Origin of the sequence: Pseudomonas sp. R25(2017) (genome assembly GCF_002112565.1) — a bacterium.
GTDB lineage: Bacteria > Pseudomonadota > Gammaproteobacteria > Pseudomonadales > Pseudomonadaceae > Aquipseudomonas > Aquipseudomonas ekonensis.
Map to the genome: position 1 here is coordinate 113,162 of NZ_NEHZ01000001.1, position 115,343 is coordinate 228,504.

Genomic DNA, 115,343 nt, shown 5'->3' on the forward strand with positions numbered 1-115,343 from the left:
CCGGTGGTCGAGGGCAGTTACTTCACCGAGGCCGACGAACGCAACGCCACGGCCGTCGCGGTGATCGGCAAGAAGGTGCGCGACAAGCTGCTCAAGGATGTCGCCAACCCGCTGGGCCAGTACATCCTGATCGAGAACGTGCCGTTCCAGGTGGTCGGCGTGCTCCAGGAAAAGGGCGCCAGCTCCGGCGACCAGGACAGCGACGACCGCATCGCCATCCCCTACTCCGCCGCCAGCGTCCGGCTGTTCGGCACGCGCAATCCGGAATACGTGGCCATCGCCGCCGCCGACGCGCGCAAGGTCAAGGAAGCGGAGCACGCCATCGAGCAACTGATGCTGCGCCTGCACAACGGCAAGAAGGACTTCGAGCTGACCAACAACGCCGCGATGATCCAGGCCGAGGCCCGCACGCAGAACACCCTGTCGCTGATGCTCGGCTCGATCGCGGCGATCTCGCTGCTGGTGGGCGGCATCGGCGTGATGAACATCATGCTCATGACCGTGCGCGAACGGACCCGCGAGATCGGCATCCGCATGGCCACCGGCGCCCGCCAGCGCGACATCCTGCGCCAGTTCCTCACCGAGGCGGTGATGCTGTCGGTGGTCGGCGGCCTCGCCGGGATCGCCCTGGCGCTGATCATCGGCGGCGTGCTGATCCTCAGCGAAGTCGCCGTCGCGTTTTCCCTGATGGCGGTGCTGGGCGCCTTCGGCTGCGCCCTCGTGACCGGTGTCGTCTTCGGCTTCATGCCCGCCCGCAAAGCCGCCCGGCTCGATCCGGTCACGGCCCTTACCAGTGAATGATCGCTTGATGAAACCACGCCTCAGCCTGTTGGCCGTGTGCCTGATGCTCAGCGCCTGCGCCAGTCCCGTCCAGCGTCCGGACAGCGGCCTGCAACCGCCTGCCGCCTGGCAATCGCCCCACTCCGACGCCACCGCCCGCCACGACGCGCAGTGGTGGACGCAATTCGGCAGCCCCGAGCTGGACCGCCTGATCGAACAGGCCCGGCTCGGCAGCCACGACCTGGCCGCCGCCATGGCCCGGGTGCGTCAGGCCCGTGCCGCCACGGTGATCGCCGGCGGCTCGCAGTTGCCCGAGATCAAGGCCGGGGCCAACGCCAACCGGCAGAAGCTGCTGCGCGGCAACGGCTACAGCCAGCTCGACGCCGACAACAGCAACAAGGCTGTGGACTACTTCGACGCCAACCTGAGCGCCAGCTACGAGATCGATTTCTGGGGCGGCAAGCGCGCCTCCCGGGACAGCGCACGGTTCAGCCTGCAAGCCAGCGAGTTCGACCGGGCGACCGTCGAGCTGACGCTGCTGGGCAACGTCGCCGACACCTACGCGCAGGCCCTGTCCCTGGGCGAACGCAGCCGCATCGCCGAACTGAACCTGACCAACGCCCGCAGCGTGCTGAAGCTGGTGCAGACCCGCTTCGACGCAGGCTCGGCCACCGCCCTGGAACTGGCCCAGCAAAAAAGCCTGGTGGCCGCCCAGGAGCGTCAGGTGCCCCTGGTGCAGCAACAGGCCCAGGAAGCGCTGATCAGCCTCGCCGTCCTGCTCGGCCAACCCGTGCAGGCGCTGGCGCCGTCGCCGGAACCGTTCGACCGGCTGACCTGGCCGACCATCGCGGCCGGCGTCCCCAGCGACCTGCTCAGCCGCCGTCCCGACATCGCCCGCGCCGAAGCGCAACTGGCCGCCGCCGAAGCCGACGTGAAAGTGGCCCGCGCCGCCATGCTGCCCACCGTCACCCTGACCGCCCAGCTCGGCTCGGGCGCCAACCGGTTCAGCAACCTGGTTCGCAGCCCCTTCTACAACCTGACCGCCGGGCTGGTGGCGCCGATCTTCAACAACGGCCGCCTGGGCGCCGAGCGCGACAAGGCCACGGCCCGCCAGGAAGAACTGCTGGAAACCTACCGCGGCGCGATCGTCAGCGGTTTTGCCGACGTCGAAAAAGCCCTCAACAGCATTCGGGGGCTCGACGAACAGCGCCAGTGGCAGACCGAAGAACTGAACCAGGCCCAGACCGCGTTCAACATCGCCCAGAGCCGCTACCAGGCCGGCGCCGAGGATCTGCTGACAGTGCTGGAGACCCAGCGCACCCTGTACGCGGCCCAGGATTCGAACGTGCAACTGCGGCTGTCGCGACTACAGGCGAGCATTGCCCTGTACAAGGCGCTCGGAGGCGGGTGGCGGGCGCTGTAACTCCTGTGGGAGCCGGGGCAGCCACAAATGCCCTGCACACCCAAAAAACCTGTGGGAGCTAGCTTGCTAGCGATGAGGCCCGAACTGTCGGCATCTCTGTTGCCTGTTCCACCGCCATCGCCATCGCCATCGCCATCGCCAGCAGGCTGGCTCCCACAAGGGATCGGGAGCAGCCACAAATGCCCTGCACACCCCAAAACCCTGTGGGAGCCAGCCTGCTGGCGATGAGGCCGGAACTGCCGACATCTCTGTTGCCTGTTCCACCGCCATCGCCAGCAGGCTGGCTCCCACAAGGGATCCGGGGCAGCCACAAATGCACTGCACACCCCAAAAACCTGTGGGAGCTAGCTTGCTAGCGATGAGGCCCGAACTGTCGGCATCTCTGTTGCCTGTTCCACCGCCATCGCCAGCAGGCTGGCTCCCACAAGGGATCCGGGGCAGCCACAAATGCCCTGCACACCCCAAAACCTGTGGGAGCCAGCCTGCTGGCGATGAGGCCGGCACTGCCGACATCTACGATGCCGGCAGTGCGCGAATGAACGGTGACGCGCGGGTCAGGCCTGGCTCTGCTTGGCCTTCAGGTTGCGCGCATACCACGGCCGCTGCGGCACGCGCCGGAACAGTTCGGTGAGCTTCTTCTCGTCTTCGCCGAAAGTGATGCGCAGCGCCAGTTTCATGGTCTCCGGATCCATCTCCACCGACTTGCCCACCTGCAGCCCCGGCGTGGTGCTGCAGCCATGGGTGGTCGGCCCCAGCCACGGATCGGCCACTTCGACCCAACGCCCTTGCGCAAACCACTGCACACCGTTGACCTCAAGCCGCTCGACCTGGCCCGGGTGGAAGCGCTCATGGGCCCGGAACCAGTCCTCGACCCGGTCGTCGATCCAGCCGTGGAAATGCCAGAACACCGGGTTCACATGGGAAGAGAACGGATCGCCGAGGAAATCGTTCTCCGGCGCGAACCAGCGGGCGGCGAAGTCGTCCAGGTCCCGGGCCAGCGGCACCGGCTGGCCGTTGGACGGATCCCGCGGCACCGAGGCCCAGCGCATGTGCAGCCAGTCGTGCAGGCCCAGTTCCATCTCCGACCCCAACTGCCCCAGGGTCAGCTTCGACAGGTACTGCGGATCGCGGTACTGCGATTCCCACACCTCGAAATTGCTCTGGTACGTCTCGGCCGTCTTGATGTCGCTGACCCACTGGCTGTACTCGTCGTCGCCTTCGGCCAGCCAGGTCGGCGGCAGCGCGGTGCCGTCGTGGTTGTCGAAGTAGCGGGCGAAGCCCTGGCGGTCACGCACCAGCTCCGGCTGCGGCAACGGGAAAAATGCCCATGACGGCAGGTCCTGCATGGAGCGGGCCGTGCCGAGCATGTGCCGGTGCATGAAGAAGAAATCGATCCCCGAGCCGTTGCGGTCCTTGCGCGGACCACGGGCGTCACGCTCCTGGTCACGCGGGCCGGGCTGCCAGCCGAGGCCGCGCAGGGCATTGCGCTTGTCCTCGGACAAGGTGTGCCACTTGTCCCGGGTCGCATGCCAGACCTGATGGAACAGGCGATGCTCAGGCGACACCAGCCAGGCCAGCAGCGTCGGGTTCAGCGGCGTGCGCTGGCGCGCCTCCGGGAACAGGCACTTGACCGCGATGAAGCGGTGATCCTGGGCCGGCAGCGCCAGCGAACGGTCCAGCCGCTGCACCGTGCCGCTGAGGCTGCCGCTGCCGGCATTGCCGAAATCGGCCCAGACCTCGTCGAGCACCATGTTCAGTTCATAGTCGACCCGCCCGCCCGCGCCGATCAGGCGCCAGCTGAGCGTCGAGGCGTCAGCCCCGGCCAGGTCGCCGAGAATTCGGTAACGGGGTGTTTCATCCGAGCGCAGACGCTCCGGGGTGTCGAGAAAGCCGCACACACCCCGGCCTTTCTGACCGATGTCCAGAAACACTTCGAGCCCCTTGGGCGGCAACCCTTCGAGGCCGGCGTCGGCCCCCGTGAAACGGATCTTCCAGACCCCGCGCAGCGCATTGGCCAGACGCTGCCCGGCCACGTCGGCCACGTCGAACGACGCCTCGCCAGGGGTGACCGTCGGATCCGGCTTCGTCCATTCGCGATGCCCGAAATAGGCCGCCGGTACGGCAGCGCCGGTCAGCGCCAGGCCTGCCATGAACCATCGTCGAGAAATTCTCATTGCCCTACCTGTGTCAGCCTTGAAGCAGGCCTTATCCCAGCAAGAACGTTTGCTGCGCGGACAAATTTACGGTGCGCGCGCGAATGGGCCGCCGCACCTCCCCCCCTGTGGGAGCGAGCCTGCTCGCGATGGCGATGCATCAGCCACCTCGATGTCACCGACAGACCCTCATCGCGAGCAGGCTCGCTCCCATAAGGCCCACCGCGCCGGGCACTTCGCCGGCCAGCCTAAATTCCGTCGCCGACCGCTCGTTCTTCCCAGATAGCGAAGGCCTCTGCGCCTGCATCCCGACAGCGAACCTGACTGAGACGGCAATGACAAAACCACGTTCGAAAAAGGCTCTTTTCATCGGCCTGCCGCTGGCCCTGGCGGTCGCCGCCGGCGCCGGCTTCGCGGTCTGGGACACCTTCTTCAAGGACAATCCCGGCTACCCGCACAAAGTGATGCAACAGGCCGAGGCGTTGCACGAGCACATGCTGTCGTTCGACAGCCACATCACCATCACCCAGAGCTTCGGCACCACCGGCAACGAGATCGACAAGGACGGCAGCGAGCAGTTCGACCTGGTCAAGGCCAACCGCGGGCGGCTGTCGGGCGCGGCGCTGACCATCTTCGGCTGGCCGGAGATCTGGAACGGCGCCAACGCCCCGCACCGCCCCACCGCCGGCTTCGTCGACGAGGCGCGCAACCAGCAGGAAATCCGCTACAAGATCATTTCCGGCATGGTGCGCGACTTCCCCAACCAGGTCGGCATCGCCTACACCGCCAACGATTTCCGCCGCCTGCACGGCGAAGGCAAGTTCGCGATCTTCATCAGCATGCTCAACGCCTACCCGCTGGGCCACGACCTGAACCAGCTGGACCTGTGGACCGCCCGCGGCATGCGCATGTTCGGCTTCAGCTACATCGGCAACAACGACTGGGCCGACTCCTCGCGGCCGCTGCCGTTCTTCAACGACTCGCCCGACGCCCTCGACGGCCTCTCGGACCTGGGCAAGCAGGCGGTCAAGCGCCTGAACGACCTGGGCGTGATCATCGACGTCTCGCAAATGTCCACCAAGGCCCTGGAACAGGTCGCCCAACTGAGCCGTACGCCGCTGGTGGCGTCGCACTCGGCGCCGCGGGCCATGGTCGACATTCCGCGCAACCTCAGCGACAAGGAACTGCAACTGATCAAGAACAGCGGCGGCGTGGTGCAGATCGTCGGCTTCTCGCAGTACCTGCGCCCGCTGACCCAGCAGACCCAGGACAAGCTCAACGAACTGCGCAAGCGCTTCGACCTGCCGCCGCTGCCGAACCTGGCCGTGGCCCTGATGCCGGGCGACCCGATCATCGCCGCGTGGCCCGAACAACGCTTCGGCGAGTACGCCGGCCAGCTCTACGCGATCCTCGAAGAGGAACCCAAGGCCAGCCTCAAGGATCTGGGCGACGCCATCGACTACACCGTGCGCAAGATCGGCATCGACCACGTCGGCATCAGTTCCGACTTCAACGAGGGCGGCGGCGTCAAAGGCTGGGAGAACGTCGGCGAGATCCGCAACGTGACCGCCGAACTGCTGTCGCGCGGCTACTCCGAGGCGGACATCGCCAAACTGTGGGGCGGCAACTTCCTGCGGGTGTGGGACCAGGTCGAGAAATCCGCCAGGCCTGCGCTGGCCCAGAACCGGGAAGCCGCCAAGCCATGAGCAACCGTCGCGAATTCCTGAAACAGGCCGGGCTGCTGGCCGCCGCACTGCCGCTGGGCGCCGGCCTGCCGGAACTGGCCGCCGCTGCCCAGTCGCCGGCATTGGCATCGGCATTGGGCGACAAGTGGACGCAGTTGCGGCAGCTGTTCGACCAGGATCCGGATTACCTGCACTTCTCCAACTTTCTGGTGACCACCCACCCGCGCCCCGTGCGCGATGCCATCGCCCTGCACCGGGCGGCGATCGACAAGAACCCCGGCCTGTCGATGGACTGGGACCTGGGCGTCACCGAGCAGCGCGAGGAAGAAGTCCGTGCCTGGGCCGGCAAGTACGTGCAGGCCGACGCCCGGCAGATCGCCCTGACCGGCAGCACCACCCAGGGGCTGGCGATGATCTACGGCGGCGTGCGGGTGCGCGCCGACCAGGAGATCCTCACCACCGAACACGAGCATTACGCCACCCACACCATCCTTGAGCTGCGCACCGAGCGCGAAGGCACCCGGGTGCGCAAGATCCGCCTGTTCGACGACCCGCAGAAAATCGACAAGGCACAGCTGCTGGCCACCATCGACCGCAGCATCCGCCCCGAAACCCGCGTGCTGGGCATGTGCTGGGTGCACTCGGGCAGCGGCGTGAAACTGCCGCTGGCCGACATCGGCGCCCTCGTCGACAAGCACAACCGTGGCCGCAGCGAGGCCGACCGCATCGTTTACGTGGTGGACGGCGTGCACGGCTTCGGCGTGGAAGACCTGAGCTTCCCGGCGATGAACTGCGACTTCTTCATCGCCGGCACCCACAAGTGGATGTTCGGCCCGCGCGGCACCGGGATCGTGGTCAGCCGCACGCCGGAGGTGAAGTACGTCACCCCGATCATTCCGACGTTTTCCGAAGCCGAGCATTTCTCCACCACCATGACCCCCGGCGGCTTCCACGCCTTCGAGCACCGCTGGGCCTTGAGCGAGGCGTTCAAGCTACACCTGCGGCTGGGCAAGGCCGATGTGCAGGCGCGCATCCACGCCCTCAACAGCTACCTCAAGCAACGCCTGCTGCAGCGGCCGCAGATCGAACTGGTCACGCCGCTGAGCCCGGCGTTCTCCGCCGGCTTCACCTTCTTCCGGGTCAAGGGCAAGGACAGCGACAAGGTCGCCGCGCACCTGATGGCCAACCGGGTGGTGGCCGACGCCGTGCACCGTGACGTGGGCCCGGTGATCCGCACCGCGCCGGGGCTGCTCAACGACGAGGCGCAGATCGACCGCCTGCTGGCCGTGCTCGACCGGGCCCTGTGACCCCGCCCTTCCCGCTTCCTTTTGGCGATTTCCTTTTTTGAGAGGCATGAAATGAACCGCGAACCGCGACGTTTTTCCCTGAAGGCCCTGCCGGCCCTGGCGCTGACCGCCCTGGCCGCCGCCCTCCTGCCGGGCGCCGCCCAAGCCGCCACCCCGCCGGCGCCGGGCAAGGTGTTCAAGGACTGCAAGGACTGCCCGGAAATGGTCGTGCTGCCCACCGGCACTTTCACCATGGGCACCCCGGACGATGAGGTCGGCCGCGAACCCGACGAAGGCCCTATGCACGAGGTGACGTTCGCCAAGCCGCTGGCCATCAGCCGCTTCCAGGTGCTCAAGGGCGAATGGTTCGCCTACCTCCAAGAGACCGGCTACCGCATGCCCGACGGCGACGACCGCCCGGGCCGCGCATGCAAGGCCGGGATTCCGGACTACGCAGGCAGCGACCCGCGCAAGCAGTACACCGACCGCCACCCGGCGGTGTGCATGGACTTCGCCGAGGCCAACGCCTACGTGGCGTGGCTGTCGAAGAAGACCGGCAAGCAGTACCGCCTGGTCAGCGAGTCCCTGCGCGAATACGCCGCCCGCGGCGGCACCGCAGGACCGTTCCCGTTCCCGTTCGACGAAGGCAAGGAATACAGCATCGCCAAGCACGCCAACACCTACGGCGCGGCGGACGGCTACAACTTCACCGCCCCGGCCGGCAGCTTCCCGGCCAACGCCTTCGGCGTGTACGACATGCACGGCAACGTCTACGAGTGGACCGCCGACTGCTACAACGAGAACTACGTCGGCGCACCGAACGACGGCAGCGCCTGGCAGACCGGCAAGTGCGAATTCAAGCGCATCCGCGGCAACGACTGGGGCGAAGCGCCGGTGTTCTCCCGCTCCGGCAACCGCAACGCGCTGGTGCCGACCGAGCGCGGCGACTGGATCGGCTTCCGCGTCGCCCGGGACCTGTGAGCCCGCAGCACCGCTAAATTAACCCTCCCTCCAGTCGTTCTACAGGTGGGCGCGATCCGTTGCGGCGCGCCCCCGCCCTCTTCTACGTCACCCAGGCGAAGCCGCCACCGCTGTCGGCCTTCGCCGCTTTTTCAAGCAGGGAACCTCCATGAGCAAACCAACACGCGGGGTGATCAATGAATTGTTCGCCCTGCTCAAACCCTTTCGGCTGATCGTCGCCGGCTCGATCCTGCTCGGCATGGTCGGCGGCCTGAGCGTCACCGCCCTGTTGGCGACGATCAACGGCGCCCTGCACGACGAAGGCGGCCTGACCAGCACCGTGGTCGCCGCCTTCGCCGGCCTGTGCCTGCTGGCGCTGGCCAGCTCGATCTTCTCCGACATCGGCACCAACTTCGTCGGCCAGCACATCATCGCCAAGCTGCGCAAAGAGCTGGGCGAAAAGGTGCTGTCGGCGCCCATCGAGCAGATCGAACGCTACCGCAGCCACCGCCTGATCCCGGTGCTGACCCACGACGTCGACACCATCAGCGACTTCGCCTTCGCCTTCGCGCCGCTGGCCATTTCCCTGACCGTCACCCTCGGCTGCATGGGCTACCTGGCGATGCTGTCGTGGCCGATGTTCCTGTTGATGGCGGCGGCGATCCTGATCGGCACCGTCATCCAGTACATCGCCCGCGGGCGCGGCATGCAGGGCTTCATGAAGGCCCGCGACCACGAGGACGAGCTGCAGAAGCACTACAACGCCGTCGCCGAAGGCGCCAAGGAACTGCGCATCCACCGCCCGCGCCGGCACCGCATGTTCATTTCCGGCATCGAGGCCACCGCCGACCGCATCTGCGACACCCAGGTGCGCTCGGTGAACATCTTCGTGGTCGCCAAGACCCTGGGCTCGATGCTGTTCTTCGTGGTGATCGGCCTGGCGCTGGCCCTGCAATCGCTGTGGCCGAGCGCCGACAAGGCCGTGATGAGCGGCTTCGTGCTGGTGCTGCTGTACATGAAAGGCCCGCTGGAGCACATCATCGGCACCTTGCCGATCGTCAGCCGCGCGCAGATCGCGTTCCGCCGCATCGCCGAACTGTCCGAGCAGTTCTCCTCGCCGGAGCCGCACCTGCTGCTCAGCGACCAAGGCAACCGCAAGACGCCGGTGCACAGCCTGGAGCTGTCCGACGTGTCGTACAGCTTCCCCACCGTGGAAGGCGCCGCGCCGTTCCGCCTGGGCCCCGTGAACCTGAAGATCGAACAGGGCGACATCATCTTCATCGTCGGCGAGAACGGCTGCGGCAAGACCACGCTGATCAAGCTGCTGCTGGGCCTGTACGCGCCGCAGCAAGGCGAGATCCGCCTCAACGGCCAACCGGTCACCGCCCTCACCCGCGACGACTACCGCCAACTGTTCACCACCATCTTCGCCGACTACTACCTGTTCGACGATGTGGTGCAGGGCGACACGCACATTCCCGACGACGCCAACAAATACCTGCAGCGCCTGGAGATCGCCCACAAGGTCAGCGTGCGCGACGGCTCGTTCACCACCACCGACCTGTCCACCGGCCAGCGCAAGCGCCTGGCGCTGATCAACGCCTGGCTCGAAGAGCGTCCGGTGCTGGTGTTCGACGAGTGGGCCGCCGACCAGGACCCGACCTTCCGCCGGATCTTCTACACGGAACTGCTGCCGGACCTGAAGCGCCTGGGCAAGACCATCATCGTCATCTCCCACGACGACCGTTACTTCGACATCGCCGACCAACTGGTGCGCATGAACGCCGGCAAAGTGGTCACCGAGCCGCAACCCGCCTGACTGTGAAACATTCGTAAAAAAGTGCGTTGAGCCTTTCCGGTTTTCCGGAGGCTCAACGTCTTACTTACAGTTAATAGAAATAGTTCTCAGTCAACACTTTGAAGAGTAGAAGAACAATGCCCGCACCGCACGGACTCCACCCGCTCGCCAAGGCTCTGCTGATCCGCCGCTCCTTCCGCCCGACGCTTCCGGCACTTTGCGCGCTGGCCATGACCCTGCCGATGGCCGGCATGGCCCAGGCCGCCGCCGTGGCGATCGACATTCCTGCCCAGTCGCTGGGGAGCGCCTTGCAGGAATTCGGCCGCCAGACCAACCTGCAAGTGCTCTACAGCCCGGACGAAGTCAGCGGCCTGCGCAGCACCGCCGTCAGCGGCAACCTGGAACCGACCGCCGCCATGGCGCAACTGCTGCAAGGCACGGACATCGCCTACAGCGTCCAGGGCAACAGCGTCGCGTTGCGCGTGCGCAGCAGCGGCGCCAGCCTGGACCTGGCGCCGACCAGCATCACCGCCGCACAGGAATCGGCCTGGGGCCCGGTCGACGGGATCGTCGCCAAGCGCAGCGCCACCGGCACCAAGACCGACACTCCGCTCAACGAGATCCCGCAGACCATCAACGTCGTCACCCAGGACGAAATCAAGATGCGCGGCTCGCAGTCGGTCACCGAGGCCCTGCGCTACACCGCGGGCATGACCGGCGGCGGCTTCTCCGACCGGGTGAAGATCTTCGACGAACCGACCTCCCGCGGCTTCTCGCCGACCCCGCTGTACCTCGACGGCCTGCACCTGCCCTACGGCGGCGGCAGCACCGGCGGCTCGCTGCAGATCGACCCGTACACCCTGGAGCGCATCGAAGTGCTCAAGGGCCCGGCGTCGGTGCTGTACGGCCAGAACCAGCCCGGCGGCATCGTCAACATGGTCGGCAAGCGCCCGACCGCCACGCCGCTGCACGAAGTGATCATCGGCGGCGGCAGCTATGACCGCAAATACGGCGCCTTCGACCTCGGCGGCCCGATCGACGACCAGGGCGAGTTCCTCTACCGCCTCACCGGCGTGATCAACGACAGCAACTCGCAGATCGACCACGCCGACCAGAACCGCATGCTGCTCGCGCCGAGCCTGACCTGGCTGCCGAACGACAGCACCAGCCTCACCGTCTACGGCCAGTACCAGAAAGACCGCGACACCCCCGAGGCGCAAGGCCTGCCGGCCGACGGCACCGTGCACCGCAGCGCGAACGGCCGCATCAGCCGCAGCCTGTTCCTCGGCGAGCCGGGCCTGAACAAGTACGACCGCGAGCAGTTCGTGGTCGGCTACGAGCTGGCCCACGAGCTCAACGACGTCTGGACCCTCAAGCAGAACGCCCGCTACGCCGACCTCAACGACCGGTACGTCGCGCCGCTGCACGGCTACTCGTTCCTGCCCAACCCCAACACCGGCATCAATGACGGCAGCTACCAGACCCGCTACGGCGTGGACTGGGCCCAGCACAACACGGTCTACGGCATCGATAACATCGCCCAGGCCAAGTTCAAGACCGGCGACGTGGACCACACCCTGCTGCTGGGCGTGGACTACTACCACTTCAACTCCAAGTTCCTCGGCCGCTACGACCGCACCGGCCCCGCCATCGACCTGTACAACCCGGTCTACGGCAGCCAGTTCAACTTCCGCCAGCCGTACAAGTGGGACAACACCGTCAAGCAGACCGGCCTGTACACCCAGGACCAGATGCGCTGGAACCAGTGGTTCCTGACCCTGGGCGGCCGCTACGACTGGGCCGAGACCATCAACAAGGAGCCGCTGGGCGGCAACCGTTCCAACATCAAGGACGAGAAGTTCACCGGCCGCGCCGGCTTCGGCTACGAATTCGAGAACGGCATGACGCCGTACGTGAGCTACGCCGAGTCGTTCCTGCCGCAGACCGGCGCCGACCTCAACGGCCGCGGGTTCGAACCGACCGAGGGCAAGCAGTACGAAGTCGGCATCAAGTACGAGCCGAAGTCCATCGACGGCTTCATCCAGCTGTCGGCGTACCAGATCGACCAGAACAACATGCTCACCAACGACCTGCTCAACCCTGGCTTCAGCATCCAGAGCGGTTCGGTGCGTTCGCGCGGCGTTGAGCTGGAAGGCAAGGTCAACGTGACCCAGAACGTGCGCGTGCTGGCGTCCGTGTCGCGCAACCAGATCAAATGGCGCAGCGTGAACGACGGCCGCGAAGGCCGCACCCTGGCCATGAGCCCGCCGCTGACCGCGTCGGCCTGGATCAACTACGACTTCGACCTCTCCACCTCGCTGGCCGGTCTGGGCATGGGCCTGGGCACCCGCTACGTGCGCAGCAGCTACGGCTCGGACTACGAAGAGGACTCCTTCCAGATCCCGTCGTACACCGTGTATGACGCCATGGTCTCCTACGACCTGGAAAAATCGCCGCTGCACATCAAAGGCGTGAAAGTGAAGATGAACCTGGAAAACCTCACCGACGAGAAATACGTCGCCAGCTGCAACAGCACGCTGGACTGCTACTACGGCGAAGGCCGCACCATGACCGCCGACGTGACCTACAACTGGTAACACGTCCCGCGTCATGCAAAACGCCGGCATCTGCCGGCGTTTTGCTGTCTGCGATTCCACCGGCCACAAAAGCCCCGCCCACAAAAAAGGCCGCTGTCAGCGGCCTTCTCCGTCCCTCAACATGCAGCCTACAGGCCGAATACCGCCCTCAACCGCTCGGCGATGTGCTGCTGCGCCTCTTCGGCCTCATCGACGATCGCGCCCATGCGCATGAAGTCGTGGGTCATGCCCTCGTAGACCTTCAGCTCCACCGCCACCCCCGCCGCCTGCAGATGACGGGCATACGCCACGCCCTCGTCGTGCAGCGGATCGCATTCGGCCAACACCAGCAGCACCGGCGCCACCTGCGCCGACGGCTCGCCCAAAAGCGGCGAGAAGCGCGGGTCGAGGCGGTCTTCGGCGCTGCGCTGGTAATGGCTGTAGAACCACTCCAGGGACGCCTTCTCCAGCAGATAGCCCTCGGCGTAACGCTCGATGGTCGGCGTGCTGCGGCTGGCGTCGGTGACCGGATAGATCAGCACCTGCAACAGGGGCCGCACCGGCGCCTGGGTCAGTTGCGCGGCCAGCACCGTCGCCAGGCTGCCGCCGACGCTGTCGCCGGCGATCGCCAGGCGGGCGGTGTCGATGCCCAGGTCCTGGGCGCTGCCCACCAGCCAGTCCCAGGCGTCCCGCGCATCGTCGGCGGCGGTCGGGAAACGGAACGCCGGCGCCAGCCGGTAAGCCACCGACAGCACCACGCAACCGGCCATCGACGCCAATGCCCGGCACAGCGAGTCATGGGAATCGAGACTGCCGACCACGTAGCCGCCACCATGGAAGTACAGCAGCGCCGGGCACTTGGCCCCAGGCTGTAGCGGTCGGTCGCTGTAGAGCCGCGCGTCCAGCAGCGCGCCGTCACGCACCGGCAAGCGCAGCTCGTCGACGACGGCGAGGTCTTCGCCGCCGGCGTCCATCAGCAGCGACGATTGATCGAACTGCTCACGGGCCTGCTCCGGGGTCAGCTCATGCATGCCCACGCGCTTGCCGCTGGCCCGGCCGTTGCCGACCAGTTGCAGGAACGCGGCGATATCAGGATTCAACGACATTCAATTCTCCAAACCGAACGGGCGCCATGGGCGCCCGTTCGGTGTTTCCGGTTTCAGGACAGGTTTCAGGACATGACTACAGGTTCAACGATCTCGCCGAGCATTTCTTCAGCCTCCGACAGGAAAGTTTCATGGCGCGGGATCTCGAAGTGCCCGCAATCGAGCCATTCCCCGCCCATGCCCGGCTGCTCCAGTTGCGCCGCCAGCTCCATGGCCTCCTCTTCCCGGCCCAGCGTCCACCAGCACACCGGCGAGACGGCCAGCGGCGGGCAGCGCTCCAGCTCCAGCGACAAGCGCTTGAGCCGACGCGCGACGCTGAACACATGGGCCAGTTCATCGGCGCCCAGGGCCACGTAGGTCGATGCCCCACGCTCGGCCCCCAGGGCGGCCTCGAACACCGCCCGCACCGCCTGCGCCGACTCTTCGCCGTCGATGGCCGCGCCCGCAGCCGCCTGCGGCAGGGTCACCCGCAGGAAGTCGCGCAGGTCGGCCTGCCAGTCGTCCACCGCCCCGGCGTTCACGGCCGCCGACGGCACGAAGCTGTCCACCAGGCCGACGAACTCGACCTGCTGGCCGGCCTGCTCCAACTGCGCGGCCATCAGCATCGCCAGCGTCCCGCCCAGCGACCAGCCCAACAGGTGATACGGCCCCTGCGGCTGCTTCGCGCGGATCTGCGCCACGTAGTCGCTGGCCATGCGCTCCAGCGACACATCGCTGAAGGCCGGGTCCAGCAGCATCCGCGACTGGATCGCCAGCACCTGGCGCCGACCGCCCAGACGACGGGCCAACGGCTCGTAGTCGAACACCGTGCCGAAGCCTGCGTGAATGCAGAACAGCGGCGCCCGGCCCTTGACCTCGGCGTTCATCGCCAGCAGCCCGGAGGCCTTTTCGGCGCTGCCCTGAACGCTGGCCACCAGTTCCGCGATGCTCGGCTTCTGCATCAGGTCGCGCAGCTTCAGGCTCAGGCCCTGGGCCTTCAGCACGCGGCTGCGCGCCACCACTTGCAGGCTCAGGATCGAATCACCGCCCAGTTCGAAGAAGTTGTCGGTCAGGCCGACGCGTTCGATCTTCAGCACGTCCTGCCAGATGCCCGCCAAGGCCTTTTCCAGCTCGGTGCGCGGCGCCACGTAGTCCTGACGCTGTTCGGCGCCAGGATCCGGCAATGCCTTGCGGTCGAGCTTGCCGTTCGGGGTGAGCGGCATGCGCTCAAGCAACATCAGGTGCGCAGGCACCATGTAGTCCGGCAGGCTGGCCTTGAGCTGCTCGCGCAGGCGTTCGCACAAACCGTCCGCCGGTGCATCGGCGGCGGCCAGCACATAGCCGAGCAATTGCTTGCCGCCGGCACCCTCGCGGGCCACCACGGCGGCGTCGCGCACGCCCGGCAGTTGCTTGAGCCGCGCCTCGACCTCACCCAGCTCGATGCGGAACCCGCGGATCTTCACCTGATGGTCGATCCGGCCCAGGTAGTCGACGGTGCCGTCCGCACGCTGGCGCACCAGGTCGCCAGTGCGGTACAGGCGGCTGCCGTCGGCGCTGAACGGGTTGGCCACGAAGCGCTCGGCGGTGCCGCCGGCGCGTCCCAGGTAACCCCGGGCCAACGCGCCGCCCAGGTACAGTTCGCCCGCCACCCCGACCGGCAAGCGGTTGAGGTCGCTGTCGAGCACATACCCGCTGCGCTCACCGACCACGCTGCCGATCGGCGCGTACGCCGCCCCGCACACATCCTGCGCGCCGGCCTTCCAGATCAGCGGCGTGACCACGGTTTCGGTCGGGCCGTAGCCGTTGATGATGTACTGCGGCTTGAGCGCACGCTTGGCCAGTTCGAAGCTCGCCACCGGCACCGCGTCGCCGCCGAAGCAGTAGATGCGCACCGGCGGCGGGTTGCCGTCCTGCTCGGCGTGTTCGGCCAACTGCTGCAGGTAGACCGGCGGGAACGCCGCCACGGTCACGCCGTGCCGGTGCATCGCGCTGTAGGTCTGCTCGGCGGTCCACAGGCTGTCGTCCCGGATCAGCAGGCGCGCACCGTGGGTCAGCGTGGTCAGCCAGCGTTCATGGGCGCCGTCGAAGGCGAACGACATGAAGTGCAGCTCGCAGTCCGCTTCGCTCATTTCGTAGCGCTCGCCGATGGCCCGGCAATGCATCGCCAGCGGCCCGTGGGCGACACCGACGCCCTTGGGCAGGCCGGTGGAGCCGGAGGTATAGATCACGTAGGCCAGGTTGCCCGGCTGCACCGCGACCTCTGGCGCGCGGTCCGGTCGGTCGCCCAGCGCCAGGCGGTCCAGTTCCAGCACCCGCAGGCCGTCCTGCACCGGCATCACCTGCCGCAGGCCCGAATCGCTGAGCAGCAACGCGATGCCCGAATCGCGCATCAGGTAACTCAGGCGCTCACGCGGGTACGTCGCGTCCAGCGGCACATAGGCGCCGCCGGCCTTGAGCACCGCCAGCAGGGCGACGATCATGTTTTCGCTGCGCGGCAGCGCCACGCCGACCCGCACTTCCGGGCCGACGCCTTCGGCGATCAGCGCATGGGCCAGGCGGTTGGCCCGGGCCTCGATCTGGCCGTAGCTGAAGGCCTGGTCATTGAACACCACGGCGGTCTGCTCGCTGCGCTGGATCGCCCACTGCGCGATGCGCTCATGCACCGCCGGTGCCGGCGGTTGTGGCGCGGCTTCGGCCGGCGCCACAGCCTGGGCGGTCGGCAGACCGATGCGGCCCAGCGGTTGCGCGGCGTCTTGCGCCAACGCTTCCAGCAGCCCTTCCATGTCGCTGCGGATGCCTTCCACGGTCGCCCGGTCGAAGTGCTCGCGCAGGAACATGTATTCGATCACCAGACCGTCTTCGAGCGTGACCATCAGGTCCATCGGGAAGTTGGTCAGACCGGCGCTGTCGCTCTCGCCGAACGTCAGCGAATCGTCGCGCCACTCGCGCAGCGCCTGGTCGATCGGATGGTTCTCGAACACGATGATGCTGTCGAACAGCGACTGCCCGGTGCGCCCGGCCCAACGCTGGACGTCGGACAGCGGCGTGTACTCGCGCTCGCGCATTTCCAGGTTGAAGTCCTGCAGATCGCGCAGCCACGGGCCCACCGCCTGTTCGGCCGGCACGTCCTTGATCACCGGCAAGGTGTTGATGAACAGGCCCAGGATCGACTCCGACGCCGGCAGGCTCGCCGGCCGTCCGGCCACGGTGGCGCCGAACGTCACGGTGCGCTGGCCGCTGTAGCGGCTGAGCAGCATCAGCCACGCGCCCTGCACCAGGGTGTTGAGGGTGACCTGCTGGGCCTGGGCAAATGCCTTGAGCCGTTCGGTGCGGGCTTCGCCCAGTCGGCTGTACAGCGCCTCGTGACCGCGCCCCTCGCCGGTGCGCGCCACGGTGTCGGCCAGGTACGTCGGTTCGTCGAGCAGGCTCAGGTGCCCGCGCCAGAAGCCTTCGCTGGCGTTGGCGTCCTGCTGTTGCAGCCAGTTGATGTAGCGACGGTAAGGCACGGCCGCAGCCAGCGGCTGGCCGGAGTACTGGCTCAGCACCTCGCCGATCAGCTGCGAACTGCTCCAGCCGTCGATCAGGATGTGGTGATAGGTCCAGATCAGCTGATGGCTGTCCTCGCCCACCCGCACCAGCGTCAGGCGTTGCAGCGGCGGACGGTCAAGGTCGAAGCCCTTGGCCCGCTCGTCGGCGGCCAGCGCCTGCAGGGCCGCTTGCGAATGATCCTGGTCGCGCCAATCGAGCAGGCTGACCGGCAATTGAGGATCGGCCAGCACGAACTGCAGCGGCTCGGCCATGTCCTGCCAGAGGAAACCGGTGCGCAGGATGTCGTGGCGGCGGCTCACCGCCTCCCACGCCGCCTTGAACCGCGCAGGCTCAAGACCCTGCACCGGAATGCTCACCTGGTTGATGTACAGGTCGGCTTCCGGCGAGTTCAGGCCCAGGAACAGCATGCCCTGCTGCATCGGCGACAACCGGTACAGGCCATCGAGCCGGCCTTGCGGCAACGGCAGCGCGGCGACCTGAGCCTCGCTCAGGCCATGCAGCGGCATGTCCACCAGCGCGGTCTGCGGCGCAGGTGTGCCTTCGGCGGCCTGGGCACGCAGGGCCAGTTGCTGAATGGTCGGCTGCTGGAACAGGTCTTTCGGGCTCAGTTCGATGCCCTGCTGACGGGCGCGGCTGACCACCTGGATCGAGACGATCGAATCGCCGCCCAAGGCGAAGAAACTGTCGGTGGTGCTGACCCGCTCAAGGCCCAGCACCTCTTTCCAGATGTCCACCAGCGCCTGCTCCACCGCACCGGACGGCTCGACGTGGTGCTGCGCCGCCGAGAACTCCAGGGCCGGCAGGCGTTTACGGTCCAGCTTGCCGTTGGGGCTCAGCGGCATCTGCGCCAGCCAGACCCGGTGCGCCGGCACCATGTAGTCCGGCAGGCTCGCGCCCAGCCAGTCCGACAGGCTGTCGTGCAGCGCGTTGCGCACGGCCTCGGCGGCGTCCACGGTCGCCGGATCGCTCGGCACCAGGTAGGCCACCAGTTGCTGGCTGCCCAGCACGTCACGGGCGACCACCACGGCTTCGCGCACGGCGGCGTGCTCCACCAGCCGCGCCTCGATTTCGCCCAGCTCGATGCGCAGGCCGCGCAGCTTGACCTGATGGTCGATCCGGCCGACGTACTCGATCACGCCGTCGGCGCGGTAGCGCGCCAGGTCACCGGTGCGGTACAGGCGCTCGCCGGCACCGAACGGGCTGGCGACGAAACGCTCGGCGCTCAGCCCCGGCCGGCGGTGGTAGCCGCGGGCCAGGCCCACGCCGCCCAGGTACAGCTCGCCGGCCACGCCCGCCGGCAGCGGATTGAGCCCGCTGTCGAGGATGAAGGTCGACAGGTTGGCGATCGGCTGGCCGATCGGCACACCGTCGCGGCCCTCGTCGCGGCACGTCCAGTGGGTCACGTCGATGGCCGCCTCGGTCGGGCCGTACAGGTTGTACAGGCCGGCCTGCGGCAGCTTGGCGAACACCTGCACCTGCGCATCCACCGGCAGCGCTTCACCGCTGCACACGATGCGGGTCAGGCCGGTGCAGCTCGACACCCCGGCGTCCTGCAGGAAGGCCTGGAGCATCGACGGCACGAAGTGCAGCGTGGTGACGCGCTCGGCGTTGATCAGCGCGATCAGCTTTGCCGGATCGCGGTGGTCGCCCGGTGCGGCGACGACCAGCCGCGCACCGGTCATCAGCGGCCAGAAGAACTCCCACACCGACACGTCGAAGCTGAAAGGGGTCTTTTGCAGCACGGTGTCGGCGGCGTCCAGGCCATAAGCCTGCTGCATCCACATCAGGCGGTTGGTCAGGGCCCGGTGCGAGTTGCCCGCGCCTTTCGGCATCCCGGTGGAACCGGAGGTGTAGATCACATAGGCCAGGTTGGCGGCGTCGTACGGCACCTGCGGGTTGTGGGTCGACAGGTCGGCGAAGTCCGCGCCCGTCGGCTCCAGGCACACGGTCTGCACGCCCTCGGGGATCGGCAGGCTGGCCAGCAAATGCGGCTGGGTCAGCAACAGGCCGATGCCGCTGTCGCCGATCATGTGGCTGAGGCGGTCGCGCGGGTATTCCGGATCCAGCGGCACGTAGGCGCCACCGGCCTTGAGGATCGCCAGCAGGCCGACGACCATTTCCAGGCTGCGCTCGACCGCGATGCCCACCAGCCCGTCCGGGCCGACGCCCCGGGCGATCAGCCCGTGGGCCAACTGGTTGGCCCGGGCGTTGAGCTGGGCGTAGCTCAGGGTCTGGCCGGCGAACACCAGCGCCGGGGCGTCCGGAGTGCGCAGGGCCTGGGCTTCGATCAGGCTGTGCACGCCCTGCTCCAGCGGATAGTCGATGCCGGTGGCGTTCCACTGCTCGACCATCAAGCGGCGGTCGGCGGCGTCCAGCAGGTCCAGGGCGCCGAGGCGGGCGTCCCCCGACTGCACCATTTGCGACAACAGGTTGTTCAGTTGCGCGCTCAGGCGTTCGATCACCGAATCGGTGAACGACCCGCGCCGGTAGCTGTAGTGCAGCGACAGCTCATCGCTGACGTTCACCGCCAGGGTCAGCGGGTAGTTGGTCTGCTCGTGGTTGTCGACGCCGCCGAAGCGCAGCTCCTGCGGTGCGCCCTCCTCCAGCGCCTGGGACACCGGGTAGTTCTCGAACACCAGAATGTTGTCGAACAGCGCCTCGCCGCTCTGCCCGGCCCAACGCTGAATGTCGAACAGCGGCGTGTGCTCGTGCTCGCGCAGGGCGATGTTCTGCGCCTGCACGCTCTGCAGCCACTGGCCGACGCTGTGCTCGGAACGCGGGCTGGCGATCACCGGCAAGGTGTTGATGAACAGGCCGATCTGCTGCTCGACGCCCTTGAGCTCGGTCGGGCGGCCGGCCACGGTGGCGCCGAACGCCACGCTCTCCTGCCCGGTCAGGCGTTGCAGCAGCAACAGCCACGCGGCCTGGATCAAGGTGTTGAGGGTGACCTTCTGCTGCCGGGCGAACTCGCCCAGGCGGCGGGTCTGCGCGGCGTCGATGAACACGTAGCGTTCGCCGTGACCGTCGCGCGGCGCGTCGCCATGGGGAGCGGCGATCGCCTGGGCCAGGCGCGTCGGCTCTTGCAGGTGGGCCAGTTGCGCCGTCCAGAACCGTTCGCTGACCGTGGCGTCCTGACGCTGCAGCCATTCGATGTAATCGCGGTAGCGGCCGGTCGGCGCCGGCAGCGTTTCGCCGGCGTAGCGCTGAAGCACTTCGCCGAGCAGCTGCGAGTTGCTCCAGCCGTCCATCAGGATGTGATGGTTGGTGTAGATCAGGTGGCAGCGCCGGTCATCCAGACGCACCACCGCCATGCGCAGCAGCGGCCCTTGGCCGAGGTCGAAGCCCTCGGCCTGCTCGTCGGCCGCCAGCGCGTCGAGCGCGGCTTCGGCGTCGTCGCGACCGCGCCAGTCGAGCACGCGGAACGGCATCGGCAGTTGCTTGTGCACCACCTGCACCGGCCTCGCCAGGTCACCTTGCCAGACAAACCCGGTACGCAGAATGTCGTGGCTGTCCACCGCCGCCTGCCAGGCTTGGCAAAAGCGTTGCGGGTCGAGGCCTTCGACGTCCAGGCGCACCTGGTTGATGTAGTCGCCGGACGCTTGCTCGTAGAGGCTGTGGAACAGCATGCCTTGCTGCATCGCCGACAGCGGGTAGATGTCGGCGATCTGCTGGGCCGGCCACGGCAGGCTGTCGAGCTGCGCCTGGGTCAACCCGGCCAGCGGGAAGTCCGACGGCGTCAGGCCTTCGGCGCCCGGCGTCACGCAATGGGCGATCAGCGCGGCAAGTTCGTCGGCGTAGTCCTGGGCCAGCCGTTCGATGGTGGCGCTGTCGAAGCGCTCGCCGCTGAAGGTCCAGCCGACGCTCAGTTCGCCGCCGTACACCTGACCGTTGAGGGTCAGCCAGTTGCCCATCGGCGCATCGGGGCTCTGCTCCAGGCCGGCGTTGTCCGGAGCCGGCGCGAACAGCGCGCCGTCGTCGGCCTCGAAGCTGCCGTCGAACTGGCCCAGGTAGTTGAAGGTGATGCGCGGGCTCGGCAGCGCCCGCAGGCTGGCCTGGGCCTGGGCATCGCCCAAGTGGCGCAGGGCGCCGAAGCCGATGCCCTTGTTCGGGATCGCGCGCAGTTGCTCCTTGATGCGCTTGATCGACTCGCCCGCCCCTTCGGCCGGGGTCAGGCGCACCGGGAACAGGCTGGTGAACCAGCCCACGGTGCGGGTCAGGTCGACGCCGTCGAACAGTTCTTCACGGCCGTGGCCTTCCAGCTGGATCAGTGTCGACGGCTGGCCGCTCCAGCGTCCGATCACCCGCGCCAGCGCCGTCAGCAGCAGGTCGTTGACCTGGGTGCGGTAGGCCGCCGGGGCTTCTTGCAGCAGTTGCCGGGTCAGCTCGGCGCTGAGGCGGGTCTGCACGGTCTGCGCCAGACGGTTCTGCTGGCCGGCGTCGAGACGCTTGCACGGCAGGTCGGTGGCGGCGCCGCAGAGGCAGGCCTGCCAGTAGGCCAGTTCCTGCTGCAGCACCGGGCCGTTGGCGTAGCGCTGCAAGTGCGCGCTCCAGTCCTTGAACGCCGTGGTCTTGGCCGGCAGTTCCGGCGCCTGGCCGTCGACCGCTTGCCGGTAGGCGTTCTGCAGGTCTTCCAACAGAATCCGCCACGACACGCCGTCCACCGCCAGGTGATGGATCACCAGCAACAGACGCTGGCTGCCGTCGGCCAGGGTGGCCAGCACCGCGCGCAGCAACGGGCCGTCTTGCAGGTCAAGACTGCGCTGGGCACGGTTGCCCAGGGCTTCGAGCGCCGCGATGTCGGCGATGTCTTCCAGCCAGAGCAAGGCCTGCGGCAGAGCCTCCACCGCCAGGTGCTCGGCCTGCCAGGCCTCGCCCTCCCGGCGGAAACTCAGGCGCAGGGCATCGTGATGCACCGCCAGGGCCTGCAGCGCCTGCTCGACCTTGTCGGCCTGAAGCGGCTGACGCGGCTTGAGCAGCACCGACTGGTTCCAGTGGTGACGCTCGGGGATGTCATCCTCGAAGAACTGCTGCTGGATCGGCAGCAGCGACGCTGCACCGGTGACCGCTTGCTGGTCGATGCCGGACACGTCCTCGCCGATCTGCGCCACCAGGGCCAGACGCTGCACGGTCTGGTGCTGGAACAGGTCTTTGGGGTTGAGGCGGATGCCGGCCTGACGGGCGCGGCTGACCACCTGGATCGAGATGATCGAATCGCCGCCCAGTTCAAAGAAGTTGTCGTTCAGGCCCACTTGCTCAAGCTTGAGCACGTCCTGCCAGATGTCGGCCAGACGCCGCTCCAGCTCGCTTTGCGGGGCCTGGTAGGCTTGCTGCGCCTGGCTCGCGTCCGGCGACGGCAGGCTACTGCGGTTGAGCTTGCCGTTGGCGGTCAGCGGCAGCTGCGCCAGCAGCAACAGGTGCGCCGGGATCATGTGGTCCGGCAGGTTTTCCTTGAGCGCGGCGCGCACGTCGTCACGCCAGCGGGCTTGCTCCGTCGCGTCGGCGTCCAGCAGCGCGGCATCGGCCGGCACCAGGTACGCCACCAGTTGCTGGCCGCTCGGGCCTGGCTGCGCCAGCACCACGGCCTGGGTGATCGCCGCCTGCTCCAGCAGTTGTGCTTCGATCTCGCCCAGCTCGATGCGGAAGCCGCGGATCTTCACCTGATGGTCGATCCGCCCGATGTATTCGATCACGCCGTCGGCGCGGTAGCGCGCCAGGTCGCCGGTGCGGTACAGGCGACCGCCGTCGGCGGCGAACGGGTCGGGAATGAAGCGCAGCGTGGTCAGGTCAGGCCGGTTCAGGTAGCCCCGGGCCAGGCCCGCTCGACCCACGTACAGCTCGCCGATGCAGCCCTTGGCCACCGGGTTGAGGTCGCCGTCGAGCAAGTACCACGACAGATCCGGGATCGGCTCGCCGATCGGGCTGCTGGCGTCACGCGAAAGATCCGCCAACGAGATCGGCCGGTAGGTCACGTGCACCGTGGTTTCGGTGATGCCGTACATGTTGATCAGTTGCGGAGCGCGGTCGCCGAAGCGGTCGAACCACGGCCGCAGGCTCTTGACCTCCAGCGCCTCGCCGCCGAACACCACGTAGCGCAGCGCCGGTTGCAGCGCCGCGTGTTCCGGGGCGCACGCCACTTGCATCAGCTGCTTGAACGCCGACGGGGTCTGGTTGAGCACGGTGATGCCTTCGCGGCACAGCAAGGCGTAGAAGTCTTCCGGCGAACGGCTGACCTCGTAAGGCACCACCACCAGTTTGCCGCCGTACAGCAGCGCGCCGAAGATCTCCCACACGGAGAAGTCGAAGGCGTAGGAATGGAACAGGCTCCAGGCGTCCTGGGCACCGAAGCCGAACCAGGCGTCGGTGGCCTCGAACAGACGCAGCACGTTGCGGTGCGCGAGCAAGGTGCCCTTCGGCTGGCCGGTGGAGCCGGAGGTGTAGATCACGTAGGCCAGGTTGTCCGGGCTCATGTCCACGTTCGGGTTGGCGTCGCTGTAGCCTTCCAGGCCGTCGCGCTCTTGGTCGAGCATCAGGCTGCGCACCGATTCCGGCACCGGCAAGCGGCCGAGCAGATGGCTCTGGGTCAGCAGCAGGCCGATGCCGCTGTCGCCGATCATGTAGGCCAGACGGTCCTGCGGATAGGTCGGGTCGAGCGGCACGTAGGCGCCGCCGGCCTTGAGGATCGCCAGCAGGCCGACGAGCATGTCGAGGCTGCGCTCCACCGCCAGGCCGACGCGCACGTCTGGCCCCACGCCGCTGGCGATCAGCTTGTGCGCCAGCGGGTTGGCGCGGGCGTTGAGCTCGCCGTAGGTCAGGGCCTGTCCGTCGCAGGTCACGGCCACCGCGTGCGGGGCCCGCTCGGCTTGGTCTTCGATCAGGCGGTGCAGGCAGCGCTCGCCCGGGAACGCGGTCAGCGCCGGGTTCCATTGCGCCAGGGTGGCCTGACGCTCAGCGGCGTCCTGCACCGGCAGGTCGGCGATGCGCTGGCCGCAGTCGGCGACGATGCCGTGCAGCAGCGTCGTCCAGTGCTGCGCGAAGCGCGCCATGGTGGCGGCATCGAACAGGTCGGTGGCGTAGGTCAGTTCGGCCCAGACGTTGTCCACCGATTCGAACGTGTCCAGGGTCAGGTCGAACTGGGCGGTGTGCGACGCCCAGCCCAGGCCTTCGATCTCGACCTTCGCCAGGCGCGTGGCACCCGAGGCGCGGCGGGCCTGGCTCTGGTGGTTGTGCAGCACCTGGAACAGCGGGCTGTGGCTGAGGCTGCGCTCCGGTTGCAGGGCGTCCACCAGTTGCTCGAACGGCAGGTCCTGGTGGGCCTGGGCGCCGAGCACGGTGTTCTTCACCTGCTGCAGCAGGCTGCGGAAGGTCTGCTGGCTGTCGAACTCGGCCTTCAGCACCTGGGTGTTGACGAAGAAGCCGATCAGGCCTTCGGTCTCGACCCGGTTGCGGTTGGCCACCGGCACGCCGACGCGGATGTCGGCCTGGCCGCTGTAGCGGTGCAGCAAGGTCTGGAACGAGGCCAGCAGCAGCGCGAACAGGGTGACGTTCTCCCGTTGCGCCACCTGTTTGAGGCCGGCGGCCAGTTCCGCGCTGAGCGGGATGTCCTGACGCGCGCCGCGGTGGCTTTGCTCCGGCGGACGCGGACGGTCGGTCGGCAACTCCAGCAGCGGCTGTTCGCCGTCGCCCAGTTGCGCGGTCCAGTAGTCCAGTTGGCGCTCGCGTTCGCCGGCGTCCATCCACTGGCGTTGCCAAACGGCGTAGTCGGCGTACTGCACCGGCAACGCCGGCAGTTCGACGTTTTGGCCCTGGCTGTAGGCGGCGTACAGCGCCACCAGCTCATCGACCATGATGCCCATCGACCAGCCGTCGGAGACGATGTGGTGCAAGGTGATGATCAGCGCATGGTCATCGGCGGCCAGGCGCAGCAGCTTGACCCGCAGCAGCGGGCCCTTCTGCAGATCGAACAGGTGCAGGGTCTCGGCGGCGACCAACGCTTGCAGCGCGGCGTCGTCCAGGCCGCCGTCGATCACCTCGACCGGCAGCTCCAGCGCCCTCTGCGCCTGGATCACTTGCAGGGTCTGGCCCTGCTCCTCCACAAAGCAGGTGCGCAGGGATTCGTGGCGGGCGATCAGCGCATCGAAGCTGCGCCGCAACGCCGCCAGGTCCAGCTCGCCGCGCAGGCGCAGCGCCGCCGGCACGTGGTAGGCGGTGCTGGTCGGCTCCAGTTGCCAGAGGAACCACTGACGCTCCTGGGCGTAGGACAGCGCCAGCGGTTGCAGGCGCGGCAACGCCACGATCGGCGGCTCCTGACGGGCCTGATCGACCCCGAGCGCGGCGACGAAGTCCGCCAGGGTGCTGTGCTCGAACAGGGTGCGCAGCGGCACCTGCACGTTCAGCGCCTGACGCACCCGCGACACCACCTGGGTCACCAGCAGCGAGTGCCCGCCCAGCTCGAAGAAGTTGTCGCCAAGGCCCACTTGCTCAAGCTTCAGCACCGCTTGCCAGATGCCGGCCACGGTGTGCTGGGTGGCGGTCTGCGGCGCGATGTAGGCCGATTGCCGTTGGCTGGCGTCAGGCGCCGGCAGTGCCTTGCGGTCCACCTTGCCGTTGGGCGTCAGCGGCAGTTGCGCGAGGAACAGCAGATGCGCCGGCACCATGTACTCCGGCAGTTCGGCCTTGAGGCTGGCCTTGAGCGCGGCGCGCAACGCGGCCTCGCCGTCGGCGTCCAGGCTTGCGCCGTCGGCCGGCACCACGTAGCCCACCAGTTGCGGGCCGGTCGGGCCGTCCTGGGCCACGACCACGGTTTCGCGCACGCTATCGAGGGCCAGCAGGCGCGCTTCGATTTCCCCCAGTTCGATGCGGAAGCCGCGGATCTTCACCTGATGGTCGATCCGCCCGATGTACTCGATCACGCCTTCGGCGCGGTAGCGGGTCAGGTCGCCGGTGCGGTACAGGCGTTCGCCGGTGCCGGAGAACGGATCCGGCACGAAGCGTTCGGCGGTCAGGGCCGGACGCTGGAAGTAGCCGCGGGCCAGGCCGTCGCCGCCGATCAGCAGTTCGCCCGGCGCGCCGAGGGGGTTCAGTTCCAGGTCGCTGCCCAGGATGTACAGCGCGGTGTTGTCGATGGGCTTGCCGAGGAACGGACGGCTGCTGTCCGGGCTCAGCGGATGCAGCGCCGACCAGATGGTGGTTTCGGTCGGGCCGTACAGGTTCCAGACCTTCGCCGAGCGCGCCAGCATGCGCTGCGCCAGCTCCTGAGGCAGCGCCTCGCCGCCGCAGAGGAAGGTGCGGCCGTCGAGGATGGCGGCGTGTTCGTTGTCCAGCAGCATGCGCCAGGTGGACGGAGTGGCTTGCAGCATGCTCACGCCGTGGCGGGCGATCAGCTCCAGCACCGCCTGCGGGTCCTGGTGCACGTCCTTGCCGGTCAGCACCACGGCGGCGCCGGCCAGCAGCGGGCCGTAGATCTCAAGGCCGAAGATGTCGAACGAGAACGTGGTCAGCGACAGCATGCGGTCGGCAGCGGCGATCCCCGGTTGCCCGACCATGCTGACGACGAAGTTGCTCAGGGCGCCGTGGCGCACCATCACGCCCTTCGGTTTGCCGGTGGAGCCGGAGGTGTAGATCGTGTAGGCCAGGTGTTCGGCGTCCGACGCCACGTCAGGGGCCGATGTCGGGTAATCCGCCAGCCAGTCCTGCGGCCCGTCCAGCAGCACGGTGGCCAGGCCGGCCGGGATCGGCAGCAGCGTCTGCAGGTGGGATTGGGTCAGCAGCAGCTCAAGGCCGCTGTCCTCGATCATGTAGGCCAGGCGATCTTCCGGGTAGGCCGGGTCCAGCGGCACGTAGGCGCCGCCGGCCTTGAGGATCGCCAGCAGGCCGACGATCATTTCGACGCTGCGCTCGACGGCGATGCCCACCAGCCGGTCCGGGCCGACGCCCAGCTCGATCAGCTTGTGCGCGAGGCGGTTGGCGCGGTTGTCCAGTTCGGCGTAGGTCAGCTGCGCGTCGCCGACGATCAGGGCGACGGCGTCAGGCGTCTGCCGGGCCTGCAAGGCGATGCGCTGGTGCACGCACGGCGCTGGCGCGGCGTGGTCGACCACGCGGTTCCAGTCCTGCAGCAGCACTTTGTGTTCGCTGTCGTCCAGCAGCGGCAGTTCGCCGACACGCTGGTTTGGCGCGGCGACGATGCCGCGCAACAGGTTGAGCCAGTGACGGGCCAGGCGCTCGATGGTTTCAGGCTTGAACAGGTCGGTGGCGTAGGTCAGTTCCGCCGCCACGCCCTCGCTGGACTCGTAGGTGCCCAGGGTCAGGTCGAACTGCGCGGTGCGGCCCTCCCAGACGATGTCCTCGACGCTCAGTTGCGGCAGCTGCACCTGGCTCTGGCGCTGGGCCCGGTCGTTGACCGCCTGGTGGTTGTACATCACCTGGAACACCGGGCTGTGGCTGAGGCTGCGCTCCGGTTGCAGGGCTTCGATCAGTTGCTCGAACGGCAGATCCTGATGGGCCTGGGCCTCCATCGCCGCTTGCTTGACCTCGGCCAGCAGACGGTTGAACGGCAGTTGCCCGTGCACCTGGGCGCTGAGCACCTGGGTGTTGACGAAGAAGCCGATCAGGCCTTCGGTCTCGACCCGGTTGCGGTTGGCGGTCGGCACACCGACGCGGATCTGCGGCTGGCCGCTGTAGCGGTGCAGCAAGGCCTGGAACGAGGCCAGCAGCACCATGAACAGGCTGGCGCCTTCGCGCTGCGCCAGGTGCTTGAGCCCGTCGGCCAGGTCCGTCGGCAGGTTCAGGTCCAGGCGCGCGCCACGGAAGCTCTGCACCGCCGGGCGCGGATGGTCGATCGGCAGTTCCAGCACCGGCTGCTCGCCGCCCAGGGTCTTGACCCAGTACGCCAGTTGCCGCTCACGTTCGCCGGCCTCCAACCAGTGCCGTTGCCAGATCGCGTAGTCGGCGTACTGCACCGCCAGCGGCGGCAGGGTCAGCGGTTGGCCGGCGGTGTCGGCGGCGTACAGCTTGATCAGTTCGCCGACCAGCACCTGCATCGACCAGCCATCGGAAATGATGTGGTGCTGAATCAACGCCATGACATGGTCGTCGTCCGCCACCTTGAGCAGCGCGACCCGCAGCAGCGGGCCCTGCTGGAGGTTGAACGGGCGCGCGGTCTCGCCTTCGACGAACGCCTTGACGGCGGCGTCCACCGCCGCCGCGTCCAGCCCCGGCGCCAACGGCTGCACCGACACGCTCAACGGCATGTGCGGGTGGATCACCTGGCAGGTCTTTTCATCGTGCTCGACGAAGGTGGTGCGCAAGCTCTCGTGGCGCGCCACCAGGGCATTGAAGCTGCGCTCCAGCGCCGCGACGTCCAGCGCGCCCTTCAGGCGCAGGGCGCTGGGGATGTGGTACGCGGTGCTGTGCGGGTCCATCTGCCACAGGAACAACTGGCGTTCCTGGGCATAGGACAGCGGGATCGCCTCGAAGCCTGTACGGGTTTCCGGAATCGGCAGGTTGGCCGGCGAGACGCCCTCTTCGAGCATCTTTTCCAGGTACAGCTTACGTTTGTCCAGCGGCAGAGTGATAAAGCGCTTGGCAATCCTCAAAGCAACACTCGTGTCCATCAGACCTCCTCCATATCGTCAAGCAGGGCTTCCAGCTTGCTCAGTTTCTGTTCATTGATAGCCCCGCCTCCTGTATTGAGGTGAGCGACGAAGTCGCCCAGGACGGGGTGCTGGAATAGCAGTTGCGGAGTCAGGCTCAGCCCCAGTTCAAGGGCCATTCGCGACACGACATTCACCGCCAGCAGCGAGTGCCCGCCCAGTTCGAAGAAGTGATCGTTCAGACCGATCCGTCCGACGGACAGCACCTGCTGCCAGATCGCCGCGACCTGCTGCTCAAGCTCCGACTGCGGCGCGACGTACGCGGCCTGCATTTGGCTGGCGTCCACCGCCGGCAGCGCCTTGCGGTCGAGCTTGCCGTTGGGGGTCAGGGGCAGCTGTTCGAGGAACAACAGGTGCGCGGGAATCATGTAGTCAGGTAACGAAGACTTGAGGCCAGTCTTTAGTCCCTCGCGCAGTCGGCGTTGCGCCTCGCCGTCGGACAGATCCAGTTGCGCGGCGGCCACGTACGCCGCCAGTTGCGCGCCGCCCTCGCCGTCCACCGCCAGCACCGCCGCCTCGCGCACGCCCGGCTGGGCCAGCAGGCGCGCCTCGATTTCGCCCAGCTCGATGCGGTAGCCGCGGATTTTCACTTGGTGGTCGATCCGGCCCATGTACTCAAGCTCGCCGTCCTCGCGCAGGCGGATCAGGTCGCCGGTGCGGTACAGGCGCTCGCCGTCGCCGGCAAACGGATTGGGCACGAACTTCTCGGCGGTCATCGCCGCACGGCCCAGGTAGCCCCGGGTGACGCCGGCACCGGACAGGTACAGCTCCGCCGACACGCCCTGGGGCACCGCTTGCAGATCGGCGTCCAGCAGATGGCTGGCGGAATGGTCGAGCGCCCGGCCGATGCGCGCCTGGCCACCGGCGCGGCGGCGGGTCCAGGTTGAGTAGGTGGTGTCTTCCGACGGCCCGTAGAGGTCGTAGACGTGCTCGATGCCCGGCGTTTGGTACAGCGCCTCCACCAGCGCCTGCTTCAGCGGCTCGCCGGCCAGGTTGACGATCCGCACGCCCGGCGGGATCTGCCCGGCACGCTGCAGCGCGGCGATGGCCGACGGCACGGTGTTGATCAGGCGCACCTGGTCCCGCGCCGGCAAGTGCGGCAGCTCCAGGGCATTGCGGGCGATGATCAGCGACCCGCCGTTGGCCAGGGTCACGAACAGCTCCCACACCGACAGGTCGAAGCACACCGACGTGGACGCCAGCACGCCCTGGATGTCCTCGCGGCGGTACACCTGCGCCGACCAGTCGATCAGCGCCATGACGTTGCGGTGGGCGATCGCCACCCCTTTCGGCTTGCCGGTGGAGCCGGAGGTGTAGATCACGTAGGCCAGGTTGTCCGGCGTCACCTGCGTACGCGGCGTCTCCCGGGCATAGCCGTCCAGCGCGACCTCGTCCATCAGCACCACGTCGGTGCCGGCGCCCACGGTCAGGGTGGCGGCGATGTCCCGCTCGGTCAGCAGCACCCGCGCGCGGCTGTCTTCGAGCATGTAGGCCACGCGGTCGGCCGGATAGTCCGGGTCCAGCGGCACGTAGGCGCCGCCGGCCTTGAGCACCGCCAGCAACGCCACCAGCAAGTGCTCGGAACGCGGCATCGCCACGCCCACCCGCACTTCCGGGCCGACGCCCAGTTCGATCAGCTTGTGCGCCAGGCGGTTGGCTCGGGCGTCCAGCTCGGCGTAGCTCAGTTGCCGTTCGGCGAAGGTCACGGCCAGCGCGTCCGGGGTGGCGGCCACCTGACGGCCGATGGCCTGGTGGATGCACCGGTCGGTGACGAAGCGGTTGTCCGCAGGCTCGACATCGCACAGCGTCAGTTCGCTCAACGAGCGCTCGCCCGCATCGGTCATCTGGCTGAGCAGACGCTGCAGGTGCGCACCCAACTGCGCCACGCCGGCACTGGCGAAGCGGTCGTTCTGGTAGCTGAAGTGCACCGACAGCTCGCTGCCCAGGTGCACCAGCAGGGTCAACGGGTAGTTGGTCTGCTCATGGTTGACCACCGGGCCGAACCGCAGGCCCTGGGGTGCGCCCTGCTCCAGCGCCTCGGCGATCGGGTAGTTCTCGAACACCATCAGGCTGTCGAACAGGGCCTCGCCGCCCTGCCCGGCCCAGCGCTGGATCTGCGCCAGCGGCGTGTGCTCGAACTCGCGCAGCGCCAGGTTCTGCGCCTGCACGGCGGCCAGCCAATCGGCCAGGCTCTGCTGGGCACGCGGCGCGGCGATCACCGGCAGGCTGTTGATGAACAGGCCGATCTGTTGCTCGGCCCCCGGCAGATCTGCCGGACGCCCGGCGACCGTGGCGCCGAACGCCACGCAGTCCTTGCCGGTGTAGCGCTGCAACAGCAGCAGCCACGCCGCTTGCACCACGGTGTTGACGGTGACTTTCGAGGCGCGGGCGAACTCGCCCAGACGCTGGGTCAGCCCGGCGTCCAGCACCTGGTAGTGATCGCCGTAACCGGTGGCCGGCAACCCCGCCGCCGGACGCGCCATGGCATCGGCCAGGCGGGTCGGTTCTTGCAGGTTGTCCAGCGCCGCCCGCCACCAGACTTCGGCCGCTGCGGCGTCCTGGCGCTGCAGCCAGGCGATGTAGTCGCGGTAACGGCCCGCCGGACGCGGCACCGCGTCGCCGCTGTAATGCTGCAGCACTTCGCCGAGCAACTGCGCGCTGCTCCAGCCGTCCATCAGGATGTGATGGTTGGTGTAGATCAGGTGATGGCGCCCGGCTCCGGTGCGCACCAGCACCAGACGCAGCAGCGGTGCGCGGGTCAGGTCGAGGCCTTGGGCACGCTCTTCGTCGGCGAGCGATTGCAGGGCCGTGTCGAGGTCGTCCCGGCCGCTCCAGTCGAGCACGCGGAACGGCACCGCCACCTGGCGTTGCACCACTTGCACCGGCTGTTCCAGGTCGCCCTGCCAGACGAACCCGGTGCGCAGGATGTCGTGGGCATCCATCGCTGCCTGCCACGCGGCACGGAAACGCTCGGGATCGACGCCGTCGACGTCCAGGCGCATCTGGTTGATGTAGTCGCCGTTGCCGTGTTCGAGCAGGGTATGGAACAGCATGCCCTGCTGCATCGGCGACAGCGGGTAGATGTCGTCGATGGCCTGCGGCTGCGGCGCCAGCACGTCGAGCTGGGCCTGGGTCAGCGTGGCCAGCGGGAAGTCCGACGGCGTCACCCCACGGTTGGCGCTGTCGCAGCAATGGGCGATCAGCGCGGTCAGTTCTTGCAGGTAGTCGTCGGCCAGGCGCTGGATGGTCGCCGGCTCGAACATCTCGCGGCTGAACGTCCAGCTCAGGTCCAGTTCGCCGCCGAACACTTTGCCGTCCAGGGCCAACGGGCTGCCCAGCGGGCCCTGCATGTTCACCTCTTCGCCGCCGGATTCGGCGGTCGGCGCGAACAGCGCATCGCCTTCGGCCTCGAAACCGCCGTCGAACTGGCCCAGGTAGTTGAAGGTCAGGCGCGGCGTCGGCAAGGCTTGCAGGGTCTGGCGCGCGTGGTCGTCGCCCAGGTGCGCGAGGGCGCCGAAGCCGATGCCCTTGTTCGGGATCGCCCGCAGCTGTTCCTTGATCTGCTTGAGCGAGGCCCCCAGGTCTGCGGCCGGCGTCAGGCGCGCCGGGAACAGGCTGGTGAACCAGCCGACGGTGCGGGTCAGATCGACCGTGTCGAACAGGTCTTCACGGCCATGCCCTTCCAGTTGCACCAGCACGCTGTCATCGCCGGTCCAGCGCACCATCACCCGCGCCAGCGCGGTCAGCAGCAGGTCGTTGACCTGGGTGCGGTAGGCCGCCGGGGCCTCCTGCAACAGTTGGCGGGTCAGCTCTTTGCCCAGCGGCGTGCGGATCGCCTGCGCCTGGCAGTGCTGCTGGCCGCCCTCAGGGTTGTCGCACGGCAGCGCCACCGACGCGCCTTGCAACTGCTGCTGCCAGAAGCCCAGCTCAGCCTGCAACGGCTCGCTGGCGGCATAGCCCTGCAACGCTTCGGCCCAGGCCTTGACCGAGCTGGTCCTGGCCGGCAACTGCACGGCGGCGCCGGCCAGGATCTGCCGGTAAGCGCTTTGCAGGTCTTCGAACAGGATCCGCCACGACACACCGTCGACCACTAGGTGATGGACGATCAGCAACAGGCGCTGGCTGCCGTCGGCCAGATCCGCCAGCACGGCGCGGATCAGCGAGCCGCCGTTCAGCGTCAGGCTGCGCTGGGCCTGGTTGCCCAAGGCCTCCAGCGCCGCAAGGTCAGCGACCTCGGCCGGGATGAGGATGGCTTCGCCCGCCGGCGCCTGCGCGCTGCGGTACTGCGCCGACCAGGCGTCGGCCTGCTCGGTGAATGCCAGGCGCAGGCTGTCGTGGTGCGCCACCAAGGCCTGCAACGCTTGCTCCAGCACCTGCCCGTCCAGCGGCTGGCGGGCCTTGAGCATCACCGACTGGTTCCAGTGGTGCCGGTTCGGGATCGGTTGGGCGAAGAACCACTGATGGATCGGCAGCAGCGCGGTCGCACCGCTGGCCGGCCGCTGGTCGATCGCCTGCAACGGTTCGCCGGTCTGCACCACGGCCGCCAGCGCCTGGACGGTCTGGTGCTGGAACAGGTCTTTGGGCGTGAAGCGCAGCCCGACCTGACGGGCGCGGCTGACCACCTGAATCGAGATGATCGAGTCGCCGCCCAGTTCGAAGAAGTTGTCGCCGAGGCCGACCCGCTCAAGCTTGAGCACGTCCTGCCAGATCGTCGCCAGTTGCTGCTCCAGCGCCGTCTGCGGCGCCACGTAAGCCTGCTGCAATTGGCTGACGTCAGGCTTGGGCAGGTTCTTGCGGTCGAGCTTGCCGTTGGGCGTCAGCGGCATGCGTTCGAGGGTCAGCACGTAGGCCGGCACCATGTGCGCCGGCATCGTCGCCTTCAGTTGCTCGCGCAGGCCCTCGGCGAAGTCCGCCCGCTGCGCGTCGCCGACCACGTAGGCCACCAGGCGCTTGCTGCCGCCGCTTTCCTGGGCCACCACCACCGCTTCGCGCACGCCCTCCAGGGCTTGCAGGCGCGCCTCGATTTCCCCCAGCTCGATGCGGAAGCCGCGGATCTTCACCTGGTTGTCGATGCGTTGCAGGTAGTCGAAGGTGCCGTCGACGCGCTGGCGCACCAGGTCGCCGGTGCGGTACAGCACGCCGCCGGCCTGGCCGAACGGGTCGGCGACGAAACGCTCGGCGGTCATCGCCGCCCGGTTCAGGTAGCCGCGGGCCACGCCGCTGCCGCCCAGGTACAGCTCGCCGGCCATGCCTTGGGGCAACAGGTTCAGGTCGGCGTCGAGCACATAGGCGCTGCGGTCGCCGATGCGGCTGCCGATCGGCGCATAGGCGGCGCCGCACGGTTCGTCGCGGCCGGCCTTCCAGATCAGCGGCGTGACCACGGTCTCGGTCGGGCCGTAGCCGTTGATGATGTACTCCGGGTTCAGCGCACGCTTGACCCGTTCGAAGCTGGCGTTCGGCACCGCGTCGCCGCCGAAGCAGTAGATGCGCACCTTCGGCGGGTTGCCCACGCGCTCGGCGTGTTCGGCCAGCTGTTGCAGGTACACCGGCGGGAACGCGACCACGGTCACGCCGTGTTCGAGCATCGCGTTGTAGGTCTGCTCCGGCGTCCACAGGCTGTCGTCGCGGATCAGCAGCGAACCGCCGTGGGTCAGGCTGGTCAGCCAGCGTTCGTGGGCGCCGTCGAAGGCGAACGACATGAAGTGGAATTCGCAGTCGGTGTCGCGCATCTCGTAGCGCTCGCCGATGGCCAGGCAATGCATCGCCAGCGGGCCGTGGGTGACGCTCACGCCTTTGGGGTTGCCGGTGGAGCCGGAGGTGTAGATCACGTAGGCGAGGTTGTCCGGATCCAGCGCCACGTCCGGCGCCTGGGCCGGACGGTCGCTGAGGTCGAGGCGGTCCAGTTCCAGCACGCTCAGCGCCTCGCCGACCGGCAGCTGCGCCGACACCCGCGAATCGGTCAGCAGCAGCGCCAGCCCGGCGTCCTGCATCAGGTACGCCAGGCGCTCGCGCGGGTAGCTGGTGTCCAGCGGCACATAGGCGCCGCCGGCCTTGAGCACCGCCAGCAGCGCGACGATCAGGCCTTCGCTGCGCGGCATGGCCACGCCGACCCGCACTTCGGCGCCCACGCCACGGGCCACCAGTTCATGGGCCAAGCGGTTGGCCCGGGCATCCAGTTCGCCATAGCTGTAGTGCTGGCCGTCGAAGATCACGGCGGTGCGTTCAGGCTGCTGCGCCGCCAGTCGGGCGTAGCGCTGATGCACGGCGATGTCCGTCGGGTAGGCCTGCGGCCGGTTCTCGGCCTGTTGCCGGGCGTGTTCCTCGGCAGTGGCCAGGGCGATCTCGCCGAGGCGGCGCTCGCCGGATTCGGCGAACCGCTCCAGCAGGTGCAGCAGTTGCGCGCTGAGGCGCTCGACGGTGGCGGCGCTGAAGTGCGCCCGGTCGACGCTCATGTGCAGCGCCAGGGTGTCGCCCAGAGTGACGCCCAAGGTCAGCGGGTAGTGGGTCTGGTCCTGGTTGGCCACAGGACCGAACACCACGCCTTCGGCGGTGCCGTGCTGCAAAGCTTCGGAGATCGGGAAGTTCTCGAACACCAGCAAGGTGTCGAACAGCGACTCGCCGCCCTGCCCGGCCCAGCGCTGGATGTTCGCCAGCGGCGTGTGCTCGAACTCGCGCAGCGCCAGGTTCTGCGCCTGCACGGCGGCCAACCACGCGGCCACGGTCTGGTCCGGACGGCTGGCGGCGATCACCGGCAAGGTGTTGATGAACAGGCCCACCTGTTGCTCGATGCCGGCAATCTCCGCCGGACGCCCGGCCACGGTGGTGCCGAACGCCACGCAGGCGCTGCCGGTGTAGCGCTGCAACAGCAGCAGCCAGGCGGCCTGCACCAGCGTGTTGACAGTGACTTTCTGTTCACGGGCGAACGCGTTCAGGCGCCGGGTGCGCGCCGCGTCGAGGTCGTGATGCGTGAGGGCATGACCGCTTTCGGTGCGCACCTCGCCGCCGGCCGCCGCAGCCTGCGCCAGCACGGTCGGCTCCTGGAAGTCCGCCAGTTGCGCCAGCCAGAACGCTTCGCTGACGGCGGCGTCCTGACGTTGCAGCCACTGGATGTAGTCGGCGTAGCGGCTCACCGGACGCGCCGGCTCAAGCCCCGCGTAACGCTGCAGCACCTCGCCGAGCATCTGCGCGCTGCTCCAGCCGTCCATCAGGATGTGGTGGTTGGTGAAGATCAGGTGATGGCGGTGTAAAGCGACGCGGATCAGGGTCACGCGCAGCAGCCCGGCCCGGGTCAGGTCGAAGCCTTGGGCCAGGTCGGCGGCGGTGAAGTCCTTGAGCGCCTGGGCGACGTCGTCGCGTTCGCGCCAGTCGAGCAGCGTGTACGGCAGTTCGAGGCGGCGGTGGATGATCTGCAGTTGCTCCTGCAGTTCGCCCTGCCAGATGAAGCCGCTGCGCAGGATGTCGTGGGCATCCATCGTCGCCTGCCACGCGGCGCGGAAGCGCTCGGGGTCGAGGCCGTCGACGTCCACGCACAGCTGGTTGATGTAGGTGCCGGTGCCTTGCTCGTACAGGGTGTGGAACAACATGCCCTGCTGCATCGGCGACAGCGGATAGAGGTCTTCGATGGCGGCGGCCGGCACCGGGATCGCGTCCAACTGCGCCTGGCCGATGTGCGCCAGCGGGAAGTCCGACGGCGTCACGCCCATCGATTCCGGCAGGCAGCAGTGGCGGATCAGGGCCTGGAGCTCGGTTTCGTATTCGGCGGCCAGACGGGCGATGGTCGCCTCGTTGAACTGCTCGCGGCTGAAGGTCCAGCGCAGGTCGAGCTCGCCGTCGTAGACCTGGCCTTCGACGCCCAGCCAGTTGTCCAGCGGCGCGTCCGGGCTCTGCTCGCCGCCGGCGCCCTCGCCGGCCGGGCTGAACAGCGCGCCCTCTTCGGCATCGAAACTGCCGTCGAACTGGCCGAGGTAGTTGAAGGTGATGCGCGGCATCGGCAGCGCTTTCAGGCTGGCCTGCACAGAAGCCTCGCCCAGGTGGCGCAGCACGCCGAAGCCGATGCCTTTGTTGGGGATCGCGCGCAGCTGTTCCTTGACCTGCTTGATCGCCGCCGCGACGGATTGCGCTGGGGTCAGGCGCACCGGGAACAGGCTGGTGAACCAGCCCACGGTGCGGGTCAGGTCGATGTCGTCGAACAGGTCTTCGCGGCCGTGGCCTTCCAGTTGGATCAGGGTGTCGGCGTGGCCGGTCCAGCGGCAGATCACCTGCGCCAGGGCGGTCAGCAGCAGGTCGTTGACCTGGGTGCGGTAGGCCGCCGGGGCCTGTTGCAGCAGCTGTTGGGTGAGGCGCTTGTCGAGGCGGCTGTGGACAACCTTGGCGTGACGGCTCTGGCGGCTGCCCTGCGGGTTGTCGCACGGCAGCGCCAGCTCGGCGCCGTCGAGCTGACGTTGCCAGAAGCCCAGTTCGGCCTGCACCGCGTCGGTTGCGGCGTAGGCCTGCAGATGCTCGCCCCAGGCCTTGTACGGGCTGGTCTTGGCCGGCAGCTGGATGCCCGTGCCTTGCGCCGCTTGCTGATAGGCCTGTTGCAGGTCCTCCAGCAGGATCCGCCACGACACGCCGTCCACCGCCAGGTGATGCACCGCCAGCAACAGGCGCTGGCTGCCGTCGGCGACGGTGGCCAGCACCGCACGCAGCAGCGGGCCGTGTTGCAGGCTCAGGCTCTGCTGGGCCTTGCCGTACAGCGCTTGCAGGTCGGCATCGGTCAGGCCGTCCGCCGTCCACAGCAGCTCAGGGTCGGCCGCCACCGGCGCCACATCGGCGCGCCAACCGTCGGTGCCCTCGACGAAGCGCGAACGCAGGCCGTCGTGGTGCGCCGCCAGCCCGTTGAGCGCTTGCAGCAGCGCGTCGGCATTCAGGGCCTGATGGCTGCGCAGCAGCACCGCCTGGTTCCAGTGGTGACGCTGGGGAATGTCGTCTTCGAAGAAGGTCTGCTGGATCGGCAGCAACGGCAGCTCGCCGGTCACCGGCCCCTGATCGATGCTCACCCCGCCGCGGCCCTGCTGCGCCACCGCCGCCAGCGCCTGCACGGTCTGGTGCTGGAACAGGTCGCGCGGACTGAAGTGAATCCCGGCCTGACGCGAGCGGCTGACCACCTGAATGGAAATGATCGAGTCGCCGCCCAGTTCGAAGAAGTTGTCGGTCAGGCCGACCTGGTCGAGCTTGAGCACGTCCTGCCAGATCGCCGCGATCTTCTGTTCCAGTTCGCTGCGCGGCGCGACGAACGCCTGCTGCATCTGACTGGCGTCCGGCGCCGGCAAGGCCTTGCGGTCGAGCTTGCCGTTGGGGCTCAGGGGCAGCGCGGCCAGGAACATCATCTGGGTCGGCACCATGTAGTCCGGCAGGCTGTCCTTGAGCTGCGCCTTGATCGCCTCGCGGGCTGCGCCCTGGCCGTCGGCCGAGGCGTCGACCACGGCGGCGTCCGCCGGCACCACGTAGGCGACCAGTTGCAGGCTGCTGCCGCCCTGCACCGCGAGCACCACGGTCTCGCTGACCGCGTCCAGCGCCAGCAGGCGCGCCTCCACCTCGCCCAGCTCGATCCGGAAGCCGCGGATCTTCACTTGATGGTCGACCCGGCCGACGTACTCGATCTGGCCAAGGGCGTTGTAGCGCGCCAGGTCGCCGGTGCGGTACAGGCGCGCGCCGTCGGCGGAGAACGGATCGGGGATGAAGCGCTCGGCGGTCAGGTCGGCGCGCTGGAAGTAACCCCGCGCCAGCAGTTCGCCGCCGAGCATCAGTTCGCCGACCACGCCGACCGGGGTCGGCTGGCCCTCGGCGTCCAGCAGGTAGGCATGGCGGCCCGGCAGCGGCCGGCCGATGGGCATCGTCAGCGGAAGCGCCTGCTGCCCGCTGACGTAGTCGCTGCAATCGAGGGTGGTGGCGGTGACGGTGGCCTCGGTCGGGCCGTAGGTGTTGAGCAGCCTCACGTGCCCCAGGCCCGCCTCGCGCCAGGCCTGCACGCCTTCCGGCGGCATCGCCTCGCCGCCGCTGTGCACCTGGCGCAGCGCGGCGTAGTCGCGCGGGCCTGCGGCGGCGAACTCCTTGGCGATCATGTTCCAGTAGGCGGTGGTCAGGTCCATCACCGTGATGCCCTGCCCGACGATCTGGCGGTACAGGGTTTCGCTGTCCCACACCTCGTTGCCGCGCAGCAGCACGCGGGCGCCGCAGGTCAGCGGGCCGAACAGCTGCTCGCCGAACGCATCGAAGTTGAACGTGGCGAACTGCAGCGCGCAATCGGCGGCGCTCAGGCCGTAGTAGTGCTGCGAAGCGAAGGCGTGCTTGCTCAGGGCGCCATGGCTGATGCCGACGCCTTTCGGGCGCCCGGTGGAGCCGGAGGTGAACATCACATAGGCCAGGTTGTCGGCCCAGACGGTGCGTTGCGGGTTGCCGTCCTCGTCGTGCAGCCAGGCTTCGGCCTGATCCAGGCACAGGCTCCGGACGTTCTCGGGCACCGGCAGACGCCCGAGCAGATGGCTTTGGGTCAGCAGCAGGCGGCTGCCGCTGTCTTCGATCATGCACAGCAGGCGGTCGCGCGGGTATTGCGGATCCAGCGGCACATAGGCGCCGCCGGCCTTGAGCACGGCGAGGATGGCGACGATCAGCTCCAGCCCCCGATCGACCGCGATGCCCACCAGCACCTCCGGGCCGACCCCTTCGGCCAGCAGCGTGCGGGCCAGGCGGTTGGCCCGGGCGTTGAGCTGGGCATAGGTCAGTTGCTCGCCGTCGAAGATCAGGGCGACCGCGTCCGGCGTCTTCGCCACTTCGGCCTCGAACAGCTCATGCACCGGGCGCTCGCTCGGCCATGCGGCGTCATGACGGCCCCACTGGCGGATCAACTGCTCGTGTTCCTGCGCCTGCATCAGGCCGATGTCGCCGACCCGCTGCTGCGGATCGGCGGCGACGCTGCGCAGCAGCTCGCTCCAGTGCCGCGCCATGCGTTCGATGGTCTGCGCATCGAACAGGTCGCTGGCGTAGGTGAACGCCGCGTGCAGCTGGCCGCCCTTCTCGTAGGTGTCCAGGCTCAGGTCGAACTGGGTGCTGCGGCTTTCCCACTCGATGACGCCCAGCTCCAGGCCGTTGCCGACCTTGAGCGCGGTGACGTCGGCGACTTCCGGCTGGTGGTTGTACATCACCTGAAACAGCGGGTTGTAGCTCAGGCTGCGCTCCAGCTTCAGCGCCTCGACCAGGCGCTCGAACGGCAAGTCCTGGTGGGCCTGGGCGCCGAGGGCGGTTTCCTTGAGGTCGCGCAGCAGGTCGGCGAAGCGGGTCTGGCCGTCCAGTTGCGCACGCAACACCTGGGTGTTGACGAAGAAGCCGATCAGCCCTTCGATCTCGCGGCGGTTGCGGTTGGCGATGGGCACGCCGACGCGCAGGTCGGTCTGCCCGGTGTAGCGGTGCAGCAGCACATTGAAGGTGCCCAGCAACAGCATGAACAGGGTGACGCCGTGCTGGCGGGCCACGCCGCGCAACCGCTCGACCAGCCCGGCCTCGACGACGTGCTCCAGGCGCCGGCCCAGGTTGCTCGGCAGCACCGGGCGCGGACGGTCCAGCGGCAGTTCCAGCACCGGGTGTTCATCGCCCATCTGCGCCAGCCAGTAGTCGAGCTGGCGCTGCTGCTCGCCGGCCTCCAGCCAGCGGCGCTGCCACAGTGCGTAGTCGCTGTACTGCACCGGCAACGCCGGCAGTTCGGCGGCGATGCCCTGGTCGTGGGCGTCGTAGAAGCGGCAGAACTCGTCGATCAGCACGTTCATCGACCAACCGTCGGACACGATGTGGTGCAAGGTCAGCAGCAGCACGTGTTCCTGCTCGCCCAGTTGCAGCAGCACCACCCGCAGCAGCGGACCGTTGGCCAGGTCGAACGGCAGCAGCGATTGTTCCTGGGCGGCGGCCGCCACCTGCGCCTCACGCTCGTTGGCCGGCAGGGCCGACAGGTCGATGCGGCGGATCTCCAGCGGCTGTTGCAGCGGCACTTGCAGCAGGCTGTCGTCGGCCTGCTGGCGGAACACGGTGCGCAGGGTCTCGTGACGCTCGATGAGGCTGGCGAAGGCCTGCTCCAGCGCTGGCCGGTTCAGGCGCCCGGTCAGGCGCACCGCCGCCGGCAGGTTGTAGGCGCCGCTCTGCGGATCCAGGTGCCAGAGAAACCACATGCGCTGCTGGGCGTAGGACAGCGCCTGGCGATCCTCGGCCTCGACCCCGGCCGGAATCGGAAACCTTGAAAAGTCCACGCCTTCGCGTTGCAGGGCGGCGAGGAACATCTGGCGCTTTTCCAGCGGCAACCCGATAAACCGGCGAGCGAGTTTCAAGGAGTCATCAGCATTCATTTCTTGGGATCCGGATTCAGTAGGCAAGAAGCACAAAGGCACGTCGTCCCTATAAAACGAATCCAGACCTGAAAAATTAGCGATTGAGAACAACTGTCAGCGGGGAGACAAAGCGGGGGCGCAGGAGGGAATTCTTGAAGGTGGGAGAGGTTGTCTTGGCCTTGCTCGGCGGCGCCCGGGCTGACGCCATCGCCAGCAGGCTGGCTCCCACCGGGTTTGCGGTGGCCGCAGATTTTGCATTCACCCGGCACTCTGCGGGAGCCAGCCTGCTGGCGATGGCTTCAGTGAGGGCACCGCCTGCCGGACTGGAGGGGAATGTCAGGCGCTCACGGCCAGGGCATGCCGCCGGTGATGGATCTCCAGTTGGTCCTTGATCACCTTCAGCACCTTGGCCTCGTGCTCATGGATGAAGAAGTGCCCGCCGGCCAGCATGTCCACCGAGAAGCTGCCGCGGGTCTCCTTGCTCCAGCCGATCAGCTGTTCGGTGGTGGCGCGGTCGGCCTTGCCGCCCAGCACGTGCACCGGGCAGTTGAGCAAGGGGCGCTGCATAGGCTCGAAGGTGCCGCAGAGCAGGAAGTCCGCGCGCAGGATCGGCAGGGTCAGGCTCATCAACTCTTTGTTGGCCAACACTTCTTCGCTGGTGCCGTTGAGCGTGCGCAGCTGCTCGATCAGTTCGGCATCGGTCTTGGGGTCGGCGAAGCCGCGGTCGTAGTCGGCCCGCAGGGTCGGCGCCGCCGTGCCGGAGGCGAACAGCGCCACCGGCTCCGGGCAGCCCAAGGCGCGCAGGGCATGGGCCAGTTCGCAGGCCACCAACGCGCCCAGGCTGTGGCCGAACAATGCGTACGGGGTCTTGAGCGTCGGGCGCAATTCTTTGGCCAACTGCATCGCCAGCCCCCGCATGTCGGTGTGCAGCGGCTCGTCGAACCGGGCGCCGCGCCCCGGCAGTTCCACCGGCTGCAATTGCAGCCATTGCGGCAGCTTGGGCCGCCAGCGGCTGTAGACCATGGCACTGGCGCCGGAATACGGCAGGCACAGCAGGGTCAACTTGGTCACCACGCTTCCCTCTCATGAACGTCTCTATAGAGGGGGGACGGATGGCCCGCCCGGCAAATTAGTCGGCGCCCGGTAAATTCCCCCGACAAGCGCTCGTTAACCGTTCAGACCAAAACAACAACGTCACAGCGGGGAATCACCGTGGATCTGCACAGCATTCTGGGCAAACTGTTCGCCAATGCCGGCGCCGTCGGCATCGAAGGCGTGTTCCAATTCGTGTTCGGCCCGCAGGCGGCGTACTGGGCCGAGGTCGGAACCACCAGCCGCACCGGGCCCGGGCGCCATGCCAGCCCCGATGTGACCATCGAGGTGGCGCAGCAGGATTTCCTCGGGATCATGGGCGGCACGGCCAACGTCGAGGAACTGTTCGCCAGCGGTCGCCTGAAGATCGGCGGCAACATGGGCCTGGCCACGCTGCTGCCGCAAATCATCGACCAAGCCATGCACGGCGGCGCCCCGACCGAAAAGGTCGACATGAACAAACGTTACCCGACGCCGGCGCGCGTAAGCGAGCGACTCACCGCGGGGCTGCCGGTGCAGACCCAGATCGAACGGCGCCCGCGCAGCGAATTGCCGGTGGACGAATTCAGGCGCCGCTACCTGCCCCAGGGCATTCCCGTGGTGATCAGCAATGCATTGCACGACTGGCCGCTGTTCAACCTCAGCCGTGAAGAATCGCTGGAGCACTTCGCCGAGCTGCAAGGCATCACCCGCCACGGCGACTACGTGAAGAAGACGTTCTCCACGGAGCGGGACTTTCGCTCCACGTCCATGGCCGAGTTCATCGCCTCCCTCGACAGCCCGGCGGTCAAGGGCGAAAACGGCGAACCGCCGGCCTACATGGGCAACAACATCCTGCCGGCCAAGCTGATGGAACAAATCCGCCTGCCGGCCTACTTCGACGCCGGGCTGTTCATCCCGCCCCGGATCTGGATCGGCCCCAAAGGCACCCTCACGCCGCTGCACCGCGACGACACCGACAACCTGTTCGCCCAGGTCTGGGGCCAGAAGCGGTTCACCCTCGCCGCGCCCCATCACCGCGAAGCGCTGGGCACCTGGTCCACCGCGCCGGAAGGCGGCCTGGACGGCTGCGACTTCAACCCGGACGCGCCGGACTACGGGCGCTTCCCCGCCGCCCGCGACGTGACGTTCCTGCGGGTGGTGCTGGAGGCCGGGGATCTGCTGTTCCTGCCTGAGGGCTGGTTCCATCAGGTGGAGTCGGTCTCGACGTCGCTGTCGGTGAACTTCTGGGTGAATTCCGGCCGGGGCTGGTGAAGCGGCAGCCTTGCCCCTGCCCGGCGGCGCCCTCGCTGACGCCATCGCCAGCAGGCTGGCTCCCACATCGGATCTGTGTCGTGCAGGCTAACCTGTGGGAGCTGGCTTGCCAGCGATGACGTCAGTATGGGCACCGCCGGACAGCGACTTCCACAGAAGATCGGGCGTTACTTGAGGTGTCGGTAGCTCTGGATCGCAGAACCCAGCACCACCGCCCCCGCCGCGATCGCCAGCCAGAACCCGCTGCGGGCGCCGAAGGCATCCACCAGCGCGCCGGAACCGGCCGCGCCCACCGCCACGCCGATGCTCAGGCCCGTGACCAGCCAGGTCAGCCCTTCGGTGAGCTTGGCCGGCGGCACGATGCGCTCGACCAGCGCCATGGCGACGATCAGGGTCGGCGAGAAGAACAGCCCGGCAATGAACACCGCCACCGACAGCCCGACGATGTTGCCCGCCAGCAACAACGGCAGCGTGGTCACTGCCGTCGCTATCCCGCCGTACATGAACAGTTGCGGCAGCGGCAGCCGCGAGCGCATCGCCCCGAACGCGATGCCGGCCAGGCACGAGCCGATGGCGTACACCGACAGCACGATGCTCGCCGCCGCCGGCTGGCCCTGCTGCTGAGCGAAGGCCACGCTGACCACATCCACCACGCCGACGATGACGCCCATCGCGACCATCAGCAGCAACAGCAGGCGGATATCCGGGGAACGGATGATCGAGCCCTGATGGTGTTCTTCATGAGGATGCACCGGCGGCTCGGTGCCGCGCTGGGCCACGAACGCCGTGACGCCCACCGCCAGCATCAGCAGCGCCGCCAGCGGCCCGGCCTCGGGGAACACCGCCACGCACAGGCCCACCGACAGCGGCGGGCCGACGATGAAGCAGACCTCGTCGAGCACCGACTCCAGCGCATAGGCGGTCTGCAACTGCGGCTGGCCGCGGTAGATCTCGGTCCAGCGCGCCCGCACCATCGCCGACATGCTCGGCATGCAGCCGGCCAACGCGGCGCAGACGAACAGCGTCCAGTACGGCATCTGCAAGCGGGTGCACAACAGCAACATCAGCAGCGCCCCGCCGCCGATCAGCGCCGACACCGGCAGCACCCGGCCCTGGCCGAACCGGTCCACCAGCCGCGACACCTGCGGCGCACAAAACGCCGTGGCCAGCGCAAACGTCGCCGCCACGCCACCGGCCAGGCTGTAGCCGCCCTTGAGCTGGGACAGCATGGTGATCACGCCGATGCCGGTCATGGAAATCGGCATGCGCGCGATCATCCCGGCGATCACAAAATTGCGGGCGCCGGGGGCGTTGAACAGTTCGCGGTAAGGGTTGGCCATCGGGTGCGGTCTCGTCAGGGGCCTGCAACTTGCCACAAAGGCCCGTGGGCGCAAAAGCGCCGATTTGTTGGTGGAGTGTGAAGCCCGCGTCCGTCGGGCCGTTTGGCGAAACCGGTGGCGTCGGGCTATTTTTTCAACGGTACCGATCACCCGCGCCTGTTGTTCACCCGCCAGTCGGGTCAGCCGTCACGCCCAGCCGCGAAGGCCTTCATGCGAGCCAAAGCCATGGAAGAGATGCTGATCCTGGTCTCCCCCCAAGACCGCCCCACGGGCAGCGCGCCCAAGATGCAGGTGCACCGCCAAGGCCTGCGCCACCGCGCCTTTTCCATCTTCATTTTCGACCTGCACAGGCGCTTGCTGCTGCAGCGGCGCGCGGCCGGCAAATACCATTCCGCCGGCCTGTGGACCAACACCTGCTGCGGCCATCCCCGGCCGGGCGAACGCACCTCGGCGGCCGCCCGACGGCGCCTCCGGGAGGAGATGGGGCTCGACTGCGAACTGCAAGAAGTCACCGCGATGCTCTATCGCGAACAGGTGACCGACCAGCTCATCGAACATGAATACGACCACATCCTGATCGGGCTCGGCACGGCCGACCCGCAGGCCAATCCCGAAGAGGCCCAGGACTGGCAATGGCTGACGCTGGAGACGCTGACGCAGCAACTGCAAGCGGATCCGCAGCGTTTCACCGTTTGGCTGCGACGCATCTTCGAGACGTTCGGCGTCGACACCGTCGCACGCTGGGCCGAAACGGCCCGCTGCCGGCCCGCCACCTGAGAGCGGTCAAACGCTGGGGGGCGGGCAGCCTCGACCGGCACCGCCACAGCGGCCGCGAACGGCTCTGGAGCGGTCTGGGTTTTCATGTTCGGGGATGAACTCTGACCGCCACGCTCCGGTCAGCTGAATACATCCCCTGCCCCGGAGCCCCCACGCCATGGCCGAGCATCAACCGGAACGCCAGAGCGCCATCGATGCCCACGGCATCATCGGCGACATGCGCAGCGCCGCGCTGGTCAACGACCAGGGCAGCGTGGATTTCTTCTGCTGGCCCGAATTCGACAGCCCGTCGATCTTCTGCTCGCTGCTGGACACCCCCGACGCGGGGATCTTCCAGCTGGCGCCGGACCTGCCCGAGGCACGCCGGGAACAGATCTACCTGCCGGACACCAACGTCCTGCAGACGCGCTGGCTCAGTGAGCGCGCCGTGGTCGAGATCACTGACCTGCTGCCGGTCGGCGACCGCAGCGACACCTTGCCGCTGCTGATGCGCCGGGTGCGGGTGGTCAGCGGCCAGGCGACGTTCCGGTTGCGCTGCGCGGTGCGCCACGACTATGGCCGCGCCGCCACCCGCGCCCAAGTGGACAAACAGGACGTGACCTTCAGCGCCGACGGCCAGCCGACCCTGCGCCTGACCTCGGATCAGCCGATGCGCATCGAGGCGCAGGCCGCCGTCGCCGAATTCACCCTCAAGCAGGATCAGCGCGCCGCCTTCATGCTCGGCGCCGGCGACGACCCGCGCCTGGGCGAAGACCACGGCGACCTCTACCTGGAGCGCACGCTGAAGTTCTGGCGCGACTGGCTCCGCCAGTCCACCTACCGCGGACGCTGGCGGGAAATGGTCAACCGCTCGGCCCTGGCGATGAAACTGCTGACCTCCCGCGAGCACGGCGCGATCCTCGCCGCCGCCACGTTCGGCCTGCCGGAAACGCCCGCCGGCACACGCAACTGGGACTACCGCTACACCTGGATCCGCGACGCCTCCTTCACCGTGTACGCCTTCATGCGCCTGGGCTTCGTCGACGAGGCCAACGACTACATGCGCTGGCTGCGTGGCCGGGTCAGCGACTGCCGGGGCCAGCCGATGAAACTCAACATCCTGTATGGCGTCGACGGGCGCCAGGAACTGCCGGAGACCGAACTCACCCATTTGTCCGGCCACGGCGGGGCTCGGCCGGTGCGCATCGGCAACCAGGCCTATGAACAGATCCAGCTGGACATCTTCGGTGAACTGATGGATGCCGTGTACCTGGTCAACAAGTACGGCGACGCCATTTCCCACGAGGGCTGGAAGCACGTGCAGGAAGTGGTCGATCAGGTCTGTGAGACCTGGCAGAACGAAGACGTGGGCATCTGGGAAATGCGCGGTGAGCAGCATCACTTCCTGCACTCGCGGCTGATGGGCTGGGTGGCGCTGGACCGGGCCATCCGCCTGGCTTCGAAGCGTTCGCTGCCGGCGCCGTTCGCCCGCTGGGACCAAACGCGCCAGGCGATCCACAGCGACATCTGGGACAACTTCTGGAACGAAGAGCGCGGCCATTTCGTGCAGTACCTGGGCGGCACCGCCCTGGACGGCTCGATGCTGCTGATGCCCCTGGTGCGCTTCGTCAGCGCCAAGGATCCGCGCTGGCTCTCGACCCTGGACGCCATCGAACGGCACCTGGTGCGCGACGGCATGGTCTACCGCTACCGCAATGACGACACCGGCATCGACGGCCTGCCCGGCACCGAAGGTGCGTTCGCCGCCTGCTCGTTCTGGTACGTCGAATGCCTGGCCCGCGCAGGCCAAGTGGACAAGGCCCACCTGGAATTCGAACAGCTGCTGCGCTACGCCAATCCGCTGGGCCTGTACGCCGAAGAGTTCGACAGCCGCGGCCGCCACCTGGGCAACACGCCCCAGGCCCTGACGCACCTGGCGCTGATCAGCGCGGCGTGCTTCCTCGACCGCAAACTGAGCGGGGCGAAGAACTGTTGGCAACCGTAAGGCGTCATCGTTTTTCGCCAGAGACTGTCAGACATCTCCCGCATCAATCCCGGTTAGCGGAATGAATTCCTACAACAATTAAACATTTCACCCCCTCTGCGGCGAAGACTCTGGCTCCGGCAGGTGGGCGAAGCGGCCCCCTCTTTGTGCCACCGGATTTTTACTGGAACAGCGCAGGGCCCTGATCTGCGGCTATTTCGCGGTCGAGCGGGAGCCAGCGCCCTCGCCATAAGCGCACAAGTGAAGGCCTACAAATGTTCAACAAACGTCGCGCAATGCCTCCCCCCGTAACTTGCACTTACACCCTGAAATACCTTGTTGCCAGCCGTGTCGCCCGCCCCTACCATCCACCGCAACGGGCACAGCGGAGCTGTCCAATAAAACCCGATTTCAAGGAACCAGAATGAGCCAGCGCATCCACCGTCAGATCGACGTTCCCCTTCGCACGGGCCTGACCCGCAGCCAGTTGTGGGAAGCCCACGACAAAGGCCTGATCAAATGCTGGGAGATCGGCCGCCAGCGCGCCGTGCGCTTTCCCGATCTGGCCAAGCGCTGCCTGGCCGACGAACTGCCGGTGCTGGGCTGGAAAGGCGGGGTCAGCCGCAGCCTGAAGAAGAACGAAAAGTACGGTTCCCTCAAATACCTGGCCGAATGGCAGGGCCTGCGCGGCGAGCCTCTGGACATCGACCTGGGTGAGGAACGGGCGCTGACCTGCTCACGCACCCGCATGGTGGTGACGTTCACGCCGGACCGGAGCAAGTATTTCAATCAGGTGGCGGAAGAGGCCTGACAACGAGGAGTGCCGCATGAGCCGTGACGCGATCCTGTTCAGCACAACGCCCACCCTGACCATCGCCTATGAGCAGCACGGCCCGAGCGACGGCCCTGCGGTGATTCTCCTCCACGGCTTCCCCTACTCCCCCCGCGCCTACGACGAGGTCGCCCCGGCCCTCGCCGCCGAGGGCTGCCGGGTGATCGTGCCATACCTGCGCGGCTACGGCCCGACCCGGTTCAACCGTGCGGACACATTGCGCTCCGGCCAACAGGCGGCGCTGGCCCAGGACCTGCTGGATCTGATGGATGCGCTGGGTATCGACCGGGCGACGCTGTGCGGCTACGACTGGGGCGGCCGGGCCGCGTGCATCGTGGCGGCGCTGTTTCCCGAGCGGGTGCGCGGGCTGGTCACCGGCGACGGCTACAACCTGCAGAACATTCCGGCCTCCGTCCGGCCGCTGGATCCGGCCACCGAGCACCTGTACTGGTATCAGTACTATTTCCACACACCCCGCGGCGTCGAAGGCCTGACGCAGAACCGGCGGGCGCTGTGCGAACTGCTCTGGCGCCTGTGGTCGCCCACCTGGGCCCGCAATGCCGAGCGCTATCCCCTGACCGCCCCGGCCTTCGACAATCCGGACTTCGTCGAGGTCGTGATCCACTCCTACCGTCACCGCTTCATGTACGCACCGGGTGACCCCGCGCTGGAGTGGATGGAAAAGGCCCTGGAGCAACAGCCGGCGATCAGCGTGCCGACCGTTTCCCTGTGCGGCGCCGACGACGGCGTCGGCCCCGCGCCGGAGGAAGACGAAGACGCCGACCGCTTCACCGGCCCCTACGAGCGCCGGGTGCTGGCCGGTGTCGGGCACAACACTCCCGAAGAGGCGCCGCAGGAGACGCTCAGGGCATTGCGGGATCTGTTGCGCGCCTGAGGTTCAGGTTTGGGGATGCCAGCGGGGGTCGCTTTGTAGGATTGCGCCGATCTCGTTGAAGAAGCGCTTGCGGATCTTCAATTGCAGCCCCGTTGCGGTCTCCTTGATCGTCAAGTCATTGTCTTCCGGACGTTCGCGGTACTGCACCCGCGTGAAGACCTGCGCAGCCTCGCCTTGAATGAAGTAATGGCAGGTGTGACGCGAGTTGAGCGAAGGCAGATCGTCGACGCTCACGTCCTCACGCTTGAGCGTGCCTCCCGGTTCCTGAACCACATACAGTTCCTGATGGACGATGCCCGTCTTCGCCCCGTCCCGCACGAACCGCACAGGCATGATCATCAGGTTTGCGTCGCGGTAGAACTGCTTGCGGATATGAAAGGGCTGGGTGATTCCGACACCCTTTTCGGACACCTGAACATTCCAGTAGACGTGGGTCACATCATCCAGCTTGCGAAAGCTACCCTCGTCGAACAGCGCCACTTCATAACCTCCACCGAAGAAATTCAACAATGAGGTGGGGCTTTTCTTCAGTTCCAACTCCAGCAGCATGCCGGCAAACGCGCAGGTGGTGCTCAGGCACTTTCCCCCTTCGGCGTCCATGCCACGGTTCGCGCCCGTGACCCATTGATGGCCGTCCAGCAGCGCCTGGAACAGCGGCGCGCCGTTGCCGACCAGACGTAGGTGATCACAGTCGCAGGAGTGGCCTTCGCTCGACCTGAACTCGATGGGATAACCGCAGTTCTCGTAAACGTACCAACCCGTCAATTCCAGGTCCAGCGTCATCAGTACCGCGGGCAATCCATCGAGCAATGCTTGAACCCGATCCGGATCAAGCCCCTTGGCGGCCAGCGCCCTGAGTTCTGCGATGGCCAGCCTGGCCGCCACTTCGTTGCCCGCCCAAGTGATCGCCATGTCCTTGCTGATCACGATGACTTTCTGGGTCATGCCCGTGATCGAATAGCCCGACCCCTTGCAGAACACTTCCTCGACGTTGCCCACCGACGGGACGAACACGTCGTGCTCCCGTTCGTCACCCGACAACAACAGATCCCCCAGCACGACAGGTTGCTGATGGATGGAATAAGAAACACCCAATGTCATGACCGCCACTCCCTCCAGCATGAGCACGGCAGTGTGAGCGGGACGCCTGCTGTCATCAAGCCTGCGCCAACCCCACCGAAAACCGCTCCCGGTACGCCTGCGGCGTCACCCCCATGGCCCTCAGGAAACTGCGGCGCAGGGTCTCTTCGCTGCCGAAGCCGCAGTTGGCGGCGATCCGCTTGACCGCAAGTCCAGTGTCGCTCAGCAGCCGCCGGGCGGTTTCGACGCGGATTTGCTCGATGGCCCGGGCCGGGGTCTGGCCGGTGTCGGCGCGGTAGTGGCGCACGAAGCTGCGCTCGCTCATGCCGGCCTGCTCGGCCAGGGCGGCGATGCCCAGGTCACGGGTGAGGTTTTCGGTGATCCACACATGCAGGTTGTCGAACCGGTTGCCTTGCCGGTTCAGCGACTGGTTCTGCAGCGACAGCATCACGCTGAACTGCGACTGCCCGCCGGGCCGCTTGAGGAACACCACCAGATGGCGGGCGACCTCCAGGGCGATGTCGCGGCCCAGATCCTCCTCCACCATGGCCAGCGCCAGGTCGATGCCGGCGGTGACGCCCGCCGAGGTCCAGACCGGGCCGTCGTTGATGAAGATCGGATTGGCTTCGACCCGAAGCTTGGGGTGCTGGCGGGCCAGTTGCTCGCAGCGCGTCCAATGGGTGACCACCCGGCGTCCGTCCAGCCAGCCGCTGGCGGCCAGCAGGAAGGCGCCGGTGCACACCGACGCCACGCGCCGGCACGTGGCGGCGTGCACGCGCACCCAGTCCACCAGCGGCGCATGGTCGGCGGCCGCGTAGATGCCCCAGCCGCCGGCGATGATCAACGTGTCGCTGGGCGCCTGCGGCAACGGCTCGGCCAGCAGCGCCAGACCGGCCGACGAATTCACCGCCCCGCCGCCACTGGCGACCACCGACGGCGCATAGGGCAGCGGCTGGCCGCGCCGACGGAAGATGTCGTTGGCCGAGGCGAACACCTGCAAGGGACCTGTGACATCGAGCACCTGGACGTCGGCGAACGCGAGGACATGGATGGATTTAGGCATTTGGCGAGATTCGTGGGTTGATTGGCGTATGCGCCAAACGCTACGCGCCTACAGTGAAGCCGTCCACCCCCACTACAGGAGTAAAACGCCATGACCGTGCAGATCGGCTTTCTGTTGTTTCCCCAGGTGCAGCAACTGGACCTGACCGGCCCCTACGATGTGCTGGCCTCGCTGCCGGGCGTACAGGTGCACCTGGTGTGGAAGGATCTGATTCCGGTCACCGCCAGCACCGGCCTGGTGCTCAAGCCGACCGTGACCTTCGACGACTGCCCGGCGCTCGATGTGCTGTGTGTGCCCGGCGGCGCAGGCGTCGGGCCGTTGATGGAGGACGATCAGACATTGGGTTTCCTCAAGCGGCAGGCCGCTCAGGCCCGGTACGTGACCTCGGTGTGCACCGGCTCCTTGGTGCTCGGGGCGGCCGGCCTGCTCAAGGGCAAACGGGCGACCACCCATTGGGCCTATCACGACCTGCTGGAAACGCTGGGGGCGATCCCGGTAAAGGATCGCGTGGTGCGCGACGGCAACCTGTTCACCGGTGGCGGCATCACGGCCGGGATCGATTTTGCGCTGGTGCTGGCGGCTGAGCTGGTGGGCGCCGACACGGCGCAGCGAGTGCAGCTGCAGCTGGAATACGCGCCGGCGCCGCCGTTCGATTCGGGCAGCCCGGAGCATGCGCCCGGCCACATTGTCGAAGAAGCCGTGCGGCTCGCCGCTCCGTCACTGAGCAAGCGGCGGGAAATCACCGAACGCGCTGCGGCGAAGCTTGGCTTGCGCTGAACCACCAGGATTCATTATCTGCCCCAGCCCTGCGGCGCCTTGGCGGACGCCATCGCCAGCAGGCTGGCTCCCGCAGTTATCCCGTTTGACTGAAAAATCTGCGGCCACCGCAAAACCCTGTGGGAGCAACTGTCTTGCTTCTGCCCTGCGGCGCCTGGACTGCCGCCATCGCTGGCAAGCCAGCTCCCACAGAGTTCTCGATTGAATGCAAAGTGAGGAGGCACCGCAAAACCCTGTGGGCGCGGGCTTGCCCGCGATGACGGTCTGTCAGCCTCCAACATGGATGCTGACATGCCACCCACGCGGGCAATCCCTGTCCCAGAGGTACAACCTGCATACCGGGACTCTGCGCATCTTCACTTGTCCCCCCGTGCCTTGCCGTGTAGAAAGCAACCCCACATTCTGCGCACAAGGACTTCCCATGCCTGCCTTGCCATGGCTCTATCTCGGCCTTCTCGGCCTCGGTTACGGATGGGCGCTGAGCGTCGGCGCCCTCGGTTGGCTGGCGCTCATTTCCGTGGGCCTGTTGCTGGCCGCCGGTTTCGCCGTCCGCCAGCAGCACCTGCCGGTGGCCCGTTACCTCGGCCACGGGCTGTTTGTCGTGCTGGCGCTGGCGTTGGCCCTGCACTGGCTGCCGGGCTTTCACAACGGTCGGGCCATCGAGCCGCAACGCTTCACCGACGACGCCGTGCCGTTCTCGATGTACCTGAACCTGGACAAACCCCTGATCGGCTTCTGGCTGCTGCTGGCCTGCCCGTGGATCGTCGCGCGCAGGCCGCTGCGCCTGCAGGTGTACGCCGCCGCGCTGGCCTTGGTGCTGACCGTGGTGCTGGCTCTGGGCGGCGCGCTGGCGCTCGGCATCATCGCCTGGGCGCCGAAGTGGCCGGACCAGGCCTGGCTGTGGGTGCTGAACAACCTGCTGCTGGTGACGCTGGTGGAGGAAGCGCTGTTTCGCGGCTATATACAGGGCGGCCTGAGCCAGCGCTTCAAGTCCCTGCCCTACGGCGACAACCTCGCGCTGCTGCTGGCGTCGCTGCTGTTCGGCCTGGCGCACATCGGCGCCGGCTGGACGTGGGTGCTGCTGGCGAGCCTGGCGGGGGTCGGCTATGGTCTGGCCTACCGTTTCGGCGGACTGGGCGCGGCGATCTCCACGCATTTTGCGCTGAACCTGCTGCATTTCGGACTGTTCACCTACCCGATGCTCGCCGGGTGAGGCAAGCCCCGTTTTGCGACGCCGTACTGATTAATGAAAAAAAACTTCAATAAACGGCCAAGCCCGCCGACAACCTTTCAAAGCCTTGCGGATTGAAAAACCATGCGTAATAACCAGCCCATTACACAGCGCGAACGGACTTTCCCGGCTCAGCAACGGTTGATCTCCACAACCGACGCCAAGGGCGTGATCACCTACTGCAACGACGCTTTCGTCGAAATCAGCGGGTTCTCGCGCGAGGAACTGATCCGTGCGCCGCACAACCTGGTCCGTCACCCCGACGTCCCGGCCGCGGTGTTTTCGCACATGTGGGGCACACTGAAACAAGGCTTGCCATGGATGGGCATTGTCAAGAACCGCTGCAAGACCGGTGACCACTATTGGGTCAACGCCTATGTGACACCGGTGTTCGAAGGCAGTCAGGTGGTCGGCTACGAGTCGGTGCGGGTCAAACCCACCGCCGAGCAGATCCGCCGTGCCGAAGCGCTCTACCAACGCATCAACCAGGGCAAGTCGGCGATTCCCAAAGCGGACAAATGGCTGCCGGTGCTCCAGGACTGGCTGCCGTTCATCCTGGTCAGCCAGCTGAGCTTCATGATCGGCGCCACGCTCAACTCCCAGTGGGGCTTCGCCCTCGCCGCCGGCCTCTCGGTGCCGCTGGGCCTGATGGGCCTGCAATGGCAGCAGCGCGGCCTCAAGCGCCTGCTGCGCCTGGCCGAGCAGACCACCTCCGACCCGCTGATCGCGCAGATGTACACCGACAGCCGCGGCGCCCAGGCGCGCCTGGAGATGTCGATCCTCAGCCAGGAAGCGCGCCTGAAGACCTGCCTGACCCGCCTGCAGGACACCGCCGAGCACCTGACCGATCAGGCCAAGCAGTCCGACGCCCTGGCGCACAACAGCTCCAGCGGCCTGGAACGCCAGCGCGTGGAGACCGAACAGGTCGCCACCGCCGTCAACCAGATGGCCGCCACCACCCAGGAAGTGGCCAGCCACGTGCAGCGTACCGCCGACGCCACCCAGGAAGCCAATCGCCTGACCGGCCGCGGCCGCGACATCGCCGGCGAAACCCGCGAAGCCATCCAGCGCCTGTCGGTGGTGGTGGGCGAAACCGGCCTGACCGTGACCCAACTGGCCCGGGACAGCGACGAGATCGGCGGCGTGGTAGACGTGATCAAAGGCATCGCCGACCAGACCAACCTGCTGGCGCTCAACGCAGCCATCGAAGCGGCCCGCGCCGGCGAGATGGGCCGCGGCTTCGCCGTGGTGGCCGACGAGGTCCGTCAACTGGCGCAGCGCACCAGCGAATCCACCGGGCAGATCCACGCCCTGATCGCCAAGCTGCAACAGACCGCCACCAGCGCCGTACAGACCATGGAAGCCGGGCACCGCCAGGCCGAAGAAGGCGTGGCAAGGGTGCTGGAAGCGGACCAGGCCCTGGTGGGCATCAGCGAAGCGGTGGCCAACATCACCGACATGACCACCCAGATCGCCGCCGCGACCGAAGAGCAAAGTGCCGTGGCTGAAGAAATCAGCCGCAACATCAGCAACATCTCGGAACTGGCGGACCAGACCTCGGAACAGGCGCACAACTCGGCGCTGCTGAGTGAAGAGCTGACGAAGACGGCCAACACGCAGTACTCGTTGGTGGAGCGGTTCAACCGCTGATTGGACTGGCAACAAGAAAACCCGGACAGCGAACGCTTCCGGGTTTTTTATTGCCAATCTGGAATCAAGGCTGACGGGTGAATCGCCATCGCGAGCAGGCTCGCTCCTACAGGGGATATGCGTCGTACACAAATCCACTGTAGGAGCGAGCCTGCTCGCGATGAGGCCAAAACAGCCAGCGAAATTATTGTGGCAACTTCAGCTTATCCAGCAGTCGATTGACCAACAGTTCGTTGAGCATGATCAGCTGTTGCAGCGCCAGCAGCGGTTTACGCTCCGGGCCTCTCGCCGAGTTCGCGATGTTGCCGGCCATGGCGTTGGCCGTCGACAGCGACTCGCAGGCTTCGACCAGCAGCGTTTCGTCATCCAGCGTGGGATCGACGAAGTAGATGGGACGGGCCTTCGGAGGGAAGTACTCCGGGATTTCAGGGCCCAGGTAATAGTCGAGTGCGCGGTCGACGGCTTCTTTTGTCTTTTGAGACTCAAGCTTGGGGTCGTGGGAGGTTGGATCTGTAGCTGGAGGGTTGGGCGTAGCTTTGAACATAGATAAGACTCCAATTCGAAAAATGGGAGCCATCACCCTCGCTACCAAACGGCGGGCGGTGGCCATGCGCGGGTTGGTAGACCGGTCGAATTGGAAAACCCGGCGCTCACGAATGAGCCCCACGCACGTCCACCATAGAACGCTGAACCAAAAAAGAGGCAGCATTGACGGTGTCGCTGTCATCACAACTCGAAGCGGGCTACCAAACCCGATCACTGTTTCTCAGTGACAGGGACACGATAGAGCCCTCTCCAAGCCGCGTAAGCCGGCGGATTCTGGCGTAGGCGTAGGCAACGACGCAAGGCACTGTGGCCCTTATGACGTAACGCCTCGTGTACTTTAAACGCGCTCACGAAATCATGTTTACGCGCATGAAAACGCCAGACACGCCTCTCTTCTGACGTCGCCTGGCTGCCGCCTTCACAGGCAAAACACCTGTCAGGTTTGACAGTAGACGCCCGCCCTATCAGTGGATATTAAGTGCGTGACCGTTAGAGCAGTCGGTCGAACATCATCCAAACCTGAGAAGGAAGGTGCCCAAATGACTGCGCAAACCCTGCTGATCGCAAAAAAGCCCAAGGCCAAGCATGACAGCTCTTTTAAGTGGACTTACGGTGATATCGAAAAGACTGCTGAATTCAGCGAATTCTATAGGTTCCTGTTTCCCGGAGATGGCAAGTACTACTGGTCAATCAGCGGCGGAACGGGGACGTCTGAAGCCGAGGACTATTTCAGCTTCAGCTTCACCCTGCCCTATGAGGGGGACGAATCGCTCGTCGGCACCTACAACCTGGAAAATGGCCTCACATGCACACACGTCCACTCCATCCCCGCCCCGCCCGGGTTCGAAGGTTTCCATGCTGAGGATGCCGATTCGGCAACCCTGGAGATCAGCGAATATAACCTTGTCACAAAAGTCGTCAAAGGCAATTTCAAGGCACTGTTCAAAAGCCATGGCTATCGCCTTTTTCCGGAGGGGGAATTCACCCTGACGCAATTTACTAACAAGGAAGAAAGCTGAGGCATCGTGAGGGCCACTTCGCTTTGCCGCTGTCAGGAACGTCTTGACCCGACACGGCGGCGCCTGGGCTGACGCCATCGCCAGCAGGCGGGCTCCCACAGGGATAGGCGCACGACGCAGATCCCGTGTGGGAGGCCCTCACGCTCACCGAAGAAACGCAGCCACCTTCCCCGCCGCCGTCGCCAAGTGCTGCTCATGGCTGAACCCCGACGCCTTCAGCGGCTTCAGGTCATGATCCCCCGCCGCCAGCCAACACACCTCGACACTCGGCGATAACGCATACCCCTCGACTGTCTCGCGATTGCCAAGCGCATCCCGCTCCCCCTGAACAATCAACGTCCGCGCCTTCAAAGCCGCCAGATGCTCGACCCGCGGTTTCTCAGGCTTGCCCGCCGCATAGAACGGATACCCCAGGCACACCAGCGCATCCGCGCCCAGCTCATCGGCCAGCAAGCTGGCCATGCGCCCGCCCATGGACTTGCCGCCGATGGCCAGCGGGCCGGCGACATGTCGTCGCACGTCGGCGTACACCCCGCGCCAGCATTCCAGCAGTTTTGCCGCCGGGTTCGGCGGGCGTTTGCCGCCGTCGACGCGGCGCTGGGCCATGTAGGGGAATTCGAAACGCAGCACGTTGACGCCATGCGCGGCGAGGCGCCGGGCCATGTCGGTCATCCAGTCGCTGTCCATCGGCGCGCCGGCGCCATGGGCGAGGATCAACGTCGCGTGAGCCTCGCCCGCGGCGGCGTCCCACAGCCATCCATGATCCCGCACGCACTGCGCCCATTGATCCCCGTCAATACTGGCCTTGTGCTGTTTGTCCATGCTTGCCTCGCTTTTAGTCTGCCTATAACTCCAGGCGAAGGGCGCGCGGCTTTTCTGCACGCGCGTGCTCTTCGGCTGAACCGTGGATGGGGAACCATGAACACTTCTATCAGTACCGCCTACAACTACAAGGTGGTCCGCCAATTCGCCATTATGACGGTGGTGTGGGGCATCGTCGGCATGGGCCTCGGGGTTTTTCTCGCGGCCCAATTGGTCTGGCCCGAACTCAACTTCAACCTGCCGTGGACCAGCTTCGGCCGCCTGCGCCCGCTGCACACCAACGCGGTGATCTTCGCGTTCGGCGGCTGTGCCTTGTTCGCCAGTTCGTTCTACTCGGTCCAGCGCACCTGCCAGACCCAACTGTTCGCGCCGAAGATCGCCGCGTTCTGCTTCTGGGGCTGGCAACTGGTGATCCTGCTGGCGGCCATCAGCCTGCCGCTGGGCTACACCAGCTCCAAGGAATACGCCGAGCTGGAATGGCCGATCGACATCCTGATCACCATCGTCTGGGTCGCCTACGCCATCGTGTTCTTCGGCACGGTGATGAAGCGCAACACCAAGCACATCTATGTGGGCAACTGGTTCTTCGGCGGCTTCATCATCACCGTGGCGATCCTGCACATCGTCAACAACCTTGAGTTGCCGGTGAGCCTGACCAAGTCCTATTCGGTGTACGCCGGCGCCACCGACGCCATGGTGCAATGGTGGTACGGCCACAACGCCGTGGGCTTCTTCCTCACCGCGGGCTTCCTGGGGATGATGTACTACTTCGTGCCGAAACAGGCCGAACGTCCGGTGTACTCGTATCGCCTGTCGATCGTGCACTTCTGGGCGCTGATCACCCTGTACATCTGGGCAGGCCCCCACCACCTGCACTACACCGCGCTGCCGGACTGGGCGCAGTCGCTGGGCATGGTGATGTCGCTGGTGCTGCTGGCCCCGAGCTGGGGCGGCATGATCAACGGCATGATGACCCTCTCGGGCGCCTGGCATAAGCTGCGCAGCGACCCGATCCTGCGCTTCCTCGTGGTCTCCCTGGCGTTCTACGGCATGTCGACCTTCGAAGGCCCGATGATGGCCATCAAGACCGTCAACGCCCTCTCCCACTACACCGACTGGACCATCGGCCACGTGCACGCCGGCGCCCTCGGCTGGGTGGCGATGATCTCCATCGGCGCGCTGTACCACATGATCCCGAAAGTCTTCGGCAAGGAGCAGATGCACAGCATCGGCCTGATCAACGCGCACTTCTGGCTCGCCACCATCGGCACCGTGCTGTACATCGCCTCGATGTGGGTCAACGGCATCGCCCAGGGCCTGATGTGGCGTGCGGTGAACGAGGACGGCACCCTGACCTACTCCTTCGTCGAGACCCTGGTGGCCAGCCACCCAGGCTTCGTCGTGCGGCTGGTCGGCGGCGCGATCTTCCTCAGCGGCATGCTGCTGATGGCTTACAACACCTGGCGCACCGTGCGGGCCTCGCAGCCTGCAGACGTCGTTGCCGCCGCGCAGATGGCCTGAGGAGTCCGCCATGAAACACGAAACGATTGAAAAGAACGTCGGCCTCCTGATGCTGCTGATGGTGTTCGCCGTGAGCATCGGCGGCCTGACCCAGATCGTCCCGCTGTTCTTCCAGGACGTGACCAACAAGCCGGTCGAAGGCATGAAGCCCTACACCGCGCTGCAGCTGGAAGGCCGCGACATCTACATCCGCGAAGGGTGCGTGGGCTGCCACTCGCAGATGGTCCGTCCGTTCCGCGCCGAGACCGAACGCTACGGCCACTACTCGGTAGCCGGCGAAAGCGTGTGGGATCACCCGTTCCTGTGGGGCTCCAAGCGCACCGGCCCGGACCTGGCCCGCGTCGGCGGCCGCTACTCCGACGACTGGCACCGCGCGCACCTGTACAACCCGCGCAACGTGGTGCCGGAGTCGAAGATGCCGGCCTACCCGTGGCTCGTGACCCAAGCGGTCGACAGCAGCCACACCGAAACCAAGCTCAAGGCCATGCGCACCCTCGGCGTGCCGTACACCGACGACGACATCGGCGGCGCAGTGGCCAGCCTCAAGGGCAAGACCGAAATGGACGCGCTCGTCTCCTACCTGCAAGTGCTCGGCACTGCGATCAAGAGCAAGAGGTGAGCCATGGTCATTGAAATGAGCACAGGGCTGATCCGCGGCCTGGGCACCGTTGTCGTGTTCGTGGCCTTCGTCGGCCTGACCCTGTGGGTGTTCAACGGCAAGCGCCAGCCGGAATTCGCCGAAGCGCGCCTGCTGCCGTTCGCCGACGAGCCGCAACCCGACACCCCCCAAGAATCTGCACCAACAAGGAGTACCCGGCCATGACCACCTTCTGGAGTACGTGGATCTGCGTACTGACCATCGGCAGCCTGATCGGCCTGACCTGGCTGCTGGTCGGCACCCGCCGGGGCGAGACCAAAGGCAGCGTCGACCAGACCATGGGCCACAGCTTCGACGGCATCGAGGAGTATGACAACCCGCTGCCGCAGTGGTGGTTCATGCTGTTCGCCGGCACCCTGGTGTTTTCCGTGGGCTACCTGATCCTGTATCCGGGCCTGGGCAACTGGAAAGGCATCCTGCCCGGCTACGAGAACGGCTGGACCGGCGAGCATGAGTGGGAAAAGGAAATGGCCAAGGCCGACGCCAAGTTCGGGCCGATCTTCGCCAAGTTCGCGGCGATGCCGGTGGAAGAAGTGGCGAAGGATCCCCAGGCGCTGAAGATGGGCGGCCGCCTGTTCGCCTCCAACTGCTCGGTGTGCCACGGCTCCGACGCCAAGGGCGCTTTCGGCTTCCCCAACCTGACCGACAGCGACTGGCGCTGGGGCGGCAGCGCCGACACCATCAAGACCACCATCATGGGCGGGCGGATGGCGGCGATGCCGGCCTGGGGCGAAGTGCTGGGCGAGGCCGGCGTGAAGAATGTCGCTGCGTACGTGCGCCATAGCCTGGCCGGCCTGCCGCTGCCGGCGGACAGCAAGGCCGACCTGCAGGCCGGGCAGCAAGCATTCAGCACCACCTGCGTCGCCTGCCACGGGGCCAACGGCCAGGGCACCGAAGCCATGGGCGCGCCGAACCTGACGCACCCGGCCGGCTTCATCTACGGCACCGGCCTGACCCAACTGGAGCAGACCATCCGCCATGGCCGCCAGGGCCACATGCCGGCACAGAGCGAACTGCTCGGCAACGATAAAGTGCAGTTGGTGGCCGCTTATGTGTACAGCCTGTCACACAAACTGAATACAGATAACCTGCAAGCCGAAGGCAAAAAAGAGTAGTCCCTGCCCCTCCACTGCCGCCTCCGTCCGGATGCGGCAGTTCCCTTCCCCTTTGCGACCCATTGTCGCACCCTGTCTGGCGCCTGCCTTTCGAATCCCCGGATTCACGACTACGCTTGCTCGATGCGGACCGGTCCGTGCCGGTTCCAGGTCGACCCCAACGGATGTGTTCGACGAATCGGCTGACGGGATGGCCGCAAGCGCCGGTGAATACCGGCTGTCGTGCCGAATGCCGTCCGTCGCCCGAACCGGGCTTTTGAACACACCCCGTTACAGGTGCTCTGGACCGATCACTTTTCCGCTCCGCCGGGACATTTTTCCCGAGGGTGATTTTGTCCCTACGCGGAACATGGAAAGGCCGCAGAATCAGCGTTGGAAAGCATTGACCCAGGTCATGGCGCGTTGCATTGACCCCCTGCTTTCTCCATACTTGCGGCCGATTTCAATCCTAATAAAACACCCAAACCGTGGAACCTTAGAATGAGCACAGCAATCAGTCCGACTGCTTATAACTATAAGGTAGTCCGCCAGTTCGCCATCATGACGGTGGTCTGGGGGATCCTTGGCATGGGGCTCGGTGTCTTCATCGCCTCGCAACTGGTCTGGCCGGAACTGAACTTCGGTCTGCCATGGACGAGCTTTGGACGCCTTCGCCCGTTGCACACAAACCTGGTGATTTTTGCCTTCGGCGGATGTGCACTGTTTGCCACTTCCTACTATGTCGTGCAGCGAACCTGCCAGACGCGACTGATTTCCGACAGCCTCGCGGCCTTCACCTTCTGGGGCTGGCAAGCGGTGATCGTCGGCGCGATCATTACCTTGCCGATGGGTTTCACCACCACCAAGGAATACGCTGAACTGGAGTGGCCGCTGGCCATTCTGCTGGCCATTGTCTGGGTCACCTACGGTCTGGTGTTCTTCGGCACCATCACCAAGCGCAAGACCAAGCACATCTACGTGGGCAACTGGTTCTACGGCGCATTCATCGTCGTGACCGCGATGCTGCACATCGTCAACCACATGTCGCTGCCGGTCAGCCTGTTCAAGTCCTACTCCGCCTACTCCGGCGCGACCGACGCGATGATCCAGTGGTGGTACGGCCACAACGCCGTGGGCTTCTTCCTGACCACCGGCTTCCTGGGGATGATGTACTACTTCGTGCCGAAGCAGGCCGAGCGTCCGATCTACTCCTATCGCCTGTCCATCGTGCATTTCTGGGCCCTGATCACCCTGTATATCTGGGCAGGTCCCCACCACCTGCACTACACCGCGCTGCCGGATTGGGCACAATCGCTGGGCATGGCGATGTCGATCATCCTGCTGGCCCCGAGCTGGGGCGGCATGATCAACGGCATGATGACCCTGTCGGGCGCCTGGCATAAGCTGCGCACCGACCCGATCCTGCGCTTCCTCGTGGTCTCCCTGGCGTTCTACGGCATGTCGACCTTCGAAGGCCCGATGATGGCCATCAAGACCGTCAACTCGCTCTCCCACTACACCGACTGGACCATCGGCCACGTGCACGCCGGCGCCCTCGGCTGGGTGGCGATGATCTCCATCGGCGCGATCTACCACATGATCCCGAAACTGTTCGGCCGCGCGCAGATGCACAGCACCGGCCTGATCAACGCGCACTTCTGGCTCGCCACCATCGGCACCGTGCTGTACATCGCCTCGATGTGGGTCAACGGCATCACCCAAGGCCTGATGTGGCGTGCGATCAACGACGACGGCACCCTCACCTACTCGTTCGTCGAAGCGCTGCAGGCCAGCCATCCGGGCTTCATCGTCCGCGCCCTGGGCGGTGCGTTCTTCGCCAGCGGCATGCTGCTGATGGCGTACAACGTATGGCGCACCGTGCGCGCCTCGAACCCGGCTGAAGCCGAAGCCGCCGCCAAGATCGCTGTCGTTGGAGCTCACTGATGAAGCATGAAGCCGTTGAGAAGAACATTGGCCTGCTGGCCTTCTTCATGGTCATCGCCGTCAGCGTCGGCGGCCTGACCCAGATCGTCCCGCTGTTTTTCCAGGATGTCACCAACAAGCCGGTCGAAGGCATGAAGCCGCGCACCGCCCTTGAACTGGAAGGCCGCGACGTCTACATCGCCAACGGATGCGTCGGCTGCCACTCGCAGATGATCCGTCCGTTCCGCGCCGAAACCGAACGTTACGGCCACTACTCCGTCGCCGGCGAAAGCGTCTGGGACCACCCGTTCCTGTGGGGCTCCAAGCGCACCGGCCCGGACCTGGCCCGCGTCGGCGGCCGCTACTCCGACGACTGGCAGCGTGCGCACCTGTACAACCCGCGCAACGTCGTCCCCGAGTCGAAGATGCCGGCTTACCCGTTCCTCGTGGAAAACAAGCTCGACGGCAAAGACACTGCCAAGAAAATGGAGGTCCTGCGCTCGCTCGGCGTCCCTTACACCGACGAAGACATCGCCGGTGCGAAGGATGCCGTAAAAGGCAAGACCGAAATGGACGCGCTGGTGGCCTATCTGCAAGGCCTGGGCACCATCATCAAAAGCAAACGGTGATTCTTCATGGATATCGGGATGATTCGCGGCCTGGGCACCGTTGTCGTAATGGTGGCTTTCATCGGTCTGGCGCTGTGGGTGTTCAGCCCCAAGCGCAAGTCAGAGTTCGAAGACGCGACCTTGCTGCCTTTTGCGGATGATCCCGAAGCCATCAAGCACGTCGAGCAAGCTTCTAGGAGTAACAAAGAATGACTACATTCTGGAGTCTGTACGTCACAGTCCTCAGTCTCGGTACGATCTTTTCCCTGACCTGGCTGTTGCTGTCGACCCGCAAGGGCCAGCGCGCCGAGCAGACCGACGAGACCGTCGGCCACTCTTTCGACGGGATCGAAGAGTACGACAACCCCCTGCCCAAATGGTGGTTCATGCTGTTCGTGGGCACCATCGTCTTCGCCTTGGGCTACCTGGTGCTGTACCCGGGCCTGGGCAACTGGAAAGGCCTGCTGCCGGGCTACAACTACCTCGACACCGAGAAGCAGACCGCGTTCGCCAACGGCCAGACCGGCTGGACCGGCGTGCACGAATGGGAGAAGGAAATGGCCCGTTCGGACGCCAAGTTCGGTCCGATCTTCGCCAAGTTCGCCGCCATGCCGATCGAAGAAGTGGCCAAGGATCCCCAGGCCCTGAAGATGGGCGGCCGCCTGTTCGCCTCCAACTGCTCGGTCTGCCACGGCTCCGACGCCAAGGGCGCCTACGGCTTCCCGAACCTGACCGACGCCGACTGGCGCTGGGGCGGCGAGCCGGAAACCATCAAGACCACCATCATGGGCGGTCGCCACGCGGTGATGCCGGCCTGGGCCGACGTGATCGGCGAGCAAGGCGTGGCCGACGTGGCCGCGTTCGTGCTGACCAACCTCGACGGGCGCAAGCTGCCTGAAGGCACCAAGGCCGACCCGGCCAACGGCCAGAAGCTGTTCGCCGCCAACTGCGTGGCCTGCCACGGTCCGGAAGGCAAAGGCACCCCTGCCATGGGCGCGCCCAACCTGACCCACCCGGCGGCGTTCATCTACGGTTCGAGCTTCGCCCAACTGCAGCAGACCATCCGCTACGGCCGCCAGGGCCAGATGCCTGCCCAGGAACAGCTGCAAGGCAACGACAAGGTGCACCTGCTGGCCGCCTACGTCTACAGCCTGTCCCACGGTGAAAAGGCGCCGGAAACTCAGGCCGAGTAATCCCGACGCATGCTGCAACAAAAAGCCCCGCCAGATCCCTGGCGGGGCTTTTTCGTTCCAGGCGGCCGTCACCGCTGGGTGGCGCGCTCACCAGCCTTCAATCCCCTTACATTTCGCAACCCAAATTGATTGGGCCCGAACCGGCTAAGACGATAGTTTCCGTCCCCGTATGGCGGGCCGGCACCCACATTCGACACCCACCAATCAAGCTGCAAGGAAGCAACTCGATGACCCGACGCAAGACACCCTCAATGGCAGACACCGACATCCCGAACCCAGGGCCTGCGCCCCTGATCGAGGCGAAGGTGGAGTTCGGCGCCCTTTCCTTCCGGGCACACAGTGACGAACCCCGAAAGCCTCCCCGCAAGAAACCCCGCAACAGCGGGCTCGACAGCCTGGGAGGCGGTCACCTTCCTTGATCACTCCAGGGATCAACGGAGCGCGGCACCTGTGCTGCGCTCCACCGGCAACCGCCAGGTCGACAGACGTAATCGTCTATAGTCAATTGACCTGCATCATGCTTTGCTGCATTCGCTACACCATTCAAGATTTTTCCCCAACGCGACCAAAGGTCGCACCCTTGAGCCAGAGCGACAGGCGTATCATTGCGCCACTGCAACACCCCTTTCTGACCCCGGTCGGCACGCATCGACCGAGGCATTTTTCCACTGCCGTGGGATGCAATGATGAGCAACCAGATTCCGGTACACGACGTCACGCCCCCCAACAAGAACGCAAGCACCAGCGTCGACCTTTACGCCTCACGAGAAAAGATCTACACCCGCGCCTTCACCGGCCTGTTCCGCAACCTGCGGATGATGGGCGGCACCGTGCTGTTCCTGCTGTACTTCGGCACGGTCTGGCTCGACTGGGGCGGCCATCAGGCCGTGTGGTGGAACCTGCCGGAGCGCAAGTTCTTCATCTTCGGCGCAACCTTCTGGCCCCAGGACTTCATCCTGCTGTCGGGCATGCTGATCATCGCCGCGTTCGGCCTGTTCTTCATCACCGTGTACGCCGGCCGCGTCTGGTGCGGCTACACCTGCCCGCAAAGCGTGTGGACGTGGATCTTCATGTGGTGCGAGAAGGTCACCGAAGGCGACCGCAACCAGCGCATCAAACTGGACAAGGCGCCCATGAGCGCCAACAAGTTCCTGCGCAAGTTCGCCAAGCATGCGCTGTGGCTGCTGATCGGCTTCGTCACCGGCATGACCTTCGTCGGCTACTTCTCGCCGATCCGCGAACTGGTGTTCGAGTTCTTCACCGGCCAGGCCGACGGCTGGTCGTACTTCTGGGTGGGGTTCTTCACCCTCGCCACCTACGGCAACGCCGGCTGGCTGCGCGAGCAGGTGTGCATCTACATGTGCCCGTACGCCCGCTTCCAGAGCGTGATGTTCGACAAGGACACCCTGATCGTCTCCTACGACCCGCGCCGGGGCGAAACCCGCGGCCCGCGCAAGAAAGGCACGGACTACAAGGCCCAGGGCCTGGGCGACTGCATCGACTGCACCATGTGCGTCCAGGTCTGCCCGACCGGCATCGACATCCGCGACGGCCTGCAGATCGAATGCATCGGCTGCGCCGCGTGCATCGACGCCTGCGACAGCATCATGGACAAGATGGACTATCCGCGCGGCCTGATCAGCTACACCACCGAGCACAACCTGTCCGGACAGAAGACCCACAAGCTGCGTCCGCGCCTGATCGGCTACGCCGTGGTGCTGCTGGCCATGATCAGCCTGCTGGTGACCGCGTTCTTGATGCGCTCGCTGGTCGGGTTCGACGTCAGCAAGGACCGCGTGCTGTACCGCGAGAACGCCGAAGGCCGGATCGAGAACGTCTACAGCCTGAAGATCATGAACAAGGACCAGCGCGACCACACCTACGTGCTGGAGGCCGCCGGCTTGCCGGACCTGCGCCTGCAGGGCAAGCGCGAGATCAAGGTGCCTGCCGGCGAAATCTTCAGCATGCCGGTCGAGCTGTCGAGCGCACCGGAGCAACTGCCGTCGAGCACCAACGAGGTGAAATTCATCCTCAAGGACGCCGATGACGACAGCGTCCACGTTGAAGCCAAGAGCCGATTCATCGGCCCACAAAACCGTTGAGAGAAGTGAACATGCCCGCAGCCACTGCCGCAAACCCATGGTACAAGCACCTCTGGCCCTGGATCATCATCGGGATCCTGGCCTGCTCGGTGACCCTGACCCTGTCCATGGTGACCATTGCGGTGAACCACCCGGACAACCTGGTCAACGACAACTACTACGAGGCCGGCAAAGGCATCAACCGTTCGCTGGACCGCGAACTGCTGGCCCAGACCCTGAACCTGCGCGCCAGCGTGCACCTGGACGGCGTCACCGGCGAGGTCGACCTGCGCCTGAGCGGCAATAGCCAACCCAAGACCCTGGAGCTGAACCTGATCTCGCCGACCCAACCGGAAAAGGACCGCAAGATCGTCCTGACCCGCAGCGAGGCCGAGAACGGCCGCTACATCGGCCAGCTGGCGGACAAGATCGAAGGACGCCGGTTCGTCGAGCTGCTCGGCAGCCAGGACGACCACGTCTGGCGCATGTTCGAAGAAGAGCTGGTCAGCCACGACAAGGACCTGCTGCTGGGCGACGAGCCGCTGCAAGGCGCGGAAGACCTGGACAAGTAAAAGGCTGCGCGAAGTGCATTCGCGGGCAGCCCCGCTCCCACACCGGATCTGCGGCGTTCACAGAACCTGTGGAAGCGGGCCTGCTCGCAATGAGGCCCTCCCGGACATGAAAGACTCCACCTGATGACCACCCCACTCCCCTGCTACCACTGCGCCCTGCCCGTCCCGCCCGGCAGCCGCTTCACCGCCGTCGTGCTCGGGGAGCCCCGCGAGTTCTGCTGCCCCGGCTGCCAGGCCGTGGCCGAAGCCATCGTCGCCGGCGGCCTGGACAGCTACTACCGGCACCGCAGCGAAGCCTCGGCCAACCCCGAGGCGCTGCCGGTGCAACTGGTGGATGAACTGGCGCTGTACGACCGCGCCGACGTGCAGCAACCGTTCGTGCGCCACGAAGGCGAGCTGGCCGAAACCACGCTGCTGATGGAAGGCATCAGCTGCGCCGCCTGCGGCTGGCTGATCGAGAAACACCTGCGCACGCTGCCGGCCGTGGCCGAGGCACGCCTGAACCTGTCCAACCATCGCCTGCACGTGCGCTGGGCCGACGCGCAACTGCCGCTGAGCCGGATCCTCGCCGAACTGCGCCAGATCGGCTACGCCGCGCACCCGTACCAGCCCGATCGCGCCAGCGAGCAGTTGGCCGGCGAAAACCGCCGGGCCCTGCGTCAGCTCGGCGTCGCCGGCCTGCTGTGGTTCCAGGCCATGATGGCGACGATGGCCACCTGGCCGGAGTTCAACATCGACCTGAGCCCCGAGCTGCACACCATCCTGCGCTGGGTCGCGCTGTTCCTCACCACGCCCATCGTGTTCTACAGCTGCGCACCGTTCTTCAAGGGCGCCATGCGCGACCTGCGCACCCGCCACCTGACCATGGACGTCTCGGTGTCGCTGGCCATCGGCGCGGCCTACGTCGCCGGGATCTGGACCTCGATCACCGGGGTCGGCGAACTGTATTTCGATGCGGTGGGCATGTTCGCCCTGTTCCTGCTCGCCGGACGCTACCTGGAGCGCCGCGCCCGAGAACGCACCGCCGCCGCCACCGCGCAACTGGTGAACCTGCTGCCGGCCTCGTGCCTGCGGCTCGACGCCGCCGGGCAGAGCGAGCGCATCTTGCTCAGCGAACTGTGCCTGGGCGACCATGTGCTGGTGCCGCCCGGCGCAGTCCTGCCGGCGGACGGCCGGATCCTGGACGGCCGCTCCAGCGTCGACGAGTCGCTGCTGACCGGCGAATACCTGCCGCAGGCGCGCAGCGTGGGCGACGCGGTCACCGCCGGCACCCTCAATGTCGAGGGCGCGCTGACCGTGCAGGTGCAGGCCCTGGGCCAGGACACCCGGCTGTCGGCCATCGTCCGCCTGCTCGACCGCGCCCAGGCCGAAAAGCCCCGGCTGGCGGAAATCGCCGACCGCGCCGCCCAATGGTTCCTGCTGCTGTCGTTGATCGCCGCAGCCGCCATCGGCTTGCTGTGGTGGGAACTGGACGCGTCGCGGGCCTTCTGGATCGTGCTGGCGATGCTCGTCGCCACCTGCCCCTGCGCACTGTCCCTGGCCACGCCGACCGCGCTCACCGCCGCCACCGGCACCCTGCACAAGCTCGGCCTGCTGCTGACCCGCGGCCATGTGCTCGAAGGCCTCAACCAGATCGACACGGTGATCTTCGACAAGACCGGCACCCTCACCGAGGGACGTCTGATGCTGCGCGCGGTGCGCCCTCTCGGCGCGCTGGACGGCGACCGTTGCCTGAGCCTCGCCGCTGCCCTGGAGAACCGCTCGGAACACCCGATCGCCCGGGCCTTCGGCCGCGCCCCGCTGGCCGCCGAGGAAGTCCACAGCCTGCCGGGGCTGGGCCTTGAAGGCCGGGTCGGCGAACAGCGGCTGCGGATCGGCCAGGCCGGTTTCGTCTGCGGCCTGAGCGGCGCCGGCGTGCCGCCGATGCCGGACGAGCCCGGCCAATGGCTGCTGCTGGGCGACACCCAAGGCCCGCTGGCCTGGTTTGTCCTCGACGACCGCCTGCGCGCCGATGCGCCGGCCTTGCTGGCCGCGTGCAAGGCGCGGGGCTGGCGCACGCTGCTGCTGTCCGGCGACAGTTCGCCGATGGTCGCCGGCGTAGCCGCCGAGCTGGGCATCGACGAGGCCCGCGGCGGCCTGCGCCCGGACGACAAGCTGCAGGTGCTGCAGCAGTTGCACAAGGAAGGCCGCAAGGTGCTGATGCTCGGCGACGGGGTCAACGACGTGCCGGTGCTGGCCGCCGCCGACATCAGCGTGGCCATGGGCTCGGCCACGGACTTGGCCAAGACCAGCGCCGACGCGGTGCTGCTCTCCAACCGTCTGGACGCCTTGGTGCAGGCCTTCACCCTGGCCCGCCGCACACGCCGGGTGATCATCGAGAACCTGCTGTGGGCCGCGCTGTACAATGGCCTCATGTTGCCGTTCGCCGCCCTCGGCTGGATCACCCCGGTGTGGGCGGCGGTCGGCATGTCGATCAGTTCGCTGACCGTGGTGCTCAACGCCCTGCGCCTGACCCGCCTGCCGGGCGCGCCGGCCGTCCACGCCACGTCAGAAACCCGCCCGCTGCCGGCCTGAGCCGCGCGGGCATGGAGTACAGATGCCAGCTCTTTACATAATGATCCCGGCCGCGCTGCTGATCGTGGCCATCGCCGTGTACATCTTCTTCTGGGCGGTGGACAGCGGCCAGTACGACGACCTCGACGGCCCGGCCCACAGCATCCTGTTCGACGACCAGGACCCGAACCACACCGCCGCGGTGGACGAAGCCAAGGCGACCCCGCCGGACGACAAGGCGCCGCCCCATGCTTGAGCTTGCGCCGCTGCTGGTGTCTGCGCTGATCCTCGGCCTGCTGGGCGGCGGGCATTGCCTGGGGATGTGCGGCGGCCTGATGGGCGCCTTGACCCTGGCAATCCCCAAGGAACAGCGCAGCCGGCGCTTTCGCCTGCTGCTGGCCTATAACCTGGGGCGCATCCTGAGCTACGCCGCCGCCGGCCTGCTGATCGGCCTCGCGGGCTGGGCCGTGGCCAACAGCCCCGCCGCGCTGTTCATGCGGGTGCTGGCCGGGCTGCTGCTGATCGCCATGGGGCTGTACCTGGCCGGGTGGTGGAGCGGCCTGACCCGCATCGAAAGCCTCGGCCGCGGGCTGTGGCGCCATATCCAGCCTGTGGCCAACCGGTTGCTGCCGGTGTCGAGCCTGCCCCGCGCCCTGCTGCTCGGGGCGCTGTGGGGCTGGCTGCCCTGCGGGCTGGTCTACAGCACCCTGCTGTGGTCGGCCAGCCAAGGCAATGCGCTGGACAGCGCGCTGCTGATGCTCGCCTTCGGGCTCGGCACCTGGCCCGTGCTGCTGGCCACCGGGCTGGCCGCCGAGCGGGTCACGGCGCTGCTGCGCCAGCGCAGCGTACGTATGGCGGGCGGTGTGCTGGTGCTGCTGTTCGGCCTGTGGACCCTGCCCGGACCGCATCAGCATTGGCTGATGGGCCACTGAGTGGCAAGGGGCTTGCCCCCTCCCCACAGGTTCCAGGCCGGCTCGCCGACCGGCTTTGATGCAAATCAAGATGCCCCCTCGCCGTCTCCCCTAGACTCGCCGACACTGCCAGCCTATCCGGGGGAATGCCCGCATGCTCGACGCCATTCGTTGGGACACCGATTTGATCCGCCGCTACGACCTGGCGGGGCCGCGCTACACCTCGTACCCGACGGCCGTCCAATTCAACAGCCAGGTCGGCACCTTCGACCTGTTCCACGCCCTGCGCGACAGCCGCAAGGCCCTGCGCCCGTTGTCGCTGTATGTGCACGTGCCGTTCTGCGCGAACATCTGCTACTACTGCGCCTGCAACAAAGTCATCACCAAGGACCGCGGCCGCGCGCTGCCCTACCTGCAACGCCTGGAGCAGGAAATCCAGCTGATCGCCTGCCACCTGGATCCTGCGCAGAAGGTCGAGCAGCTGCACTTCGGCGGCGGCACCCCGACCTTCCTCAGCCATGACGAGCTGCGCCAACTGATGGCGCACCTGCGCAAGCACTTCAACCTGCTGGACGACGATTCCGGCGACTACGGCATCGAGATCGATCCCCGCGAAGCCGACTGGTCGACCATGGGCCTTCTGCGCGAACTGGGCTTCAACCGGGTCAGCATCGGGTTGCAGGACCTCGACCCCGCCGTGCAGCGGGCGGTCAACCGCCTGCAGAGCCTGGAGGAAACCCGTGCGGTGATCGATGCGGCACGCACCCTGCAATTTCGCTCGATCAACATCGACCTGATCTACGGCCTGCCGAAGCAGACCCCGGACAACTTCGCCCGCACCGTCGAGGAAGTCATCCACCTGCAACCGGACCGGCTCTCGGTGTTCAACTACGCGCACCTGCCGGAACGCTTCATGCCGCAGCGGCGGATCAACGGCAACGAGCTGCCGAGCCCGGCGCAGAAGCTGGAGATGCTGCAACGCAGCATCGAGCAACTGACCGCCGCCGGTTACCGCTACATCGGCATGGACCATTTCGCCCTGCCCGACGACGAACTGGCGGTGGCCCAGGAAGAGTCGACCCTGCAACGCAACTTTCAGGGCTACACCACCCACGGCCATTGCGACCTGATCGGCCTTGGCGTGTCGGCGATCAGCCAGGTGGGCGATCTGTACTGCCAGAACAGCAGCGACCTGAACCAGTACCAGAACACCCTGGCCGGGGCCCAGCTGGCCACCAGCCGCGGCCTGGTCTGCAACGCCGACGACCGTCTGCGCCGGGCGGTGATCCAGCAGTTGATCTGCAATTTCAGCCTGGACTTCGCCGACATCGAACGCGCCTTCAACATCGACTTCCAAGGCTACTTCGGCGCGCTCTGGCCGCAACTGCAGGACATGGCCCGGGACGGCCTGATCGAGTTGGACAGCGAACGGATCAACGTACTGCCTGCAGGACGCTTGCTGGTGCGCTCGGTGTGCATGGTGTTCGACGCCTACCTTGAGCAGCAGAACCGCCAGCGCTTTTCCCGGGTGATCTAGTCCTTCGTCAGCAGCGAGGCGGTCTTCATGTTCTGCTCCGAGGTCAGGCCCGATTGATCCACAACCTTGGCGAGGGACAGGTTGGCCGTGATCAGGCCAGTGTTGAGGGCGGAGATGGCGCTCTTGAGTGCGGCGATCTTGGCCGTCCGCTCTTCGTTGGAGAGGGTCTTGTCGGCCATCACGGCGTTGATGCGCGCGTTCTTCTCGGTGATCTGCTGCCGAAACTTGCGGATCATCTTGAGCAACTGCTGGACGTTCTCCGGCAAGTCGCTGCCTTCGATGTCATGGTTGTCGCCGCCGAAACCGGCGGACTTCTCCAAGGCCTCGCCGGACAGCGACACTTTGACGCTCTCGACCAAGGTCGGGGTTGCCGACAGCGCCGATACGGTTTCCGGCTCGGCGCCGGCGGAGTCTCTAACACCTTCCGGCAACGGCACAACACCGCTGCTGCCGGGGTTCAACGTGCCAATGGCGGCCATCGGAACGGTTCCTTGCATGCCTTCTGATAGCAGGTTATCGGCCACAGCCCCGTGGGCTTTACATCCCTGGGGCCGTCTCGCCACAGGCTGGCCTGAATGTCCTGTGCTGAGTTACCCTTACGCCTTATGTGTGTTTTCCCACAAGGATCAAAGAAATGTCCGAGCCAGTTAAACTGCGCGCTCACAACCAGGCCCATTGCAAGGACTGCAGCCTGGCCCCTCTCTGCCTGCCACTTTCTCTGAATCTGGAAGACATGGATGCGCTGGACGAAATCGTCAAACGCGGCCGTCCGCTGAAAAAGGGCGAGTTCCTGTTCCGCCAGGGCGACGTGTTCGATTCCGTCTTTGCAGTACGCTCCGGCGCCCTCAAGACCTTCAGCCTGAGCGACACCGGCGAGGAGCAACTGACCGGCTTCCATCTGCCCAGCGAACTGGTCGGCCTGTCCGGCATGGACACCGAGAAGCACCCGGTGTCCGCCCAGGCCCTGGAGACCACGTCGGTCTGCGAGATCCCGTTCGAGCGCCTCGACGAACTGGCCCTGCAACTGCCGCAGCTGCGCCGCCAACTGATGCGGGTGATGAGCCGCGAGATCCGCGACGACCAGCAGATGATGCTGCTGCTGTCGAAGAAGACCGCCGACGAGCGCATCGCCACGTTCCTGGTCAACCTGTCCGCCCGCTTCCGCGCCCGCGGCTTCTCGGCCAACCAGTTCCGCCTGAGCATGTCGCGCAACGAGATCGGCAACTACCTGGGCCTGGCGGTGGAAACCGTGTCCCGGGTCTTCACCCGCTTCCAGCAGAACGAGCTGATCGCCGCCGAAGGCAAGGAAATCCACATCCTCGACCCGATCCAGCTGTGCGCGCTGGCCGGCGGCTCCATCGAAGGCTGATCTCGACCCGCGGCCGAGCGAACCGTTTCAGCCGCGGGTATACTGCGCCGTTTGCAGCCCTGCCAGGACACCTCGACGATGCCCTTCGATTCCTTCGACATCAAATCCCTGATCCGCCCCGTGATCGACTTTCCGAAACCGGGCGTGATCTTTCGCGACATCACCCCGCTGTTCCAGTCCCCGACCGCCCTGCGCCAGGTGATGGACAGTTTCGCCCACCGCTACGTGGAAGCCGACTTCACCCACATCGGGGCAATGGACGCGCGCGGGTTCCTGATCGGTTCGGTGCTGGCCTACCAGCTGAACAAGCCGCTGGTGCTGTTCCGCAAACAGGGCAAGCTACCGGCCGACGTGCTGGCCGAAGGTTACGCGACCGAGTACGGCGAAGCCTTCCTGGAAGTGCATGCCGACAGCCTGTGCGAAGGCGATTCGGTGGTGATGTTCGATGACCTGATCGCCACCGGCGGCACCCTGATCGCAGCCGCCAACCTGATCCGCCGCATGGGCGCCCGGGTGCACGAGGCGGCCGCGATCATCGACCTGCCGGAGCTGGGCGGTTCCCAGCGTCTGCAGGACATGGGGATTCCTACGTTCTGCCTGACCCGGTTCGCCCTGACCGACAAGTAAGCGACGCCTTTTCGGTCGTCAGCGCCAGCAGGCTGGCTCCCACAGGGGTGGGGATCGTGTTCCCCCCCTGTTGCAGCACCGCAGCCTCACAGCCCCATCTGCTTGCCGATGATCTCGTTCATCACTTCCCGCGTCCCGCCGCCGATGGACAGGATCCGGTTGTCCCGGTACAGCCGCTCCACCCGGCTCTCGCGCATGTAGCCCAGGCCGCCGAGGATCTGCACGGCTTCGGTGGTGATGCGCTCCGAGGTGTCCGTGGCGAAGTTCTTGGCCATGGAGATCTCCTTGATCACGCTCTGCCCCGCCGCCATCTTCGCCGCCTGCCGGTAAGTGAACTCCCGCGACACCTCCAGCGCCGTGGCCATTTCGGCCAGCTTGTGCCGGATCACCTGGAACTTGCCGATGGGCTTGCCGAACGCCTCACGCTCCCGGGCCCAGGCCAGGCTGTCCTCCAGGGCCATCTGCGAGGTCATGTTGGCCATCAGCGCCAGGGCCAGGCGCTCGCTCTGGAAGTTGCCCATGATGCAGGCGAAGCCCATGTTTTCGGCCCCGATCAGGTTGCCCGCCGGCACGGGGCAATCGTCGAAGAACAACTCGGCCGTGTCCGACGCCCACCAGCCCATTTTCTTCAGTTGCCGACCCACGGTGAAACCCGGCGTGCCCTTCTCGATCATCAGCAGGCTGATGCCGCCGAACCCGGGCGCGCCGGTGCGCACCGCGACGGTGTAGACGTCCGCGCGCACGCCGCTGGTGATGAAGGTCTTGCTGCCGCTGACCCGATAGATGTCCCCGTCGCGCACGGCGCGGGTCTGCAGGTTGGCGACGTCGGATCCGCCGCCGGGCTCGGTGACGGCCAAGGCACAGATTTTCTCGCCGCGCAGCACCGCCGGCACCACGCGGTCACGCACGTGGGGCCTGGCCCACTTGAGGATCGGCGGCAAACCGATGTCCAGCGAGCCGAGGCCCGCCACCAGGCCGCCGGAGCCGCAGCGCATCAATTCTTCGCTGGCGGCGACCTTGGCGAACAGGTCGCCTTCGTGGCTGCCGCCCAATGCCTCTGGATAGCCGATGCCGAGGATGCCGGCGGCGCCGGCCTTCAGATACAGCTCACGGGGGAAGCTTTCGGCTTCTTCCCACGCATCGATGTCAGGCAGGATCTCGCGCTCGACGAAACGTCTGACGCTGTCGCGGATCATCTGGTGGCTGGGGTCGAAGTATTCCTGGAAGGCGGGCATCGGCGAACTCCACGGAAAGGTTCGCCGACGTTAACCGAGCGCTTGCTTGGTTTTCAACAGGATTGTGTGGGTATCAGAAGGATCGAGGGGATTCTATCGCCAGCAGGCTGGCTCCCACATTGAAATAGTGTGGGGGCCAGCCTGCTGGCGATGGGGCCGAAACCGGCAGCCGACCTTCAGAGGGAAATCGGCTTGCGCCCGGCGAACGAGTGGGCCAGCGTCCCGCCGTCCACCAGCTCCAGCTCGCCGCCCAGCGGTACGCCATGGGCGATGCGCGAGGCGACCAGGCCTTTGTTGTGCAGCAGTTGGGCGATGTAGTGCGCCGTGGCCTCGCCTTCCACCGTCGGGTTGGTGGCGAGAATGACTTCGGTGAAGGTGCCCGCCTCTTCGATGCGCGCCATCAGCTGGGGAATGCCGATGGCCTCAGGACCCAGGCCGTCCAGCGGCGACAGGTGCCCCTTGAGCACGAAGTAGCGCCCGCGGAACCCGGTCTGCTCGACCGCGTAGACATCCATCGGCCCTTCCACCACGCACAGCAGCGTGTCGTCGCGGCGCGGATCGGCGCATTGCGGGCACAGGTCGTCTTCGGTCAGCGTGCGGCACTGGCGGCAATGCCCGACCCCCTCCATGGCCTGGCTCAGCGCCTGGGCCAGACGCGTACCGCCGCTGCGGTCGCGTTCGAGCAACTGCAACGCCATGCGCTGGGCAGTTTTCTGACCCACTCCCGGCAAGGTTCGCAGGGCGTCGATCAGTTGGCGAATCAAAGGGCTGAAGCTCATGGGGAAAAGTCCGACAAAACAACGAGACGCGGTTTATACCCGCGCCTCCGGACAGCGTCAATTGTCCGGCCCTACGGGCCCGGGACGCCTCTTGAAGGCGGCACCTGCAAAAATGCCAGGCAAACGCCTGGCATTTTCGTGTTGCGTGCGATGCGCGAAGCCGATCAGAACGGCAGTTTCATGCCCGGCGGCAGTTGCATGCCGGCGGTCATGCTGCCCATTTTCTCCTGGCTGTTGGCTTCGATCTTGCGCACGGCGTCGTTGACGGCGGCGGCCACCAGGTCTTCGATCACTTCGCGGTCGTCATCGTCCAGGCCCGGCAGCAGGCTCGGGTCGATGCTGACGCGCTTGAGGTCGTGACGGCCGGTCATGACCACGCTCACCATGTCGCCGCCCGCCTTGCCGGTGACTTCGGCGTTGGCCAGCTCTTCCTGCATCTTGGCCATTTTTTCCTGCATCTGCTGCGCCTGCTTCATCAGGCCGGCCATGCCACCTTTCATCATGGGAATCACCTCAAAAAGTACTTGGATCAAAACGGCGCCCGGCGTTCGCGGCCCGGCGCCTTCATTGGTTAGCCCTGGGCGACCAGGGCATCGACAGGTTCAATAGTATCGTGCCGCACGACCGCGCCGAACTGCTGCACCATCTGCTGGATGAACGGATCGCCGTGGATCGACTCCTCCGCCTCGCGCTGACGGTCGGCGCGGCGGCGGGACGCAGCCTGGGCCGGCGTTTCCTGCTCAGGCTTGATCAGCTCGATGGACAGGCTCAGCGTGCGCCCATGGTACTGGTTCAGCGCATCGTTGAGCCGGCGCTGCTGGGTGGCGTTGAACAGCGCGCTGTGGGCCGGATCCAGGTGCAGCAGCCAATGGTCGCCGTCGACCGCGATCAGCGTGCAGTTGGCGGCGATGCTGCCGGTCATGCCGGAGACCGGCAGTTTCGGGAACAGCTCCAGCCATTGCAGGGCCAGGCCGGTGGCCGGCGCCGCAGCAGGTTCAGGCTCGGGCTCCGGCGCAGGTTCGGCGGCGTGTTCGCTGGCCAGGTCATCCAGGTAACTGTAGGCCGAATCCATGTCCGGCTCGATGTAGTCCTCGTCCAGCGGCGGTTCGTCGTCCGCGTCCATGCCGGGGGTCGCGGCATCGACATCGGCCATGGACGGCTCGGGAATCGCCGCCGAAGCCCACTCCGGCGCATCCGGCACCACGCTGTCCGGGGTCGGCGACAGCACCGGCGGCAGGTCCGGCTGCTCGGCGACGGTGTCCAGCACCGGCTCGACGGCCGGCTGCTGCACCGGAACCGCATCCACCGGGTCGTTCCACGGCAGGTCGACGACCGGCTCGGGCTCGGCGACGGGTTCCGGCTCGGGCTCCGCTGATGGAGCGGCCTGGACAGGCTCCGGGGCCGGTTCCGGGGCAGGCGCAGGTGCGGGCACCGGCGCAACGGCCGCCGGCGCGGGGGCCGGCTCAGGATCGGGAGCAACCGCCGCCACCGAAGCAGCCTTCGGCGCGGCAGCCACTGCGTTCGCGGAATCAACTGTGGCCTGGCTGATCCCCACCGGCTTTAGCGTTTGCCTCGGGGCGTCCGTCGCGTCGGCGGGCCGGAAGGCCAGCATCCGCAACAGCACCATCTCGAAGCCGCCGCGCGGATCCGGCGCCAGCGGCAGGTCGCGGCGGCCGATCAGGCCCATCTGGTAATAGAACTGCACGTCTTCGGCAGGCAACGCCTGTGCCAGCGCCAGCACGCGGTCACGGTCGCCGTGGCCGTTGTCGACGCCGTCCGGCAGCGCCTGGGCGATGGCCACGCGGTGCAGCACGTTGAGCATCTCCGAGAGCACGCCGTTCCAGTCAGGCCCTTGCTCGGCCAGATGGCGCACGGCTTCGAGCAAGGCCTTGGCATCGCCTTCGATCAACGCATGCAGCACGTCGTAGACCTGGCCGTGATCCAGGGTGCCGAGCATCGCCCGCACATCGGCGGCCAGCACCTTGCCTTCACCGAACGCGATGGCCTGGTCGGTCAGGCTCATGGCGTCGCGCATCGAGCCGTCCGCCGCGCGGCCCAGCAGCCACAGGGCGTCGTCCTCGAACGGCACGTTTTCGGCGCCGAGCACGTGGGTCAGGTGCTCGACCACCCGCTCCGGGGTCATGTTCTTCAGGGAGAACTGCAGGCAGCGCGACAGAATCGTTGCCGGAAGTTTCTGCGGGTCGGTGGTCGCCAGGATGAACTTGACGTAGGGCGGCGGCTCTTCGAGCGTCTTGAGCAACGCGTTGAACGAGTGGCTGGAGAGCATGTGCACTTCGTCGATCAGGTAGACCTTGAAGCGTCCGCGGCTCGGGGCGTACTGCACGTTGTCGAGCAGCTCGCGGGTGTCTTCGACCTTGGTGCGGCTCGCGGCGTCGATCTCGATCAGGTCGACGAAACGGCCTTCGTCGATCTCGCGGCACACCGAACACTCGCCGCAGGGGCTGGAAGTGATGCCTGTCTCACAGTTCAGGCATTTGGCGATGATCCGCGCAATGGTGGTCTTGCCGACCCCGCGGGTGCCGGTGAACAGGTAGGCGTGGTGCAGCCGCTGGCTGTCCAAGGCATTGATCAGAGCCTTGAGCACATGGGTCTGGCCGACCATTTCGCGGAACGAGCGCGGACGCCATTTACGTGCAAGAACCTGATAACTCATCGAAAACCGTCGCGGCAAAGGAAGCAGAAGCGGCTAATGCTAGCGGAGCAAGGGCAAAATTGCATCCGGTGTCCTCGCCTAATCTGGCTAAGCTGCATGCTCAGAGGCGTTTATCGGTTCGGGATCGGGAATTGCCGGAGCGTTTATGCGGTGGGCCTTGGGGACAATGCTGGGGATCAGCCTGAATGTGGCGGCGTCGGACGCGCCGCTGCGCTTCGTCGTCGCCGACAGCTGGGCGATGCCGATGGTGCAGTTCGAACGCGGCCGCCCGACCCAGGGCATCCTGTACGACATGATGCTCAGCCTCGCGACCCAGGTCGGCGTGCCGGCGCAATTTCATGTGCTACCCCGCACCCGGGTGCAGAACGCCATGGAGCACGGCGAGGTCGACGTGCGCTGCTATGCCGCGCAGTCCTGGCTGCCCAACCAGTCCGGCGACTACCTCTGGAGCGTGCCGCTGCTGTTCCAGCGCGACCTGCTGATCAGCCTTCAGGGCCCGCCCGCCGGCATCGACTCCGCTGACCTTGCGCACCAACCCGTCGGCACGGTGCTGGGTTACGCCTACCCCACCCTGCAACCGCTGTTCGACAGCGGCCGCCTGCAACGCGAAGACGCACGCAACCAGGAACAGGTGCTGGAGAAGCTCATCGCCGGGCGCTACCGCTACGCCGTGAGCAATCAATGGACCCTGGACTGGTTCAACCAACGCCTGCTGCCGGGGCAGCAACTGCAAGGGGTGGCGGTGCTGCAGGAGCAGCATGTCGGCTGCTACGTGAGGAACGATCCGCAGGTGCCGGCGCAGCGGATCCTGCGCACGCTGCTGAGGATGAAAATGTCGGGGGAGATCGATGACATCATCCGGCTCTACACCGGCACGCCCGAAAGCTCCAAATGACCCTATGAAAGCCAGATCAGCGGCCACCGCAAACCTGTAGGAGCTTGCCTGCAAGCGATGAGGCCGGCACATCCGGCATCACCAGTGCCTGCCCCGCCGCCATCGCCAGCAGGCTGGCTCCCACAGGTATCCCGGGTGTTTGCAGGATCTAGGTACGCCACAAAAACCTGTGGGAGCTGGCTTGCCAGCGATTGGGCCATCACGGCCGACATCCCCGGCGCCTGACCCACCGCCATCGCCAACAGGCTCCCACAGGGGCCTTGTGGCGATCCCGGTCAGTAACCCTGCCGTTCCCGGAACGGCCGGTCCTTGTGGTACTCGACCCATTCGACGGCATCGAACGGCAGGTAAAGCTGCTGCCTGGCGCGGGACACGGCGATGTACACCGCGCAGATCCGGTGGTCGAATTCGTCGGCGTCCCTGAATGGCTCGGTGGTGAGCAGCTCGGGCGTCAGCAGAACCCGGTCGAACTCCATGCCACCCGCCTCCTCCGCCCGCATCAGCAGACAGCGCTTGCCCGGGATGCCGGCCATCAGGTGAATGCGGTTCAGGTCGGCTACCGTCAGGCCCTTTTCCAGTCTGGCCTCGACCCACAGGAACGCCCCGTCGAACCGGTTGGCCTCACGCACCTGCCGCCAGTCGGGCAGATCGCTGAACGCCGGATGCAGCGCGCCTTCGCGCAATCCGCCGCCGTAGCGCTCCGACCTGAACAGCTCGATGGCCGACGTCATGAAGCCCGTCTGCGCCGCCGCGTCCGCAAAGCTGAACGGGCAGTTGGCGTCGAGCAGCTCCAGGGCCCACTTCATGGTGTCCCAGCGGGAGGCCGTCAACACTACGCAGCCTTCAGGCGGCACAAAGCCTTGCGGGTAATGCTCGATGCCGACATCGGCGTCGCGGGCGCCTTCAAAGGGCACCTTGCTCTTTTGCGAGTGCAGCAAGATCAACGGGTTGACCAGGCGCTCGACGCTGCGGCCAGAACGCACGGAGCAGTTGATGTCACTGCGGCGCACTTCACGCTTTCTTTTGACGATGTCGCGGCTGGCGTGCTGGTACTCATCCCCCAAAGTGATCAGCACCTGCCGGCCCCGCTCCAGCATCTGCAGCAGGGAGGCTGGAACGTCCTGGCTTTCGTCGATCAGCACATGCGTGTAACGGTCGGGCACCCGGCAGCCTGCGAGGCTCGCCCGCTTGATCAGCAGCAGCGCCTCGAAGCCGGTCTGGCCGGCCCACGCCGGATCGGCCTGCAGATAGCCCCACAGCCGACTCGAATACTCGAGCAGCACGTTGGCCTCCAGACCGGTCAACGGCGTCCTGAACACGGGGAAATGCCTGCTCGACAGGCTGCGATCCCGTGAGCCGCAGTAGGTTTCAACCACCTTGAGGCAAAGATCCAGAGTCGCCTGAACGTCACGGGCCTGAAAACCGAGGATGTTCAACGCTTCGCACAGCGCTTGCCGGCCCGGCCCTGCCGAGCGCTTACCCGCCGATCGGGAAACCGGCTCGTGCAACAGGTTGCGCGCAAACCCCTCGAAGGTGGCGCACGCGCTGCCCATCCGCCCCTGGCCAGCCCGCTCGCGCAGGGTCGCCAGCTTTTCGGCGGTGCGCGCCAGCACCAGCGTGGCGCCCGGCCGCAGGCACTCCATCAGGGCGCCCAGCACGTGGCTTTTGCCGATGCCGGCGTAGCCCTGCACGTGCAGGTCTTCGTCCAAGTTGGCGCGGAAGGTTCGAATCAGCTTGTCTTGCGCAGGGCTCAGCCAGCGCTCGCGGTGCCGGGGCGTCACCATCTGCTGGCTGAACGGATTGTTGGCGGTGAAATGGCGGATCTTGAACCCGGTATCCCATTGGCCGTCGGGCAGCAGGTAACGCTTCGCCGCCACCTCGTCGGCCGGCAGGAGGCGCAGTCCCAAGCCTTTGATGACGTTCAGGCCGAAGTACAGCTTGCGCGGGTCGAACAGCCGTTGCGCCTCCGCCAGCAAGCCCGCCCCGCCACCGGGCCGCGCCTCGACGGACCAGGCGATCAGCCTGGTCAGCACCGCTTCCGCCGCACTGGCGGTCAGCGCCTGCTGCGCCGCTTGCGCCAGGTTCTGGATGACCAGCACCGCCGCCAGCTCCGGATCCGTCAGGGTGCCGAGCAGGGTGGCGCCGTCCGCCTGCAGCAGCCCTGTGCAGGTGTCATCGGTGACCGGCAAGTACACGGGGCTGGACAGATCAACGTGTTCCGGGTGCATACGCCCTCGTCGCCGGCAGAAAACGGGTCACAGGGTCATTCATCGGCGACCCCGTCGTTGAGGTGAAGCTCGAAACGATAGTCGCCGAGGGTGCCCGACATGTTGCCGGGGCAGCCTCCCGGTGCCTCGTTGGCCTGGATGCGCTTCTGCAGCTCGTGGACGGCCAGGTCGAGCAGGCGGCTCAAGTCCTCGCCGCTGTGCGCAGCCACATGCAGTTGCAGGCTGAACGCACCGGCAGCCGGCTGCGGCGCCTCGTCGGCTGCGACGCCGGCGTCCGCTTCATGGCCGGCCGCGCCGCTGAGGATCGCGGCATGCTCTTCATCCATCAGGTCCAGCACCTGCGCCAGCTCCAGCGTCTCCTCGGGGTGCGACTGCATCCGCTCCTTGATCTCCAGGCGCCTGAACTGCCAGTCGCGGATCCTTTCTCGGATCAAGTCATCCATTTCGTCCGCTCCACTTTCTCGATGACAGGTGCTGGAGTATGCCACCCCCGTCCTCGACGCAGGCACGGGAACCTGATTGGAAATATTAACGCCACGATGGCGCCACCGCGGGCAGGCCCGCCTGCGCAAAGGATCGAGGCCAAACAGGCAAATCGCAGACACAAAAAAACCGCAGTGGGCGAAACCCATGCAGTTCGGTGTTGACGCGTTCGGTGTTCGTTAAGGTGGCAACCCTACCAGCCACACCCCGGCACACAATGTTCCCGCTGTGGCTGCTGCCTTCCGGCTCTGACCAGGTTCACGGGTAATCGTTGCGGGGGGACCGATAGGGTCACCATAACGACGCTCACCTGTCGGCGAGCCGCGCCATTGTACCTATCTGAGGCGAAGTTACAACCGCTGGTTGCAGAATAAAAACATGAAGAGGTTCAAGCACTTGCTATTGCGCCTGAAGCACTTCGTCCGCCCTGCCGCCCGCCTGCTGGGTCACCAGGTGGATGAAATGCAGCTTGGCGATGACCGCCGCCGGCAGCGCGAAGGGATAGAAATCCGGTTGGCCCATGCTGCGCGACAGTTCGTTGAGCATCCCCGCCAGCTCGATCCAGGCGTTGACGAACGAAAGGAACGCCGGCCCTTCGGGATGCTCCGGGTCATACAGCACGCTGGCCGGGAACGGCGGATAGTCCAGCTCCACCTCCCGCGCACTCATGCCGAAGCCCAGCGCGGTGTCGACGGCATCCATCATGTGCAGGTAGTGCGCCCAGGTTTCCGCCCAGTCTTCCCAAGGGTGCATGGTGGCGTAGGCGCTGACGTGGCTCTGCTGCCAGTCCGCCGGGGCGCCTTCCCGATAGTGCCGCTCCAATGCTTCGGCGTAGCTGGCCCGCTCGTCGCCGAACAGGTTGCGGAACGCCCCCAGCCAGGGCCCGTCGGCAATCAGCCGATCCCAGTAATAGTGCCCGACCTCATGACGGAAGTGCCCGAGCAGCGTGCGGTAGGGTTCGTGCATCGCCGCCCGCACCTGCTCGCGGTGGGCGTCGTCGGCTTCTTTGATGTCGAGGGTGATCAGGCCGTTGGCATGGCCGGTGACGGGCGCGTTGCCCTCGCGGTCGATGCCGATGAAGTCGAAGGCCAGGCCGGTGTCCTCATCCACGGTCTTGGGGATCACCGGCAGGCCGAGGCTGATCAGTTGCGCCACCAGCCGTCGTTTGGCGATCTCCACCTTGCGCCAGCGCTCGGGGTTCTGCGCATCGGACAAGTCCGGAACGGTGCGGTTGAGCCGGCAGGCAGCGCAAAGGACATCATCGCCGATGGCCGGCAGCAGCCAGTTGCAGGCGGCGGGCGTGTCGAGGTTGGCGCAGCGGCGGAACAGGCCGGCGTCCGGGGCCGCATCCAGCGTCCAGGTGCCCTGCTCCGGCCCCGGCTGCAGCGAGGTCAGCAGCGCCCGGCCCGGCTGGTAGCCGAGCACCGCATTGCAGGCCAGACATTGGCTGTTGCGGAAGAACAGCGACTGGCCGCAACGGCACGGCCAGACTTTGCTGCTGCGCGAAGGTTCGCCCGCGAACGGCGCGATGAGGCGGGAACCGAGCTGCTCGAAAAAGCGATACATGGCGATCTCTCCCTGGGGTTAGCCAAGACTAGATCATTGCGGCGCCTTGACCGTTCCCGCAGGGCATTCGATCAAACAGCGATACCGTGCCCCTTCAGGAACGCCACGAACGCCTCTTCGTCCAGCACCTTGAGCCCCAGCTCATTAGCCTTGATCAGCTTCGAGCCTGCGCCGGGGCCGGCGACCACGCAGTGGGTCTTGGCCGACACGGAGCCGGCCACCTTGGCGCCGAGGCTTTCGAGCTTTTCCTTGGCGATGTCGCGGCTCATCAGCTCCAGCGTGCCGGTCAGCACCCAGGTCTGGCCGGCCAGCGGCAGGCCTTCGACGACTTTCTTTTCGCTCTGCCAGTGCATGCCGAAATCGCGCAATTGTCGCTCGGCGGACTCGGCCAGCTGACGGTGCTCGGGCAACGCGAAGAACTCGCGAACCGAATTGGCCTGCTTCTCCGGCAATGCCTGACGCATGTCCAGCCAGTCGGCGTTCATCACCCCTTCGAGCGAACCGAACTTGTCCGCCAGCTTCTGCGCTCCGCCCGGGCCGACCGACGGAATGTGCAGTTTGTCGAGCAAACCGCCCAGCGTGGTGCTGGCGGCGAATTCCGCCCCCAGCTCGCCTTGGTCCTGAATCTGCAGGCCATGGCCCAGCAGTTCGCCGATCACCTGACGGTTGTGGTCGTCTTCGAAGAAGCTGTGGATTTCGTGCGCCACCTCCAGGCCGATGTCCGGCAGGTAGGTCAGCACCTGCGGCAAGGCCTGCTGCACGCGCTCAAGGGAACCCAGCGAACGCGCCAGCACCTTGGCCGTCTCCTCGCCGACGTCAGGGATGCCGAGCGCATAGATGAAGCGCGCCAGCCCCGGCTTCTTGCTGTCGTCGATGGCGGCCAGCAGCTTGTTGCTCGACACCTCGGCGAAGCCTTCCAGATCGACGATGTCGTCGAACTTGAGCGCGTAGAGATCGGCCGGCGAATTCACCAGCCCTTCATCCACCAACTGCTCGACGCTCTTGTCGCCCAGCCCTTCGATGTCCATGGCCCGACGGGACACGAAGTGGATGATCGCCTGCTTGAGCTGCGCCCCGCAGGCCAGACGGCCGACGCAGCGGTACACCGCGCCCTCGCTGACGGTTTCGCGGCCCTTGCTGCGCTTGACCAGTTGCGTGCGCTCGACATGGGAGCCGCAGACCGGACAGTTCTCGGGGATCTGCACCGGACGCGCATCGTGGGGCCGGCGCTCGGCGACGACCTGCACCACCTGCGGGATCACGTCGCCGGCGCGGCGGATGATCACGGTGTCGCCGATCATCAGGCCCAGGCGCGCCACTTCGTCCATGTTGTGCAGCGTGGCGTTGGCCACGGTGACGCCGGCGACCTTGACCGGTTTGAGGCGCGCCACCGGCGTGACGGCGCCGGTGCGGCCGACCTGGAATTCCACGTCGAGCAGTTCGGTGAGCTCTTCCATGGCCGGAAACTTGTGTGCGATGGCCCAGCGCGGCTCCCGTGCGCGGAAACCCAGCTCGCGTTGGTCGGCGATGCTGTTGACCTTGAACACCACGCCGTCGATCTCGTAGGCCAGCCCGTTGCGCCGCTCGCCGATGTCGCGGTAGTAGTCCAGGCACTGGTCGATGCCCTTGGCCAGTTTCAGCTCGTGGCTGATCGGCATGCCCCAGGCCTGGAGCTGCTTGAGATTGCCGATGTGGGTGTCGGCGATGTCGTGGGACACCTGGCCGATGCCGTAGCAGCAGAATTCCAGCGGGCGGTTGGCGGTGATCTTCGAGTCGAGCTGACGCAGGCTGCCGGCGGCGGCGTTGCGCGGGTTGGCGAAGGTCTTGCCGCCGCTCTCCAGCTGAGACTCGTTGAGGCGCTCGAAACCGGCCTTGGACATGAACACTTCGCCGCGCACTTCCAGGGTCGCCGGCCAGCCGCTGCCGTGCAGCTTCAGCGGGATGTTGCGCACGGTGCGCACGTTGACGCTGATGTCTTCGCCGGTGGTGCCGTCGCCACGGGTGGCGCCGCGCACCAGCAGGCCGTCCTGGTACAGCAGGCTGACGGCCAGGCCGTCGAGCTTCGGCTCGCAGCTGTACTCCACCGCCGCACCGCCGCCGAACAGGTCGCCGGCCGGCAGGTCCAGGCCTTCGGTCACCCGTCGGTCGAACTCGCGCATGTCGGTCTCTTCGAAGGCGTTGCCGAGGCTGAGCATCGGCACTTCATGGCGCACCTGGGTGAATGCCGTCAGCGCCACGCTGCCGACGCGCTGGGTCGGCGAGTCGCGGGTGACCAGCTCCGGGTGGGCCGCTTCCAGGGCCTTGAGCTCGTGGAACAGCCGGTCGTACTCGGCGTCCGGAATGCTCGGCTCGTCGAGGACGTGGTAACGGTAGTTGTGCTGATCGAGCTCGGCGCGCAGCTCTAGAATGCGGGTTTCGACGGCAGTCATGGGTGTTCTCTCATAAAGCAAAAGAGCAGCCGAAGCTGCTCAATCTGTTTTGCCGATTGCCCGGTGCATCGCAGGGCAACCTTTTGGATCAACGTTTCTGGGTCAGGGCGCGACGTTCGAACTCGACGATGCGCTGACGGTAGTGCTCGATGGTCTGCGCGGTCAGGACGCTGCGCTGGTCGTCTTTGAGCTCGCCGTTCAGTTCCTGGGACAGCTTGCGGGCGGCGGCCACCATCACGTCGAAGGCCTGTTTCGGATGACGCGGGCCCGGCAGGCCGAGGAAGAAGCTCACGGCCGGGGTGCTGAAATGGTCGATGTCGTCCAGATCGAAGATGCCCGGCTTGACCGCGTTGGCCATGGAGAACAGCACTTCGCCGTTGCCGGCCATGCTTTCGTGGCGGTGGAAGATGTCCATCTCGCCGAAGCGCAGGCCGCTTTCCAGGATGTTCTGCAACAGCGCAGGGCCCTTGAAGCCGGCCGGGTCGCGGCAGATCACGCTGATCACCAGCACTTCCTCGGCCTGCGGCTGATCCTTGTCGCCCACCGCCGGCGACGGTTTGGTGTCGGCGATGAAGTCGTCGTCACGGCTGCTGAAGCTCGGGCCGGCGTCCACGTCCAGGTCGAGGTCGCCCTGGGCCGGGCTGTTGCTGCCGCGCTTGCTGCGCTTGGAGCCGGACTCACGCGGCTCGCGCGGCTCACGGGCGGGCATGCTCACCGACGGCAAATCATGCTCGTCCAGCTGCGGTTCCTTGTGGGTTTCCAGCACGCGGGCCGGGCCCAGCAACTCGGCATTGCTGTCCTCGTCCGGCAGGTTGGACAGATTGCGGTCAAGACGGAATTTCAGTTTTCCCTTGCCGCCGCGCATGCGGCGCCAGCCATCGAAAAGAATACCGGCTATCACAATGATGCCGATGACGATCAGCCACTCGCGCAGACCGATTTCCATGTAATCCCGTGCCTCTATGAAAAATGCTGAAAAATAAGGGGTTTACATTGTGCAAACCGCTTTAAAACGTGGCGCCAACTCTATGTTCTGACAGGCGTTTTGCCCACGTATACGAAAAATTGACATTAAACTAGCACGACCAAAGGCAACTTTACACCGTCTGTCACATTGGCTTGCGCGTTTATGTCGATTGGCCAGCAAGTCGGAACCGGTTATGAAGTCCTACAGACCGAAAACACCTTTCCGACAACCCACCGGCTCAGGCATCCACCATCGCCATCGCCTCCTCGACATCCACCGCCACCAACCGCGAGCAACCGGGCTCGTGCATCGTCACCCCCATCAGCTGATCGGCCATTTCCATGGCGATCTTGTTGTGGGTGATATAGATGAACTGCACCGTCTGCGACATCTCTTTGACCAATCGTGCGTAGCGTCCAACGTTAGCGTCATCCAGTGGCGCGTCAACTTCATCGAGCATGCAGAACGGCGCCGGATTCAACTTGAAGATCGCAAAGACCAGTGCCAACGCGGTCAGGGCCTTTTCGCCGCCGGAGAGCAAATGGATGGTGCTGTTCTTCTTTCCTGGCGGCCGCGCCATGATCGTCACCCCTGTATCGAGTAGATCTTCGCCCGTCAGTTCCAAATACGCGCTGCCGCCACCGAAAACTTTCGGGAAAAGGGCCTGCAAACCGCCGTTGATCTGATCAAAGGTATCCTTGAAGCGGTTGCGGGTCTCCTTGTCGATCTTGCGGATGACGTTTTCCAGGGTCTCCAGCGCTTCCACCAGATCGGCGTCCTGGGCATCCAGATAACGTTTACGCTCGGATTGTTGCTGATATTCGTCGATCGCCGCGAGGTTGATCGCACCCAGGCGCTGAATGCGCGCGGCGATGCGTTCCAGTTCCTCTTCGGCGTCCTTCTCGTTGGCTTCGGCGCTCAGGGTATTGAGCACGCCGTGGAGGTCGTAGCCGTCGGCCAGCAGTTGCTCCTGCAGGGCCGTGCGGCGCACGGTCAGGGCTTGCCATTCCATGCGCTGCTGTTCGAGCTGGCCGCGGATCAGGTGCGATTGCTGCTCGGCCTGGGTGCGGCGCTTTTCCGCGTCGCGCAGTTCGCGGTCGGCGTCTTCCAGGGCGATCTGGGCGGTCTTGAGCTCTTCGTCGACGCTCATGCGCTTTTCGAGCAACTCTTCCAGCTTGAGGCGCAGCTCTTCCAGCGGCGCCTCGCCCTCCTCCAGGTTCAGGTTCAACTGCTCACGCTTTTCCGTGAGGCGCTCGGCCTGCATCTCCAGGCGCTCCAGCGCCTGCCGGGTGGAATCATGCTGGGCGCGCAACGACCCCAGGCGCACCGCCAGTTGATGGGCGTGATCCTTGTGCTGGCGGGCCTCCTGACGCACCCGGTCGAGCCGCTCGCGCAGGCTGTCGCGCTGGGCCAGCAGCAGTTCGCGCTGCTCGGTGTCCAGGGCCATGGCATCGAGGGCGTCCTGCAGCTGCATCCGCGATTCGCCGATGTGTTCGTGCTCCAGCGCCCGCTGCTCGTCGAGCTCGATCAGCTCTTCGTCCAGGCGGGTGCGGCGCAGGGTCAATTGTTCGATCTTGGCCTTGCCGGCGGATAGCTGAGCCTTGAGCTCGCCTTGCTGACGGGCCTCGTCCTGCAGCAGCCGGCGCAGATGCTCGCGGCCGTTCTCCTGCTGGCGCTGTTGCGCACGCAGGTTCTGCAGGCGGGTTTCCATGGCCTCGACCGTGGCTTCGCGCTCTTCGCGTTCGAGCTGCAGGTTGTCGATTTCCTGCCCCCGCGCCAACACGCCACTTTCGGCCTCGCTGGCACGGCGCACCCGCAGGAAATGCCGACCGACCCAGTAGCCGTCGCGGCTGATCGCGCTTTGCCCGGCGCCCAACTGAGCGCGCAGGGCCAGGGCCTGCTCCAGGCTGTCCACCGGTTTGACCTGGCCCAGCCACGGCGACAGATCGGCCTGCGCCTCGACCTTGTCCAGCAGGCTGCCCGGCATCCGGGCGCCGTCGCCGGCCGGGGTGAGCAGGCGCAGGTCGCCCTGCTCGAACCCGGACAGGTCCAAACCGGCGAAATCATCCACCAGCACCGCTTGCAGGTCGGCGCCGAGCACGGTTTCCACCGCCAGCTCCCAACCGGCTTCCACCTTCAGCCCTTCGACCAGACGCGGACGCTCGGCCAGGTGGTGCTCGCGCAGCCACTCGGCGGTGCCGGTGCCCGGATCGAGCGCCGCCTGCTGCAAGGCCTCCAGCGACGCCAGACGGCCGTTGAGCCGTTGCAGGTCGCCCTGGGCCTGCTGCTGGGCGGTCAACGCCTGTTGCAGGTCCTGGCGCAGCTGTTCGAGCTTCTCGACCTGCGCCTCTTCGCTGGTCTGCAGATCCTCGAGGGTCGCTTCGGATTCGGCGAGCTGCTCGCTCAATTCCATGATCGCCGCGTCTTCCGGATCGGCCGACAGCAGCGCCCGCTCCTCGCCAAGACGCTTCTGACGGTCGGCCAGACGTTCCAGGCTGGTTTCGAGCTGCTGGATCCGCGCCTGCTGCACCTCGGCCTGACGCCGGGGCTCGGCGGACGCCAGGTTGAAGGTGTCCCACTGCTCCTGCCAGCCGTGCATGGTCAGCTCGGCTTCTTCCAGGGCCGCGGCGGATTCCTCGGCGGCGGCGCTGGTGACTTCCTGCTCGGGGGTGAGCATGTCCAGCTCTTCGGCCAGGGTCAGCAGCAGCGTGCGGTCGTGGCCCAGGTGCGATTCGGTTTCAAGCCTTGCGCGCTCGGCCTCTTTCAGGTCGTCCTGCAACTGGCGCAGGCGCTGCTGGCCGTGCTGGATGCTCTGCTCGACCCGGGCGATGTCGCCGCCGACCGAATAGAAGCGCCCCTGCACCAGATTGAAGCGCTCGGACAGGTCATGGTGACCGTCGCGCAGGCGTTCGATGGCCGCATCGGCGTTGCGCTGCTCGGCGACCAGCGCCTCGAAACTGACTTCCTGGCTGCCGATCACCGATTCGCGCTGGCCGACCTGATCGTTCAGGTCCTGCCAGCGCAGGGCCGACAGTTGCGCCTTGAGCTGACGCTCTTCGGCCTTGTATTCCTGATACTTCTCGGCGGACTGGGCCTGGCGGTGCAGGCGTTCGAGCTGGCGCTCGAGCTCTTCGCGCAGGTCGGTCAGGCGGGCGAGGTTCTCGTGGGTGCGGCGGATGCGGTTTTCCGTCTCGCGCCGGCGCTCCTTGTACTTGGAGATCCCCGCCGCCTCTTCGATGAAGTTGCGCAGGTCTTCTGGCTTGGCCTCGATCAGCTTGGAGATCATCCCCTGCTCGATGATCGAGTAGCTGCGCGGGCCGAGGCCGGTGCCGAGGAAAATGTCGGTGATGTCCTTGCGGCGGCACTTGGCGCCGTTGAGGTAATAGCTGTTCTGGCTGTCGCGGGTGACTTTGCGGCGGATCGAGATCTCGGCGTAGGCCGCGTACTCGCCGACCAGCGTGCCGTCGGCGTTGTCGAACACCAGTTCGATGCTGGCCTGGCTCACCGGCTTGCGGCTGGTCGAACCGTTGAAGATGACGTCGGTCATCGACTCGCCGCGCAGGTTCTTGGCCGAGCTCTCGCCCATGACCCAGCGCACGGCGTCGATGATGTTCGACTTGCCGCAGCCGTTCGGCCCGACCACCGCCGCCATGTTGCTGGGGAAGTTGACCGTGGTCGGATCGACGAAGGACTTGAACCCCGCCAGTTTGATGCACTTGAGCCGCAAGGTCAGGCCGCCGTCAGGGCAGACACCACCAGATCGCAGCTGCGCTGGGCGTACGCCGTCAGCACGATGCGGATCTGCGGCAGGTCACGGGCGAGCACCGCGGCCAGCAGGCGTTCGAACAGTTCGAGGAACTCGCTCATCTCGGCCTTGCGCTGCTCCAGCGCCAGGAAGTAGGCGCGGCTCATGGCCGGCTGCAGGTTCTCGACGGTTTCCTGCAGGTACGGGTTGTCGGCGAACGGGTAGGCGGCGCGCATCACGCTGAAGCTGTCGTCGACGAAGGAGCGGATGTCCTGGCGCGCGTAGCTGGCGGCCAGGCGCTGCTGGATCTGCACGAACGGCGCCATGTCGGCCTGCACCTGCCAGCCGTTGGCCACCGAGTTGCCGAGCAGGATGTACAGCTCGCTCATCAGCGTGCACAGGCTGCGCACCTTGTGTGCGGTCAGCTCGGTCACGTGGGCACCCCGGCGCGGCAGGATCGCGATCAGGTGGCGGCGTTCGAGGATCAGCAAGGCTTCGCGGACCGAACCGCGGCTGACGTTGAGCGCCTGCGTGACCTTCTGTTCCTGGATGCGCTCTCCCGGCTTCATTTCGCCGCGGATGATCCGTTCGGCGAGGTGGTGAGCGATTTGCTCGGCGAGGCTGTCCGGCGCCTTGAACGTCATGGTTGTCCTTCAAACTCTTCGATCTGCACAAGCGGCGCAGTGTAGCGCAATTGAGGGGGTGTGGCGGAGTGCCCACTCGGCGGTTTTTGGCACGAATCCCGCAAAAAAGCGGGTATCCCGGCAAGGGTCAATACTGAAGAGACACGTTGCCGATCGACAAAAGCAGTTTTCCTGACCTTTAAGTCAGAAAACCATTGACCGAAAAGTCAGACCTGCTAAATTCGGTTCCCATCGGTCAACAACAATAATGAGTCTGCGAGGCCATCCGTGATCCAGTTTTTACTCAACCAGGAACTCCGAAGCGAGCACGCCCTGGACCCGAACCTGACGGTGCTCAACTACCTGCGCGAACACGTGGGCAAGACCGGCACCAAAGAAGGCTGCGCCAGCGGCGACTGCGGCGCGTGCACCTTGGTGGTCGGCGAACTGCAGACGGATGACGATGGCCGCGAACGCATCCGCTACCGCAGCCTCAACTCGTGCCTGACGTTCGTTTCGTCCCTGCACGGCAAGCAGTTGATCAGCGTCGAAGACCTCAAGCACAAAGGCGAACTGCACAGCGTGCAGAAGGCCATGGTCGAGTGCCACGGTTCGCAGTGCGGCTTCTGCACCCCCGGTTTCGTGATGTCGCTGTTCGCCCTGCAAAAGAACAGCGACGCGCCGGACACCCACAAGGCCCACGAAGCGCTGGCCGGCAACCTCTGCCGCTGCACCGGCTACCGGCCGATCCTGGCCGCCGCCGAGCAGTCGTGCTGCGGCAAGCAGGCGGACCAGTTCGACGCCCGCGAAGCCGAGACCATCGCCCGCCTCAAGGCCATCGCCCCCACCGACATCGGCGAACTCAACAGCGGCGACAAGCGTTGCCTGGTGCCGCTGACCGTCGCCGACCTGGCCGACCTCTACGACGCTTATCCACAGGCCCGCCTGCTGGCCGGCGGCACTGACCTGGCGCTGGAGGTCACCCAGTTCCACCGGCCGCTGCCGGTGATGATCTACGTGGGCAATGTCGCCGAAATGAAGCGCATCGAGCGCTTCGACGACCGCCTGGAGATCGGCGCGGCCGCCGCCCTCTCCGACTGCTACGACGCCCTGAACGCCGAATACCCGGACTTCGGCGAACTGCTGCACCGCTTCGCCTCCCTGCAGATCCGCAACCAGGGCACCCTGGGCGGCAACATCGGCAACGCCTCGCCGATCGGCGACTCCCCGCCCCTGCTGATCGCCCTCGGCGCGCAGATCGTGCTGTGCAAGGGCGACACCCGGCGCACCCTGGCCCTGGAGGATTACTTCATCGATTACCGGGTGACCGCCCGCCAGGAAAGCGAATTCATCGAGAAGATCATCGTGCCCCGCGCCAGCGCCGAGCAGCTTTTCCGTGCGTACAAGGTGTCCAAGCGCCTGGACGATGACATCTCCGCCGTCTGCGCCGCGTTCAACCTGCGCATCGACAACGGCGTGATCGCCGACGCCCGCGTCGCCTTCGGCGGCATGGCCGCGATCCCCAAACGCGCCGCCCACTGCGAAGCCGTCCTTTTGGGCCAGCCGTTCGGCAACGCCGTGATCGAACGCGCCTGCGCCGCCCTGGCCGATGACTTCACGCCGCTCTCGGACTTCCGCGCCAGCAAGGAATACCGCCTGCTCAGCGCGCAGAACCTGCTGCGCAAGTACTTCATCGAACTGCAAACACCGCACATCGAGACCCGGGTGACCGCTTATGTCTAACCATCACGCCGCAGAGAAGTCCCAGGCCGAGCTGGCGCAACTGTTCGCCCAGGACCTGACCACCGGTGTCGGCCGCAGCGTCAAGCACGACAGCGCCGCCAAGCATGTGTCCGGTGAAGCGCAGTACATCGACGACCGCCTGGAATTCCCCAACCAGCTGCACGTCTACGCGCGGCTGTCGGACCGCGCCCACGCGAAGATCCTGCGCATCGACACCAGCCCCTGCTACGCCTTCGAAGGCGTGCGCATCGCCATCACCCACGAGGACGTGCCGGGCCTGAAGGACATCGGCCCGCTGCTGCCGGGCGACCCGCTGCTGGCCATCGATGACGTGCAGTTCGTCGGTCAGCCGGTGCTGGCCGTGGCCGCCCGGGATCTTGAGACCGCTCGCAAGGCCGCCATGGCCGCGATCGTCGAATACGAAGACCTGGAGCCGGTGCTGGACGTGGTCGAAGCCCTGCGCAAACGCCATTTCGTCCTGGACAGCCACACCCACCAACGCGGCGACTCGGCCAACGCGCTGGCCACCGCCGAACACCGCATCCAGGGCACCTTGCACATCGGCGGCCAGGAGCATTTCTACCTGGAGACGCAGATTTCCTCGGTGATGCCCACCGAAGACGGCGGCATGATCGTCTACTGCTCCACGCAGAACCCCACCGAAGTGCAGAAGCTGGTGGCCGAAGTGCTGGACGTGTCGATGAACAAGGTGGTGGTTGACATGCGCCGCATGGGCGGCGGCTTCGGCGGCAAGGAAACCCAGGCCGCCAGCCCCGCGTGCCTGTGCGCGGTGGTCGCGCACCTCACCGGCCAGCCGACCAAGATGCGCCTGCCGCGGGTCGAGGACATGCTGATGACCGGCAAGCGCCACCCCTTCTACGTCGAGTACGACGTCGGCTTCGACAGCACCGGGCGCCTGCACGGCATCGCCATGGAACTGGCCGGCAACTGCGGTTGCTCACCGGACCTGTCGGCGTCCATCGTCGACCGGGCGATGTTCCACTCCGACAACTCGTACTACCTGGGCGACGCGACCATCAACGGTCACCGCTGCAAGACCAACACCGCCTCGAACACCGCCTACCGCGGCTTCGGCGGCCCGCAGGGGATGGTCGCCATCGAAGAGGTGATGGACGCCATCGCCCGCCACCTGAACCTCGATCCGCTGGCGGTGCGCAAAGCCAACTACTACGGCAAGACCGAGCGCAACGTCACCCACTACTACCAGACGGTCGAGCACAACATGCTCGAGGAAATGACCGCCGAGCTGGAAGAGAGCAGCCAGTACGCCGAGCGCCGCGAAGCGATCCGCCGCTACAACGCCAACAGCCCGATCCTGAAGAAAGGCCTGGCGCTGACCCCGGTGAAGTTCGGCATTTCCTTCACCGCCAGCTTCCTCAACCAGGCCGGGGCCTTGGTGCACGTCTACACCGACGGCAGCATCCACCTGAACCACGGCGGCACGGAAATGGGCCAGGGCCTGAACACCAAGGTCGCCCAGGTGGTGGCCGAAGTGTTCCAGGTCGAGATCGACCGGGTGCAGATCACCGCGACCAACACCGACAAAGTGCCGAACACCTCGCCGACCGCCGCCTCCAGCGGCGCCGACCTCAACGGCAAGGCTGCGCAGAACGCCGCCGAGACCATCAAGAAACGCCTGATCGAATTCGCCGCCCGCCAGTACAAGGTCAGCGAAGAGGACGTGGTGTTCCACAACGGCCATGTGCGCATCCGCGATCACATCCTGACCTTCGAGGCGCTGATCCAGCAGGCGTATTTCAATCAGGTGTCGCTGTCGAGCACCGGGTTCTACAAGACCCCGAAGATCTACTACGACCGCAGCCAGGCCCGCGGCCGGCCGTTCTACTACTTCGCCTTCGGCGCGGCGTGCTGCGAGGTGATCGTCGACACCCTGACCGGCGAGTACAAGATGCTGCGCACCGACATCCTCCACGACGTCGGCGCCTCGCTGAACCCGGCCATCGACATCGGCCAGGTCGAGGGCGGCTTCGTCCAGGGCATGGGTTGGCTGACCACCGAAGAGCTGGTGTGGAACAACAAGGGCAAGCTGATGACCAACGGCCCGGCCAGCTACAAGATCCCGGCCGTGGCGGACATGCCAGTGGACCTGCGGGTGAAGCTGGTGGAGAACCGCAAGAACCCGGAAGACACCGTGTTCCATTCCAAGGCCGTGGGCGAGCCGCCGTTCATGCTCGGCATCGCGGCCTGGTGCGCGATCAAGGATGCCGTGGCGAGCCTCGGCGACTACAGGCACCAGCCCAAGATCGACGCTCCGGCGACGCCGGAGCGGGTGCTGTGGGGCTGCGAGCAGATGCGCCGGCTGAAGGTCGCGAAAGCGGTCGAGGCCGAAACCGAGCTGGCTCCGCTCTGAGACCGAGGCGCGCCGATCGCTGGCAAGCCAGCTCCCACAGGATCCGGGTGGAATCCGGTTTCTGTGGACACCACAAAACACTGTGGGAGCCAGCTCCGACAGGTCCGGATAGATTCCGGACTCTGTGAGCACCACCAAACACTGTGGAGCCAGCTCCGACAGGTCCGGATAGATTCCGGACTCTGTGAGCACCACAAAACACTGTGGGAGCCAGCTCCGACAGGTCCGGATAGATTCCGGACTCTGTGAGCACCACCAAACACTGTGGAGCCAGCTCCGACAGGTCCGGATAGATTCCGGATTCTGTGAGCACCACAAAACACTGTGGGAGCCAGCTCCGACAGGTCCGGATAGATTCCGGACTCTGTGAGCACCACCAAACACTGTGGAGCCAGCTCCGACAGGTCCGGATAGATTCCGGACTCTGTGAGCACCACAAAACACTGTGGGAGCCAGCTCCGACAGGTCCGGATAGATTCCGGACTCTGTGAGCACCACCAAACACTGTGGAGCCAGCTCCGACAGGTCCGGATAGATTCCGGATTCTGTGAGCACCACCAAACACTGTGGGAGCTGGCTTGCCAGCGATAAGGCCCGAACAGACAACGACGATGTCGAGGTGAACATGTACAACTGGATCGACGCCCTCGCCGACCTGCAGAACCAGGGCGAGCCCTGCGTGCTGGTGACCATCATCGAAGAGCTCGGCTCGACGCCGCGCAACGCCGGCTCGAAAATGGTCGTCAGCGCCCGTCAGGCGTTCGACACCATCGGCGGCGGGCACCTGGAATACAAGGCCATGCAGATCGCCCGCGACATGCTCGCCAGCGGCCGGCAGGACACCCACCTGGAGCGCTTCAGCCTCGGCGCCAGCCTCGGCCAATGCTGCGGCGGCGCCACCGTGCTGCTGTTCGAGCCGATGGGCCAGGTGCAGGCGCAGGTCGCCGTGTTCGGCGCCGGCCATGTCGGCCGGGCGCTGGTGCCGCTGCTCGCCGGCCTGCCGTGCCGGGTGCGCTGGATCGATTCGCGGGAAGAGGAATTCCCCGGACAGATCCCCCACGGCGTGCGCAAGATCGTCGCCGAAGAGCCTGTGGATGAAATCGACGACCTGCCCGCCGGCAGCTACTGCATCGTCATGACCCACAACCATCAGCTGGACCTGGAGCTCACCGCCGCGATCCTCAAGCGCAACGACTTCGCCTACTTCGGCCTGATCGGCTCCAAGACCAAGCGCGCCAAGTTCGAACACCGCCTGCGTGACCGCGGCTTCGACGCCGGCGTCGTGCAACGCATGCGCTGCCCGATGGGCATCGGCGAAGTCAAAGGCAAGCTGCCTGCGGAAATCGCCATCTCCATCGCCGGCGAGATCATCGCCACCTACAACGCCAACTTCGGCCAGCACACCGCCGGCGCCGAACCGATCGCCAAGCTGCTGCCGGTTTCCCGCCGCAGCCAGGCCGCCCACCTTAAAGCCTCAAATTGAGAACCGTCATGCCTTTGACCCGCAAAGCCTACCGCGCCGCCATCCTGCACAGCATCGCCGACCCCGCCGAGGTCGGCATCGAAGCCTCCTACGAATACTTCGAGGACGGCCTGCTGGTGGTCGACGACGGCAAGATCAGCGCCCTGGGCCACGCCAGCGAACTGCTGCCGACCCTGGCGGCGGACATCGAGATCACCCACTACCAGGACGCGCTGATCACCCCGGGCTTCATCGACACCCACATCCACCTGCCGCAGACCGGCATGGTCGGCGCCTACGGCGAGCAACTGCTGGACTGGCTGAACACCTACACCTTCCCATGCGAAAGCCAGTTCGGCGACAAGGCCCACGCCGACGAGGTGGCCGACATCTTCATCAAGGAACTGCTGCGTAACGGCACCACCACCGCGCTGGTGTTCGGCAGCGTGCACCCGCAGTCGGTGAACTCATTCTTCGAGGCCGCCGAGAAGCTGGATCTGCGCATGATCGCCGGCAAGGTGATGATGGATCGCAACGCGCCGGACTACCTGACCGACACCGCCGAATCCAGCTACCTGGACAGCAAGGCGCTGATCGAGCGCTGGCACGGCAAGGGCCGCCTGCACTACGCGGTCACCCCGCGCTTCGCCCCCACCAGCACCCCGGAACAGCTCACCCTCGCCGGCCAGTTGCTCACCGAATACCCGGATCTGTACATGCAGACCCACATCAGCGAAAACCTCAAGGAAATCGAGTGGGTCAAGGCACTGTTCCCGGAGCGCAAGGGCTACCTGGACGTCTACGACCACTACCGGCTGCTCGGCGAGCGCTCGGTGTTCGCCCACGGCGTGCACCTGTGCGACGAGGAATGCGCGCGGCTGGCGGAGACCGGCTCGGCGATTTCGTTCTGCCCGACCTCGAACTTCTTCCTCGGCAGCGGCCTGTTCAACCTGCCGATGGCCGAGAAGCACAAGCTCAACGTCGGCCTGGGCACGGACGTGGGCGGCGGCACCAGTTTCTCGCTGCTGCAGACCCTGAACGAAGCCTACAAGGTGATGCAGCTGCAAGGCGCCCGCCTGAGCCCGTTCAAGTCGCTGTACCTGGCCACCCTCGGCGGTGCCCGGGCGCTGCGCCTGGAAGACAAGATCGGCAACCTGCAGCCGGGCACCGACGCCGACTTCCTGGTGCTGGACTACAACGCCACGCCGCTGCTGGGCTATCGCCTGAAGCAGGCGAACAACATCGCCGAGACGCTGTTCGTGCTGATGACGCTGGGGGATGACCGCACTGTGGCGCAGACCTACGCCGCCGGTGCACTGGTGCATCAGCGCTGAGTCGTTGAGGCATGAAAAATCCCCCGGGCCTTTTCGGCCCGGGGGATTTTTGTTGCCGGTCAGGGCCTCATCGCTGGCAAGCCAGCTCCCACAGGATTGTGCATGCAGCCATCGCCAACAGGCTGGAACCCACAGGAGTTGGGGTGTTTGCAGAATCTGTCGCCACTGCATGACACCGTGGGAGTCAGCCTGCTGGCGATGGCGTCAGTCAGGGCACCGCAGCGGGCTGAGGATGCTTGCGGCTCAGAGCTTGGCCGCAGGACGCCCCGGCTTCTTGGTCTGCAACAGGTGCGAGAACACCGCGTGCAGGTCGTCCGACGCGCTTTCCTCATCGAGGTTGAGCTTGCTGTCGATGTGATCCATGTGGTGCATCATCAGGTTCACCGCCAGCTCGCCGTCGCGCTTTTCGATGGCGTCGATCAGTTGGGTGTGTTCGTCGTAGGAACAGTGGGAACGGTTGCCGCTTTCGTACTGGGCGATGATCAGCGAGGTCTGCGAGACCAGGCTGCGCTGGAAGCTGATCAACGGCGCGTTCTTCGCCGCTTCGGCCAGTTTCAGGTGGAACTCGCCCGACAGCCGGATGCCGGCGCCGCGGTCGCCGCGGGAGAAGCTGTCACGTTCGTCGTTGACCATCTGGCGCAGTTCGGCGATCTGCTCGGCGGTCGCGTGCTGCACGGCGAGCTCGGTGATCGCCCGCTCCACCAGGCGACGGGCCAGGAACACTTGCCGCGCCTCTTCGACGCTAGGGCTGGCCACCACCGCGCCACGGTTCGGCCGCAACAGCACCACGCCTTCATGGGCCAGGCGCGACAGCGCGCGGCGGATGATGGTGCGGCTGACCCCGAAGATTTCCCCCAGCGCTTCTTCGCTCAACTTGGTGCCGGGCGCCAGGCGCTGTTCGAGGATGGCCTCGAAGATATGCGCATAGACGATGTCGTCCTGGGTTCCGCTGCGGCCGGCTTTGCCTGCTCGCGGTTGTTTCTTGAGGGGTTGCAACTGATCGTTCATGGGCACTCGGGTCGGGAGAACGGCGGCGGATTAGCGGAAACTGTAATACGGCGCAGTGGGTCGCTGGCAAGTATCGCGTAAAAAACAGCGCGATTGTACACAATGGAAGGTGGCAACACGACTGTACGGCTGTTTGCGGCTTCGGCTGTATCGCAACGCTTCGTTACGTTTGAGTTTAGGCTTGTTCGCAGAATCCGCCGCCCGCCCCTGTCCCCGTCCCCTGTGGGCGCCAGCCTGCGGGCGATGGCGGGGCCTCTTCATCAGTACAAGGAACACCGCCGTCATGAACGACGCCACCCACGCCCGGCTGCGCCCGCTGGCCGACACCTCCCCTTCGGCCATCGTCGCCGGGTTCATCGCGATGATGACCGGCTACACCAGTTCGCTGGTGCTGATGTTCCAGGCCGGGCAAGCGGCGGGCCTGACCAGCGGGCAGATCTCCTCGTGGATCTGGGCGATTTCCATCGGCATGGCGGTGTGCTCCATCGGCCTGTCCCTGCGCTACCGCACACCGATCACCATCGCCTGGTCCACGCCGGGCGCGGCGCTGCTGATCACAAGCCTGGGCGGCGTCAGCTACGGCGAGGCCATCGGCGCCTACATCACCTGCGCCGCGCTGGTGACGGTCTGCGGCCTGACCGGCAGCTTCGAGCGGCTGGTGAAAAAGATCCCGGCATCGCTGGCGGCGGCGCTGCTGGCGGGGATCCTGTTCAAGATCGGCAGCGAAATCTTCGTCGCCGCGCAGCACCGCACCGGGCTGGTGCTGGGGATGTTCTTCACCTATCTGGCGGTCAAGCGTCTGTCGCCGCGCTATGCGGTGCTGGCCGCGCTGCTGGTGGGCACCGCGCTGTCGGGAGTCCTGGGCCTGCTCGATTTCAGCGGTTTCCGCCTGGAAGTGGCGACGCCGGTCTGGACCACCCCGCACTTCTCCCTCGCCGCCACCATCAGCATCGGCATCCCGCTGTTCGTGGTGGCCATGACCTCGCAGAACATGCCCGGCGTCGCCGTGCTGCGCGCCGACGGCTACAACGTGCCGGCCTCGCCGCTCATCACCGCCACCGGGGTGGCGTCGCTGCTGCTGGCGCCGTTCGGCTCCCACGGCATCAACCTGGCGGCCATCAGCGCAGCGATCTGCACCGGCCCCCACGCCCATGAAGACCGCAACAAGCGCTACACCGCCGCGGTGTGGTGCGGGGTGTTCTACGGCATCGCCGGGGTGTTCGGCGCCACGCTGGCGGCGCTGTTCGCCGCGCTGCCCAAGGAACTGGTGCTGTCGATCGCCGCGCTGGCGCTGTTCGGCTCGATCATCAACGGCCTGAGCATCGCCATGAGCGAGGTCAAGGAACGGGAAGCGGCGCTGATCACCTTCATGGTCACGGCATCGGGGCTGACGCTGTTTTCCATCGGTTCGGCCTTCTGGGGCATCGTCGCCGGCGTGCTGACCCTGCTGATCCTCAACGGCCGCAAGGCGTGAGCGCGAAAGAACGGGCATAAAAAAACGGCGACCCTCAGGTCGCCGTCTTTCATGGAATCAAGCCTGATTGATCGGCTTTTCCGGGTACCACACGTCCAGCAGCGGGCTGACTTCGACGCTGGTCAGTTCCGAGCGGGCCTTCAGCCAGGCTTCAACCTTGGCGCGCTGCTCTTCGCTGACCGAACCGCGCTTGATCGAGCAGATCAGACCGTAGTCGTCGCCGCCGACGTAGCCCAGACCGTTGGCTTCCATGCCTTCCTTGAGGAAAGCGTCGAGGAACGCATCAATGGCCTCTTCGGACAGGTCTTCTTTGAACTCCAGGTTCAGCTCGCATCCCAGCTCTTGAAATTCATCGACGCACAGTTTTTTGCGCAGACGCCGGGAACGGTTAGTCGCCATTGGAACAATCCTCTTGAGTAAATACCGGCGGCACTTTAGCAGTTTAAGGCGCCGATTGCCCGACTCTCTGGCGCGAGCACACGGTCACCTGTAAAAAAAATCATGAAATGGCCCGCCTGCGAAAGGCACAAGCTGTTACACCTTGGGGCATAATGCCGACACTTTCATGACCATCGGGGGCCTTTTCATCCATGCCTCCTTCTTTTTTCCCCTCGGCTGTAGGGTTTTATTTCACATGATCAAATCGTTGCGTCCCCTGCTGTTGGCCAGCCTTCTCCTGCCCCTGGCCCTGCCCGTTTCCGCCGCCGCCATCAACACGTCCCTGACCCCCAACGTCGAAAAGGCCCTCAAGGCCAGCAAGCTGCCGCCCAGTGCGCTGTCGCTGGTGATGGTGCCGCTGGAAGGCCCCGGCACCCCGACCGTGTACAACGCCGACGTGTCGGTCAACCCGGCCTCGACCATGAAACTGGTGACCACCTACGCGGCCCTGGAAATGCTCGGCCCCAACCACCAGTGGAAGACCGAGTTCTACACCGACGGCGACCTGAGCGGCGGCATCCTCAACGGCAACCTCTACCTCAAGGGCGGCGGCGATCCGAAGCTGAACATGGAGAAACTCTGGCTGCTGATGCGCGACCTGCGCGCCAACGGCGTGACCCAGATCACCGGCGACCTGGTGCTGGATCGCAATTTCTTCGTCCAGCCGCAATTGCCGGAATTCAACGACGACGGCAACGACGAGAACAAACCGTTCCTGGTCAAGCCGGACGCCCTGCTGGTCAACCTCAAGGCCCTGCGCTTCGTGGCCCGCAATGACGACGGCCGGGTGCTGGTGTCCGTGGAGCCGCCGATCGCCAGCATCCGCATCGACAACCAGGTCAAGGCGCTCAATTCCAAGCAATGCACCGGCGGCGTGCGCTACAACCCGGTGCCTCAGGCCGACGGCAGCGTGACCGTGACCGTCGGCGGCCAGTTGGGCGAAGGCTGCAGCTCGCAGACCTACCTGTCGCTGCTCGACCATGCCACCTACACCGCCGGCGCCGTGCGGGCGATCTGGAAGGAACTGGGCGGCAGCATCCAGGGCAAGGACCGCCAGGGCGCGACGCCGGGCAACGCCAAGGTGCTGGCCCGTGCCTTCTCGCCGGACCTGGCGGAAGTCATCCGCGACATCAACAAGTACAGCAACAACACCATGGCCCAGCAGCTGTTCCTGAGCCTGGGCCAGCGCTTTCGCAACGAGGCTGACGGCGACGACGCCAAGGCGGCCCAGCGCGTGGTGCGCCAGTGGCTGGCGAAGAAAGGCATCACCGCGCCGCACCTGGTGATGGAGAACGGCTCCGGCCTGTCCCGCGCCGAGCGCGTCAGCGCCCGTGAGATGGCCAGCATGCTGCAGGCCGCGTGGCACAGCCCGTATGCCGCCGAGTACATCAGCTCGATGCCGATCGTCGGCACCGACGGCACCATGCGCAAGCGCCTGAAGAACACCGCGATGCGCGGCGAGGCCCACATCAAGACCGGCACCCTGAACACCGTGCGGGCGATCGCCGGCTTCAGCCGCGACAACAACGGCAACACCTGGGCGGTGGTGGCGATCCTCAACGACAAGGCCCCGTTCGGCGCCTCGTCGGTGCTCGACCAGGTGCTGCTGGACCTGTACCGCCAGCCGAAGGCGCCGCAGACCGCGTCGGTTCTTTAAGCGTTTTCTCTGTGGGGGCGCCTGCCGGGCGGCGCCTTGGCTGACGCCATCGCCAGCGGGCTGGCTCCCACCGGGACATCGGCGACGCCAGAATCCGTGGTCGCCGCACAGCCGTGTGCCAGCGGTGGACGGGTGACGCCATCGCGAGCGGGCTCGCGCCTACCAGGGATCGGTGCTCAGTTCGTCTGCCGCTCCACCCGGTCGCGGCCGCCCTGCTTCGCCGCATACACCCCGGAGTCTGCCCGCAGCAACAAGGCGTCGGCGCCCTCTCCCGGACGCCAGCTGGCGATGCCGAAACTGGCGGTCACCGTGCCGACCACGTCCACCGGCGCACTGCGCAGGCCCTGCCACAGCTCCACCGCCAGCATGTAGGCGTGGTCGCCGTCGATGTCCGGGCACAGCACCATGAACTCCTCGCCGCCCAGACGGCAGAACACGTCGGTGCGCCGCAGGCGATGGCCGATGCGCTCGCACACGGCCTGCAGGACCCTGTCGCCCACCGCATGCCCGTACTGGTCGTTGATCCGCTTGAAATGGTCGATGTCGAGCATGATCACCGACAGCTCCCCGCCGCCCCGCTCGACCCGGGCCATCTCAGTGGTCAGCCGCTCCTGGAAGTAGCGCCGGTTGTGGATGCCGGTCAGGGCGTCGGTCACCGACAGGGCGCGCAGTTCCTCTTCTACCCGCTTGAGGTCGGAAATGTCGGAAATGTAGCCGTGCCACAGCACCCCGCCGCCTGGCAGCTCTTCCGGGGTCGCTTCGCCGCGCACCCAGCGCAGGCCGCGCTCGGGCAATTGCACGCGGTATTCCTCGCGCCACGGGCTGAGGTTGTCGGCCGAGGCGCGGATCGATGAGCGCACGCGCGTGGTGTCCTGGGGGTGGATGCGGGTGAAGATCGCCTCGGCGTTGAGCAGCAGCACGTCCGGCTCCAGTTCGTAGATCTCGCGGATCCCGTCGCTGGCGTAGATCACGCTGAAGCGGCCGTCGAACTCCATCTTGAACTGATAGATACCGCCGGGAACGTGGGCGCTGAGCTTCTTGAGCAGCACGTCCCGCGCCGCCAGGGCTTCGTGCACGCGCTTGCGTTCGGTGATGTCGATGCAGATCGCCAGATGCCCGACCCACAGCCCCTGCTCGTCGAGCACCGGCGTGGCCAGCATGTTCACCGGGATGTGGCTGCCGTCCTTGCGCACCAGCGTCCACTCCCGGGCCTCGTGGCCGCCGACCTCGCCGCCCTCCACCAGCATCGCCTGGCAGGCCGGGATGGTCTTGCCGTAGCGGGCGCTCAACTCCGCGGCCCGTGCGCTCAGTTCCCGGGGAAAGTGCAGGTTCTCCAGGGTCATGTGGCCGATGACTTCGCTGCTGCGGTAGCCGAGCATCTGTTCGGCGCCGGGGTTGAAGGTGTTGATTACCCCGCGCAGGTCGGTGGCGATGATCGCCACCTGGGTCGCCGCGTTGAGCACGCCGCGCAACTGGCCGTGGGTGCCGCGCAGTTCCCGCTCGCTGGCGTGCAGTTCCTGAGTCCGCTGCTCAACCATGCGCAGGGCGCGCTGACGCTGGCTGACCAGCACGTACAGCAAGGCGCTCAACAGCACGCTGAGCAAAATCCCCAGGACGATCTGGCTGCTCACCGAGGAATGGTTGGCCTGCATGAAGGCGGCGCTGGGCTGGATGTCCACCTGGTAGTCGTGGTCGGCCAAGCGCAGCAACTGGGTGGACGACAGATCGCTGTCCCCCGGTTTGTTGGAGGATTCGTACAGCACCTCATGTTGGTCGTCGGTGGACAGGTCGAGGATGCGCACCGTCAGGAAGTCATGGTCTTCGGCCGGCAAGCCGTCCGCCAGCAACTGGCGCATGCTGATCACCGCCATCACGTACCCCTGCGGCTGGCGATCCGCCGCCCCCGCGCGGATGACCGGCGCCAGCAGCAGCACGCCCCGGGCATAGGCCGGCTCGATGCCCACCAGGTGCAGCGGCTGCGACACCGCCATGCGCCCGCTGCGGTCGGCGCGCTCCAGGGTGGTGCGGCGCAGCGGCTGGGCCAGCAGGTCGTAGCCCAGCGGCGTGGGCAGGCGGCTTTGGGTCTGCGTGTAGAGCACCGGCACATAGACGTCGCGATCCCCGGCCACCTGCAATTGACCGTCGGCGTTAAGCTCACGGAACGTGAACGTCGGCAGGCCCTCGTCGCGCACCGCTTGCTCCAGCGCCGGACGTTGCGCACGGCTCACCCGGGGCGCGTAGGAATAGGCTTGGGTGCGCAGCAGAAGCGGCTTGGCATAGCCGTCGAATTCGGCGCGGGACACGGAATCGGAATTGGTGAAGAACCGGCGCAAGCCGTCCAGGCGCTGCTCCTGGTCCTGAAAGCGTTCTTCGATGCGGCTGTAGCGTTCGCTGGCCAGCAACTGAAAGCGCTGGCGCAACTGGTTGTGGAACTGATTGACGGTGGCCCAGGCCAGCAACCCCGTGAGAATCGCACCGGCGAGCAGAACCAGCAGCGCGACCAGCCAGGCCGAGACTTCTTCGCTGATGAAACCCAGGATCTTTGGGCGCACGGGGTGCAACGACATAGAGGCCACTCACTACGCCAGTGTTTCCTTGGAAACCCTCATTGGCCGTGAGTTGAGTTATAGCTATTAGCCACTAATTTGGCTAGCACTGATCGGATCCAGGAGCCTTTAAAAATCAAGGCTCTGTGGATCCAATCAGGCCGGGCGTCAACGGGCCGTGATTTTCCAGGCGCGGTGGATTTTGCCGTTACGGGCGAAATCCGGATCGATGGTGCTGGCGGTGATCTCCTCGACCGCATACCGCTCGGCCAGGTTGTCCTCCAGCTGGAACTTGCGGAAGTTGTTGGAGAAGTACAGCACGCCCCCCGGCGCCAGGCGGGCCATGGCCAGGTCGATCAGTTGCACCTGGTCGCGCTGCACGTCGAACACCCCTTCCATGCGCTTGGAGTTGGAGAAGGTCGGCGGGTCGATGAAGATCAGGTCGTACTCGTCACGGCTGTTCTCCAGCCACGCCATCACGTCGCCCTGTTCCAGGCGGTTCTTGTCGGAGAAGCCGTTGAGCGACAGGTTGCGCCGCGCCCAGTCGAGGTAGGTCTTGGACAGGTCGACGCTGGTGGTGCTGCGCGCCCCGCCCTTGGCCGCGTGCACGCTGGCGGTCGCGGTGTAGCAGAACAGGTTGAGGAACCGCTTGCCGGCGGCCTCCTTCTGGATGCGCATGCGGATCGGACGGTGGTCGAGGAACAGCCCGGTGTCGAGGTAGTCGGTGAGGTTGACCAGCAGCTTCACGCCGCCCTCGGTCACTTCATTGAACTTGCCCTGGGCGCTCTGGCGTTCGTACTGCTTGGTGCCGCTCTGACGCTCGCGGCGCTTGACCACCACGCGGCTCTTGTCGATGTTCAGCGCCTGGGGAATCGCCGCCAGGGCGTCGAACATGCGCACCGAGGCCTTTTCCGGATCGACGGACTTCGGCGCGGCGTATTCCTGGACGTGCACCCAGTCCTGGTACAGGTCGATAGCCATGGCGTATTCCGGCATGTCCGCATCGTAGACCCGGTAGCAATCGATGCCCTCGCGCTTGACCCACTTGCCCAGCGCCTTGAGGTTCTTCTGCAGGCGGTTGGCGAACATCTGCCCGCCTTCGCTCAGGCGCGGCTGCTCGACCGCCGGGGCCGGCGCCGGCTTGATCGGGTTGCCGTTCTTGTTGAACTGGCGTTCCTGCGGCGCGTCCGGCAGTTGGTCGTAGGCCGCCTGCTCGCGCTCGGCCTGGCGCTGCTCCGGGGTGCGGCGCTCGCCGGTGACGAACTGGTCAGGGCGCACCTTGATCAGCAGCAGCTTGCACGGCAGCGCACCGTTCCAGAAGGAATATTGCTTGTGGCTGCGGATGCCCATGCGCTTGCCCAGGTCCGGCGCGCCGGTGAACACCGCCGCCTCCCAGTTCAGGCAGGCCTGGCGCAGACGCTCGCCAAGGTTCTGGTAGAGGTACAGCAGGCTGGCTTCGTCGCCCAGACGCTCACCGTACGGCGGGTTGCAGATCACCAGGCCTTTCTGGTTCTGATCCGGGCGCGGCTCGAAGGTCGCCACTTCGCCCTGGTAGATCTTGATCCACTCGCTCAGGCCGGCGCGCTCGACGTTGTTGCGGCCCGGCTGGATCAGCCGCGGATCGGCCTCGTAGCCGCGGATCCACAGCGGCGGCTTGGCCAGGCCGGCGGCGGCGCGTTCCTGGGCTTCGTCATGGAGCTTGCGCCACAGGGCCGGCACATGGCCCAGCCAGTGGGTGAAGCCCCAGTGCTCGCGGCGCAGGTTGGGCGCCATGTCGGCGGCGATCATCCCCGCTTCGACCAGGAACGTGCCGACGCCGCACATCGGGTCGGCCAGCGCGCCGCCCTCGGCGGCGATGCGCGGCCAGCCGGCTCGGATCAGCACCGCGGCCGCCAGGTTTTCCTTGAGCGGCGCCGCGCCCTGCTGCAGACGGTAGCCGCGCTGGTGCAGGCTGTGGCCGGAAAGGTCGAGGGACAGGATCGCTTCGCCGCGGTCCAGGCGCAGGTGGATGCGCAGGTCCGGGTTCAGCTTGTCGATGGAAGGACGGTCGCCCTGCGGCGTGCGCAGCTTGTCGACGATGGCGTCCTTGACTTTCAGGGCGCCGAAATGGGTGTTGTCGATGCCCGAGCCGTGGCCGCTGAACTCGACGGCCAGGGTGCCGTCGCTGAGCATGTGATCCTGCCAGTCGATGTCGTGCACGCCGTCGTACAGGTCGTCGGCGTTCTTCATCGAAAAGCGTTTGAGCACCAGCAGCACGCGGTTGGCCAGGCGCGACCAGAGGCACAGGCGGTAGGCGGTTTCCATGGTGGCCATGCCACGCACCGCGGAGGTGTGTTCGCGGGCCTCTTCAAGGCCAAGCCCGACGGCTTCCTCGATGAGCAGGCCTTCAAGGCCTTTTGGGCAGGTGAGGAAGAGTTCGAAACGATCGGACATGGTATTTCCAGAGCCTTTGGCTGTGTGGGCCGGCAACGCATCGCCGACCCGGTTTTCAATCAGGCGCTTTTCTGCAAGAGCGCCCGCGTGGCACGAAGGTGTGCCGTTCCATCCCCCGCTGCTCGGGTCAAAAGAGCTTAGATGCCGGGACAGATAAAAAAGTTGATGCAACAAAATGACTCAAAGCAACCCTTCGTCGAATAGTACCTGACTGCAAGCGTGGGTCATTCTCACTAATGGATTAACCCCATCATCCGACGCAGCGCCGATCATACCGGGGTTTAGCCAATAAACATTGGAAAAATACGCTGTTACTTATCGCCATAGCACGCTTTTCGTTACGTCCTTATGACAAAACGGTCATTCCCTCGATGTGACTCATTGGTTAGAACTGACTCCAGGTTGACGTCGCAACGGCGTCAACACCTTGGCTCGCCACGCCGGCAGCGAGCCGCCAACGGCAGAGTTTTTCTGCCTGACCCCGATGGGGGTCGACGCGACACAAACAGTCAACAAGTGAGGGAAACACCCTATGAGAAGACTTAAGCGTGATCCGTTGGAAAGAGCATTTTTGCGCGGATATCAATATGGCGTTGGTGGCAAATCCCGTGAGCTTTGCCCATTTACTCTACCGTCGGTACGCCAAGCCTGGATCAACGGCTGGCGGGAAGGACGCGGCGACAACTGGGACGGTATGACCGGCACTGCGGGAATCCACAGACTCAACGAACTTCACGCCGTCGGCTGACACAGGGCACTTATTCCGACACGACAATCTGAATTCGCAACGATTTAACCACGCACGTCCTTCCCGGACGGCGGGCTACGGCCCAGGGGCTCCTTCGAGGAGCCCTTTTTTATGCCTGACCGTATCCCGGCAGCGCTCCCGCCGATGCCATCGCCAGCAGGCTGGCTCCTACAGGGCTTTGTGGCGACCGCAAGACTCTGTGGGAGCCAGCCTGCTGGCGATGGCGCCTGAATCTTCAGCGCAGGGCGGCGATCGCGTCCACGGACTCGCGGATCAGCGCCGGGCCTTTGTAGATGAAGCCGGAATAGATCTGCACCAGGCTCGCGCCCGCGGTGATCTTCTCCGCCGCGTGCTTGCCTTCAGTGATGCCGCCGGCCGCAATGATCGGCAGACGCCCGCCCAGCTCGGCAGCCAGCACCTTGACGGTGTGGGTGCTCTTGTCGCGGACCGGGGCGCCGGAGAGGCCGCCCGCCTCGTCGCCGTGCTCCATGCCTTCGACGCCCGCACGCCCCAGGGTGGTGTTGGTGGCGATCACCGCGTCCATCCCGGTCTCGATCAGCGCCTGCGCCACCTGGGCGGTTTCCTCATCGGTCATGTCCGGCGCGATCTTGATCGCCAGCGGCACATGCTTGCCGTGCTGCAGGGCCAGTTCGGCGCGGCGCGCCGCCAGGTCCGCCAGCAGTTGCTTGAGCGAATCGCCGAACTGCAGGCTGCGCAGGCCCGGGGTGTTCGGCGAACTGACGTTGACCGTGACGTAACTGGCGTGGGCGTAGACCTTCTCCAGGCAGATCAGGTAGTCGTCCACCGCGCGCTCGACCGGGGTGTCGAAGTTCTTGCCGATGTTGATCCCCAGCACGCCCTTGTACTTGGCCGCCGCGACCCGCGCCAGCAGGTTGTCCACGCCGAGGTTGTTGAAGCCCATGCGGTTGATGATCGCCTCGGCCTCCGGCAGGCGGAACAGCCGGGGCTTGGGGTTGCCCGGCTGCGCGCGCGGGGTGACGGTGCCGATCTCGACGAAGCCGAAGCCCAGCTGCGAGAAACCGTCGATGGCCGCGCCGTTCTTGTCCAGGCCGGCCGCCAGGCCCACCGGGTTGGGGAAGTCCAGGCCCATGACATTCACCGGCACCTGCGCCGGGGCCTTGCACAGCAAGCCGTTGAGGCCCAAACGCCCGCCCGCGCCGATCAGGTCCAGCGACAGATCGTGGGAGGTTTCCGGGGAGAGTTTGAACAACAGCTGACGGGCCAGGGTGTACATGGTCGGCGATGACTCGGGCGGCGAAAAGAGGCGGCGATTATAGCCGGGCATCCGCCTGGCGCGCGAGGCGCACGCGCAAATCGGCCCGCGCTGGCATATGCCTTGCACCCACCATTCCATCCGCCCGCGAGCCAACGTCGGCCGGCGGGCAAAGACAAGGGCGTCGTCACCCGGCAGTGCGCGGACAAGGCCGGGGGCGACGTTTTTTTTGAAGCCGCTTTGGCAGGTGCTTGCGATGAATGAACCCTCCGCCGGGCCCTTGGCCTGGGTCAACGGCAGCGACGCTCCGGAAAAGAACGCGATCGACCTCGGCTTCATGGCCCTGAGCGACTGCGCCTCGGTGGTGGTCGCCGCCACCCAGGGCTTCGCCCAGCCCTATGGCCTGACCCTGAACCTCAAGCGCCAGAGCTCCTGGGCCAACCTGCGCGACAGGCTGGTCAGCGGCGAACTGGACGCCGCCCACAGCCTGTACGGCCTGATCTATGCCGTGCACCTGGGCATCGGCGGCGTGGCGCCCACCGACATGGCGGTACTGATGGGCCTGAACCAGAACGGCCAGAGCCTGAACCTGTCCCACGGTCTGCAACGCCTGGGGGTGACCGCTCCTGAAGCGCTGGCGGCCCATGTGCACCAATCCCGGGCAAAACTGACCTTCGCCCAGACCTTCCCCACCGGCACCCACGCCCTGTGGCTCTATTACTGGCTGGCGAGCCAGGGCATTCACCCGTTGCGGGACGTCGACAGCGTGGTGGTGCCGCCGCCGCAGATGGTCGCCCACCTGCAGGCCGGGCGCATCGACGGCTTCTGTGCCGGCGAGCCCTGGGCCGCCGCAGCCGTGCAGCAGGACCTCGGCTTCACGATGGCGACCACCCAGGCCCTGTGGCCCGATCACCCCGAGAAAGTGCTGGGCTGCACCCAAGCGTTCGTCGAGCAATACCCCAACACCGCCCGGGCCCTGGTGATGGCCGTGTTGGAAGCCAGCCGCTTCATCGAGGCCAGTACGGAAAACCGGCGCAGCACCGCGCAACTCCTGAGCGCGCCGCCCTACCTGGACGCGCCGGCCTCATGCATCCAGCCGCGCTTCCTCGGCGACTACGCCGACGGCCTCGGCCACCGCTGGCAGGATCCGCATGCATTGAGTTTCCACCGCGAAGGCGCCGTCAACCTGCCGTACCTCTCCGACGGCATGTGGTTCATGACCCAGTTCCGTCGCTGGGGTCTGCTGCGCGACGACCCGGACTACCTCGGCGTCGCCCGCCAGGTGCAGCAACTGGCGCTGTACCGCGACGCCGCCGCTGCCGTGGGCGTACCGGCAGGCTTCGCCGACATGCGCAGCAGCCAACTGATCGACGGCAAGGTCTGGGACGGCAGCGACCCGGCCGGCTATGCCCGCAGCTTCCGGCTGCACGCCCTCTGCGACAGCGCGCCGTCGCTGGCCCGCCGCTGACAGGAGACCGCGAACATGCTGCGCATTCTGCTGATCAACGACACCGCAAAAAAAGTCGGACGCCTGAAGGCCGCGCTGACCGAAGCCGGCTTCGACGTCATCGACGAATCCGGCCTGACCATCGACCTGCCCGCACGCGTCGAAACGGTGCGCCCCGACGTGATCCTGATCGATACCGAGTCACCGGGCCGCGATGTGATGGAGCAAGTGGTGCTGGTCACCCGCGACCGGCCCCGGCCGATCGTGATGTTCACCGACGAGCACGACCCCGGCGTGATGCGCCAGGCAATCAAGTCCGGGGTCAGTGCCTACATCGTCGAAGGCATTCACGCACAGCGCCTGCAGCCGATTCTCGATGTGGCCATGGCCCGGTTCGAAAGCGACCAGGCCCTGCGCGCCCAATTGCTGGCCCGCGACCAACAGTTGGCCGAGCGCAAGCGCATCGAACTGGCCAAAGGACTGCTGATGAAAATGAAGGACTGCAACGAGGAAGACGCCTACACCCTGATGCGCCGCCAGGCCATGAGCCGCCAGCAGAAACTGATCCAGGTGGCGGAGCAGATCATTGCCATGAGCGAGCTGCTGGGCTGAAACCACCCTGCAAGCCGCTACGGGTTGCCTGCGGTTGGCACAGATCTGGCTAAGCACTCCTCACAGGTAACCAACGGCGGTTGCCCCACCCTACGACAAAGACGTCGCTCATCTGCCTCGCCCCTGCGGCGATCCGGATAGCGGCGTCTTTGCGTTTTGGCCCCACTGACCGGGGCCGGTGGTGCGGCCGTGGCGGCGCGCCACCGGCTGGCATGACCCCTTCTCGGGACGACGGCTCCCGAGCCATTCACAGCTGAGGTGCGCGATGAATTCAAGCTTCTGGAAATCCGGCCATGCCCCGACCCTGTTCGCGGCCTTCCTCTATTTCGACCTGAGCTTCATGGTCTGGTACCTGCTCGGCCCGCTGGCGGTGCAGATCGCCGCCGACCTGCACCTGACCACCCAACAGCGCGGCCTCATGGTGGCGACGCCGATCCTGGCCGGCGCGGTGCTGCGCTTTCTGATGGGCATGCTCGCCGACCGGTTGTCGCCCAAGACCGCCGGGCTGATCGGCCAGGTGATCGTGATCGGCGCATTGTTCGGTGCCTGGAAACTGGGCATCCACAGCTACGAACAGGCGTTGCTGCTGGGCCTGTTCCTCGGCATGGCCGGCGCCTCCTTCGCCGTGGCCCTGCCGCTGGCCTCGCAGTGGTATCCGCCGCAGCACCAGGGCAAGGCGATGGGCATCGCCGGGGCCGGCAACTCCGGCACGGTGTTCGCCGCGCTGATCGCCCCGGTGCTGGCCGCCTCGTTCGGCTGGAACAACGTGTTCGGCTTCGCCCTGATCCCGCTGCTGCTGACGCTCGCGGTGTTCGCCTGGCTGGCGAAGAACGCGCCGGAACGCCCGAAAGCCAAGGCCATGGCCGACTACTTCAAGGCGCTGGGCGATCGCGACAGCTGGTGGTTCATGTTTTTCTACAGCGTCACCTTCGGCGGCTTCATCGGCCTGGCCAGCGCCCTGCCCGGCTACTTCAACGATCAATACGGCCTGAACCCGGTGACCGCCGGCTACTACACCGCCGCCTGCGTGTTCGGCGGCAGCCTGATGCGGCCCTTGGGCGGTGCGCTGGCCGACCGCTTCGGCGGCATCCGCACCTTGCTGGCGATGTACACCGTGGCAGCGATCTGCATCGCGGTGGTCGGCTTCAACCTGCCGAACTCCTACGCGGCGCTGGCGCTGTTCGTCTGCACCATGCTGGGCCTGGGCGCGGGCAACGGCGCGGTGTTCCAACTGGTGCCGCAGCGCTTTCGCCGGGAGATCGGTGTGATGACCGGGCTGATCGGCATGGCCGGCGGCATCGGCGGCTTCGCCCTGGCGGCGGGCATGGGCGCCATCAAGCAGAGCACCGGCAGTTATCAACTGGCGCTGTGGCTGTTCGCGAGCCTGGGCGTACTGGCCTGGTTCGGCCTGCACGGCGTCAAGCGCCGCTGGAGAACCACATGGGGTTCGGCCGCCGTGACCGCCGCGCGGGTCTGAGCCGACCATGGCGCTGCAACTGAGTTTCGCCGAAGCCACCGCCACCGGCCCGCGCCCGGAGAACCAGGACGCCTTGCGCCTGGTCACCCCGGCCCCGGCGCTGGCGGCGAGCAAAGGCTTTCTGTTCGCCATCGCCGACGGCGTCAGCCAGTGCGCCGACGGCGGTCTGGCCGCCCGTTCGACCTTGCAGGCGTTGGCGCTGGACTACTACGCCACCCCGGAGACCTGGAGCGCGGCCCAGGCCCTGGACCGCCTGCTGCTGGCGCAGAACCGCTGGCTGCAGGCCAACGGCGGCGGTCAGCCGCTGCTCACCACCGTCAGCGCGCTGGTCATGCGCGGCCAGCGTTTCACCCTCGCCCACGTCGGCGATTGCCGGGTGTACCGCTGGCACGCCGACACCTTGCAACGGGTCACCGAGGACCACGTCTGGGAGCAACCGGGCATGCAGCACGTGCTCAAGCGCGCCCTGGGCCTGGATCAGCATCTGGTGCTGGATTTTCTCGACGGCGAACTGCGTGCCGGCGAGTGCTTCGTGCTGCTCAGCGACGGCGTGTGGTCCACGCTGGGCGACACGGCGATTGCCGCGACATTGCGCGACCAGCCGGACCTGGCCGTGGCCGCCCGCACGCTGGTCGCCGCCGCCCACCTGGCCGGCAGCCAGGACAACGCCAGCGCCTTGCTGGTGCGGGTGGACGCGCTGGGCGAAGCGAACATCGGCGATGCGCTGATCCATCTGCAGCAGTGGCCGCTGCCGCCGCCGCTGAAACCCGGACAGGCCTTCGAAGGCTGGCAGGTGCAAGGCCTCATCGGCCACAGCCAGCAATCGATGCTGTACCGCGTGCTCGACCCGCAGGGTCAGGCCTGGCTGCTCAAGACCCTGCCGACACACTTGACGGACGATTCCCACGCAGGCCAAGCCCTGCTGTCCGAGGAATGGTTCCTGAAACGGGTCGCCGGGCGGCACTTTCCCGAAGTCCATGCGGCAACCCAGCGTCAGCATCTGTACTACGTGATGCGCGAATACGCCGGGACGACCCTCGCCCGGCTGTTCGAACAGCACGGCCCGTTGCCGCTGGCGCAATGGCGCGAGTTGGCCGAACGCCTGCTGCGCGCGGTGGGCCTGCTGCACCGCCGGCAGATCCTGCACCGCGACATCAAGCCGGAGAACCTGCTGCTGGGTGACGACGGCGAGCTGCGCCTGCTGGATTTCGGCCTTGCCCACTGCCCGGGGCTGTCGCGGGACAGCACCGACACGCTGCCGGGCACGCCCAGCTACATCGCCCCCGAGTCCTTTCGCGGAGAAGCGCCCGCACCGTCGCAAGATCTCTATGCGGTGGGCGTGACCCTGTACTTTCTGCTCACCGGGCATTACCCCTTCGGCGAGGTCGAAGCGTTCCAGCGCCCGCGCTTCGGGGTGCCGGTCAGCGCCG

At 66.3% G+C, this 115,343-nt stretch carries 71 protein-coding genes and 1 other RNA gene (2 of these 72 running past the window's edge); 44 read left to right on the forward strand and 28 right to left on the reverse strand.

All coding sequences use genetic code 11. The annotated features are described in order from the left end of the window. Nucleotides 1-801, forward strand: partial view of a MacB family efflux pump subunit gene (locus tag CAG31_RS00540; RefSeq protein WP_085577530.1) — the end only. It extends 1,173 nt beyond the left edge of the window; the window shows 801 of its 1,974 coding nt (coding positions 1,174-1,974); its start codon lies off the left edge, out of view; it ends in the stop codon at nt 799-801. 7 nt (nt 802-808) lie between these two features. Beyond that, nucleotides 809-2,203: an efflux transporter outer membrane subunit gene (locus CAG31_RS00545; protein WP_085577531.1), complete on the forward strand. Its 1,395-nt coding sequence runs from the start codon at nt 809-811 to the stop codon at nt 2,201-2,203. A 554-nt stretch (nt 2,204-2,757) separates the two neighbouring features. Here CAG31_RS00545 and CAG31_RS00550 read toward each other — a convergent pair. After that, the gene (locus CAG31_RS00550; RefSeq protein ID WP_085577532.1) at nt 2,758-4,377 is read right to left on the reverse strand and encodes a PvdJ/PvdD/PvdP-like protein; all 1,620 of its coding nucleotides are present in this window, start codon (nt 4,375-4,377) and stop codon (nt 2,758-2,760) included. A gap of 314 nt (nt 4,378-4,691) precedes the next feature. Between CAG31_RS00550 and pvdM the strand changes: the two genes are divergently transcribed. The 5 genes from pvdM to CAG31_RS00575 all read left to right on the forward strand — a co-directional run bounded on the left by pvdM (nt 4,692) and on the right by CAG31_RS00575 (nt 12,682). Then, the gene (pvdM, locus tag CAG31_RS00555; protein WP_085577533.1) at nt 4,692-6,062 is read left to right on the forward strand and encodes a pyoverdine-tailoring dipeptidase-like protein PvdM; all 1,371 of its coding nucleotides are present in this window, start codon (nt 4,692-4,694) and stop codon (nt 6,060-6,062) included. Then, complete coding sequence (locus tag CAG31_RS00560) at nt 6,059-7,348, forward strand: aminotransferase class V-fold PLP-dependent enzyme (protein WP_085577534.1); 1,290 nt, start codon at nt 6,059-6,061, stop codon at nt 7,346-7,348. Before pvdM ends, CAG31_RS00560 begins: the two co-directional genes overlap by 4 nt. Before the next feature lie 51 nt (nt 7,349-7,399). Continuing rightward, a complete protein-coding gene (locus CAG31_RS00565; RefSeq protein ID WP_085577535.1) occupies nt 7,400-8,308 on the forward strand; it encodes a formylglycine-generating enzyme family protein in 909 nt (302 codons plus the stop codon). Nucleotides 8,309-8,456: 148 nt separating this feature from the next. Continuing rightward, nucleotides 8,457-10,106 (forward strand): cyclic peptide export ABC transporter, encoded by a 1,650-nt coding sequence (locus CAG31_RS00570; protein ID WP_085577536.1) that lies wholly within the window; start codon nt 8,457-8,459, stop codon nt 10,104-10,106. Between the two features lie 116 nt (nt 10,107-10,222). After that, entirely contained in the window at nt 10,223-12,682 is a 2,460-nt protein-coding gene (locus CAG31_RS00575; protein ID WP_085577537.1) for a TonB-dependent siderophore receptor, read from the forward strand. Nucleotides 12,683-12,810: 128 nt separating this feature from the next. Here the strand turns inward: CAG31_RS00575 and CAG31_RS00580 are convergent, their stop codons facing one another. From CAG31_RS00580 to CAG31_RS00595, 4 genes are all read right to left on the reverse strand, one after another. Further along, nucleotides 12,811-13,767, reverse strand: a complete 957-nt coding sequence (locus CAG31_RS00580) for an alpha/beta hydrolase (protein WP_085577538.1) — start codon at nt 13,765-13,767, stop codon at nt 12,811-12,813. A gap of 65 nt (nt 13,768-13,832) precedes the next feature. Then, entirely contained in the window at nt 13,833-28,904 is a 15,072-nt protein-coding gene (locus CAG31_RS28835) for a non-ribosomal peptide synthetase (RefSeq protein ID WP_085577539.1), read from the reverse strand. Next, entirely contained in the window at nt 28,904-41,314 is a 12,411-nt protein-coding gene (locus CAG31_RS00590; protein WP_085577540.1) for a non-ribosomal peptide synthetase, read from the reverse strand. The genes CAG31_RS28835 and CAG31_RS00590 overlap by 1 nt, the downstream gene beginning before the upstream one ends. 318 nt (nt 41,315-41,632) lie before the next feature. Beyond that, the gene (locus tag CAG31_RS00595) at nt 41,633-42,370 is read right to left on the reverse strand and encodes a thioesterase II family protein (protein WP_085577541.1); all 738 of its coding nucleotides are present in this window, start codon (nt 42,368-42,370) and stop codon (nt 41,633-41,635) included. A gap of 138 nt (nt 42,371-42,508) precedes the next feature. On the opposite strand from CAG31_RS00595, the gene CAG31_RS00600 reads away from it, so the two are divergent. Further along, nucleotides 42,509-43,642 carry a cupin-like domain-containing protein gene (locus CAG31_RS00600; protein ID WP_085577542.1) on the forward strand — a complete coding sequence of 378 codons (1,134 nt, stop codon included), beginning with the start codon at nt 42,509-42,511 and terminating at the stop codon, nt 43,640-43,642. Between the two features lie 167 nt (nt 43,643-43,809). Here the strand turns inward: CAG31_RS00600 and CAG31_RS00605 are convergent, their stop codons facing one another. After that, entirely contained in the window at nt 43,810-44,982 is a 1,173-nt protein-coding gene (locus CAG31_RS00605; RefSeq protein WP_085577543.1) for an MFS transporter, read from the reverse strand. Between the two features lie 225 nt (nt 44,983-45,207). On the opposite strand from CAG31_RS00605, the gene idi reads away from it, so the two are divergent. The 4 genes from idi (at nt 45,208) to CAG31_RS00625 (ending at nt 49,449) form a co-directional block, all read left to right on the forward strand. Continuing rightward, a complete protein-coding gene (idi, locus tag CAG31_RS00610; protein ID WP_085577881.1) occupies nt 45,208-45,759 on the forward strand; it encodes an isopentenyl-diphosphate Delta-isomerase in 552 nt (183 codons plus the stop codon). Nucleotides 45,760-45,916: 157 nt separating this feature from the next. After that, nucleotides 45,917-47,743: a glycoside hydrolase family 15 protein gene (locus tag CAG31_RS00615; RefSeq protein ID WP_085577544.1), complete on the forward strand. Its 1,827-nt coding sequence runs from the start codon at nt 45,917-45,919 to the stop codon at nt 47,741-47,743. A gap of 403 nt (nt 47,744-48,146) precedes the next feature. Further along, complete coding sequence (locus CAG31_RS00620) at nt 48,147-48,533, forward strand: hypothetical protein (protein WP_085577545.1); 387 nt, start codon at nt 48,147-48,149, stop codon at nt 48,531-48,533. A gap of 16 nt (nt 48,534-48,549) precedes the next feature. Next, entirely contained in the window at nt 48,550-49,449 is a 900-nt protein-coding gene (locus CAG31_RS00625; protein WP_085577546.1) for an alpha/beta fold hydrolase, read from the forward strand. Between the two features lie 3 nt (nt 49,450-49,452). On the opposite strand, the gene CAG31_RS00630 is transcribed toward CAG31_RS00625, so the two are convergent. Together CAG31_RS00630 and CAG31_RS00635 are read right to left on the reverse strand one after the other, a co-directional pair. After that, nucleotides 49,453-50,550: a hypothetical protein gene (locus tag CAG31_RS00630; protein WP_085577547.1), complete on the reverse strand. Its 1,098-nt coding sequence runs from the start codon at nt 50,548-50,550 to the stop codon at nt 49,453-49,455. 55 nt (nt 50,551-50,605) lie between these two features. Continuing rightward, nucleotides 50,606-51,592: a GlxA family transcriptional regulator gene (locus CAG31_RS00635; protein WP_085577548.1), complete on the reverse strand. Its 987-nt coding sequence runs from the start codon at nt 51,590-51,592 to the stop codon at nt 50,606-50,608. Nucleotides 51,593-51,682: 90 nt separating this feature from the next. On the opposite strand from CAG31_RS00635, the gene inhA reads away from it, so the two are divergent. The 3 genes from inhA (at nt 51,683) to CAG31_RS00650 (ending at nt 55,250) form a co-directional block, all read left to right on the forward strand. Continuing rightward, complete coding sequence (gene inhA / locus CAG31_RS00640; RefSeq protein ID WP_085577549.1) at nt 51,683-52,369, forward strand: isonitrile hydratase; 687 nt, start codon at nt 51,683-51,685, stop codon at nt 52,367-52,369. Between the two features lie 421 nt (nt 52,370-52,790). After that, a complete protein-coding gene (locus CAG31_RS00645; protein WP_085577550.1) occupies nt 52,791-53,582 on the forward strand; it encodes a CPBP family intramembrane glutamic endopeptidase in 792 nt (263 codons plus the stop codon). A gap of 102 nt (nt 53,583-53,684) precedes the next feature. Beyond that, nucleotides 53,685-55,250 carry a PAS domain-containing methyl-accepting chemotaxis protein gene (locus CAG31_RS00650; RefSeq protein WP_085577551.1) on the forward strand — a complete coding sequence of 522 codons (1,566 nt, stop codon included), beginning with the start codon at nt 53,685-53,687 and terminating at the stop codon, nt 55,248-55,250. Nucleotides 55,251-55,434: 184 nt separating this feature from the next. On the opposite strand, the gene CAG31_RS00655 is transcribed toward CAG31_RS00650, so the two are convergent. Next, nucleotides 55,435-55,794 (reverse strand): DUF6124 family protein, encoded by a 360-nt coding sequence (locus CAG31_RS00655; protein WP_085577552.1) that lies wholly within the window; start codon nt 55,792-55,794, stop codon nt 55,435-55,437. Between the two features lie 541 nt (nt 55,795-56,335). On the opposite strand from CAG31_RS00655, the gene CAG31_RS00660 reads away from it, so the two are divergent. Further along, entirely contained in the window at nt 56,336-56,815 is a 480-nt protein-coding gene (locus CAG31_RS00660) for a hypothetical protein (protein ID WP_085577553.1), read from the forward strand. A gap of 144 nt (nt 56,816-56,959) precedes the next feature. Here CAG31_RS00660 and CAG31_RS00665 read toward each other — a convergent pair whose 3' ends face one another. Then, nucleotides 56,960-57,637 (reverse strand): alpha/beta family hydrolase, encoded by a 678-nt coding sequence (locus CAG31_RS00665; RefSeq protein ID WP_085577554.1) that lies wholly within the window; start codon nt 57,635-57,637, stop codon nt 56,960-56,962. Nucleotides 57,638-57,733: 96 nt separating this feature from the next. Here CAG31_RS00665 and ccoN (CAG31_RS00670) point away from each other — a divergent pair, with 96 nt between their 5' ends. From ccoN (CAG31_RS00670) to hemN, 14 genes are all read left to right on the forward strand, one after another. Then, nucleotides 57,734-59,158, forward strand: a complete 1,425-nt coding sequence (gene ccoN / locus CAG31_RS00670; RefSeq protein WP_085577555.1) for a cytochrome-c oxidase, cbb3-type subunit I — start codon at nt 57,734-57,736, stop codon at nt 59,156-59,158. 10 nt (nt 59,159-59,168) lie between these two features. Continuing rightward, nucleotides 59,169-59,777, forward strand: coding sequence for a cytochrome-c oxidase, cbb3-type subunit II (gene ccoO / locus CAG31_RS00675; RefSeq protein WP_085577556.1), 609 nt, complete (start codon nt 59,169-59,171; stop codon nt 59,775-59,777). 3 nt (nt 59,778-59,780) lie between these two features. Further along, nucleotides 59,781-59,981: a cbb3-type cytochrome c oxidase subunit 3 gene (locus CAG31_RS00680; protein WP_085577557.1), complete on the forward strand. Its 201-nt coding sequence runs from the start codon at nt 59,781-59,783 to the stop codon at nt 59,979-59,981. Beyond that, nucleotides 59,978-60,931, forward strand: coding sequence for a cytochrome-c oxidase, cbb3-type subunit III (gene ccoP / locus CAG31_RS00685; RefSeq protein WP_085577558.1), 954 nt, complete (start codon nt 59,978-59,980; stop codon nt 60,929-60,931). Before CAG31_RS00680 ends, ccoP (CAG31_RS00685) begins: the two co-directional genes overlap by 4 nt. Nucleotides 60,932-61,411: 480 nt before the next feature. Continuing rightward, complete coding sequence (gene ccoN / locus CAG31_RS00690; protein ID WP_085577559.1) at nt 61,412-62,854, forward strand: cytochrome-c oxidase, cbb3-type subunit I; 1,443 nt, start codon at nt 61,412-61,414, stop codon at nt 62,852-62,854. Further along, entirely contained in the window at nt 62,854-63,462 is a 609-nt protein-coding gene (gene ccoO / locus CAG31_RS00695; RefSeq protein WP_085577560.1) for a cytochrome-c oxidase, cbb3-type subunit II, read from the forward strand. The genes ccoN (CAG31_RS00690) and ccoO (CAG31_RS00695) overlap by 1 nt, the downstream gene beginning before the upstream one ends. A gap of 6 nt (nt 63,463-63,468) precedes the next feature. After that, complete coding sequence (locus CAG31_RS00700) at nt 63,469-63,654, forward strand: CcoQ/FixQ family Cbb3-type cytochrome c oxidase assembly chaperone (RefSeq protein ID WP_003175465.1); 186 nt, start codon at nt 63,469-63,471, stop codon at nt 63,652-63,654. Then, nucleotides 63,651-64,634, forward strand: a complete 984-nt coding sequence (ccoP, locus tag CAG31_RS00705; protein WP_085577561.1) for a cytochrome-c oxidase, cbb3-type subunit III — start codon at nt 63,651-63,653, stop codon at nt 64,632-64,634. The genes CAG31_RS00700 and ccoP (CAG31_RS00705) overlap by 4 nt, the downstream gene beginning before the upstream one ends. 686 nt (nt 64,635-65,320) lie before the next feature. Next, the gene (ccoG, locus tag CAG31_RS00710) at nt 65,321-66,736 is read left to right on the forward strand and encodes a cytochrome c oxidase accessory protein CcoG (RefSeq protein ID WP_085577882.1); all 1,416 of its coding nucleotides are present in this window, start codon (nt 65,321-65,323) and stop codon (nt 66,734-66,736) included. 11 nt (nt 66,737-66,747) lie between these two features. Then, nucleotides 66,748-67,287: a FixH family protein gene (locus tag CAG31_RS00715; RefSeq protein WP_085577883.1), complete on the forward strand. Its 540-nt coding sequence runs from the start codon at nt 66,748-66,750 to the stop codon at nt 67,285-67,287. 123 nt (nt 67,288-67,410) lie between these two features. Beyond that, a complete protein-coding gene (locus CAG31_RS00720) occupies nt 67,411-69,861 on the forward strand; it encodes a heavy metal translocating P-type ATPase (RefSeq protein ID WP_085577562.1) in 2,451 nt (816 codons plus the stop codon). 22 nt (nt 69,862-69,883) lie between these two features. Then, nucleotides 69,884-70,096: a cbb3-type cytochrome oxidase assembly protein CcoS gene (gene ccoS / locus CAG31_RS00725; protein WP_085577563.1), complete on the forward strand. Its 213-nt coding sequence runs from the start codon at nt 69,884-69,886 to the stop codon at nt 70,094-70,096. Further along, the gene (locus CAG31_RS00730; RefSeq protein ID WP_085577564.1) at nt 70,089-70,772 is read left to right on the forward strand and encodes a sulfite exporter TauE/SafE family protein; all 684 of its coding nucleotides are present in this window, start codon (nt 70,089-70,091) and stop codon (nt 70,770-70,772) included. Before ccoS ends, CAG31_RS00730 begins: the two co-directional genes overlap by 8 nt. Nucleotides 70,773-70,905: 133 nt before the next feature. Then, on the forward strand, nt 70,906-72,288 hold the full coding sequence (gene hemN, locus CAG31_RS00735) for an oxygen-independent coproporphyrinogen III oxidase (protein WP_085577565.1): 1,383 nt from the start codon (nt 70,906-70,908) through the stop codon (nt 72,286-72,288). Here hemN and CAG31_RS00740 read toward each other — a convergent pair. Further along, nucleotides 72,285-72,767 (reverse strand): hypothetical protein, encoded by a 483-nt coding sequence (locus tag CAG31_RS00740; protein WP_085577566.1) that lies wholly within the window; start codon nt 72,765-72,767, stop codon nt 72,285-72,287. The genes hemN and CAG31_RS00740 overlap by 4 nt on opposite strands. 155 nt (nt 72,768-72,922) lie before the next feature. Here CAG31_RS00740 and fnr point away from each other — a divergent pair, with 155 nt between their 5' ends. Together fnr and CAG31_RS00750 are read left to right on the forward strand one after the other, a co-directional pair. Next, entirely contained in the window at nt 72,923-73,657 is a 735-nt protein-coding gene (gene fnr, locus CAG31_RS00745) for a fumarate/nitrate reduction transcriptional regulator Fnr (protein ID WP_085577567.1), read from the forward strand. Between the two features lie 78 nt (nt 73,658-73,735). Next, nucleotides 73,736-74,284: an adenine phosphoribosyltransferase gene (locus CAG31_RS00750; RefSeq protein WP_085577568.1), complete on the forward strand. Its 549-nt coding sequence runs from the start codon at nt 73,736-73,738 to the stop codon at nt 74,282-74,284. An 86-nt stretch (nt 74,285-74,370) separates the two neighbouring features. Here CAG31_RS00750 and CAG31_RS00755 read toward each other — a convergent pair whose 3' ends face one another. The 4 genes from CAG31_RS00755 to dnaX form a co-directional block, all read right to left on the reverse strand. Continuing rightward, complete coding sequence (locus CAG31_RS00755; protein ID WP_085577569.1) at nt 74,371-75,519, reverse strand: acyl-CoA dehydrogenase family protein; 1,149 nt, start codon at nt 75,517-75,519, stop codon at nt 74,371-74,373. Nucleotides 75,520-75,695: 176 nt separating this feature from the next. After that, complete coding sequence (recR, locus tag CAG31_RS00760) at nt 75,696-76,298, reverse strand: recombination mediator RecR (RefSeq protein WP_085577570.1); 603 nt, start codon at nt 76,296-76,298, stop codon at nt 75,696-75,698. A 164-nt stretch (nt 76,299-76,462) separates the two neighbouring features. Next, complete coding sequence (locus tag CAG31_RS00765) at nt 76,463-76,801, reverse strand: YbaB/EbfC family nucleoid-associated protein (RefSeq protein WP_085577571.1); 339 nt, start codon at nt 76,799-76,801, stop codon at nt 76,463-76,465. Between the two features lie 68 nt (nt 76,802-76,869). Continuing rightward, nucleotides 76,870-78,972 (reverse strand): DNA polymerase III subunit gamma/tau, encoded by a 2,103-nt coding sequence (gene dnaX, locus CAG31_RS00770; RefSeq protein WP_085577572.1) that lies wholly within the window; start codon nt 78,970-78,972, stop codon nt 76,870-76,872. A 145-nt stretch (nt 78,973-79,117) separates the two neighbouring features. Here dnaX and CAG31_RS00775 point away from each other — a divergent pair, with 145 nt between their 5' ends. Then, nucleotides 79,118-79,867 (forward strand): ABC transporter substrate-binding protein, encoded by a 750-nt coding sequence (locus tag CAG31_RS00775; protein WP_085577573.1) that lies wholly within the window; start codon nt 79,118-79,120, stop codon nt 79,865-79,867. Nucleotides 79,868-80,142: 275 nt separating this feature from the next. On the opposite strand, the gene CAG31_RS00780 is transcribed toward CAG31_RS00775, so the two are convergent. The 8 genes from CAG31_RS00780 to CAG31_RS00815 form a co-directional block, all read right to left on the reverse strand. Continuing rightward, the gene (locus tag CAG31_RS00780; RefSeq protein ID WP_085577574.1) at nt 80,143-82,095 is read right to left on the reverse strand and encodes a hypothetical protein; all 1,953 of its coding nucleotides are present in this window, start codon (nt 82,093-82,095) and stop codon (nt 80,143-80,145) included. A 35-nt stretch (nt 82,096-82,130) separates the two neighbouring features. Beyond that, nucleotides 82,131-82,538 carry a hypothetical protein gene (locus tag CAG31_RS00785; RefSeq protein WP_085577575.1) on the reverse strand — a complete coding sequence of 136 codons (408 nt, stop codon included), beginning with the start codon at nt 82,536-82,538 and terminating at the stop codon, nt 82,131-82,133. A gap of 231 nt (nt 82,539-82,769) precedes the next feature. Then, nucleotides 82,770-82,866, reverse strand: an RNA gene (ffs, locus tag CAG31_RS00790) — signal recognition particle sRNA small type. Nucleotides 82,867-82,977: 111 nt separating this feature from the next. Next, nucleotides 82,978-84,144, reverse strand: a complete 1,167-nt coding sequence (locus CAG31_RS00795; RefSeq protein ID WP_085577576.1) for a putative zinc-binding metallopeptidase — start codon at nt 84,142-84,144, stop codon at nt 82,978-82,980. A 71-nt stretch (nt 84,145-84,215) separates the two neighbouring features. Beyond that, a complete protein-coding gene (gene ligA, locus CAG31_RS00800; RefSeq protein WP_085577577.1) occupies nt 84,216-86,573 on the reverse strand; it encodes an NAD-dependent DNA ligase LigA in 2,358 nt (785 codons plus the stop codon). 88 nt (nt 86,574-86,661) lie between these two features. Then, complete coding sequence (gene zipA, locus CAG31_RS00805; RefSeq protein ID WP_085577578.1) at nt 86,662-87,519, reverse strand: cell division protein ZipA; 858 nt, start codon at nt 87,517-87,519, stop codon at nt 86,662-86,664. Between the two features lie 259 nt (nt 87,520-87,778). Beyond that, a complete protein-coding gene (smc, locus tag CAG31_RS00810; protein WP_085577579.1) occupies nt 87,779-91,267 on the reverse strand; it encodes a chromosome segregation protein SMC in 3,489 nt (1,162 codons plus the stop codon). Nucleotides 91,268-91,269: 2 nt separating this feature from the next. Further along, entirely contained in the window at nt 91,270-91,929 is a 660-nt protein-coding gene (locus CAG31_RS00815; protein WP_085577580.1) for a GntR family transcriptional regulator, read from the reverse strand. Nucleotides 91,930-92,196: 267 nt separating this feature from the next. Here CAG31_RS00815 and xdhA point away from each other — a divergent pair, with 267 nt between their 5' ends. The 4 genes from xdhA to guaD all read left to right on the forward strand — a co-directional run bounded on the left by xdhA (nt 92,197) and on the right by guaD (nt 98,839). Further along, nucleotides 92,197-93,651 (forward strand): xanthine dehydrogenase small subunit, encoded by a 1,455-nt coding sequence (gene xdhA / locus CAG31_RS00820; protein ID WP_085577581.1) that lies wholly within the window; start codon nt 92,197-92,199, stop codon nt 93,649-93,651. Then, the gene (gene xdhB, locus CAG31_RS00825) at nt 93,644-96,043 is read left to right on the forward strand and encodes a xanthine dehydrogenase molybdopterin binding subunit (RefSeq protein ID WP_085577582.1); all 2,400 of its coding nucleotides are present in this window, start codon (nt 93,644-93,646) and stop codon (nt 96,041-96,043) included. The genes xdhA and xdhB overlap by 8 nt, the downstream gene beginning before the upstream one ends. 625 nt (nt 96,044-96,668) lie before the next feature. Beyond that, entirely contained in the window at nt 96,669-97,526 is an 858-nt protein-coding gene (gene xdhC / locus CAG31_RS00830; protein WP_085577583.1) for a xanthine dehydrogenase accessory protein XdhC, read from the forward strand. 8 nt (nt 97,527-97,534) lie between these two features. Continuing rightward, nucleotides 97,535-98,839 (forward strand): guanine deaminase, encoded by a 1,305-nt coding sequence (guaD, locus tag CAG31_RS00835; RefSeq protein ID WP_085577584.1) that lies wholly within the window; start codon nt 97,535-97,537, stop codon nt 98,837-98,839. Between the two features lie 243 nt (nt 98,840-99,082). On the opposite strand, the gene CAG31_RS00840 is transcribed toward guaD, so the two are convergent. After that, a complete protein-coding gene (locus CAG31_RS00840; RefSeq protein ID WP_085577585.1) occupies nt 99,083-99,847 on the reverse strand; it encodes a GntR family transcriptional regulator in 765 nt (254 codons plus the stop codon). 283 nt (nt 99,848-100,130) lie between these two features. Here CAG31_RS00840 and CAG31_RS00845 point away from each other — a divergent pair, with 283 nt between their 5' ends. Beyond that, a complete protein-coding gene (locus CAG31_RS00845) occupies nt 100,131-101,321 on the forward strand; it encodes a benzoate/H(+) symporter BenE family transporter (protein WP_085577586.1) in 1,191 nt (396 codons plus the stop codon). A gap of 57 nt (nt 101,322-101,378) precedes the next feature. Here the strand turns inward: CAG31_RS00845 and CAG31_RS00850 are convergent, their stop codons facing one another. Beyond that, nucleotides 101,379-101,720 (reverse strand): YggL family protein, encoded by a 342-nt coding sequence (locus CAG31_RS00850; protein WP_085577587.1) that lies wholly within the window; start codon nt 101,718-101,720, stop codon nt 101,379-101,381. A gap of 235 nt (nt 101,721-101,955) precedes the next feature. On the opposite strand from CAG31_RS00850, the gene dacB reads away from it, so the two are divergent. Further along, on the forward strand, nt 101,956-103,416 hold the full coding sequence (gene dacB, locus CAG31_RS00855) for a D-alanyl-D-alanine carboxypeptidase/D-alanyl-D-alanine-endopeptidase (protein WP_085577588.1): 1,461 nt from the start codon (nt 101,956-101,958) through the stop codon (nt 103,414-103,416). Nucleotides 103,417-103,592: 176 nt separating this feature from the next. Here dacB and CAG31_RS00860 read toward each other — a convergent pair whose 3' ends face one another. Together CAG31_RS00860 and rlmKL are read right to left on the reverse strand one after the other, a co-directional pair. Then, nucleotides 103,593-105,983 (reverse strand): diguanylate cyclase, encoded by a 2,391-nt coding sequence (locus CAG31_RS00860; RefSeq protein WP_085577589.1) that lies wholly within the window; start codon nt 105,981-105,983, stop codon nt 103,593-103,595. A gap of 147 nt (nt 105,984-106,130) precedes the next feature. Further along, entirely contained in the window at nt 106,131-108,395 is a 2,265-nt protein-coding gene (gene rlmKL / locus CAG31_RS00865) for a bifunctional 23S rRNA (guanine(2069)-N(7))-methyltransferase RlmK/23S rRNA (guanine(2445)-N(2))-methyltransferase RlmL (protein ID WP_085577590.1), read from the reverse strand. Nucleotides 108,396-108,927: 532 nt separating this feature from the next. Here rlmKL and rmf point away from each other — a divergent pair. Further along, entirely contained in the window at nt 108,928-109,143 is a 216-nt protein-coding gene (gene rmf / locus CAG31_RS00870; RefSeq protein WP_003223300.1) for a ribosome modulation factor, read from the forward strand. A 235-nt stretch (nt 109,144-109,378) separates the two neighbouring features. Here the strand turns inward: rmf and CAG31_RS00875 are convergent, their stop codons facing one another. After that, the gene (locus CAG31_RS00875; RefSeq protein ID WP_085577591.1) at nt 109,379-110,398 is read right to left on the reverse strand and encodes a quinone-dependent dihydroorotate dehydrogenase; all 1,020 of its coding nucleotides are present in this window, start codon (nt 110,396-110,398) and stop codon (nt 109,379-109,381) included. A 235-nt stretch (nt 110,399-110,633) separates the two neighbouring features. Between CAG31_RS00875 and CAG31_RS00880 the strand changes: the two genes are divergently transcribed. The 4 genes from CAG31_RS00880 to CAG31_RS00895 form a co-directional block, all read left to right on the forward strand. After that, the gene (locus CAG31_RS00880) at nt 110,634-111,845 is read left to right on the forward strand and encodes a CmpA/NrtA family ABC transporter substrate-binding protein (protein WP_085577592.1); all 1,212 of its coding nucleotides are present in this window, start codon (nt 110,634-110,636) and stop codon (nt 111,843-111,845) included. 15 nt (nt 111,846-111,860) lie between these two features. Continuing rightward, nucleotides 111,861-112,436, forward strand: coding sequence for an ANTAR domain-containing response regulator (locus CAG31_RS00885; RefSeq protein ID WP_085577593.1), 576 nt, complete (start codon nt 111,861-111,863; stop codon nt 112,434-112,436). Nucleotides 112,437-112,701: 265 nt separating this feature from the next. Beyond that, nucleotides 112,702-113,913 (forward strand): NarK/NasA family nitrate transporter, encoded by a 1,212-nt coding sequence (locus tag CAG31_RS00890; RefSeq protein ID WP_085577594.1) that lies wholly within the window; start codon nt 112,702-112,704, stop codon nt 113,911-113,913. Nucleotides 113,914-113,920: 7 nt separating this feature from the next. After that, a protein-coding gene (locus tag CAG31_RS00895) for a bifunctional protein-serine/threonine kinase/phosphatase (protein ID WP_085577595.1) crosses the window boundary here: on the forward strand, nt 113,921-115,343 show its 5' portion. 248 nt of this gene lie beyond the right edge of the window; the window shows 1,423 of its 1,671 coding nt (coding positions 1-1,423); the start codon lies at nt 113,921-113,923; the stop codon falls past the right edge of the window.

Excerpts from the sequence above, each read along its gene's own strand:
- CAG31_RS00545 (WP_085577531.1), top strand. The coding sequence starts at position 809 with ATGAAACCACGCCTCAGCCTGTTGGCCGTGTGCCTGATGCTCAGCGCC.
- CAG31_RS00550 (WP_085577532.1), bottom strand. The coding sequence starts at position 4,377 with ATGAGAATTTCTCGACGATGGTTCATGGCAGGCCTGGCGCTGACCGGC.
- pvdM (WP_085577533.1), top strand. The coding sequence starts at position 4,692 with ATGACAAAACCACGTTCGAAAAAGGCTCTTTTCATCGGCCTGCCGCTG.
- CAG31_RS00560 (WP_085577534.1), top strand. The coding sequence starts at position 6,059 with ATGAGCAACCGTCGCGAATTCCTGAAACAGGCCGGGCTGCTGGCCGCC.
- CAG31_RS00565 (WP_085577535.1), top strand. The coding sequence starts at position 7,400 with ATGAACCGCGAACCGCGACGTTTTTCCCTGAAGGCCCTGCCGGCCCTG.
- CAG31_RS00570 (WP_085577536.1), top strand. The coding sequence starts at position 8,457 with ATGAGCAAACCAACACGCGGGGTGATCAATGAATTGTTCGCCCTGCTC.
- CAG31_RS00575 (WP_085577537.1), top strand. The coding sequence starts at position 10,223 with ATGCCCGCACCGCACGGACTCCACCCGCTCGCCAAGGCTCTGCTGATC.
- CAG31_RS00580 (WP_085577538.1), bottom strand. The coding sequence starts at position 13,767 with ATGTCGTTGAATCCTGATATCGCCGCGTTCCTGCAACTGGTCGGCAAC.
- CAG31_RS28835 (WP_085577539.1), bottom strand. The coding sequence starts at position 28,904 with ATGGACACGAGTGTTGCTTTGAGGATTGCCAAGCGCTTTATCACTCTG.
- CAG31_RS00590 (WP_085577540.1), bottom strand. The coding sequence starts at position 41,314 with ATGAATGCTGATGACTCCTTGAAACTCGCTCGCCGGTTTATCGGGTTG.
- CAG31_RS00605 (WP_085577543.1), bottom strand. The coding sequence starts at position 44,982 with ATGGCCAACCCTTACCGCGAACTGTTCAACGCCCCCGGCGCCCGCAAT.
- idi (WP_085577881.1), top strand. The coding sequence starts at position 45,208 with ATGGAAGAGATGCTGATCCTGGTCTCCCCCCAAGACCGCCCCACGGGC.
- CAG31_RS00615 (WP_085577544.1), top strand. The coding sequence starts at position 45,917 with ATGGCCGAGCATCAACCGGAACGCCAGAGCGCCATCGATGCCCACGGC.
- CAG31_RS00620 (WP_085577545.1), top strand. The coding sequence starts at position 48,147 with ATGAGCCAGCGCATCCACCGTCAGATCGACGTTCCCCTTCGCACGGGC.
- CAG31_RS00625 (WP_085577546.1), top strand. The coding sequence starts at position 48,550 with ATGAGCCGTGACGCGATCCTGTTCAGCACAACGCCCACCCTGACCATC.
- CAG31_RS00630 (WP_085577547.1), bottom strand. The coding sequence starts at position 50,550 with ATGACATTGGGTGTTTCTTATTCCATCCATCAGCAACCTGTCGTGCTG.
- CAG31_RS00635 (WP_085577548.1), bottom strand. The coding sequence starts at position 51,592 with ATGCCTAAATCCATCCATGTCCTCGCGTTCGCCGACGTCCAGGTGCTC.
- inhA (WP_085577549.1), top strand. The coding sequence starts at position 51,683 with ATGACCGTGCAGATCGGCTTTCTGTTGTTTCCCCAGGTGCAGCAACTG.
- CAG31_RS00645 (WP_085577550.1), top strand. The coding sequence starts at position 52,791 with ATGCCTGCCTTGCCATGGCTCTATCTCGGCCTTCTCGGCCTCGGTTAC.
- CAG31_RS00650 (WP_085577551.1), top strand. The coding sequence starts at position 53,685 with ATGCGTAATAACCAGCCCATTACACAGCGCGAACGGACTTTCCCGGCT.
- CAG31_RS00655 (WP_085577552.1), bottom strand. The coding sequence starts at position 55,794 with ATGTTCAAAGCTACGCCCAACCCTCCAGCTACAGATCCAACCTCCCAC.
- CAG31_RS00660 (WP_085577553.1), top strand. The coding sequence starts at position 56,336 with ATGACTGCGCAAACCCTGCTGATCGCAAAAAAGCCCAAGGCCAAGCAT.
- CAG31_RS00665 (WP_085577554.1), bottom strand. The coding sequence starts at position 57,637 with ATGGACAAACAGCACAAGGCCAGTATTGACGGGGATCAATGGGCGCAG.
- ccoN (WP_085577555.1), top strand. The coding sequence starts at position 57,734 with ATGAACACTTCTATCAGTACCGCCTACAACTACAAGGTGGTCCGCCAA.
- ccoO (WP_085577556.1), top strand. The coding sequence starts at position 59,169 with ATGAAACACGAAACGATTGAAAAGAACGTCGGCCTCCTGATGCTGCTG.
- CAG31_RS00680 (WP_085577557.1), top strand. The coding sequence starts at position 59,781 with ATGGTCATTGAAATGAGCACAGGGCTGATCCGCGGCCTGGGCACCGTT.
- ccoP (WP_085577558.1), top strand. The coding sequence starts at position 59,978 with ATGACCACCTTCTGGAGTACGTGGATCTGCGTACTGACCATCGGCAGC.
- ccoN (WP_085577559.1), top strand. The coding sequence starts at position 61,412 with ATGAGCACAGCAATCAGTCCGACTGCTTATAACTATAAGGTAGTCCGC.
- ccoO (WP_085577560.1), top strand. The coding sequence starts at position 62,854 with ATGAAGCATGAAGCCGTTGAGAAGAACATTGGCCTGCTGGCCTTCTTC.
- CAG31_RS00700 (WP_003175465.1), top strand. The coding sequence starts at position 63,469 with ATGGATATCGGGATGATTCGCGGCCTGGGCACCGTTGTCGTAATGGTG.
- ccoP (WP_085577561.1), top strand. The coding sequence starts at position 63,651 with ATGACTACATTCTGGAGTCTGTACGTCACAGTCCTCAGTCTCGGTACG.
- ccoG (WP_085577882.1), top strand. The coding sequence starts at position 65,321 with ATGAGCAACCAGATTCCGGTACACGACGTCACGCCCCCCAACAAGAAC.
- CAG31_RS00715 (WP_085577883.1), top strand. The coding sequence starts at position 66,748 with ATGCCCGCAGCCACTGCCGCAAACCCATGGTACAAGCACCTCTGGCCC.
- CAG31_RS00720 (WP_085577562.1), top strand. The coding sequence starts at position 67,411 with ATGACCACCCCACTCCCCTGCTACCACTGCGCCCTGCCCGTCCCGCCC.
- ccoS (WP_085577563.1), top strand. The coding sequence starts at position 69,884 with ATGCCAGCTCTTTACATAATGATCCCGGCCGCGCTGCTGATCGTGGCC.
- CAG31_RS00730 (WP_085577564.1), top strand. The coding sequence starts at position 70,089 with ATGCTTGAGCTTGCGCCGCTGCTGGTGTCTGCGCTGATCCTCGGCCTG.
- hemN (WP_085577565.1), top strand. The coding sequence starts at position 70,906 with ATGCTCGACGCCATTCGTTGGGACACCGATTTGATCCGCCGCTACGAC.
- CAG31_RS00740 (WP_085577566.1), bottom strand. The coding sequence starts at position 72,767 with ATGGCCGCCATTGGCACGTTGAACCCCGGCAGCAGCGGTGTTGTGCCG.
- fnr (WP_085577567.1), top strand. The coding sequence starts at position 72,923 with ATGTCCGAGCCAGTTAAACTGCGCGCTCACAACCAGGCCCATTGCAAG.
- CAG31_RS00750 (WP_085577568.1), top strand. The coding sequence starts at position 73,736 with ATGCCCTTCGATTCCTTCGACATCAAATCCCTGATCCGCCCCGTGATC.
- CAG31_RS00755 (WP_085577569.1), bottom strand. The coding sequence starts at position 75,519 with ATGCCCGCCTTCCAGGAATACTTCGACCCCAGCCACCAGATGATCCGC.
- recR (WP_085577570.1), bottom strand. The coding sequence starts at position 76,298 with ATGAGCTTCAGCCCTTTGATTCGCCAACTGATCGACGCCCTGCGAACC.
- CAG31_RS00765 (WP_085577571.1), bottom strand. The coding sequence starts at position 76,801 with ATGATGAAAGGTGGCATGGCCGGCCTGATGAAGCAGGCGCAGCAGATG.
- dnaX (WP_085577572.1), bottom strand. The coding sequence starts at position 78,972 with ATGAGTTATCAGGTTCTTGCACGTAAATGGCGTCCGCGCTCGTTCCGC.
- CAG31_RS00775 (WP_085577573.1), top strand. The coding sequence starts at position 79,118 with ATGCGGTGGGCCTTGGGGACAATGCTGGGGATCAGCCTGAATGTGGCG.
- CAG31_RS00780 (WP_085577574.1), bottom strand. The coding sequence starts at position 82,095 with ATGCACCCGGAACACGTTGATCTGTCCAGCCCCGTGTACTTGCCGGTC.
- CAG31_RS00785 (WP_085577575.1), bottom strand. The coding sequence starts at position 82,538 with ATGGATGACTTGATCCGAGAAAGGATCCGCGACTGGCAGTTCAGGCGC.
- CAG31_RS00795 (WP_085577576.1), bottom strand. The coding sequence starts at position 84,144 with ATGTATCGCTTTTTCGAGCAGCTCGGTTCCCGCCTCATCGCGCCGTTC.
- ligA (WP_085577577.1), bottom strand. The coding sequence starts at position 86,573 with ATGACTGCCGTCGAAACCCGCATTCTAGAGCTGCGCGCCGAGCTCGAT.
- zipA (WP_085577578.1), bottom strand. The coding sequence starts at position 87,519 with ATGGAAATCGGTCTGCGCGAGTGGCTGATCGTCATCGGCATCATTGTG.
- CAG31_RS00815 (WP_085577580.1), bottom strand. The coding sequence starts at position 91,929 with ATGACGTTCAAGGCGCCGGACAGCCTCGCCGAGCAAATCGCTCACCAC.
- xdhB (WP_085577582.1), top strand. The coding sequence starts at position 93,644 with ATGTCTAACCATCACGCCGCAGAGAAGTCCCAGGCCGAGCTGGCGCAA.
- xdhC (WP_085577583.1), top strand. The coding sequence starts at position 96,669 with ATGTACAACTGGATCGACGCCCTCGCCGACCTGCAGAACCAGGGCGAG.
- guaD (WP_085577584.1), top strand. The coding sequence starts at position 97,535 with ATGCCTTTGACCCGCAAAGCCTACCGCGCCGCCATCCTGCACAGCATC.
- CAG31_RS00840 (WP_085577585.1), bottom strand. The coding sequence starts at position 99,847 with ATGAACGATCAGTTGCAACCCCTCAAGAAACAACCGCGAGCAGGCAAA.
- CAG31_RS00845 (WP_085577586.1), top strand. The coding sequence starts at position 100,131 with ATGAACGACGCCACCCACGCCCGGCTGCGCCCGCTGGCCGACACCTCC.
- CAG31_RS00850 (WP_085577587.1), bottom strand. The coding sequence starts at position 101,720 with ATGGCGACTAACCGTTCCCGGCGTCTGCGCAAAAAACTGTGCGTCGAT.
- dacB (WP_085577588.1), top strand. The coding sequence starts at position 101,956 with ATGATCAAATCGTTGCGTCCCCTGCTGTTGGCCAGCCTTCTCCTGCCC.
- CAG31_RS00860 (WP_085577589.1), bottom strand. The coding sequence starts at position 105,983 with ATGTCGTTGCACCCCGTGCGCCCAAAGATCCTGGGTTTCATCAGCGAA.
- rlmKL (WP_085577590.1), bottom strand. The coding sequence starts at position 108,395 with ATGTCCGATCGTTTCGAACTCTTCCTCACCTGCCCAAAAGGCCTTGAA.
- rmf (WP_003223300.1), top strand. The coding sequence starts at position 108,928 with ATGAGAAGACTTAAGCGTGATCCGTTGGAAAGAGCATTTTTGCGCGGA.
- CAG31_RS00875 (WP_085577591.1), bottom strand. The coding sequence starts at position 110,398 with ATGTACACCCTGGCCCGTCAGCTGTTGTTCAAACTCTCCCCGGAAACC.
- CAG31_RS00880 (WP_085577592.1), top strand. The coding sequence starts at position 110,634 with ATGAATGAACCCTCCGCCGGGCCCTTGGCCTGGGTCAACGGCAGCGAC.
- CAG31_RS00885 (WP_085577593.1), top strand. The coding sequence starts at position 111,861 with ATGCTGCGCATTCTGCTGATCAACGACACCGCAAAAAAAGTCGGACGC.
- CAG31_RS00890 (WP_085577594.1), top strand. The coding sequence starts at position 112,702 with ATGAATTCAAGCTTCTGGAAATCCGGCCATGCCCCGACCCTGTTCGCG.